Below are 115343 nucleotides of genomic sequence, written 5' to 3' on the forward strand. Positions count from 1 at the left end.
CGGCTTTGAGCTTCACCAGTTCCTGCGAATCCTTCGCATGGCTCGCACGCTCGGAAGCGAGCGAGCGCTCTGCCTGCTCCTGCGCGGCCGACTTGCCCTTCGCCGCATCGAGGTCGACCTGCGCGGCCTTCAGGTCGGCGAGCGCCTTGTCGCGCTGCTGCTCGGCCGAAGCCTTGTCCGCCTGCAATTGCGCCTGCGTGTCCTGCAATTGCCGCAATTGCTCGACCGTCGAACGTAGTTGCGCGCGCAACCGGTCTTCGATGCTGCCGCTTTGCGCATGTGCCGGCAACGACACACACAAACACAATAGCGCGGCACTGACACAGCCGCTTGCCGCGCTCAATAGACGTTTTCGCATGGTCGGCCTCAGAATCTCGCATTAAGCTCGAGCTGCAGCACGTCGATCAGCAGCGGCGGCCCATACACTTCGCGTGCGCTCAGATAACGCGCGGACAGCCACGCATCGCGCGCCACCGCATACTGCGCGCCGATCACATAGCCCTTCGCATTTGTGCCGCCGAGGTGGAAGTCCGAGTCGGTGAACGCATCGAGCACCGCATCGGGCTGCAGGTACTTGTAGGCAACCGAGAAGTTCCACTGCCCCTTCTCGACCGTGTCCGGCTCGCCGAGCGTGAACTTGAACATGAAGCCGTTGCCGCCGCTGCGATAATCGGACGCCGTCACATTCGAACTCGCCGTGTTGAAGTTGTTGACCGGCGGCGAGGCGGCGGTAAGCGCCTTGTTCGCATCGAACGCGAGGTTGCGCACGAACTCGCCGTCGAGCCGCACCTTGTAGCGGTCCATCAGCTTCGTATCCCATTCGAGCTTCGCGTCGAACAGACGATAGTTGTATGCAAGGCCGAACAGCTGCGGCTCAGGCGTGGTTCCCGGCGCGAGGTTCGGGTTCTGCACGATATTGCGCAGCGCGATCAGCGTATTGCCCTTCTGGAGGAAGGCCGGCGCATCGTCGTCGGTGCTGCAACTGGTCGCGCCGAGGAACAGCGCGCAAGGCGACGACAGCTCGCCGCGCGAGTTCTGGAAGTCGTAGTACGCGATTGCGCCCTTCAGGCGGTTCGTCTCGTTGATCTTCCATTCGGCGCCCAGCTGGCCCGCGAACAGCCACTTCGTATCGCTGCCCTCTTTCACCGGGCTGTTCGACGGGAAATTGTCGTCGCTGTACTGCACCGGGAACGCGCCGAGCGTGCCGAATAGCGTGATGTCCGCGGTCGTCGGCAGCGCATGACGGAAATTCGCGGCGAAGCCGTCGAACTCGAGGTCCGGATCGAACAGCAGGTCCGACGAGAAGAACGGATTGTCGAAGCGGCCGCCGACGAGGTTCAACCATGGTGTCGGCGCGTAACTGACGTACGCCTTGTTCAGCCAGATGTTCTTCTTGTCGAAACCGCCGCCGAGCAGCTGCGTGGTCGAGACCGGATCGTTGTCGTTACCCGACGCGAGCTGAATGCCGGCGCTCAGGCCTTGCGCAACCTGTGCAGTGACGCCGAGTCGTGCGCGGACGCTGAACAGGTTCGAACGGTTCGTCGTCGTGTTGATCGACGGCGGAGCGCCCTCGCCCGGGGTGTTGCCCGTAAAGTCGAAGCCGCCCATGCGGTTGATCGCGCCGAAGTCGGTCACGCCTGTCACATTGCGCGGCGAGTAGAAGTCGAACTGATCGCGCAGGCGCAGATCGCCGTCGATCTTGATGCGCGAGACCCAGTCCGGGAACGTGTTCGGCTGCGCCCAGTTCTCCGCCTTCGCCTGCGCGACCACCTCTTGCTTCACCTGGTCGCGAATCTGATCGCGCACGACTTGCGGCACGTACGGCACCGCGACGTCGCCCGGCTCCGTCGGCGCATTCGCGACGACCGGCACCGGCGGACGCGCGGCAGCCGCTTTAGCCTGCGCGGTTTCGGCCTGCGCCTGCGAGATCAGGTCGTTGGCATTCTGCTGCGTGAGCACACCGCGCTTGACGAGCAGGTTGATCAGGTTGATCACCGTGCTTTCGGTCGGCGCAGCTGCGCCGCTTGCCGCCACGCTTGCTGCCCGGCTTGCTGCCTTGTTCGCTGCCTGCGTTTCGAGCGATTGCGCATGCACGCCCGCGGTCAACGACATCCCCAGTGCCGCCAGCACCGCGCAACTGATTCGCGTGCGGCGGATCGTTTCCCCCCCGCCGTACCGCCCGCCACCCCGTAACACCATCTTTTGAATCATTCTGATTCTCCGCATAACTGCTGATTTTTCCGCTGGCCCCGCACGGCTACCGAATCGCCCCCGCGATTCGCGTCAGCCCGGCTGATGCCCCTGTAAGTTGAGCCGCACCGGGTATTGCCATGTCGGCGGCGGCGGTTCGTCGAGCTTGCCGAGCACCTGCAGCGCGCTGACGACGGCGTCGTCGAGCTTCGGGTCGCCGGTCGACTGGCCGATCGTCACCTTGACGATGCGTCCCGACGGCTCGAGCCACAGATTCACGCCGACCGAAAAGCGCATGCCTTCTCCTGTTTCCTGCACGCTCCGGTTGCGCTCGACGGCCTGCTGCAGCGCATACACGAGGTACTGCGAGTACGTCGCGTTGCCGAAACCGCCGGTGCCGGTGCCGCTGCCGGCCATGCCGGAACCGTCGCCCGCCGCTATCGCGAAGTTGTCCGTGCCGGCTTGCGCGGGTGCGTTCATCGTCATCTGCTTCGGCGCGTTGTCCGTCGGCTTCGGTGCTTCCGCAGGCTTGGGCGTCGCGGTCGGCTTCGGCGCCTGCGTCTGCACCTCCGGCTGCCTCTCGGGCGGCGGCTTTACCTTCGGCGGCGGGGGCGGCGGTGGCGGCGGCACGGGAATCACCGTCGTCACACGCGGCGCTTCAGCGCGCTTCACGCCGGCCGTATCGTTCGCAAAGCGCCACACGGCAAACCCGACGCCCGCCAGCACGATCACGTAGATGGCCGGCTTCACGAAGCGCTTGAGGCCTTTCTTCTCGTCGTCGGGATCGCCGCCGTGGCCGCCCTCGTAGGTCATTTCCATGAGCGGAGCCTCCGGCTGCCCGCGTGTTCGCCGCATTGCATTCGACGGCTGCTGATGCTGCGCGCGCGTGTCATGATTTCTGCTTGCCTGTCACGAGACCCACTTGCGTCAGATCGAGCCGGCGCAACAGATCGAGCACATCCATCACCTTCTGGTACGCGACAGCGGAATCGCCCTTCAGCACGATCGGCGCATCGGGCGTCGTCGCCTTGATCGTGCGCAGCCGGTTTTCGAGTTCGTCCATCGTCACCGGGTACGCGTCGAGGAAAATCTGCCCCGAGTCGGAAACGGTGATCGCCTTCGTCTGGGGCTTCGCGAGACTTGCCGACGAACTCGCCTTCGGCAGATCGACCTTGATCCCCTGCACCGACGCGGTGGTCATGATGATGAAGATGATCAGCAGCACGTACGCGAGGTCCAGCATCGGCGTGATGTTGATGTCGTCGTACGGCTTGTCGTCGTCCTGAACTTGCATGGCGTTACGCCCTCCGTTGTTGCGTGCTGCGGCGCGTGTCGTGTTTCGTCATCGGTTCGCCCGCGCTCGTGCCTAGTCCGCGGCGATCGCGTGGTCCGCGCTGCGATGCGCTTCCGCGAGACGCGTGACGAACTCGTCGACGAACACCTGCATGTTCGCGGTCACGTTCTTGTTGCGAATGAGCAGGTAGTTGTAGCCAAACAACGCGGGAATCGCGACGAAAAGACCGGTCACCGTTGCGAGCAGCGCGGCTGCGATACCCGGCGCGATCGCGTTGACGTTGACGTCGCCGGCGGCGGCAATCGCGGCGAACGTGATCATCACGCCGACCACCGTGCCGAGCAGGCCGAGAAACGGGCCACCCGAAATCGCGATGGTCAGCAGAACCATCGACTTCGAGAGGCGCTGGTTCTCGCGTACGAGCGTCGCATCCATCGTTGCGCGAATCGCTTCGATCGACTCGCTCGTGATCACGGTGCGGCCGTTTTCGTCGACGCGGCTATGGATTTCCGACACGCCCGCCCGATAGAGCCGGTATAGCGACGAGTGGCGCAGACGCTTGCCGTCCGCCGAGCGCTCGTCGGTATGCGCGAGGCCAACCAGATGACGCCCCGCCACCTCGCGAAAGCGCTTCACGAAGAATGCGTTCGCCTTGTCGACGGTGCCGACATACTTCGCCTTGTTCCACATCACGACCCACGACGTGAACGCCATCGCAAGCAGGATCGCGATGACCACCCACGCATCGACGGTGACGGACTTCACGATCACGCCGAAGTAGCCGAAGCCGAAGCCCGACTGCTTTTCGTCGGCGCCGTAGCCGACCAGCTTCGATTCCGAGCCCTGGATCATTGCGTCGATGCCGATCAGCGTGGCCGAACGCGCGACCTTCGACAGGCGCAGTTCGTCGATCTCGCCGACATAGCCGCTGCCGGCGCCGCCGGCGACATCGCCGCCGATCGCGGCCGGCACGTTCAGCGCGGGCAGCGCGGCCGCGACCTGCGCGGCCTGATGACCGCCCACGTAGAGCGTGAGGTTCGTGCCGTCGGCGGTCACCGCGATATGCGTCCACTGGCCCGCGGCGATCGGAGCGGTGGCGGGCGTGCGAGCCGGTGTCGCGCCGCCGTCCACTTCGGCGAACGGCACGCCGTTGTCGAGACCGATCAGCACGCCGTTCGCACCGTCACGGCGTGCGAACAGCAGCGTTTGCGGCGCGAGCGCGGCGGGCTTCACCCATGCGCTGAACGTGAACTTGCCGCCGGCCGGAATCGCCAGCGACGGGCTCGCCGCGAGATTCACCGGCGTCTTGCCGTCGAACTGCGCGGCCTTGCCGACGATGCCGTCTTCGACGATGCGGGCCGGCGCGTTCTGCGCGTTGTTCGCGTATGCGGTCAGATCCTTCGTCGGCGTGCCCGATGCACCGTTGAAGTGATAAACGAGCGTGTAATCGGGGTCGAACGTCTCGGCCGGCTTCGCGCCGTCCGGCGCCTTCTTGTTGCCGTAGTACATCCAGATGTTTTCGGTCGCGCCGGCGGGAAACTGCGGCACGTCGACCCACACGAGCGCGACGCCCAGCACCGGGTCGTATTGCTCGATGTGATAGTTGAGCGGCGTCTTGTCGTCGGCGGCGACGAAGCGAATGTCGGCGCCGCTGTCCTGCAAGCCGTCGAACTGGAAGTTGCCCGAATGCAGACGGATCAGAAGCGGCACACGTCCGGCCGATTCCGCGATATTGCCGCCCTTCGGCGTCGTGTCGATCGCGATCGATTTGCGGAACGACCAGTCGTTCTGCCACCACGCATTCGCGACCCCCGGCAGCCACATGAAGACCACCGTCAGTAATACCAGCCAAGCTCGCTTCACAGTCAAATCCCCCGATAAACCGGCCGGACCGCGGCCGGCCCAACACATTTAAAGAAACCGGTCAGGTTAGAAACTCGCGCGCACATAGAAGTCGAAGTGCGGGCTATACGCTTTCGTGAACGTCGCGGACTTCATCGGGAACGCCATTTCGAGGTCGGCGCTCGCGTACTTGAGCAACTGCAGGCGCGTACCGATGCCGACCGACAGCATGTTGAAAGACGATTCCTGCTCCGGAAGCGGGCTCAACAACCACAGATGCGCGGAATCGACGAACGCATGGAAACGCCATTCGTTCACGATCGATCCGTTGAAATACTTCGCAACCGACGGGCTGCGCAGTTCGAGCGAACCGATCACGCCGCTGTCCGCCGTGTCTTCCGCGGACAGGTAGCCGCGCACGGTGTTGATGCCGCCTGCCGCGAACTGCTCGCTCGAGACGAGCGGCGAGTTCGCGATCTGGCCCATGACATGTGCATTCAGCTGCATGTCGCGCGGCAGGTTCTGCGTGTGATTGACATCGAACTTGCCGTAGATGAAATCGGCTGTCGCATCGAAGCGCTTGTTGTCGAAGTCGTTTGCGTCGCTGCTTGCGCCGCGCAGATTGGTGATCACCGCAACCGAGAATGCGGTCTGCGAATTCTTCAGGTTCAGCTGGCCGTTGTAGGCGAGCGTTACCGGCACGTACGTAATCGGCGCTTGTGACGACGTACCCGCGAAGATGTCGTTTTCGTCGAAGTGCTTATGGTCGATTTCGATGGTCGCCGATTGCGAATACCGGTCGGTCGACGGCAAGGCATAGATGGCCTGCAGGCCGAACGACGTTCCCTTGCCGAGCACCGTCGTGTTGCCGAGCGACGCAACGTTGCTGTCCGAGTGATAGGCCGTTGCGAGCAGGCTCCAGTGCGTGCCCTGCAGCGGCGCGAGATAGGAGAACGTGTAGACCTTCGCGTCCTGCGGGTGCTGAGGCGCGAGCAGGAAGCTGCCCGAAATCACGTGGCCGAGCTGCCACAGGTTCGAGTAACTCAGCGCGGCAACCGTGCGCAGTTCCGACGTATCGGGACTGTGGTCGTTATTCAATTCGATACTGCCGTGCAGCGGATTGTGATCGTCAACCTTCAGGTCGACATCGACCGTTTGCGGCAATGTGCCGGCTTTCAGCACCGGAATCACCTGACGGTCTTGCGACTTGTTGAGGTCGGTCAGCTCCTGCTGCGCGGCGTTGAAATCGGGCACCGTGCCTTCCGCGAGCGCCGGTACCGAATCGCGAATCTCCTGCGGCGAGTTGTACTTCGCACCCTCGACGCGCAAGCGTCCGACTTTCGCTTCCACGACCTGCAGCAGAATCACGCCGCCTTTCACCTGCTGCGCAGGCAATTCGACGACCACCGACTGGTATCCGTTGTCCTGATAGACCTTTTGCAGCGCGTCGCGCGCCGCGTTGACGTCGGCGAGCGTCTTGCCCGGCCCTTCGAACGGATAGACCGCCTTCTCGATCTCGATGGACGGCAGTGTCGTATTGCCTCGCACGATGAACTCGTTGACGTCGAAAGTCTGCGGCGGACTCGCCGCTGCTGGGGTTGTGTGCGTCGTTGCCGACGTGTTTGCCGCGGCTGTTGCCTGTTTCGTTGTCGATGCCTGCGTGTCTGTTTGCGTTTGTGCGTGCGCGAGCGGCGCAAGCGTCATTCCGCTTACGAGCAGTGCACCCGCCAGGCACTGCCCGATCCGGTTATGCGATTCCCCGTCTACTACCGGCGTCATGCGCCACCCCTTGATTGCTTGAAATTCTCAGCGTTGTTGGTCCGCTCGCAGCACTTCACTTCGCTCGCGTTATACGTGTTTCAGGTCAATTTCATGACATCGGCTGAGTATTCCTAAGTAGTTAGCTGATCTCTCTCTTGCCACAGATGTTTGCCTGCGCACTACCTGTTCGATCGACGCAGACGACTTTCGTATTCGCGAATACTCGATCGCGTTTAATGCGAGCCACACCAGCAAATCGCATTTGCGATATGCACCGCCCCACCCGCGTCATCCACACTACGCACTACGCATTTCGCATGCGGTCCACTCAAGCCGCATTCGAATCGACGCATCTATTTGCATAGACGGAACGAACCGCAAGAAACCGCATTTTCTGTTTGAACAACCCGACGGGTCGAATACGCGAACCAACTGAGTTGCGCTGCCTGTCGCCGCCGCTGCGCACGCGGCGACCAGCAAGCTTATGGACGGGACGGCAGTAATCGAAGGCTCATTGCGTCTCTGTCTATCCAGACGCACTGGAACTCGCAAACCCGCATTCTTCTCGTCGCAGCGCGCCGACGCGGCAACGTAGCCGCGACCATTCGGCGCGATCCGCGTAGCCATACTGCACCGTCGATGTTGCGAGACCGTTACCGGTCGACTGCTGCCTCCGAACCCTGCGCAGCGTCAGGTGCCTCTTCGTCTTCTTCACGCGGTCTTTGCTGCCAGAAGCCGCCGCGCATCGTGGTGATCGACGGCATCTGCGCCCACTGGCGCGGATTCAGGATCTGCGCGCGCAACACATCGGGCAGCACCTGCACATCGAGAATCTCTTCGACACCGTTGTAAAACTCGAGAATGCCGAGCAGCTCGCCGCTCGCAAGATCGACAGCGGCGACACCGGCGACGAGTTCGTCGCGCTCCGCTTCGATCGGCAAGCCCTGCGGCCCGCGCTTCATGCGCAGCTTCGACAGCCCGATGAAAAGGACGCCGCGATATTCGGCAAGCCCATGCGTGAAGCCGGGCAGCTTCGCGATAACCTCTTTCGCGCCGGTGACGGGATCAATGCGCAACAGTGCGCCACGGCCGCCCTCGAGCACGTACAGTTGACCGTCGATGATGCGTGGAGAGTGCGGCATCGAAAGACCGTTCGCGACGATACGACCGGACGGCACTTCCATCACGATGCCGCCGTCGGCCATGCCCTTACGCCAGCCGAACGGCGCGTTGGTTTCGCCGAGCGCCGTAACGTACCGCACCTTCGATTCGTGAAACGCCATACCGTTGAGGTGACAACGATCGTCGGGGCCGAAATCGGTGACGAACGGCGGCTGCCAGATCGGCGTGAAATTGAAGTAGCCGTCGATCACGCTGATGCACGAATAGCGTGTGTTCACTGCGAGCACGATCTGCTTGTCGAACGCCATGTCGTGCAGGTCGAGGTCGCCCGTATAGTGGGACATCCGCGGCACGTACATCGCATCGTAATGATTGGGCCGCTCCGGATAGAGCGGCGCGAGCGACGACACATTCGCGAAGATCATCAACTCGTGAATCGTTGCGATCGCAAGGCGTTTGCCGCCCGCCGCGAGCCCCATCGAGCGCGGCAACTGGCAGGCAGACAGCGTCGGTACGCCATTCTCGACGCCGAGTATCGCGACGCCCGACGGACGACGGCTGAGCGCGAGCGAACACTTCAGCGATGCGAGCGCATCGAGAAAGCGTCCGGTATCGCGCAAGTTGATCAACGGTGCTTCTACGTGGTCTGTCTGCGTGGGGTTGGCTACGGCGTCGCGCGGGGACTGCTCCACTCCTTTTTCCTTCTGTTTGCGTGTGTTGCATCCGATTTATCGATTGGGTCTTTTTTCAAGGTAGCGCATGTTTTGCGTCAGGCATGTGACAGAAAAACCGGATCTGCGTATAGGCACAAAAGTGTGCGGGTTCGCCGCGTTAGATCCGTCCAAGCAGTAGACACAGACGAAAAAGACCATTCGAACCCATGGCTTCCGACTCAAGGACGCGCGCAATGTCAGGCAGTTGCGCTTGCAACGATGCATGCCGCCACGCAGGCGAACAAAACGTCGCGCAGCACCGCCGGCGACGGCGGCGACGGCTGCTACGCCGCGCCGGTCGGCTCAAGGGAATGACGTGCGGCCAGGCATGAAGCGGCTACGTTCCTTCGGCGCGCGCTTCGCATCGCGCGCGCGCGGCGACACGCTGTTTGCGCTGCGCTGGCGCAATCCGTGGCATATGTGGCAGGGCGCATCGTGGCTCGCCAGCACGCTGCTTGCGCCGCCGTTCACGGTCATCGGCATTCTGCTGCTGATCAACGCGCGCAGCGATTGCCCCTACTTCTGGCCTTCGGCGATGGCGGTCGTCGCGTTGACCAATGCGCTCGCGATCGTCGACGCGAACCAGCGGCATCATCGCCGCCCGTTCGGCAGCCGCGTGCGGGTGGCGCTGCGCTACTTCGGCGTGAGCGCGTTTGTCGGCGGAGCGCTATTCATGATGCTCGTCTGGGGCACGGGCATTCTCGATGACGTCGCGGGGGTGTTGCTGCCGGACGGGCATACGGCGCGCTTCGCCGGTTCGCTGGCGCAACTGCAATGGACACTCGGTGCGACGGCCGTTTTCTGCGTGCTGTCGTTCGCGCATGCATGCGCGCTGCATGCGTGGCTCGCATTCGAAGTGCCGATCTGGTATCGGATTTCGCGCGGCACATTCGCGCCCGATCGCGCAGAGCGCGCCGAGGCTCGCGCCGCCGCCGACACCGGCCCGCCCGCGCGCTGCCCGCCCGACTCCGGCTCAACGACCGACACGCACCGCGGCGGCCATTCATAGCGCGCTCAGAAGGCTGGGCAAACCCGCTTCGAATGACGCCTCAAAAGCTCAAAAGCAGCGCACGACATCACGCTTGCGGGCTATTGACAGCGTCATTGCCGTTGTCGCGAAACTCCTTGACACCCGGAAACCGCCGCATCTGCTCGCACACCGCCTTGTATTCCTGCGGCGACACACGGCTCAGGACGATCACCACTTCATCGAGTTCGGGCGAGTCGTCGCACTGCTGCACGACGAACTGCTTGACGCGCACGGCCGACGGGCCCAGCGCATCGTGCAGCGAATGAAACGTCAGCGTGCCGCGTTCGACGAGCACCGTCATCTGGCGCCGCTGTCTCACGGTGATGAAGCGCCGCTCGATCGGCTTGATGCCGGCCAGAATGACGAGGATGATGATCGTCGCCGCGATCGATGCGGTGTACAGACCGCCGCCGACCGCAAGGCCGATCGCCGCTACCGACCATAGACTCGCGGCCGTGGTCAGCCCGCGGACGATCTCGCCGCGCAACAGAATCGATCCCGCGCCGAGAAAGCCGATTCCCGACACGACCTGCGCGGCGACCCGCGACGGATCGAGCACGACGTGCTCGTTCTGCAGCACATCGAAGAAGCCGAACGCCGACACGATCATGATCAGCGCCGAGCCGACGCAGACGAGCATGTGCGTGCGCAGCCCTGCCGCCCAGGACAGGCGCTCGCGCTCAAACCCGATCACGCTGCCGAGCGCGGCCGCCATCACGAGTCGTGCGATTAGTTCAAGATTGCCTGGCATATTGCCCCCTTGTTTTTGTTGATCAAGCAAGATGCGGTCCGCCCCGACCCGGGCGGCGTACCATAGCGGCTTATTCGGCTGCTGCGGTGCCGGCTCCGCGCCACCCGCGAGCGGCGTGCCTTATTCTCAACCTGAATTCGAAACATGAGCCCATCTGCTTCGACGCCCGCCACCGCACTCTCGCTGCGCGAACACTTTGCGCGTGTCGTTCTGCCGGCCTGGCGCGGCGCCGGTTTCAACGAGGCGCTGAATCTGCCTTACGAAGCGCTGGCCGCCGATGGCCGCCGGCCGCTGCCGGCCGTTCGTTACCGCGCGATGGCCTGTGCGCGCCAACTATTCGTATTTGCGCAGGCCGGCGAAGCCGATCACGCCCAACGGCTTTTCGAAGCATTGCTGCATTACTTTCAGGACCGCAAAAATGGCGGATGGTTCTATAGCGTCGACGCACAGGGCGCGCCGCTCGATACGACGAAGGATCTGTACACGCATGCATTCGTCGTGTTCGCGTGCGCCGAGCATGGTGCACGTTCGGGCAATCGCGATGCGTTCGATATCGTGCATCGCACGTCGTCGATCATTGAGGACCGGTTTGCGGTGCGCGCCGGGGCGCACGCCGCGCAGGACAATCTGCATGGGCTCTATCGCGCAGCCCTCGACGTCGATTTCTCGACCATACCCGGCGCGCCGCTGCAAAACCCGCTCATGCATCTGACCGAAGCCTGGCTCGCGGCGCGGCACGCAACGGGCGACGCCGCCTTCGATACCGCGCTCGAGCGCTTGTGCAGCGCGGTTGCGCGTACGTTCGTGCATACGGCGACCGGCTGCATCGCCGAACTGCCGATCGGCAGCGCGGACAACTGGCTCGAGCCCGGGCATCAGTTCGAATGGTTCTGGCTCATGCGGCAAGCGGGCGCGTTGCTCGAGCAATCGGGCCTCGAAGCGCCGCTTTCACGCGCCTTCTTTTTTGCGCAGCAGCACGGCGTGGACGCTACCACAGGCGGCGTGGCGCTGACGCTCGACGAACACGGGGCCATCAGGGATGCGACACAACGCATCTGGGCGCAATCCGAATACTTGCGTGCACTCGCCGTGCATCCCGATGCGCGCGTGCGCGCCGCGCTACCGCGGCAGATCGAACGCTTCAGCGAACGCTTTGTGAGCCCGCAAGGCTGGTTCGAATGCAAGACGGCCACAGGCGAAGTGACACGCGACGACATGCCGTCGACAACGCCGTATCACCTTGCAACGGCCTACGCGGCGCTATAACCCCCGGCCGGCGTGCACGGCGAGGGCGCGCGCCGCCCCCGCCGCTCAAAGCACGTCGAGCGGCGTCTTCAGATAGCGGATGCCGTTCGCCTCGGGCGGCGGCAGTGCGCCTGCGCGGATATTGAGCTGGATCGACGGAATCAGCAGCGTGGGCGCGCCGAGCGTCGCATCGCGCGTATTGCGCATCTCGACGAATGCGCGCTCTTCCACCGAATCGTGCATATGGATATTGCACTCGCGCTGGTCGGCGACCGTCGTGTGCCAGCAGACGCCGCGTCCGTCCGGCGGATAGTCGTGGCACATGTAGAGCTGCGTGTCGCCGGGCAGACTCAGCAGACGGCGGATCGACGCGTATAACATGCGCGCATCGCCGCCGGGGAAATCGCAGCGCGCCGTGCCGACGTCCGGCATGAAAAGCGTATCGCCGACGAACACCACGCCGTCGAAGCAGTACGCGACATCGGCGGGCGTGTGGCCGGGCACATGCAGCACGGTGGCTTCGAGTTCGCCGACGTGAAAGGTTTCGTCCGCAACGAACAGACGATCGAACTGCGAGCCGTCTGGATGAAACTCGGGCTCGAGGTTGAACATGGGGCCGAAGATCTTCTGCACCGACCGGATGTGCTCGCCGATGCCGGTCGCGCCGCCCAGGTGATGGCGCAGATAAGGCGCCGCCGATAGATGATCCGTATGCGCGTGCGTCTCGAGCAGCCACTGCACTTCGAGCTTCGTATCGCGCACGAACGCGATGATACGGTCCGCCGAATGCGTCGACGTGCGCCCCGCGCGCGGATCGTAGTCGAGCACCGGATCGACGATCGCGCACTGCGAACCGGGGCCGGCATGGACCACGTAACTGATCGTTGCCGTGACGGGGTCGTGGAATGCTTCGATCGCAGGTTTCATCGGTTACCTCGGCTTGATCCGGCAGCAAACTGCACGATAACCGACCTGCTGTGGGCCCGCCAGCACCGAATCGGAAATCTCAAACGCACCGACTGCATCTTTGAGCTGACGAGTCCGCTGTGTCGCCTCGTCCATCCGCACTCAACGCAAGTATGTTCGTCTGGAACGCGATGCCGTCGAATCCGCCGACGATGCCGACGATCCCGACGATCCAGTCAGAGCTTCGCGCGATGCCACGCATCTTCGCGACGAGGCGACGATCTAGTCGACGCCGCTGCTGCCGCGCGAACAGATGACCGATTTCATTCGTGCCGCGCCGCGTTCTCGAGCAGCGGCACGATCCCGCCTCCATGCGTCGACGAAATCGAGCGGGCTCAACGACCAGCCTTGATTACTGTCGTTTTCGCAATAATTACATCGCGATTTTTTCCGGATTATCTTGACTTCGCGCGTTTGCGCTTCCTAGAGTGGGTGGAACGCGACTGCGGGCCTCGCCCCGAAGGAATCCGACGATGACCGATCTTCTGGACCGCGCGCGCGGCGCATTGCACGCGCAGCCGTTCAGCACGCTGCTCGGCACGGAACTGATGTATGTCGGCGCCAACGAGCTGACGCTATGTCTGCCGATCCGCGACGAACTGCGGCAGCAGCACGGGTTTGTGCACGGCGGCGTGATCAGCTATCTCGTGGACAATGCGCTGACGTTTGCCGGCGCGCTCGCGCTGGGGCCGAGGGTGATTACGGGGGAGTACAAGATCAACTATCTGCGGCCCGCCGTGAACGGCATTCTGATGGCGCGCGCGCAGGTCGTGTATGCGGGACGCCATCAGGCGACCTGCCAGTGCAGCGTATTCGTGACCGACGGAGATCGCGAACGGCTCGTCGCGGTCGCGCAGGGGACGATCAACCGGATCGGCGACGGGACGGACAACCACAAGGGAGATGGGCTGGGGGAACCGCAGGCGGAATGACAACGGACGCGCGGAGCGACAGGATTCGCCGCCCCGCGCGACAACGCGGGTGCGGTTATTCCGCCGCGTAGGTCTTCTGCTGCTGCTCGCCGAGCCCTTCGATGCCGAGGCGCATCGTCTGCCCCGCCTTCAGATATACCGGCGACGGCTTCACGCCCATGCCGACACCCGGCGGCGTGCCCGTCGAAATCACGTCGCCCGGCTGCAGACTCATGCATTGCGACAGATACGACACGAGCTTTTTCACGCCGAAGATCATCGTTTTCGTGCTGCCGTTCTGGTAGCGATGGCCGTCCACTTCGAGCCACAGCTTCAGGTTCTGCGGGTCGGGCACTTCGTCGCGCGTGACGACCCACGGGCCGATCGGGCCGAACGTGTCGAAACCCTTACCCTTGTCCCATTGCCCCGCGCGCTCGATCTGCCACTCGCGCTCGGACACGTCGTTGATCACGCAATAGCCGGCCACGTAGTCGAGCGCGCTCGCTTCGTCGACATACTTCGCTTCCTTGCCGATCACGATGCCGAGTTCGACTTCCCAGTCGGTCTTCTTCGAGCCGCGCGGAATTTCGACGTCGTCGTTCGGGCCGCAGATCGCGCTCGTCCACTTGTTGAACACGACGGGCTCCGGCGGCACCGGCAGATTCGATTCGGCTGCGTGGTCCGCGTAGTTCAGACCGATACAGACAAACTTTCCGATCTTGCCCACGCACGGACCGATGCGCGGATTGCCGTCGACGAGCGGCAGCGTCGACGGGTCGAGCGCGCGCAGTTTCGCGAGGCTCGCATCGCCGAGCACGCTGCCGTCGATATCGCCGACCACCTTCGACAGATCGCGAATCTTGCCTTGCGCATCGAGCAGGCCGGGCTTTTCCTGACCTTTCGGTCCGTAACGAAGCAGTTTCATTGTTTGCAGTCTCCTGTGAATGCAAAGTAGAGCGAAAGCGTGGCGCAGACAGCGGTCAGTTGGACCAGCCGCCGTCGATCAGATGCGCGTGGCCGGTCGTGAACGCGGATTCGTCGGAAGCCAGATAGAGCGCGAGCGCCGCGATTTCCTCCGGCTTGCCGATGCGACCCATCGGCTGGCGCGCGACGAAAGCCGCCTGTACGTCGGCGACGCTCTTGCCCTGCGCCTGCGCCTGCTCGGCAATGCGCTGTTCGAGCGACGGCGACGACACGGTGCCTGGGCAAATCGCGTTACAGCGTACACCACGCGTGACGAAGTCTGCCGCGACGGACTTCGTGAGTCCGATCACCGCCGCCTTCGAAGCGCCATAGACGAAGCGGTTCGGCACGCCCTTCACGCTCGATGCCGCCGACGACATATTGATGATCGACCCGCCGCCTTTCTCGAGCATGCCGGGCAGGAACGCGCGAATGGTCCGGTACATCGCCTTCGCGTTCAGATCGAAGGCGAAATCCCAGTCTTCTTCGCTCGCTTCGAGAATCGAGCCTGCGTGCACGTAGCCCGCGCAATTGAACAGCACGTCGATCGGGCCGACCTCCTTGGCCAGCGCATTGATTGCGGCAGTGTCGCGCACGTCGAGCGTGCGTGCGTCGACCGGCTTGCCGGCAAGCGAGTCGAGCTTGATATCGGTGGCGATCACGCGCGCGCCTTCGCGTGCGAACAGTTCAGCGGTCGCAAGGCCGATGCCTTGCCCGGCAGCGGTGATCAAGGCGGTCTTGCCGGCCAGTCGTTGGGTCATCTGCGGCTCCACAATGAGTTTTGACGCGGGTTCGATGCGGGTTTGAAGTCAGTCGGAATCGGTTCGGACCGCGCCATTGCAGGCAACGCGGGCTTTCGCGGCACGCGTTGCGCGATCGGCCGGCCGCGGTCAAAGGCGATAGAACGCCGCGGCGTTGCCGCCGAAAATCGCGTCGCGTTCTGCCTCCGGGAGCGCGGACAGCAGCGTCGTCGCGATCGAATGCCACAGCAGGTAGTCGCCGTTCAGGTTCAGCACTGGCCAGTCGCTGCCCCACATGAGCCGCGCAGGCCCGAATACCGCGAGCAGGTGGTCCACGTAAGGCCGCAGCGTCGCTTCGGTCCAGCCTGAAGCTGCTTCAGTCGCAAGGCCCGATAGCTTGCAGTGCAGATGCGGCAGCCGTGCGAGCCGCGTGATGCCTTCGGCCCATGCGTGCCAGCCCGCGCTGCCGTCGCGAATCGCCGGCTTCGCGCCGTGATCGACGACGATGCGCAGCGCCGGAAAGCGCCGCGCGAACGTCTCCAGTGCGTCGACGTGGCGCGTGAAAATCAGCGCATCGAAGGCGAGGTCGTGCGCGATCAGCGCCTCGATGGCCGGCGCCAGCGCCGGGTTCGCGATCCAGTCGTCGTCGGGCAGATCCTGCAGCATCGGCCGCACGCCCTTGAATTTGGGCTCGCGCGCGAGTTCCGCGATCAACGCGGGCGCGTCGTGTTCGAGCAGCGGCACCCAGCCGACCACACCGGCAATCGATGCTTCGCTGCGCGCGAGATCGAGGAGATAGCGCGTTTCCTCGACGGTCGGCGCGGCCTGCACGGCCACGGTGCGCGCGACGCCCGCGCGCTCGCGCAGCGGCGCGAGGTCCGCCGGCCCGAACACGCGAAAAAGCGGCGCGAGGCTCGGCGTGAGCCATCCGTAGTCGCCACGCGACGGGTCCCAATAATGCTGATGTGCGTCGATCTGCGGCGTCGCCATGTCATACCTCCGGCACCGGCGCACGCCGGTCGATCAGCCCCTGATCCTGGAGCGCCTGCCACAATCCGACGGGAATCGGCCGCTCGAACGATTCGACGTTCTGGCGCACTTCGTCGGCGCTGCGCGCGCCGGTCAGCACGGTCGCGACCGACGGATGCGCATACGGAAACTGCAGCGCCGCGGCGGCGAGCGGCACACCATGCGCAAGGCACACGTCTTCGAGCCGCGCGACGCGCTCGATCACTTCGGGCGGCGCCGCGCCATAGTTGAATTTCAGATCGCCCGACACGCCCTGCGCGAGAATGCCCGAATTGAACGCACCGCCGAGCAGGATGCTCACGTTGCGCTTCTCGCAGTTCGGCAGCAGATCGTTCAGCGTCTGCTGTTCGAGCAGCGTATAGCGGCCCGCGAGCAGCGCGCAGTCGATCTCGAACTCGACCATCGTTTCGAGCACGGCCGCGCCTTCGTTGACGCCAAGGCCCACCGCCTTCACAACCCCGGCCGAGCGCAATTCGTCGAGTGCGCGAAAGCCGCCGCCGTCGGTCAACTGCTTCCAGTAAGTCGGGTTCCTGTCGCCGTGCGTCATGCGGCCGATATCGTGAACCAGCAGGATGTCGATATCGACGATGCCGAGGCGCTGCTGGCTATCTTCGAACGAACGCAGAATGCCGTCGTGCGTGTAGTCGTAGATCGCCTCGAACGGCAGCGGGTTCTGCCAGCCTTCGCTGCCGTCGTACGGATGCGTGCGCGGCACGAAGCGGCGGCCCGCTTTCGTCGACAGCACGTATTCGTCGCGTGCATAGCGGCGCAACGCGTCGCCGAGCCGATGCTCGGCCTTGGTGTGCCCATAATGCGGCGCCGTGTCGAAGAAGCGCACGCCGGCGTTCCATGCGGCGTCGACGGTGGCTTGCGCTTCCTCGTCGGTCAGATCGCGGTACAGGCCGCCCAGCGGCGCGGTGCCAAGGCCGAGGCCGCTCACTTGCAGATTGCGGCGGCCGATTGCGCGGCGGCGGCCGACCTTCGAATCGAGTGCCGATGTCATCCCTGCGTCTCCAGTCCCATGCCGAGTTCCTTTTTATGTCGTGCACGACTTTGCGTCGCGCGCCATGTCGCAGCTTCGATGCGCCGCCTCAGTGCGCCACCTCAGTGCGCCACCTCAGTGCGCCACCTCAGTGCGCCACCTCAATGCGGCGCAACGCCCGCCGCTCGCTGCGGCAACGCCGCATTGGACGGCAGGCAGGCGGGCCCGACCGGCTCGAACGTTTTGTACGTCAGAATAAATTCCTGATGGCCGAGCGTTTCCGATTTCGAAGGATCGCCTTGCGCCACCCCCACCGTCACGTCGAATACCTCGCGGCCGACCTCCTCGAGCGTCGCGCGGCCTTCGAGTATCCGGCCCGCGTCGACGTCCATGTCGCCGGACAGATTGCGATACGTGTCCGGATTCGCGCACACCTTGATAACCGGCGAAATCGCGGAGCCGACCACCGAGCCGCGGCCCGTCGTGAACAGGATCAGATGCGAGCCGCACGCGATCAGTTCGGCGATCTCCGCATTGTCGCTGATGTTCGGGAAGCCGAAACGCGGCTCGCCGTCGGGCACCACGTCGAGCAGGTACAGGCCGCCCGTCGGCGGCACGTCGCCCGGCTTCACGATGCCGACGATCGGCGACGCGCCGCTTTTCGCGTAGGCGCCGAGCGACTTTTCCTCCTGCGTCGTGAGCCCGCCGTCCGCGTTGCCGACCGCGAAGCTGCCGTGCCCGAGGATCGAGTAGTAGCGCGCGGCCTTCGCGACGCACGCAACGATCTCGTCGCCGAGATCGGGGCGCGCCGCGCGGCTTTTCATATGGAATTCGCAGCCGACCAGTTCGCCCGTTTCCTCGAAGATGCACGTCGCGCCTGCGTCGATCAACCGGTCGAACGCGCGGCCGACCGCCGGATTCGCGGTAATACCGCTCGTGCCGTCCGAGCCGCCGCATACCGTGCCGATCACAAGTTCGCTCAGCGCCATCGGCACCTTCTGCTGCTTCGCCAGTTCGGCGCGCGCCTGTGCCACCCAGTCGACGCCGTGCCCGATCGTGCTGCGCGTGCCGCCTTTTTCCTGAATCGTCAGTATCTCGACGGGCCGGCCGCTCGCGCGCACGGCGTCGGCCAGAAAGTGCTTGTTCATGCTCTCGCAGCCGAGCGAGACGAACAGCACGGCGCCGACGTTCGGATGCGTCGCCAACTGCTCCATCATCTTTTCGGCGTAGCTGTTCGGGTAGCAGCCCGGGAAGCCGATCAGATGCACGGGCGGGTCGCGCTCGGCCGAAGGGTCGCCGAAGGCGTCGAGCGGCTCGCGGAAATGCGTGACGATCTCGCGCGCGACGTGATGCGCGCATTCGACGAGATACGCGACCGCGACCACATTGCGAATGCCCTTGCGGCCATCGCTGCGCAAATAGCCTTGCAGCATGGGCTGCTGCGCGGCAGTGGAGGAAATGGGGGTGTCGGTCATGATGTTTTCGCGTCGCTCGTGGCGAGGCCTGGGTTGCCATCGGTTGGCCCTGGGTGGCCGGATGTGCTGTTTCGGCCGCTTCACACGGTTTCTGGCCGTGCGTCCAGTCAATGTCGAACGAATGCGTGCTCCGCATCGTGCGTGTACGTCGGCAGGTAATCGCTTTCGAGGTTGTGCGTGTGCAGATGCTCGCCGCGCGCGACATCCGCGGTGACATGGCCGATCACCGCGCCGTAGCGCAGCACTTTTTCGTCCTTGACGAGCGCGCGGCGCGCGACCTTGTGACCGAGATCGATCGTCGTTGCAAGCGTCACCGCCTCGCCCTCGATATCGAGCGGCGTACCGGCCTCGAGCCGCGCCCCGGCAACGAGGCAGTTGTCCTCGGGGTTCAGCAGGATCAATCGGGGGTCTGTCATGGCCGGCTCTGTTGACTATTTACTAATGAACGTATTATTCATATTCGAACCTTACCCGGTCAAGGCATGAACGTGCCGCGAGCGTCCGTGTTTTCCGTGGCCACTGAGTACCGGCCGATTCCCTGGATAATGGGATGCGAACAAACAGACATCAGACGGTCACCATGGACCCGCACGTGGACGACAAAGACGACGGCGACCGTTACCGCGCACCGGCGCTGGATAAGGGACTCGACATCCTCGAACTGCTCGCTGAGCAGAAAGGCGGCCTCACGCGCGCCGAAATCACGAAGCTGCTCGGCCGCAACGCGAGCGAGATCTACCGCATGCTCGAGCGGCTCGTCGCGCGGCAATATGTGGTGCGCTCGGCTGCCGGCGACCGCTATTCGCTGAGCCTCAAGCTCTATGCGCTCGCGCACCGGCATCCGCCGATGGAACGTCTGATTTCCGAGGCGTTGCCGCTGATGCAGCGCTTTGCTGCGCAGGCGGAACAGTCGGTGCACCTGGCTGTCTACGATCGCGGCAATCTGCTCGTCATCGCGCAAGTGGACGGCCCCGGCACCTGGGGCATCGCGGTGCGCCTCGGCGCGCGCGTCGGCCTCGTCGACACGGGTTCGGGCCGCTCGATGCTCGCGTTCCAGACACCCGAACAGCGTGCGCATATGCTCGCCGAACACACGGCCGTGAAAGGCGAAGTGACGATCGATCACGATGCACTCGAAGCGGCATGCGAACGCATTCGCGAAGCGGGCTTTTCGCAGAAGGACAGCCAGCAGATTTTCGGCGTCACCGATCTGACCTTCCCCTTGCTCGGCTCGTCGGGCCAGGCAATTGCCGCATTGACGTGCCCATTCCTCAAGCGCATCGACGAATACGTCGCACCTTCGCTCGCGCAAACCACCGCGCTGCTGCGCGAAACGGCGCAGGCGCTGTCGATGTTTCGCGAGTTCGGCATCGGCGACGAATCCGCGCCGCAGTCAGCCACCCAGGCATTCGAATAGCGCTGGAAATCGCGCGCGCATGCGTTAGAATGGCGGCCCTTTCCGAACCCGCCGTGCAGCGTCACGCATGCGCGACGCTGCACGCGCTTTCCAATCCGCTTCCAACACGCTTCGATACGCAATGGCCAAACTGCTGTCCGACCACGAATTCCAACGCTTCACCGAACTTCAACAGAAGCAGGCAAGCTTCACGATCACGAGCGAAGAAGCCGACGAGCTGCGCGACATCGTCGCGCGTGCACAGCAAAAGCGCGACGACCGCGCGGCCGCGATGCAGGCCATCGAAACATACATCCGCCAGTTCGAGATCACGCCGGACGAGCTGTTCTCTCCCGAGCAGATCGCCGAAGCAGCGCGTTCGTACGGGCTGATTCCCGCCGCCAAAAAAGAACGCGCGTTGCCGCCGACGCTGACGTTCAACGGCAAGCCGTATCAATGGACGCGCAATCTGCCCGATGAAATACGCGTACCGCTGTTCGACGCGTTCTCGAGCGGCCAATCGGTGAAGTCGTTTATCGCGACACCGAAGGACGCCGCGCGTTGCGCAGCGACGATCGCGCGGCTCGAACGCGAGACCGGCACCGTCTATGCGGATGCGTGGCTCGAAGAGCTCGCGGTCTCGCGCACGCAGATCGAAGAGGCCGCGGCGAAGCTTTCGTGAGGTGCGTAGGCTCGCATGAACTCGCGCAAGAACCGTTAACCGGCCGGGCGCCGGAATTATTCCCCTACGCGCACGCAAATACAAAAATTTCGCGTGCGCGCTGTCGCTGGCGCGCTTACGAACGATTTTTTTTCGCTGTCAGGAATATCTCCGTGACGGGTCATGTTTACCCGTTTGCAAACCGCACAACTCGTCAAGGAGACGGAAATGAAGACATTCGCGATGTTGGCTATGGCGCTTGCAGCATTCAGTTCAGCCAACGTATTTGCACAAGAGAAAACGCGCGCCGAGGTTTATCAGGAACTCGTGCAGGCGAAGCAGAACGGTCTCGATTTCGTGACCGACGCTTCGTACCCTGACGTGAGCCCCGTGTATCAAAACACTGTCGCCTATCTGAAGCAGAAGGCGCTTGCCAAGAACGAGCAGCAAAACGCGCGCTCGACTGCGGATGCCGCAACGTCGGGCGCCCAATGAGGTGACTGACATGCGGCACGAACACTCCGCCCCTGCCACGCAGGAAGGTCGCGCCGAATCGCCTCGCCGCGGCCTGCGCGCCATGCTCGACACAGCGCGCCGCTCGAAAGGATTGCTGCTCGTCGCAGCAGCCGTGTTCGCAGTCAGCGCCTGCGCTTCGCTGCCGCCTTCCGGCGCGAACGCAAACAACGCGAACGCGTGCACCGGCCCGATCAGCTACTGCAACATCTTCTTCGGCTCCTGAGAGCCGCGCATCGACACTCAAGCCTGGCGGCCTCCCATGGCTGCAGACCGCGCGCACGCATGCCGCCTTGCTCGTGTCTTTTAATGAGCGCTGTAACCGAGCCCGTGCTTTGAACGAACTAACTCAAAGGCGGTGTCAGTCAAGACACTGCTGACACCGGTTCATTCACCATCACGGAAGAGGTTATCGAGCATGCAAAACAGTCGGCCATTGACCGAGCTAGTCGGTTCGTTTCTGTCGGACAGAACGAAGTGCGCGTATTGGGCTCCGCTGCCGCTGCGATTTATTGTGGGTTACGGATTCATGGCGCACGGCGTAGCGAAGATCGTCAAGCATCCCGATGTCTTCGCCAATATCCTTCAGGCGCTGCACGTACCCGCGCCGCACTTCATGGCATGGGCGACGATCGTCATCGAGCTGCTGGGCGGGCTCGCGATCCTGCTTGGCGCATTCGTTCCTCTTGTCAGCATCCCGATGGCAGTCGTGCTCGCCGTTGCCACGTTCACCGTGCACGTGCAATTCGGCTTCACGTCGATCAAACTGATGGCCGTGACGGCCGCGGGCCCGCAATTCGGGCCGCCCGGCTATGAAACCGATCTGCTGTATTTCGCCTGCCTCGTCGCGCTGGTGCTAGGCGGCGCCGGTCCGTTTGCGCTGGACAGCTACATCGGAAAGCGGCTGCGCCCCAAACTCGCATGAGCGCACCGGCCCTCTGCGACGAGATGCTCAGCCACGTACCGAAGCTTCGGCGTTACGCTCGCGCGCTACTCGTCAACCGTGAACGCGCGGACGATCTCGTGCAGGATACGCTCGAGCGCGCGTTGCGCAATGCGTCGCGATACCGTCCCGATACGGATCTGCGTGCGTGGCTCATGACGATCATGCACAACATCTTTGTCAACGATGTCGTCCGTGCTGCGAATGCGAAAGTGCATGTCGCGGTGGACGACGCGAGCATCCTCGACGATCAGTTCATGGTCGACGGGCAGCACGCGGCCGGTCTCGAAATGCGCGACCTCGATAGCGCGTTGCAGCAGTTGCCGGCCGAGCAGCGCGAAATCGTGCTGCTCGTGGGCCTCGAAGAAATGAGCTATGCGCAGATTGCCGATGCATTGAACCTGCCGATCGGCACGGTGATGTCGCGTCTATCCAGGGCGCGCAACAAGCTGCGGATGTTGCTGGCGCGCGACTGACGCCATCACTGAAGCCATCACCACCGCAGCACCTTTTGCCCCAGCACAGCGCCGGCAAACGTCGGTATCGCGATACCGAGCAGATACCACGTTGCCCAGAACGGCACGCTCGTCTCCGGGCATCGCAAACAGTATGCTGCCGTGCCGATCGCGCCGGCCAGAAGCCCTGCGAGCGCGCCCGACAGCCGCAGGCGCGTGGGCGCGAGGCTGCGCACGACGGCGAGAATGGCGACGAACCCCGGCACGGAGAGCGCCGCGATATTCAGCGAACAGGTCCGCCACGTGTGCCCCATCAGGAGCGCTGCGCGCGCATCGCGCGGCGCGAACCACAAGACCGTCAACGCAACGACGAGGACGATTGCAGCTGGTGCGACAAGCCCTGCCCACGCGCGTCCGACTGCAACCCCGGGCCGCGACAGCCGCACGGTCGCAATGAGCGCAGCGCTGGCGATGCACGCCGCGAACGCGACTTTGGCCCAGAAGACCGGCGTAGAGACGAGCCACGCCAGATCGGACCTCACGCCGTAACTGAGCAGCAGCAACGTAATCGCGCCGCAGATCGCAATGGAAAGCGCGGAAAGCATACGCCGCTCTACGATACGCCGGTCGACCGGCGCGGCATCCGCCGCCAGAACTGCAATCAGGTTCTCGGTATTCATGTCTTTCCACCCCGTATTTTCAATGCCAACGCCTTCAGGCCGCGGTGCACTCCGACTTTCACTGCGGGTTCGGAAAGGCCGGTCGCACGAGCTGTCTCCTCCACGGACCGGCCTTCGACTTTCACATGCAGGATCGGCAGCTTCTGCCGGTCGGGCAGCAGATCGAGCAGCTTGCCGAGATCGCGTTTGACTTCCGCGGGCTCGATGCCGGAATCGCCGAAGAGATCCGGCACGTCGTCGAGCGGATCGTTTAGCGCTTCACGCCGCGCGTGGGCACGCAGAAAATCGGCGAGCTTGTAGCGCAGGATTGCGTGCACCCATGCGGTCAACGGTTCGTCGCGGCGGTACGTATGACGTCCCCTGTGGATCGCGAGCAGCACTTCCTGCAGAATGTCTTCCACATCGTCGCGCAGATTTGGCAGGCGTTTGCGCAGCAGCGCGCGCACGTGTTTCGCAAGCTCTTGCAGAAACACGTGGTAAGCGGCGGAGTCGCCGTCGAGCGAACGGATAAAAAGCGTTCGCAGCCGTTCTTCCACCGGGTGTGCGTGAGGTGCCTCAGTGCCCTCATTGCCTCGATTGATCGACAATTGCTCGCGCCGCTCCTGTTGTGCCGGGTTGCCATGATTGCCACAGCGCGGCCTTCACGAAGATTCCGCGATCATTCTTTTAGTTCGTCCGGCGCGGCGTTCCGGTTACAGCGCTGCAAAAAAATATGGCGTGAGAAGTGTAGAACGGAAATCGCGTGAATGCGCAAGCTGAAGGGTGTTTGCAAGGCTGGTCACATTTACGGATTCGATGCCACGAGGCTTGTCACGTTTCGGGGTCGCCGAGCGCCATTCTGAAAGCCATAACGGCAGGGTCGTCGGTACGCGTGACCGTAAAGCCGCACGCTTTCGCGAGCCCGAGCATCGCAGTGTTCTCGCGCAGCACTTCGCCGACGAGCCAATGTATGCCGCGCGTTTTCGCATACGCGATGATCCGCTGCGTCAGCAGGCGGCCAAGCCCGCGGCCTTTCTGGTCGGAACGAACGGCGACGGCGAATTCCGCGGTTTCGTTATCGGGGTCCGAGACCGCGCGTACGACGCCGAGCGTGCGCGTCGAGCCGTCGGCCGCCGGCACTGTCGCGATCAGCGCCATTTCGCGGTCGTAGTCGATCTGCGTCATCCGGGCGAGTTGCGAATGATCGAAGCCGCGCACCGCGCCGAAGAATCGCAGACGCAGGTCGTCGGGCGTCATGGCGCCGATCATGTCGCGATGCGCCATTTCGTCTTCGGGGCGGATCGGCCGCACGGTCAGCTTCTCGCCGTGCCAATCGAAGGTTTCTTCGTAGCGGCGCGGATACGGCACAATCGCAAAGCGGCTGCGCGTCGGCGACAGGCGGATGCGCGGATCGACGACGGCGACGCGATCTTTCGTCACGCGCAGCACGAGCGACAGGCCGACGATCTCGCGGATGTCGCAAACCGCCTGCGATACCGACGTCAAAGCGGCAAGGATCGACTCGGGGTCCGTGTATCGCGCGTAAGCGGAGTGCGCGACGATGTCGCGCGACAGGACCGGGTTCAGCGGCGGCAGCCCGTAAAGACGCAGCGGCGGCGCGATGCCGTCTTCCGAGGGCGCGGTGAACCGAAACACCGGGCCGAAGTTGTCGTCGTCGCGCAGTTCGACATCGATATCGACGATTGCCGGTTCGGCGCGCTGTTGCGGCGGCAAGGCGACGAGGCCAAAGTGCGCGAGCAGCCGCGCGGCCGCGTCGCCGTCGAGTTCCGCGATGCCCGCTTTGAGCGCCGCGCACGCTTGCGCCTGCGCGGCATCGACCGCTTCGGACACGCGTGCGGGCTGCCCTTCCGGCGTCTGCATCAGCAATTCGCGGCCGAGGCGATAGTCGACGAGACGCGCGAACGCGCGAGCCAGACGTTGAGGCGTCGAATGCACGGGAATGCCATGCGCGTGCAGCGCATCGCGCGTGGCGAGCGAAATGCCGCCGAAAAAGCACGCGAGCAGGCCGCGGTACGCGTAGCGCTGATGGGCGATCAGCGTTTGGGCGACTTCTTCTGCCGGCGCGCTGTGGGTCGATGCATGCACAACGAACGCGGTTCCGGTGTCGCGTTGGTCGGCGAGCACTTTCAGCGCGGTGCCGAAATGCTCGGGTAGCGCGGTGCCGCCGAGTAGCAGCGGGTTGCCGGGCGTGGCGAGCGGCAACGCTTCGCGGATCGCAGCGATGTTTTGCTGCGAACACGGCGCGAGTGTGTCGCCGGCCGCGCGAAACGCATCGCGCGATAGCGTGGCGAGGCCGCGGTCGCTCGTGATCAGCGTCGCCGATGAGCCGGCCGCGACACGGCCAAGACCGAGTGTTTCGATTTCATCGAGCAGATCGTCGAGCGCATCGACGCGCACCATGCCCGCGCGGCGAAACGCTGCGGTGTAGAGCGCATCGGTCGGATCGTCGCGGCCCGAGCGCAGCGCGAGCACGGGCTTGTTGCGCGCGGCGGCGCGAGCGGCCGACATGAATTTGCGCGCGGCGTGGATGGTATCCACCTCGAGCAGGATCGCGCGTGTGCCGGCGTCGCTTGCGAGATAGTCGAGCACGTCGCCCGCGTCGACGTCGGCTTCGTCGCCGAGCGCGACGGCGTGCGAGAAGCCGAGGCCGCGTGCGTCGGCCCAGCCGAGCACGGCGTTCGTCAGCGCATTCGATTGCGATACCCACGCGACGCCGCCCGCTTTTACCGTGCACGCCGGCGCGCCCAGATGCGCGCGCAGTGCCGGCGTGATGAGGCCGAGACTGCCGGGGCCGAGAATGCGCAGCAGGTGCGGGCGCGCAGCCGACAGCGCGTGCTGCAGATGTGTGCGGTCTTCGTCGCTGCGCGTTTCGCCGACGATGATCACCGCGCGCGTGCCATGGCCGCCCAGGTTGTGCACGATCGCGGGCCAGGTGGCGGGCCGCGTGCACACGATCGCCACGGTGGGCGGTTCGGGGAGGTCGCCCACGTCGCCGACGGTCGCGTGACCGTCGAGGATGTCGTACTTCGGATTGACCGCCCAGATAGGGCCGGCAAAACCGCCTTCGGTCAGGCGCTTCCAGACCATCGCGCCGACGCTGCCTGGACGGTGCGAAGCACCGATGACAGCGACGGATGTCGGGCGGAATAGTGCATCGAGATTGCGGACGGTCACGGACGCTCCTCGAGGACTTGAGTATCGTCAGATGGAGGGCACGCGGGTGGAAGGTCGAGGCCGAGCCGCGCGTGTTTTGTCAGGATAGGCGAAGTTGCGGTGCGGTGGGATTTTTTGCAGGCCGCGCGCGCAGAGGTACGCAAATCGGTACGCAAAATCGGAGCGCAAATCGGCCAGCGAAGTGCCGCGGCCGGATCAGATCGCCTTCGTGAACGGCGCTCCCGAGCGCTCGCGCAATTCGTTGAAGACGATCTTCGGCCAGGCCTTCTGCGCGACTTCGATCTCGGAGATATGCGAGGCCAGATAGGTCGGCGCATTCGATGCGTCGAGCGCGATGCGCGCCGAATACGAATCGAGAAAGCGCCGCAGTTCGCCCGCATCGTCGCACGTGACCCAGCGCGACATCTTGTAGCGTGCCGACATCATGCGCACGTCGACCTTATATTCAGTCGAAAGCCGGTGCGACACGACTTCGAACTGCAGCTGACCGACCGCACCGAGAATCATCAGTCCGCCGACAACGGGCTTGAACACCTGGATCGCGCCTTCTTCGCCGAGCTGCTTCAACGCTTCACCGAGTTGCTTCGCGCGCATCGGGTCGATTACTTCGACGGTCTGGAAGATTTCCGGGGCAAAGAAGGGCAGACCGACGAACTGAAGGTCTTCGCCTTCGGTCAGCGTGTCGCCAAGGCTCAACGTACCGTGATTCGGAATACCGATGATGTCGCCCGCGTACGCCTCGCTGACGGTTTCGCGGCGTTGCGACAGAAACGTGACGACGTTGTTCGCGCGGAACGTCTTGTTCGAGCGCGTGACTTTCAATGCCATGCCGCGTTCGAAGCGTCCGGAACACACGCGAATGAACGCGACGCGGTCGCGGTGCGCGAGGTCCATGTTTGCCTGCACCTTGAACACCACACCGGTAAATTTCGGCTCGTCCGGTTGAACCGGGCGTTGCACGGTCATGCGCGCGGACGGCGGCGGCGCAAGATCGACAAGCGCGTCAAGGATTTCCTTCACGCCGAAGTTGTTGATTGCGGATCCGAACAGCACGGGCGACTGCTGGCCCGCAAGAAATTCGTCGCGGTCGAACGTCGGTGTGGCGCCCGTGATCAGATCGACTTCGTCCTTGGCTTTGGTCCAGGCGTAGCCGAAACGTCGTTCGCCATCTTCATCGCTGATGGCCTGCAACGTTTCGACGTCGCCGCCCAGCGTGTCTTGCCCGGCGCGAAATACGCGGACCTGATCGCGCTGGATGTCGTAGACGCCCTGGAAGTCTTTGCCCATGCCAATGGGCCACGTAAACGGCACGGCTGCGACGCCGAGGTGCTGTTCGATTTCGTCGAGCAGTTCGAGCGGCTCGCGCACTTCGCGGTCGAGCTTGTTGATGAACGTGACGATCGGCGTTTTGCGGCTGCGGCACACCTCGAGCAGCTTGAGCGTCTGCGCTTCGACGCCGTTCGCGCCGTCGATCACCATCACCGCGGCGTCGACCGCGGTCAGCACGCGGTAGGTGTCTTCCGAGAAGTCTTCGTGGCCCGGCGTGTCGAGCAGGTTGATCACCGCGTCGCCGTACTCGAACTGCATGACCGAGCTGGCAACGGAAATGCCGCGCTGCTTTTCGATTTCCATCCAGTCGGATGTCGCGTAGCGATTGCTCTTGCGGCCCTTCACGGTGCCGGCGATCTGGATTGCGCCGGAGAAAAGCAGCAGCTTTTCCGTGAGCGTGGTTTTGCCCGCGTCAGGGTGGGAAATAACCGCAAACGTGCGGCGGCGCTGGAGTTCGGAGAGTGACATGGGTAAAAAAGCCCGCTTGGGCACATCGCCGCGCGACGGCAGGGCTCACCGCGATAGCGGTGGCAATCTCCTGCAAAAAGGGCGGCAGAAAAGACCGAAAGCGCGATGATACACGGGCTTTAGCCACAAGTCGTAAAGGCCCGGCTTCCAGAAGCATGCCGAACCGCGGCCCCGCACGACGTCGAAGGCGCATTCGGCGATTACTGTGCCTTCGCTTGAATCGATGTCATTCCCACGCAATGTGCCTGTACCGACAAATAGGCATCCGGAGCCTTGCCACTCTGCTTCGGCAACGCGTAATTCACCCGGCACTGCTGCCCCGCCTCGTCGCCCCACTTCACCACCAACGCGCCATGATCCTCCAGCCCGCGCGCAAAAATCCGGCTATCCTGCGCCACCACCCCAACGTTGCGTCCATTCTGGTCCACCACCTCCGCACCGAACGGCAACGCTTCGCCACCGAGCCGCGGCGCCTGAATCAATGCGGCGCGGCCTGTCATCGTCTTGTACTTCAGCATCACGACCGATCCCGCGCGCGGGACCGCATGCTCCGACGTCGATTCGAATTCGACATCCGTCGACGTGCCCTTCGTATCGATGTCCACGGTGTTCATGCCATACGGCGTCAGATACGGCACCACCGCATAACCGCTACGGTTCACTTTGACCCCTTGCGCGCTCGTCACGCGCGCGCCTTCCGCGCCCTTCGCTTCCACGATGCCGAACGTATCGCCGACCGTCTGCGAGAATGTCACGCCGCCCGGGTGCGCGACGATCGAGCCGCTCACCCCCGCGGAAACCTGTGCTGAATGCGCGCCTGCGCTCGCCGACGCGGTCACCTGCGCATACGGTGCGCGATACACGCCGCTCACGCCCGCATTGCCGCTTCCCGAGCCCGCGCTCTGTCCATATGTGCCATACGCGTTGTACGACAGTTGATTGTTCTCGCCCGCCGTGCCGCTCACGCTGGCCTGCAGATTCGAGGTATCGCCGTTCTTCGACAGATTGGTGGTCAGCATCGGCGCATGTTGTGTGTGGCCGAGCGGAATCGTCGTGCTCAACATGATCTCGTTCGACATCGAGCCGTCCGAGTTGCGCGTGCGCCCCGCAGTGATGCTGTACGTGCCGTACTTGTAGCTATTCGAATAGCCGGCCTGAAAGAACGTATCGCTGCCGCTACGATTCCAGTAATGCTGCGTCGAGGCCGTGAAAAACACACTGCCGTGATCCTTCAGGTTCTGGTTGATCGTCACCTGCATGCGGCCGCGCTCGCGGTCCACGGTGCTCAGGTCACCGCCGTGCAACGCCGCGTCACGCAGTGTGGCCGCATCGGAAAAGCTCATGTAGCCGGCCGTCGAATAACGATAGGCCGCCACCGTGATGCTCGTGTCGGTCGGATCGATGAATTTGCTGTAACCGATCCGCAGGCTCGTGCCATGCATCGCATTTTGTCCGGGCACCTGCGTTTGCGATGCGGTCACGTCCGCCGAGAATGCGCCGTATTTCGTATTGAACGCTGCACCGGCGTTTGCCGCGAGATATCCGTTCGACACGATCGCGCCGCCGTAGACCGTCAGCATGTTCGTCAGGCCACGCTGCACCGTGAACTGCGCGAAGTTCGGCTTCGTCTGCAATGAGTCGTTGCGCAACTGGCCTGCTGTGAACGCGAAACGCGTCGTGCCCGGCCGCAACGATTGCGCAACCGATGCATACGGCACCGTAAAGCTTTTCGTGCGGCCGTCGGCTTCGGTCACCGTCACATCGAGATTGCCGCCGTAGCCTGTCGCGTAGAGGTCGTCGATCTCGAACGCACCGGGCGAAACCGTCGTTTCATAGATCACCTGACCGTTCTGGCGCACCGTCACGCGTGCATTCGTCTCGGCCGTGCCGCGTACGACCGGCGCGTAACCGCGCAGCGACTCGGGCAGCATGCGGTCGTCGGTGGCGATTTGCGCGCCGCGAAACGACACGCTGTCGAACACGTCGCCGGTCGTATACGCGTCACCCAGCGTGACCTGCGAGCGCAGTTTAGCCACGTCGCGCTGGACGTAAGTCGCCACGTTATCGAATGTCGTGGCCTGCCCCGTCGCGGCTGTCACCGACGACTGGTGGCGAAAATGCCATGCACCGAGATTGAGGCCTGCGTTCAGGCCCAGGTACTCCTGCGTCGAATGCATGCCAGAGCCGTCCGCACGATAGGCATTCGCGTTGTAGCTCACGAAGCCCGCGTTGACACCCTGCTCCCACATCTCGGGCGGCACATAGCCGCGTGCCGAATTGCGCATGTATTTCTGCGGCACGGTCACGACGATCTTCTGCTCGGAGAAGTCGAACTCGACCGTTGCGCCCGGCACCACAGCGCCGAGATCGACGCATTCGCCGGCATCGTTTGACGATGCGTCATCGTTGGCGCTCTGCTTTGCGCCTGTATCGGCCGCAGCTTTCGCAAAGTCGACGCCGAACCCCTGCAACGACTTCCGGCCAAGACACGCACGCGCGCTTTCACCTGTTTGCGCAGGCACGAAGCGAACGTCCTCGTGCGCGACGCGTGCGTCGTTGACCCAGATGTCCACCGAATACACACCCGGCGAAACAGGATTGCCACGCGCAAAACGCGCGACATCGAGCTTTTGTGTGGAATCGGTCTGCAGGAATGTCGTATCGAATGAAACTGCCGCGTTCGAGCTGGCGGCGCTATCGGACGAAGTCGGTGCATCTGCCGCATGCGCGCTGCCTAATACCGCAAAGACGGACAACACGACCGTCGTGATCGGCTTAAGGGTGGATGCGACTGCATCGATCTTGAGATTGAGGTGCGGCTGTCGACGGCTTGAAGGCTTCATCATTCGGAAAACATCGAATAGGTAGTTGCTATCTCGAAAAGCTCAAACCGATGTTATTTTTTCGAGATAACGAAGTACCTAGGACGAATCCTATTTATGAGATGGCCTTTTAAGACGCTCGTCGACTTTCAGTCCGATCAGCGTTCGGAGCAAAAAATCTGACGCCTATAAGAAACGATAGGAATCGAAAGCGGATAAGGGCGACTGCCCTGCCGCGAAGAAGAACCGCGCTCAGTGATGCAATGGCGCGTCACCTGTCAACGCACCGCCGTAATCGTTGATCGCCGTATATCGAACGGTAGCGGCCCCGGACACCGCATCCATCTTCGGCATCGCCATCACCGTCGTACCGCGCGGCGGCACCATGCCGCCCGCTTCATTGCGCCAGCTTTGCGAACCATTCACGACGTCGACCTCGCTAAACGAAACGAAATACGGCGTCGGATTCGACACGGACAGCGCTTGTCCTTTTCCTTGTGGCGCCGGCACGAGTTTCCATTCGAGCTGACGCGGCGCATCGTCCGCGCTGCCCGGCAATTTCGGCGGCCGTACAAACACCTTGATGCGTGTGCGGAACGCAAACTGCAGTGAATTCGTATCAGCCTTCTGTTCGGCTTTCGGCGGAATATCGAGCACGTTGAGCCAATAAACGGACTCGCGGTCCTGCGGCAGCGCGGCATCGCCGCTGAAAATCACGCGCAGCATCTGCGCCTTGCGCGGATCCATCCGGAAAATCGGCGGGGTAATCACAAACGGCACCTTCGCCTCTCCCGGCTTCGAATCCGCGTTGCCATCGTCCATCCATACCTGCACGAGCGAAGGATTCTTGCTGTCGTTTTCGAGCTTGACGGTGACTTCACGCTGATCGAGCGGATAGATGACGCGCGTACCGCCGATTGTCACGCTCGCGTTCGCCCCGCCGATTAGAGCCATGCCGGCGAGGACAGCCGCGATCATTGTCTGAACGAAAAATTTCATCGCATTCACCTTTGCCGGAATCGCATCTCACAAATTGAGGCTTAAAAAGGCGTTTGTGTTTGCAAACGCCTTTTCAAAGCTTTACTGGTATTGCATCGTGTATTCGACCGAAGTCGTGACGGGCCCCGCTTCTGCCTTCCCGGTCGCAATATATTGAGCGAAATAATTAAGGATAGCTGAACCACCGGTGATCGGCTTGCCATTCTCGGAGATTCTGTTGTTGTTGCCGTTGCGAATGTCGATCGGCTGAAGCTGATCGTTCAGCAAACGAATCTCAACGTTCTTCGCACCGTTGCCGAGGAATTCGTTCTTCAGAAATCCGGTCTTCTGATCGACCGTCGGACCGTTCTCAAAACGCGCGATCGCCTTCGTGGCCAGTCCCGTGCAACCGCTGAGCGCCATCTGGATGTCGCCCATGTGCGACGTACCCGCAACCTCGCCGGCGACCGCCAGAGAACCCGCCGGGACCACCGGCAGGTTCACGTCGAGGTTAGTCTGCGAACCGGACGCAACGCCATTGATCGAGCACGTCGTATCCGCGACGGCGCCTCGAATGGCAAGCGTGCCGTCCGCTGCCTGAGCATTGATCGACGCAATGCCGAACACACCGGCTGAAATGAATGCGAGCGTAGAAAGACGAGATTTCATGTCTATTTCCAGAAGAGATCGAAGAAGATTGCAAACGCCACAAGGGCATCGCACTTGCGACGCCCTTTATTCATGGCTTACTGGTATTGCATCGTGTATTGCACCGACGTCGACACGTTGCCCGCCACGGCCTTGCCCGTCGCGAAGTACTGCGCGAAATACTTGAGCACCGCCGAACCGCCGGTAATCGCCGTGCCGTTGCTGGCGACATCGTTGTTCTGGCCGGTCACGATATTGATCGGCTGCATGCTCGCATTGAGCAAACGCACCTGGACGTTCTGGGCGCCGTTCGTGCCCGCCGTGTTCTTCAGGTAGCCGGAGGACTGGTCAACCGTCGAGCCGTTTTCGAAGCGTGCGACAGCCTTCGTCGCCGCGCCGGAACAGCCGCTCAGAACCATCTGAATGTCGCCCATGTTCGACGTGCCGGCGACCGCGCCCGCCGACGCCAGCGAGCCTGCCTGGACCGTCGGCAGCGTGACCGAAATGTCGGCCGGCGTACCGGACGCGGCGCCGTTGATCGAACACGTCGTATCCGATACCGAACCCTGGATCGTGATCGTGCCGTCAGCGGCGCGAGCATTGATCGATGCGATACCGAAGAGACCACCCGCAACCAGAACGAGCGTGGAAAGGCGCAGTTTCATGTTCATGTTTGACACTCCGAAAGCGAAAAATGCAGGTTGAGATCGGTATCGCTTCAGTTCCTGTCGTCTGGCGGCACCGTTCCTGATTGCCGCGTCGCTGACACCTCGTGATCGGAGGCTTCGTTGCAGCGCTGAAGCAGTCATCAGGTTGAACAGAATCTTAAAAATGTCGCGACTAAGAGTCCGTAAGACGACTCTTAAATTTGAGATGCTTGTCTCGACAAAGGATTGAGGCGCTATGGGAGGCAACCGTCGCAAAAGTGAGTATTTCCGGGAGCCGCACAAAGAAAACGCCGCATCGGTTGCCCGGTGCGGCGTCATCCAGCGGGAAAGGTGAGGATATTCGGGAAATGAATGGCGCTGCTGTAGGACAGCGTCGTTACACGAGAACCGGCTCCGCGGCACGAAGCCCGTGCCGCGCGAGGCGATGCTGCGAGCGTTGCCGCCTACTCTTCGATCAGGAACCGGTCGCGATTCTTCCCAGCCAGCCAGCCTGGGGCCCGGCCGCGGCCGCTCCACGTCTCGCCGGTCTTCGGGTTCCGGTACTTGGGCGGAAGAGCCGCTTTGCGCGTCGCCTGGCGTTTGCTCGAAAAACCAAGCTCCTCGGCGGTAATGCCGTATTCGGCAATCTTCTCCTTGATGTCGGCAATGGCTTGCGCGACTTCCTTATCGCGCGCAAGCGACATTTCCTTATGAAGTTTTTCGAGTTGCGCAGTCAGCTGCTTATACGTGGCCATCGAGCATCGTCTCCTTTCAGTGTCGAGTACGGCAGATGTGACCGTACCAGACACAAAAAGTGCCGGGTAGCCTGTATTGCCCCGAGAAAGCGCTTTTGTGAGCGCGATCAGGTCTTTCGCGCCCGTGCCTCGAGCGCCTTCAAGGCCTCGCTAAGCTTCTTGACGCGGTCCACCTGCGCCGGCACCAGTACCGCGCCGGAAACCGAATTGATACGGTTTCGCCAATACGACAATGGAATGCCATCGTTAGGCGAAATGCGCGGAATTATCCGTTCAAGATGCTCAATGTCCTTTTCGATTTGATCGTGATTCATCGCGTTCCCCGTATTGACCGTATGTCGAGTCATTCGTCTTTGTGCAAACGGTATTACTGAAAACCAGTTGCACCGTTTCACGTGTTTATTATTTTTTCGAACGTCTTTCCGGTATTGCATAAAACGGCACGCAAGCTCGATCTGCCATGCATCGTCGCCGCGAACGACTGCGAACGAATATAGAACGTCGATCTGAACATGTCCGTTGCCCGCCGCACGGAAGTCGTCAGTCCGACTGCCTCACATGCCGGCACGCATGCTGTATAGGAGGAAATAAGAACGAGCGTCCAAGTCGCTGAGCGAACATCGACAGGAAATTAATCCGACGCCCAGCAAATTATGCTGATTGACTAGGAAAAAGACCCGCATATTTCTGAATAAGCGAGTCAGCAATCAGACAATGGTTAATGCAATCGGCTTTCACCCATTTGTCGCCGTGCAGACGCGCCAGCCGTGGATGGCGACTCGTGCGCGTTTCACCGGGGATTCGCGCACGTTCCACTTCTATTTGCCCTTGCACGCATACAGCAGATTGCGAACACCGCTTTCCACCGTCTGGCGCACGACCTCATAGCCCGCGCCGCTGCAACTGGCCGCCGCCTGCTGGTCACAGGAATCCGAGCCGTTCGTACACTGGACGAGCGTCGTCGGACGACCGTCGGACGCAAACAACGGCGCGCTGCTGCCGCAGCCGGACAGAGCGGCCACTGCCGCCAGCGCCGCAACGGTACACATGGCTCGAACCGGACCGAACGCGCGAGCCGCCTCGAATAATTGACTGCCGGAGACCTGACTGCATTTCATGGGCAACCCCGCCTGGATCTGTTGGACCTGTTGGACCTGTTGTTTTTCGACGATGAGATTGTGCCATGCGAGCGCTACATTGCGTCATTGCGCATCGCCGGCGCCGGTTGGCCGGTCCGGCGCGGCAAGCGTCTTGTAGGGGGCAGGCGCGCTCGCGCCTGTTCCGACGCGGATAAACACCTGCTCGACGTCCGGAATCGCCTCGAGCTGCCGGCGCAGCGCCTGCCGGTCGAACGACGCCGGCGCGCACCCCTCGGCGTAGACGAAGCGGCGCTGCACGGTGATCCACAGGCTCGTGCCGTCGAACTGGCGGGAATCGGCGAAATGCGCGCGGATCGCCTCGGCGATCGGCTGATCGTACATATAGGAGTTCGGTTTCGTGCATTTGTGCGCGAGCCAGCAGGTCGTGCCGCGTTCGACCCGGTAATGCGCATCGTCCTCCATCTGCGCGCGGGTCATCAACGGGCCTAGCGGAACCGCACAGCCAGGAAGCGCGTGGGATAGTGCGAAGAACGGGTCGTTGAACCAGTTCTTGCGTTCGAGCGGCGGCGCGACGGCGGCCGATGCGGCCGATGCGGCCAGCGCGTCCGCGTACGATGGCAGGCCATGGCACAGGCACAGCGCTGCCGCCGCGGACAAAAACGCACGGGCGGCCCGGCCCGGGACGCCCATGCGCATACGGCTATGTCGGCTACCTGAGTGTGTCATTCCTCCTCCTTACGCCCGTGTCGGCAGAGGCGTACCTCGCCAGCCCACCGCTAGCATCTCCCGTCCCGCCTCCGCAGCTTATTCTCTCGACCGTCAGCACAACGTAAATCGGGTATTCTCATGAGCCTCGCGAAAGCGCAGGCACTGAATCTGCCGAAGCAGGCGCCGGCGGCGGCATGGGCCAGAGCGGCTCCCACCGGTCGCGCGCCAGCCGGCGAGATTCACAACCGAACTCGAAAACCAAGTTTTGGAGACGCCTCTTGTCCTTTGTCATCGTCCTTGCCGCTCTGGCCTTTCTGATGTTCGCCGCCTACCGCGGCTACAGTGTGATTCTCGTTGCGCCGATCGCCGCGCTCGGCGCGGTGCTGCTGACCGACCCCGCGGCCGTCGCGCCGGTCTTTTCCGGCATCTTCATGGAAAAGATGGTCGGCTTCGTCAAGCTGTACTTTCCGGTATTTCTGCTCGGCGCCGTATTCGGCAAGGTTATCGAACTATCGGGCTTTTCCGAGTCGATCGTCGCGGCCGCGATCCGTTACATCGGCCGCTCGCGCGCGAACGCGGTGATCGTCGCGGTCTGCGCGCTGCTGACGTACGGCGGCGTATCGCTGTTCGTCGTCGTGTTCGCCGTGTATCCGTTCGCGGCTGAACTCTATCGGCAAAGCAATATTCCGAAGCGCCTGATGCCGGGCGCAATCGCGCTCGGCGCATTTTCGTTCACGATGGATTCGCTGCCGGGTACCCCGCAGATTCAGAACATCATCCCGACCACGTTCTTCAAAACCACCGCATGGGCTGCGCCCGGACTCGGCATCGCAGGGTCGCTGTTCATCATCGTCGTCGGACTCGCGTTTCTCGAATGGCGGCGCCGTTCGGCCATGGCCAAAGGCGAGGGCTACGGTACGTCGCTCGTCAACGAGCCGGAGCGCGTCGAGACCTCGCAATTGCCGCATCCGCTGCTGGCGGTCGCGCCGCTCGTGCTCGTCGGCGTCGCGAACTTCGCACTCACGCGCTGGCTGCCGCAATGGTACGGCGCGTCGTACACCGTCGCGCCCGACGTATTGCCGGGCGTGCATGCGCCCGTTACCGCGACGATCAAATCGGTGGTTGCGATCTGGGCAGTCGAAGGCGCGCTGCTGCTCGGCATTCTGCTCGTTGTGGCAACCGCGTTCGGCCGCGTGAGCGAACGCTTTGCAACCGGCACCAAAGCGGCGGTAGCGGGCGCACTGCTCGCGTCGTTGAATACCGCATCGGAGTATGGATTCGGCGGTGTGATTGCAGCACTGCCGGGTTTTATCGTGGTTAGCGATGCGCTGAAGAGCATTCCGAATCCGCTCGTCAATGCCGCCGTGTCCGTCAGCTCGCTGGCCGGCATCACCGGTTCCGCGTCGGGCGGCATGAGCATCGCGCTCGCCGCGATGTCGGACCTGTTCATCAAAAGCGCGGAGGCCGCGCATATTCCGATGGAAGTGCTGCATCGCGTGGTGGCCATGGCGAGCGGCGGCATGGATACGCTGCCGCATAACGGCGCGGTCATCACATTGCTGGCGGTGACGGGGCTCACGCACCGCGAGTCGTATCGCGACATTTTCGCAGTGACGGTGATCAAGACGCTTGCGGTGTTTTTCGTGATCGCGCTGTATTACGCGACCGGACTGGTTTAAGGCAGTGCGCGAAAGCGGACCGGACTGTATGCTTCGGTCCGCTGCCCGGCGCGCGCCGCCTTGACGCGATTTGCCGTGCCTTCGATGCAGACGGGCACCACGGCTACGCCCTTCTCTTGCCGCGCGGCATCGATACCGTCAGAAGATCGGTCGACCGGTGGATGACCATGTGCGGCGCCAGTGCCGCCATGGCCTCCTCGAGCGCCATGCCACGCTTACGCAAAGATTCTCCCGACGCCGCAAGCGCGATCGTGTCGCACACGTGGTAAGCCGACCGGACGCGCAGCGTGCAACGACGCCCTTACCTAGCCGTTGCCGCCGTGGAACAACGTCAGTTTGTTCGACACCGATGTCACGCCCGGCACCGAGCGTGCAATCTGTTCGGCCTGGGCAATCTGCGAACCGTCCTTCACGCTGCCGCTTAACGTGACCGCACCGCCGCGCGCCTTGACGAACACGCCCGACGCATCGAAACCCTGCGCCTTGCTAAAGGCGCGCCGCACTGCTTTGGCAAGTGCCCGATCCGCCTGTTTCGACGACTGCGCGGGGGCCGCAGTCGCGGCCGCATTATCTTGCGCGAGCGCGGGTGGAATCGTGACCGCCAGGCCGGCCGTTAGCAACAGCACCTGAATGATCCTTCGTTTCATATTGCCTCCTCTTTGCGCGTTGTTGCCGTTATTGGCGGACGGCGCTGATTTTTAGCACTGTAGGCGATTCGGAAGAAATCTGCAGCGAAGCCCCGCGCGGCTCTGCTACATAAGGAAGCAAGCCGCCAACGGGGCAAAATCGGAGAGTGCCGGGGAGATTCAGCGAACGCTAAACACCGCGACCTGGCGCGCGAGGTCCTGCGACTGCTGATCAAGCGCCTGGGCCGCCGCGCTCGCCTGTTCGACAAGCGCAGCGTTTTGCTGCGTGATCGAATCCATGAGACTGATTGCCGTGTCGACCTGTTCGATGCCCGTGCGCTGTTCGAGCGCGGCCGCCACGATCTCGTTCATCACCAGCGCGAAGCGTTGCACTGTGCCGAGCACCTGCTGCATCGCGTGCCCGGCCTCGGTAACGAGCCCGGTGCCGTCGGCCGCGGCACTGACCGAATCGGCGACCAGCTCGCCGATCTGCTTCGCCGCAGACGACGAATGCTGGGCAAGCGCGCGCACTTCCGCGGCGACCACGGCAAAACCGCGGCCATGTTCGCCGGCGCGTGCCGCTTCAACGGCAGCATTCAGCGCGAGGATATTGGTTTGAAACGCAATGCCGTCGATGATGCCGGTGATATCGGCGATCTTGCGCGAGCTCACGTCGATGCGGCTCATCGTGTCGGTCATGCGGCCGATCACGCCACTGCTGCTTTGCGCGGCCGCTGACGCGTCATCGGCCAGACCGCGCGCCTGCTGCGCATGGTCGGCGTTCTGCTTGACGGTTGCGGTCAGCTCGCTCATGCTCGCCGCGGTTTCTTCGAGCGAAGCCGCCTGCTCTTCGGTGCGCGTCGACAGGTCGAGCGTGCCGGCAGCGATCTCACGCGTCGCGGTGCCGATTGCTTCGCAACTGTCGCGCACGGCCGTTACCGTCTTCGATAGTTGCACCTGCATCGTTTTCAAGCCGGCAAGCAATTGCCCCATTTCGTCCGCACGGCGAGTTTCGATGCTGCGGCTCAGGTCACCGGCCGCGATCGCATTGAAATGGCCGAGTGCATCCTCGAGCGGACGCATGATCGCGCGGCGCAATGTGATCCAGCTGACGATGGCGGCCAACAGCCCGATTGCGATCAACGTCGACGACGCGATCAGAAAAGTTCTGAACGAGTGTTCCGCCTCTTCGTAACGGCGTTGCGCATTCGTGTAAAGCGTGCGCTTCAATGTTTCGTCGGCAACGGTCAAGTCGTTGAAGAGCGGGCTCAATTGCACGGTGCCGATGCGGTCGGCCGCCGCGCGTTCGCCCTTTTTCAGCGAGTCCATAAACGCGAGCATTGCATTGCGCAATGCCTCGCGATGCTGGTTCGCCGCTTCGATCAGCGACGCTTCGCCCGGCTCGTGCGGCTGTCCGACGAAGCGCCGCCAAGCGTCGTCCGATTGCGCAAGGTACTCGGTCGCGCGCGCAATCTGGCGTTGCGTCACGGCATCGTCGACGTTGGCCGTTGCCGCGCCGAGCACGAGACGCATGCGCGCGATCAACAGTTCGGCCGCGCCGATATGCATCGTGGCCGCCAGCTTGTTCTGATACGTGTCGCGATTCGCACGGTTCGCCGTGTAACCGCCTTGCAGGCCGAAGCCACCGATCGCGAGCATCAGGGCCGCAAGCAACGCGACCGTCAGCGCAATGCGGGCTTGCAGTGTGAAGGCGCGGCGGCGTTTTAACGTGAGACGGCCGCTTGAGCCATCCGCGGCGTCGTGGTGTGATGCGTCAACCGCATCGGCGGCCAGAGCGTACGTCATCGAATCAGGTCCCCGTAGTCATCTTCTTATAGTTCGGATCGGCCGATTATGAATCGCCGAGCACTGAATTTCTTTGCATCGGTTCTACCGCGTTGGCGGCAACCGCTTCAGGCTGGGCCCTGTTCTGCTGGATGTGCGGTTGCACATCGCGGGCATGTTGCGAGCCGAAGCGCACGCGATACAGCACCGACAGGACCGCCGAGAACACCGCCGTCACCACGAATAGCAGTGCAGCCGCGTAGAAAAGCTGCGCGATCGGCAAATGCATCGACAGCAGCATGCCGCCGATCACAGGTCCCGATACCGAGCCGATCTTGCCGACCGAAATGGCACTGCCGACACCCGCCGAGCGGAACGAAGTCGGATAAATCATTCCGGCCACCGCGTACAAGCCATATTGCGCGCCGACCACGCAGAAGCCCGTCGCAAACACGGCAAGCATCAGCCATGCTTGAGATGTCGTGAAGCCGAGCGCGGCGGCTACCGGGGCGCCCAGCGCGGGCAGCGAGATAATCGCGAGCACACCGTGGCGGTCGACGAAACGGCACAGCACGAGGCCGCCGATCACTCCGCCAACCGAGAACATCGTCGTGATGAGCCCCGCGCCTTGCGGATTGATGCCGATGCCTTCCATCAGAATCGGCAACCAGTTCTGCAGGAAGTAGAGCGTCATCGAGTTGACGATGAACACGATCCACAGCAGCGGCGTGATGCCGGCCAGGCCGTCGGAGAAAATCAGCTTCAGCACGAAGCGCTTTTTCTCCTGCACTTCACCGGCGACGAATTGCGCATCCGCGGGAATCGGCAACTCCGGGCGCAGTCGCGCGACGAGTTTGCGCACCACATCCGCGCTGCGCTGGCGTACCACCAGCAGCTTCGCCGATTCCGGCAACGTGAAAATCAGCAGCACGGCGACGAGCAGCGATCCGCCGCCGCCGACAACGAACATCACGGGCCAGCCATAACGATGAATGAGCGACGAAGAAACGATCCCACCCGAGCCCGCCCCGATCGAAAAGCCCGAGAACATCAACGTGACCCACGTCGCGCGCAAACGCTTCGGCGCATACTCGGCAACGAGCGCAACCGAATTCGGAATCACGCCGCCCATACCGATGCCGGCGATGAAACGCAACAGCATCAATTCGTTCAACGACGTGACCCACACCGACGCCAGCGTCAGCGCGCCAAAAAACAGGCTGCCCGAAACGATCGCCTTCTTGCGGCCGAAACGGTCGCCGATATATCCGAAGATAAACGAGCCGATCAGCGTGCCCAGCAGACCCGCGCCGAACACCGCACCGAATCCGCCTCGCGCGACATGCCACTCCTTGATGATGGCGGGCGCCGCGAACGACACGGCCGTCTGATCGTAGCCGTCCATCAGCATGATCATGAAACACCAGAACAACAGCCCGACGGCGAAGCGCCCCGTCTTTTGTTCTTCTACCAGTGTCGCGATATTGAATGTCCGGTCTGCTTGCATGTGCGTTCCATATGCGTCGTCAGCGCACCGCGCATTCACGCGTGTGCGTTGCCGTGTTCTCCTCATGATCCTGCCTCTGCCCGTTGCAGCGCCGCCGCCCGGGAGCACAATATAAGGCTCGCCGTGCAGCGGCAGAATCAAAAAATAGCAATGAAGAGATAGAAAAAAGTGAATAAAGCCGCTTATCCCTCACTTCTCGTCACGCCATAGCGCCTCCACGTCAGAACATATGGTTGATGCCGATCCGCCCAACCGTCTGTGCATTCGAGCTCGACGCGAGATAGCCGAACTGTTCGGCGTGCGCATTCGGTCCCGACGCGCGCTGCAGGCCGACGCCTGCGTAAACCTGCGTCACCTTCGACAGGTAGTGCGTCAAAAACAGGTTGTACTGATTGAACGCGAGGTTGTCGAACGTCGAGTGGTCGTACGTCACACGCAGTATGTAAAGGTGTGCGCCGCCGCTCAGATCGATATTCACGCCGGTCTGATAGTTGCGCTCATGCTCTGCGCCTTGCGCGTTTTCGAGCTTGACGTCCGTGTACGTGAAGTGTGGCGTGAATGCGCCGATCACCACCGAGCCGCCCACGGCAATCGTGCTGTAGCGGCTTGCGTTGAACTGCACGCCGGCGCGCAGCGGCTGGCCCAGCAGCGACGTCAGGCTGAAAACGCCGAACACATCCGCCGTACGGTTGTGCGACATCGTGTACGCGGCGCCGAATTTCACGATGCCGTTCCCGTATCGCAAACCGAAGCTGTACTGCCGCCCCTCGCTGAAATCGCCGGCCTGGTTGCCGAAACTATTCATCACGCCGGCCTGAAGGCCGTGGAAATTGATTGTTTCGTACTTCACCGAATTGTTCAACGCATGTGTATTCGCGAGCCCGTCAAGGTTGCCGATCGTATAGAACGACGAAATACCCGGCACCGAGTTGTTCAAAGCACCGATGTACTCGTAGATGTAATCGGGAATATTGCCGAAGCTGAGCGAGCCCCACTTGTCGTTCGCAAGCCCGACGTACGCATCGCGGTTGAAGAAGCTGGTCGGGTTGATCTGCGCCCCGGTATTCGACAGGTATCCGGATTCGAGCCGCGCGAATGCAGAGTTGCCGCCGCCCAGGTCCTCCCGAAGCAGAAAGCCCCAGCGGTCGGGCGTCCGTTTGCCTGCCGATTCCTGCACCAGATGGCCTCCGTGCGCGTTCGTCACGAAGTCGATACCCGTATCGATACTCCCGTATATCGTGGCGGACGACTGCGCGAGCGCAGGACAACTCAATAGCGCGGCACATCCGCCGACGAGCAATGGTGTCTTCAACTTGCCTCCAAATATTGTTTTGCGATGTTGTTATCGTGTCCGGCCGTGGTCTCCTTGACCGGCACGGCTGTCTGTCGTGCATGAAGAGCCGCGCTTCGCGTCATCGTCTCCAGTTGCTTCGCTTCGCGCGTCGACAGTCTGTTGACGCAGCGCAAAGTTTAGCGATGTCATTTACGATTTTGAATCGTGAAATATTTATCAATCGATAGAACAATGCGAATACTCGCCTGGGGTATTTACCAGGGAATCCCGAAAAAGCCGATTTCGCGTCTTTAATCGCCGCTATTCCGCGTGCTACTATCCGCGCGATCAAAGCGAGTTTCGAAACGGTAAAAATCCGCTCTCGCGGAGGAGAACAGAATGCAAGTCAGGGCAGTCCCGCCGCGGCGCATGGTCGTCGGCATCAGCGGAGCATCGGGCGTCGTATACGGCGTGCGGCTCCTGCAGTTGCTCCGCCAGATGGACATCGAAACGCACCTGGTCATGAGCCGCTCCGCGCAGGTCACGCTCGCGCACGAATCGGACTACAGCGTCGCCGACGTGCGCGCGCTCGCCACCGTCTGCTACTCGAACACCGACATCGGCGCGGCCATTTCGAGCGGCTCGTTCCCCGTGATGGGCATGATCGTCGCGCCCTGTTCGATCAAAACGCTATCGGAAGTCGCAACAGGCGTGACCAGCGGGCTGCTCTCGCGCGCCGCGGACGTCGCCTTGAAGGAGCGCCGCCGGCTCGTGCTGATGGTGCGCGAAACGCCGCTGCATCTGGGCCACCTGCGCAGCATGACGAGCGTCACCGAAGCGGGCGCGATCGTCTATCCGCCGGTGCCCGCATTCTACGCGAACCCGGAATCGATCGAGGACATGGTCGACCACACGCTCGGCCGCGTGCTAGACCTGTTCGGCATCGAGACCTCGGTCGTGCATCGCTGGGGCATGTAGCCGGCAGGCCCCCGTCATGCGCCGCAATTAACAAAATTGCTCGATGATTCGTTCGGATTCTTTTGCTTCTTAAGTGTCAGGCGTTGTTTTAAAGTTCATTTCTGTTTCAACGGGTAATTCATTAAAACGGCATTAAAAAGATTTATCGATGGATTGATAAATTAACCCGATAAAACACGCCCAACACGAAAAGAGGTTGATTCGACGAATGAAGATAGTCATTGCGGGAGCCGGAATCGGCGGGCTGACGGCCGGCGTTGCGTTACTGAAGAAGGGCTTCGACGTCACGATTCTCGAGCAGGCGCAGGCGCTCAAGGAGATCGGCGCCGGCGTGCAGCTGAGCCCGAACGCGACGCGCGTGCTTTACCAGATCGGCGTCGGCGACACGCTCGAGGGCCTTGCGTGCGAGCCGCCCGGCAAGCGCGTGCGGCTGTGGAACACCGGCCAGTCGTGGCGCCTCTTCGATCTCGGCGCCGCGTCGCGGGAAATCTATGGCTATCCGTACTTCACGCTGCACCGCGCCGACCTGCATCAAGGGCTCGCCGACGCAGTCCATGCGCTCGCGCCGAACGCGATCCGCCTCGGCGAAAAGGTAGAAGGCGTCAAGCAGAGCGGCGGGAAGGTCGAGGTCACCACGGTTCAGGGCAACGTCTACGAGGCGGAACTGCTGATCGGCGCGGACGGCGTGCACTCGCGCGTGCGGCGCGCGCTGTTCGGCCCCGACGAACCCGTCTATTCGGGCGTGATGGCCTGGCGCGGCGTGATCGAAGCGGAAAAACTGCCCGAACATTTGCGCACCGCTTACGGCACGAACTGGGTCGGACCGGGCGCGCACGTCATTCACTATCCGTTGCGCGGCCACAAGCTCGTCAACTTCGTCGGCGCGGTCGAGCGTGACGGGTGGCAGGTCGAATCGTGGTCCGAACGCGGTACGCTCGACGAATGCCTGAAAGATTTCGAGGGCTGGCACGACGACGTGCGCGCGCTGATATCCGCGATCGATATTCCTTACAAGTGGGCGCTGATGGTGCGTGAACCGATGACGCGCTGGAGTTCCGGTAACGCGACGCTGCTCGGCGATGCGTGCCATCCTACGCTGCCGTTCCTCGCGCAAGGCGCCGGCATGGCGATCGAAGACGGTTATCTGATCGCGCGCTGCCTCGAACGCTACGCGGGCGACCTGGCGCGCGCGCTCGAGCGCTACGAGGCGTTGCGTCTCGACCGCACCGCGCGGGTCGTGCGCGGCTCGGCCGCCAACGCGACGCGCTTTCACAATCCGCAACTTGCGCACGCCGAGGGAGCGGCCGAATACGTCGACCGCGAATGGAGCGAAGAGCGCGTGAAAGAGCGCTATAACTGGCTGTTCGAATACAACGTCGATACAGTCGAAGTCTGATTTCAGCCGCCTGCCCTCGCGGGCGAAAAGCCGGAGTAAGCGCTCGCGCGCCACTCCGGCTACAGCACAAAGGAGACGATAGATGGCCACCATACCCGCCGTCCTCGGACTGCACCATTTTGCGTGGCGTTGCCGCAATGCCGAGGAGACGCGTCACTTCTACGAAGACATCCTCGGCCTGCCGCTCACGCACGTGATCCGACTCGACCGCGTGCCGAGCACCGGCGAGTACTGCCCGTACGTGCATCTGTTCTTCGAGCTCGCGGACGGGTCGAACATCGCGTTCTTCGATCTCGGAGACAACACGGCAGCGCTGCCGTCGCCGAACACGCCCGCGTGGGTCAATCACATCGCGTTTCGCGTTGCGTCGCTCGACGAGCTCGAAACGATGAAGCAGCGTCTCGCCGAGAACGGCATCGAGGTGCTCGGCGTGACCGATCACCACTTCGTGCGCTCGATCTATTTCTTCGATCCGAACGGGTTGCGTGTCGAACTGACGACGGTCGTCGCCGATACCGCCACGCTCGAAGGCTTTAAAATACGCGCTCGCGGCACGCTCGATGCGTGGACCGCGGGACAGAAAAAAGCTGCACTGGAGACACGCGCCGCATGAGCGAGCTGAATTCCACTCACGACCCCGCTCTGCGCAGCTGGGTCGAATCGGCCAATCTGCCCGGCGCGGACTTCCCGATTCAAAACCTGCCGTTCGGCGCATTCGAGCGCGACGGCAACGCTCGCACCGGCGTGGCGATCGGCGATCGCATCGTCGATTTGCAGGCGCTGCACGATGCGGCACTGTTCGACGGCGATGCCGCGATCGCGTGCGCAGCCGCCGCGTGCGGCGACGGCACGCTGAACCGCCTGATGGCGCTCGAACCCCGTTATCTGAGCGCGCTGCGCCGCGCACTCTCCGCGCTGTTGCGCAGCGATTCGCCGATGCTGTCGCAGGCGCAGGCACGGGCGTCCGCCCTGCTGCCACGCATGGCCGAGGTGACGATGCGGCTGCCGTGCGAGATCGGCGACTACACCGATTTCCTGACGTCGCTGCATCACACCGAACGGCACGGCCGCTACAAGGGTCTCGCCGATCCGCTGCCCGCCGCGTTCAAATCGCTGCCGATCGCGTATCACGGCCGTGCATCGTCGCTGCGCGTGAGCGGCGGCGACGTGCGCCGCCCGCACGGTCAGTATCGCGATGCACAGGGCAATGTGCGTTTTGGCCCGGCGCCCGCGCTCGATTTCGAACTCGAGCTCGCCGCGTTTATCGGCCGCGGCAATGCGCTGACGCAACCCGTCGCGATCGACGACGCGCACCAGCACATCTTCGGCTACTGCCTGCTCAACGACTGGTCCGCGAAAAGCATTCAGTGGTTCGAGCAGGTGCTCGGGCCATTCCTTGGCAAGAGCTTTCACTCGAGCCTCTCGCCGTGGATCGTCACCGCGGAGGCGCTCGCGCCGTTCCGCAAATCGGCGCCTTCGCGTGCCGCAGGCGATGCCGTCATCATGCCGCATCTGAACGGCTCTTTCGACCAGCGAACCGGCGGCCTGAATATCGAGCTCGAAGCGTTCCTGTCGACCGCGAAACTGCGTGCCGCGGGCGCTGCGCCGATGCGCATCACGCACACGCATCTCGACAATCTGTACTGGACGTTCGCGCAGATGGTCGCGCATCACACGAGCAACGGCTGCAATCTGCGCACCGGCGATCTGCTCGGCAGCGGTACGATTTCCGGTGCCGACGATCTTTCGCGCGCGTGCCTGACCGAGCTGACGAACGCAGGCAAAGATCCGCTGCAGTTGCCGAACGGCGAAACGCGCACCGCTCTCGAAGACGGCGACGAAGTGATTTTCCATGCACGCGCCGTGCAACCGGGCGCGGTGACGATCGGCTTCGGCGAATGCCGTGGCACGATTGCGCCGGCATTCGATACGTCGCGCCCGAGCGGCGCGACGCCAGCGCGCAGCGAGGCTCACGTATGACCGCTCTGAACGGATATGTGCAGGTCGGCCATGGCCCGCGCAAAGTGATTGCACTGTCTGGCTGGTTCGGCAGCTCGGCCGACTGGCAAACGCTCGCACCGGCGCTCGACATCGACACATTCACCTATGCTTTCTTCGACTATCGCGGCTACGGCGAATCGTTCGAACGCGACGGCGCTTTCACATTCGCGGAAGCGGCAAGCGACGTGCTCGCGCTTGCCGATCGTCTCGACTGGCCGCGCTTCAGCCTGATCGGGCATTCGATGGGCGGCATGGCAATGCAGCGCGTGCTGCTCGCGGCGCCGGAGCGGATCGAGCGGATGGCCGGCATCTCGGCGGTGCCCGCATGCGGTTCGCGGATGGATGCGGCGCGCCTCGCAGGCTTCAGTGCGACCATCGACGATGTGTCAAAACGGGCAGGCATCATTGCCTTTTCGACCGGCAATCGACTGACGCCGCGCTGGAGTTCGCATCTTGCGAACGAATCGATGCGGCTATCGCGCCGCGAGGCGTTCGCCGGCTATCTTCCCGAATGGGCGATGCGCGATTTCTCGGCCGAGCTTGCAGGAAGCGCGGCCGCGCAGGTACCAGTCAAGCTTTTTATCGGCGAGCACGATCCGACGCTGACCGCCGATCTGATGGATCGCACATGGCTCGCGTGGTACGAGCACGCAACGCTCGAAACGCTCGCGAATGCGGGCCATTATGCGATGTACGAAGTACCCGTTGCGCTTGCAACGAAGCTCGAAGACTGGCTGAAACAAACGACGTAGCAACACCGGCCGCGCGCCGTGGTCCGGCGTGCGACCGCAGGAGACTTCATGTACGAGACCACCTATCTGCGCGCATCGACGCTCGAGGAAGCCGTCGCGTGGCTGCGCGAACATGACGAAGCACGGCCGTTATCGGGCGGCATGACGCTGATTCCAACGCTCAAGCAGCGGCTCGCGGCGCCGTCCCATCTGATCGATCTCACGCGTATCGACGCGATGCGCGGCATCGCGGTCGAAAACGGCGTGCTGCGCGTCGGCGCGTTGACGCGCCACGCGGAAGTCGCCGCTTCGCCGCTCGTCGCCGATGCTATTCCCGCGCTTGCGCAGCTCGCGAACGTGATCGCTGACCCGCAAGTGCGCAATCGCGGCACGATGGGCGGCTCGGTCGCGAACAACGACCCCGCCGCCGACTATCCGGCCGCCGTCATGGCGCTGGACGCGCACGTCGTCACATCCGGGCGGCGCATTGCCGCCGACGACTACTTCGTCGATACGTTCGAAACCGCGCTCGCGCCCGACGAACTCGTCACCGCGATCGAATACGCAATTCCGCTGCGCGGCGCCTATGCGAAGTTCCGGCAGCCGGCCTCGGGTTATGCGGTGGTCGGCGTATTCATCGCGCAGTACGACGACGCGGTGCGTGTCGGCGTAACCGGTGCCGGCGCATCGGTATTCCGCTGGCACGACGCCGAGGAGGCGCTGACTCGTGCGCTTTCCGAAGCATCGCTGGCGCCCGTGAAAATGGACACGTCGACACTGCCCGACGATCCAAACGCGTCGGCTGCCTATCGCGCACACCTGATCGAAACCTACGCGCGCCGCGCATTGCAAACGCTGCTCGCGCAGCCGCTGCGCCCGCGCGCCTAACGCAACCTTTTGTATGGGACGGGAGTACGCGCTGAAGCGCGCACGCTCATCGCCTTGCCGCCAGGAGACAAACACATGGAATTCACCGGATCGCAAACCATCGCCGCATCGCGCGAACACGTATGGCGTGGCCTGAACGACGCCGCCGTGCTGCAGGCCTGCGTGCCGGGCTGCGAAGCATTTACCGCCGAAAGCGACGACGAGTTCAAGGCTGTCGTGGTCGCCTCGGTCGGCCCCGTCAAGGCGCGCTTCAAGGGCACGCTGCTGCTGTCCGACCGCGATGCGCCGAACGGCTACAAGATCGCGGGCCAGGGCGAAGGCGGCATTGCAGGCTTCGGCAAGATGACCGCGACCGTCACGCTCGCGGACGCCGAAGAAGGCGGCACGTTGCTCACGTATGTCGCTGAAGCCCAAGTGGGCGGCAAGCTCGCGCAGATCGGTTCGCGGCTCGTTACGTCGGTGGCGAACAAGCTCGCGGCGGAGTTTTTCAAGCGGTTCAACACGACGATGAGCGCATCGATGAGCGCGGACGCTGAAGAACCCAGCGCTGCAGCGAAGTGAATGTCCCCGCGTGCGACCGTTATAGCAAGGAACAGGTGAATCATGGTTGAAGTTCAGTTGCAGGTGAACGGCGTCGATGTCCGGCATGAAGTACCGGACCAGACGCTGCTCGTCGAATTTCTGCGCGAGACGCTGCGCCTGACCGGCACGCACGTCGGCTGCGACACGAGCCAGTGCGGCGCATGCACGGTCAATCTCGACGGCGTTTCCGTGAAGTCGTGCACGGTGCTCGCCGCGCAGGCAAGCGGCGGCCGCGTCGTCACCGTCGAAGGGTTGAAGCCGGACGAAACAACCGGCCTGCACCCGGTGCAAAACGCATTCGTGCAATGCCACGGCCTGCAATGCGGGTTCTGCACGCCGGGGATGATCATGTCGTGCGACTTCTATCTGCGCGAAGCGCCGGCTCTCGACGAAGCGAGCATCTGCCACGGCCTCGAAGGCAACATTTGCCGTTGTACCGGTTACGTGAACATCATCGAAGCCGTGCGGCACGCGGCGCGCGAAATGTACCCGGAGCATGCGGCAGGCGCCGCGCATCGGGAGGAACAGCACTCATGATCGGCAAACCGATACCGCGTGTCGAAGACCAGCGCTTCGTCACCGGCAAAGGACAGTACACCGACGATTTTCGCGTCGAAGGCCAGCTATACGCGGCCTTTTTGCGTTCGCCGCACGCCCATGCGGCACTGAACTCGATCGACACGAGCGCGGCGCGCGAGGCATCCGGCGTCGTCGCGGTGCTCGTCGGCCAGGACTACGTCGACGACGGTTTGATCGGCTGCGACCATGTACCGAATCCGATCGACGCCGTCGATGCGACGAAAAAGGCATTTGTCACGTCGCTGACCGGTTCGATCTTCAATCAGCTGCATATTCCGCTGCCGGTCGATCGCGTTCGCTACGTCGGCGAGGCGGTCGCGATGGTCGTCGCCGAAACGCCGCTGCAGGCGCGCAATGCGGCCGAGATGATCGAGGTCGGCTACGACGTGCTCGACGCCGTCGTCAATGGCGCCGATGCGATGCATGAAGATGCGCCGCAGTTGTGGGACGGCGCGCCCGGCAACCTGTGTTTCCAGACGCAAATCGGCGATCGCGACGAAGCGCGCCGCATTCTCGCGACGGCCGACCATGTCGTGCAACGCGAGTTTCACCACAGCCGGCTCGTCAATTGCCAGATGGAGCCGCGCAGCGCGATCGGCGACTACGATGCGCAAACGGACACATACACGCTGATCTCGGGCAGCCAGGGCGCCGTGCGTCAGAAACTCGTGCTCGCCGGCGCGTTGAAGGTGCCGCCCTCGCAGGTGCGCGTGGTATGCCCGGACACCGGCGGCGGCTTCGGGCCGCGCTCGTTCGTCTACGTCGAGCAGCTCGCGGTCGTGTGGGCCGCGCGCCGCATCGGACGTCCGGTCAAATGGACCAGCGATCGTAGCGAAGCGTTTCTGTCCGACTATCAGGGCCGCGACCAGATCATTCGTTCGACGATCGGTTTTTCGAAAGACGGCCGCATTCTCGCGATCGACAACGAATGGATCGGCAATGTCGGCGCGCATACGGTGTCGTATGTGCCGATGTCGAATGGAACGCGCATCATGACGACCGTCTACGATGTGCCGGTCGCGGCCGTGCATGTGAGCGCGGTGCTGACCAACACGGTGCCGACCGCGCCATACCGCGGCGCGGGCCGGCCTGAGGCGCATCATGTGATCGAGCGCATGCTCGATATCGCCGCCGCGCAACTCGGCATCGACCGCACGGAGATTCGCCGGCGCAATCTGATCGCACACGAAAAGCTGCCTTATCGCAGCCCGATGGGCCTCACTTACGACAGCGGCGAGTTTTCGCGCAATATGGAACGCGCGCTTACGCTGGCCGAATGGAGCACGTTCGAAGCACGCCGCGCGCAATCGCGCGCACGCGGCAAGCTGCGCGGCATCGGCCTCGCGAACTACATCGAGTCGCCGGTCGGTGCGCCGCGCGAGCGGATCGAGCTGACGGTGCTGCCCGGAGAACAGGAAAGCGGCTACATCGAAATCGTGTCGGGTACGCAATCGACAGGGCAAGGCCACGAAACCACGTTCGCGCAGGTCATCGCGCATCATCTGGGCGTGCCGATGTCGGCGGTCAAGCTGCGCACCGGCGACACCGCATTCGTCAGCGTCGGCGGCGGCAGCCACTCGGACCGCACGATGCGCCTCGGCGGCATGCTGCTCGTCGATACCGCCGCGCAGATCATTGCGACCGGCAAGCGCGTTGCCGCGGCGCTCTTCGATATCGCGGAAAACAAGGTCGAATTCGCCGACGGCCATTTTGTCGATTCGACGACGAGCCGCCGCGCAAGCCTCTTCGAAATCGCGCGTCGCGTGGCGAGCGACGGCATGCCGGGCGAGCCCGGCAAGAAAAAGCTCTATGCGGAAGCGGAAGTCAACAGACGCGTACCCGCACATCCGACCGGCTCCGCGATCTGCGAACTCGAGGTCGATCCCGATACCGGCGTCGTCACGCTCGTCAACTACACGTCGGTCGACGATGTCGGCCAGCCGATCAATCCGCTGATCGTCGAAGGTCAGGTGCATGGCGGTCTCGCGCAAGGAATCGGCCAGGCGCTCTCCGAAACCTGCTACGTGGACCGCGAAACGGGCCAGGTACTGACCGGCTCGTATATGGACTACGGCATGCCGCGTGCCGGTGTCGTGCCGCCGCTGCGCGTCGAGCTGACCGAAGACCCGACGCATGGCAACCCGCTGCGCGTGAAAGGCGGCGGCGAAAGCGGCATTACGCCGGCCACGGCGACGATCTTCAATGCGCTCGCCGACGCGCTGAAAGAGATCGGCGACGAAGAGCTCGACATGCCGGCCACGCCGAAGGTCGTCTGGGAGTACATCCATCGCGACGCCGCGTAAAAGTCGCACCGCGTAGAAGCGTGGCTCTGAACCGAACACAAGGAACTGCAGCATGTCCACTGAATTCGTTGCAATCAGGCGCGATGGTCCGCTCGTCGACATCGTGCTCGACCGGCCGGCAAACGGCAATCTGATCAACGCCGATATGAGCGAGGCGATTATCGCCGCGGTGTCGAATATTGACGATGATGTCAAGCTCGTGCGCATCGGCAGCAGCAGCGCCGATTTTTGCAAGGGTCGTCAGTCGCCGATGCCGCCCGCCGACGCCAAGCCGTCTGCGGAGACCCTGCGGCGCGTGGTCGCCGCGCCGCCGCTCGCGTTGTACGACGCGTTGAAAGCGGTGCGCGTGCCGGTGGTGTCGGTCGTGCGCGGCGAGGCGATCGGCGTCGGTTGTGCGCTCGCCGGTGTCTGCGACATCGCGCTCGCCGCCGACAGCGCCGTGTTCCAGATCCCCGAAATGGAACGCGACATTCCGCCGACGCTCGTGATGTCCGCCTTGATCGGCCGCGTGCCGGTCAAGACCGTCGCACATATGGTGCTGAGCCGCGAACGGCTGAGCGCCACCGAAGCGCTGCATGTCGGGCTCGTGAGCCGCGTGGTTGCCGCGAGCGAACTCGATGCGGCCGCGCAAACGCTCACGCAGACGCTGCTCGGCTGCAGCGCCGTCACGTTGCGCGCAGTCAAGCAGTTCTTGCATCTCGCACCGGAAATGCCGGCGTCGGGCGCGAGCGGTTTCGCAGCGCATCTCGCCGCGACCGCGCTGTCGGCGCGCTTCTGATTTTCCGGTCGCAGCGGCACGCTGCAGGCGCAAGGCGGCATGCCCGAACGACACGAGCAGGACACAAGCAGGATACAGGCAGGATACAAGCGGCCTCCAGGCAACCCGCAAGCAGCCCATAAGCAATACGCACGACTTACCCATACGCATCGCACGAGGACCCTCCCTTGAGACCGAAGACAGTCATCCCTTCCACCGTGCAAGGCGCGGCGGCCCCGGACCTCGAACAGTTCCGCCTGCGACGCTTTCTCGAAGCGCTCGGCGAAGGCGAACTCGAACCGCGCGAAGAGCCGGTCGATCTCGCCGACGTTGCCGGGATCATGGAAGGCAACCCGCGCGCGGTGTGGTTCAAGCAGCCGGGCGGCAGCGATTTTTCGCTCGCGGGCAGCGTTGCCGCGAGCCGCACGCGCCTCGCGCAAGCATTCGATACGACGCCGCAGAACCTGCTCGCCACCGTGCGCGAGCGGCTCGCGGTCAAAGGCAAGCTCGTCGAGGTGACGCGCGAGGAAGCGCCCGTCCAGCAGGTCGTGCTGACCGGCGACGCATGCGACTTCACCGCGCTGCCCGTGCATTTGCAGCACGATCTCGACGGTGCGCCATATATTTCGGCGTCCATCGATTTCGCCGTCGATCCTGAAACGGGCTGGACCAACGTCGGCATTCGCCGGCTCATGCTGCGCGGCCGCCGCACCGCGGGCGTCGACCTCGTCGCGCCGTCCGATCTGCGCGCGATCAGTATTGCGCACTCGAAGCGCGGCGAGCGTCTGCCGATCGCGTTCGCCGTCGGCACGCATCCGGTCGATCACGTCGGCGCGACGATGCGCATTCCCGCCGACGAACTCGAACTCGTGGCGGCATTGCGCGGCACGCCGATGGGCGTCGTCAAATGCGTGACGAACGATCTGCTCGTCCCCGCCGACGCGGAATTCATTCTCGAAGGCTATCTCGACGAGCGCGGCCACGCGGAGCCCGAAGGCCCGTACGGCGAATTCCTCGGCTACTACGGCGGCGTCAAGACGAACCCCGTCTTCCATCTGACCGCGATCACGCACCGCCGCGAGGCGGTGTTTCAGACCTGCACGATCGGCGGCCGTGCAATGGCGCGAACCGATACCGCCCAGCTCGCGGCGCTGCGTACCGAAGTGACCGTGTGGCGCGCGCTCGAAACCGCCGTGCGCGAAGTGAAGGCCGTCTACTGCAGCGCAGCGACAGGCGGCATGTTCAACGTGCGCGTCGCATTGCAGCAGCGCGTGCCCGGCGAAGCGCGCAACGCGATCGCCGCGGTGTTTGCGTCGCTCGCAAACGTCAAGCACGTGTTCGTCGTGGACCCTGACATCGATATCTTTTCCGAAGAGCAGATGGACTGGGCGCTCGCGACGCGTTTCCAGGCGGACCGCGATCTCGTCGTGCAGAACGGCTTGCGCGCGATGCCGCTCGATCCGTCGCTGCACGGCCTCGCGCACGGCACGGCGAGCACCGCGAAGGCGGGCTTCGATCTCACGCTGCCGTTGCTCGCCCCCGGCGCGGTGCGGCCGCTCGAACATCGCGTGCCGACGCCGCCGCAATACGCGGGCGCGCGCTTCGAGTCGCTCGAAGCCGCGCTCGAGGACGGCCCGAAGCGCTTTGCAGAACTGATGGCGGCGACAGGTACTCGCGACGGACGCGAAGTCGTGCGCTGGCTCGAAGACGTCGAGGCGACGCGCACGATCACGCGCGATGGCGAAGGACGGTACGCGTTTTCGTAGCATCGGTCTCGCAGGCGCCAAACCCGCGCGAAATGCGGCGGTAACGAAGGCGTCCGCGAATCGATGCTTCTGTGCACGAAGCGAACGGGATAAAATCTGCGGCAACCGTTGGTCGGAAACGAAGGGTCGCCGCAGATATGAATTTGTCCATCAAGCAGCTCAAAGTGTTCCTCGGCGTGGCGAACGCCTCGAGTTTCACGAAAACCGCGCAAAGCATGCATCTGAGCCAGGCTGCGCTCAGCGCGATCATCCGGGAACTCGAAACCCAGCTGCAATGCCGTCTGCTGGAACGCACCACGCGCACCGTCGCGCTGACGGAAGCGGGCCGCGCGTTCTATCCGACCGCGATGAAAATCGTGGAAACGCTCGAAAAGTCGGTCATCGAACTGAACGAGCTCGGCCGCCAGAAGCAGGAATCGCTACTGCTCGGCTGCACGCCGATGATTGCCGCGAGCCTGATGCCGCAGGTGCTCGGGCGTTTCGCGGCTGCCTATCCTGCGTCGACCGTCGAACTCGTCGACCGGCCGCCCGGCGAGTTGCTGCGGATGGTCGAAGACGGCGACCTCGATGCGGCATTCGGTATATTTTTCTCGCAGCTTTCCGGCATCGACCGCGTGCCGATGTTTCCGTCAAGGCTCGTCGCCGTATCCGCGGAAAACGATATGTCGCTGGGCGGCCCGGCGGCGCGCGAGCGGCATGGCGTGCGCTGGAGCGCGCTCGAAGGGCTGCCGCTGATCACTCTGCCGAAGGACAATCCGCTGCAACGGCTGATCGAGGCGACGCTCTCGAAAGAAGAAGTGACCGTGAGCCGGCGCATGGTGGTCGGGCATCTGCAAACGGCAATCGCAATGGCGCACGAAGGTCTCGGCATCGCCGTGATGCCTTCTTTCTGCGAACACATCTGCAAGCACTATCGCGTGCAGATCGACGTGATACGGCCGGAAGTGGAGTTCTCGTTTTACCGGATCACGCGCAGCGGTCGCGATACGCTGTCGGTGCTCGATACGTTCACGGAGATGTTTGCGCAGGCTGCTCAACAACGGCCTTCGGCGCTCGCCGCGGAAGCCGCTGCGACCACGCAAGCAGCGCGGAAAACAGCGCGATAAACACGAACACCGCCGACACGTTCACGAAGAGCCGGCCGAGCGGCAAATGCATCGCAAGCAGCACGCCGCCGAGCATCGATCCGGCCACCGAGCCCAACTTGCCCACGCCAATCGCGCTGCCGACGCCGGCCGAACGCAGCGTCGTCGGATAGACGATCCCGGCCACCGCATACAGTCCAAACTGCGTGCCGATCACGCAGACGCCACTCGCAAACACCGCGGCAAACAGCAGCGCGACGGGCATCGGCATACCGAGCGATGCCGCAATCGGACAACCGAGCACCGCGAGCGTCAGCACGACAGCCATGCCATAGCGGTCTACGCAGCGGCTCAAGGCAAGCGCGCCGACCGTGCCGCCGACCGGAAACATCATTGCGACCTGCGCGGCGCGCACGGGTTCGAGATGACTCATGCCGAGCAGAATCGGTAACCAGTTCTGCAGAAAATGCAGCGCCAGCGAATTGAGCACGAACACGATCCACAGCAGCGGCGTGATACGGCGAAGTTCATTGCCGAACAACGCAGCGACACTCGCGCGCCGCGTTTGCGATTCGTCGTCGAGCACATAGTGCGCATCGGCATTTGCGCTCTGATCGGCGCCGAGACGGCGCGCGAGCTGCGCGATACGCCGAGAGTCGCGCCCGTTCATGATCAGAAAGCGGATCGATTCGGGCAGCAGGGCGAACGATGCAAACGCAACCGCCAACGCGGCGATGCCGCCGACGACAAACACGACCTGCCAGCCGAAATGCGGCAACAGCCACGAAGCAACCGCACCGCCGCCTCCCGCGCCGATCGAAAAGCCGGAGAACATCAGCGTAATCCATGTCGCGCGCCGCGCCTTCGGCGCGTATTCGGACACGAGCGCAACGGTGTTCGGCACCACGCCGCCCATGCCGATGCCGGCGAGAAAACGCAACAACGTCAGTTCGCCGAGCGAAGATGCGCGCGCGCTTGCCAGCGTCAGGATACCGAATAGCATCGTGCCGTAGATAATCGTGCGTCGGCGGCCGAAGCGATCGCCGCTGAAGCCGAGCAGCAGCGATCCCACCAGCACACCGAACAATCCGAAGCCGAAGACATGTCCGAAACCGGCGGCGTTCGTATGCCACTCGGCGATCAACGCGGGAGCGGAATAGGCAACGGCGACCTGATCGTAGCCGTCGATCAGCACGATCAGAAAGCACCATGCAATGAGGCCGATTGCGAAACCGCCGAGCTTCTGTCGCTCGACGAGCGCGGATACATCGACGGTGGAGCGGCGGCTGGCAGCCGTGCCGGCGCCGACGTGGGTATCTGAAACCACGGTCATGTTCGTCTCCTCCCTGCGCAGGTCGCCTTGATCGGCGAGCGTTGCGCCTGCGCTTTAGCGCAGGATTTTGTCTCGTTGGGCAGCATTCTGTTTGCGATGGCCTGACGAACCAGGCCGCAGCCGTCAACGAGTGTAGTGAAACGCACCAGCGAAGGGAATCAACGAATCATGATTGGTTGATCGAACGATTCGATGAATCGTCAAACTTCAAAAAAACTCAATTTCGCGGCTCAACGGCGAGCCGCGCTCAGCCGCGACGCTCGACCGCGGACGCGGCCCGATTGCCGCGCGCCATGCTCGAAAACACGCCGTCGCGGCGAATCAGACCATGGAACATCGCCGCGGCCAGATGCCCGAGAAAGCTTAGAAACAGCAGCATCGCGAGCCACGTATGCGCGCCGCGCAGGAACGCGTAAAGCCGCGGACTTTGCGGGACGATGGGCGGCAGATCCAAACCCGGAAACATATGCACCGGAAAGCCGCCCGCCGACAGCATCGACCAGCCGACCAGCGGCATCGCAAACAGCAACAGATAGAGCAGCCAGTGCGAACCTTGCGCAATACAGCGCTGCCAGCCCGGCATATCGCCCGGCAACGGCGGCGGACGGTGCGCGATACGCACGATCAGACGCAGCACGACAAGCACGAGAATCGCAATGCCGAGCGGCCGGTGGATCGCGATCAACGTCAGATGCAGCCGCGAAACGGTCGCGACCATACCGACGCCGATAAATAGCATCGCGACGACGAGCGGCGCCATCAGCCAATGGAAGAAGCGCGCCGGCAAACTGAAATGTGCGTGACCTGATTTCATTGATGCCCTTCTGCTATCGATGATTTCTGAGCCGCCAGCCCGTGCGCTTCTTCGCGAATCCGGCGATTGAACGATACTGCGTATGCGGCCGACCGGGCCGCGAGCAGTGGATCGTCGGACGGCTTGAGCCCATCGGGCAACACGGTCGGATCGTAGTTGATATCGCGACAGTCGCCATCGGCCTGCACGGTTTCGTGCTCGATCGTAAGCGTTCCCGCATCGATCTGCCGGCGATCGTCGGGCCATGCCTGCGTGGCGTCGTTCGTCACGTCGCCGGGCGCGGCCACCGTCAGAATCAGGTGCCAGCGCAACGGTCCTTGCGCCAGCCGGTCCGAAAGCTCCCCGGACAGATAGTTCGGCGCATTGCCGCTCGGCTTCGCGGGCGCATAGGCCGCTTCGGGAACCATCGCCCAGCGGATAAACGACGTATCGCCATCCGCATCGATCGCGCGGAACGCGTTGATGCTGTAATACGCGGCATTCGCGAAGCTGCTCGAAGGCGGATGCGCCTTGACCCACTGCTGGAACGGTTGCGTTTCAGGGTGAGCCGCGTAAAACGCCTTCAGTTTAGCCGGATCGGGCTTGCCCGTTGCCGGGTCGGGCTTGCCCGCCGCGAGCTGCTCGTAGAATGCTTCCGGCGTGTTGACCGCAAAAACCGGCGTATTGTTCATTCCGGTGCGCCACTGCGCATGATTCGGCAACTGGAATTCGAGCGCGAAGCTGCGTACCGGTGTGCCCCCGTCCGGTGCAACCGGGTTTGGACCGGGAATCGCAAAGCGCCCGATGACCGGAGTACGCACCGGGTCGAATACCTCCGCGCGCGAAATGCCGGATGCCTTGCCGTTGCCTTCGAAGTAACCGGCAACACATACGCCCTTCGCGTGATTGCGTCTGAACCCAGGATGCACGCCGCCATACGTTTCGAATTTATCGACGATGCGTTGCGGGCTCAACCTGTCCGGCGCGGCAAAACCCGCAATGTAGACAAAGGCGCCGCCCACCGCGAGCACCACGACACCGATTGCGCATAGCTTGCCGATTTCGCCGAGATGCTGACCTGGATGGCGCGCGAGTTCGGCCAACGAAAACGGTCGTTCGTTCATGAAACCTACCCTTAGCGTGAGATTTGCAAATGGGCGAACACAGGCTTCATGCGTTTATTCCATCAGCCCTCAAAGTCGTGCAAATGAAAGGTTAAACGTTTACATCGGCGCTTAACGAAGCAATGCAAACAATTGATGTCGCGTTTATCCTAGGCACGCTCGAACTTGTCCCGGGAAAACCTCACCATGTCTGAATGCAGCCAATTTGAACTATTCGGTTTCTGGCGATCGTCAGCGACCTATCGCGTGCGCGTCGCATTGAACCTGAAGAATATGAACGCGGAAGAGATGACCATCGATCTCGACGCCGGTCAGCAGCGCACCCCTGAATTTCTCAAGGTCAATCCGCTCGGCGCGCTGCCGACACTGATCGAAGCAGGGCAGCAGCCGCTGACGCAATCGATCGCCATTCTCGAATATCTCGAGGAACTGCAACCGGATCCTCCTCTGTTGCCGTCGGATCTCCAAGGGCGGGCGCGCGTGCGTTCCATCGCGTCGATGCTCACCGCGGACACGCATCCGCTCGTCGTACCTCGTGTGAAGAACTACCTGATGGAGCGCGGCGGCTTCGATCTCGCCGCATGGCGCGACTGGCAAATCCAGTGGTTCGGCACGGGAATTCGCGCCGTGGAAAAACGCCTTGCCACCGAAGCCGGCACCGGCATCTGGTGTCACGGCGATTCGCCGACGTTCGCCGATATCGCGCTTGCAAGCATCATCGCGGTGATGCGCGTGTTCCAGATCTCGATTCCGAATACGCCCACCGTCGACCGCATCATCGCGCAGTGCGATTTGCACGAGGCATTTCTGAAGGCGGCTCCGTACCGGCAGATCGGCGCACCGCCCGTGCCGATGCACGGCTGATGCCAAACCGTCAGTGCAACGACGGTTCGTCGAGGCCGAAGTGGCTGCGCAACGTGTCGTGCAGCGACAGCGCGTCATGCGCGATTGCGGGCGTCCATGTGCCCACCGCATCGCACATGCGCTGCAGTTCGCGGCAACGGTCGGCGAATTGCGGCTCGTGCACGATCAGGAATGCACCGCCCGCACTGTGCGCCCAGTCGCGTAATGCCGAGCGGTCGCGGGCGTCGATAATGCCCGCGAGCCGCGGTAGATCGGTGCCCAGGTGATCCTTTAGCATCGCGAGGTAACGCGACTTGTCGACGGCATCGAGTGTGTGCGGTTCTTCGGATGCTGCTAACGGATGCGGTGCGTCTGCTGCATCACGTCGTGTCTGCGCTGCCGGCGCGGCCTCCCACAGTGCGAGCAAGCCGGTTCGCAATTGCTGCAGCGACGCGGGCTTCGGAATATAGCCGGCGAAGCCGCGCTGTCGCCATTCCTGCGCCTGCTCCGCTCCGGTGACCGCGCTGAATGCGGTCACCGGCAGCGCGGGATGCGCGTCGCGCAGGGCCGCCATTAGCGCATATCCGTCCATCTCCGGCATATGGATGTCGGTTAGCACCAGATCGACTTCGGTCTGCGAAAGAACTGCGAGCGCCTGCTTGCCGTCGCCGACGACGATCGGCTCGCAGCCGAGCGCCGTCAACTGGTCCGTGATGAGCGCCTGATTCAGAGGGTTGTCTTCCGCCACGAGCACGCGCAAGCCGGTTAGTGCCGAGGGATGCGGGGCTTGCGCGTCACTGGCTGTTCGGGAAGAACGCTGGTCGCGCGAAGCGTTCAATGCGGGCGACACGGGCGTTTGCGATTCACCGCGCGCCGCAAATGAATTTCGCGCGTCCGGCACGGCATCGGCTTGCATATCGCCTTGTATATCGCTTTGTATATCGCCTTGCACATCGCCGCACGCATCGTCGTGCAATGCTTCGTCGTGCTGCTCGTCGTTCACTGCGCGCTCGACCGCCGCGCCTAGCGCGCGTTGGCTAAATGCCGTTACTTCCCACACACCGTCACTACGTGCGGCCGCGCCAAGCGGACCCGCGGGCGTCATCCATACCACATTGGCCGGGCGGCACGCGCGCAGTTGCGCGATGGCGTCTTCGCCGTACTCGCCCGTCACGATCATGAACGCCGGCCGGTTGATGCGCAGCCAGGTCGGCGCCGCATCGAGCGACGTTACACAGGTTACCTGCCATCCTTGCAGCGCCAACACTTCCTCGAACCACTTCGCCCCCGCCAGTTCCTGGCAAAGAACGAAAGCGCTGCCGCGCATCGCAGACGCAGGCCCCGATGCCGCGGCGGTCTGCGCCGCCATGCTTTCGTCGTGACCGGCAGGCATCGCGAGCGGCAAGCTCACCGTGAACGCGCTGCCGACGCCTTGCACGCTTTCCACGGCGATCTTTCCGCCCATCAGTTCGGAGAGCCGCACGCAGATCGACAGGCCCAGCCCGGTGCCGCCGAAGCGGCTCGCCGTACCGGGCTCCGCCTGCACGAAGGGCTTGAAAATACGCGCGACCTGTTGCGCATCCATGCCGATTCCGGAATCGCTGACGCGACAGACAAGCATGTCGCGCCCCGCGTCGTCCGTGTGTATCTGAGCGCCTAGCACGATCTTGCCGCTCGACGTGAACTTGAACGCATTGCTCAGCAGGTTATTGACGATCTGCACGACGCGCGTGCTGTCGCCTTGCCACACACGGTTCAACGCCGGCGACAGATAGGCGTAAAAATTCAGCGGCCGCTTGCCGGCCAGCGGCGCATACGACAGCGCGAGATTCTCGAGATCGTCGAGCGGATTGAACGGCTCGCTGACGAGCTTCATCATGCCGGCATCGATCTTCGAGAAGTCCAGAATATCGTTGACGATGCGGCGCAATCCGTCCGCCGCCATGCCGAGCGCGCGCACGCGCGGCTCATGCTGCTCGAGACCGGGGCTCGACGACAGCAACTCCAGATTGCCGAGCAGCGCATTCATCGGCGTTCGTATTTCGTGGCTCATGGCGGCGAAGAAGTTGCTTTGCGCGCGCATCATCGCTTCCGTTTCGCGTTGCGCCGCACGCAGTTGCTGACCAAGCGCATAGCGGGCCGAGATATCGAGAATCGCGCAGAACAGCACGTCTTCGTTGTCGTGGCGCGCCGATTCGTAGTTGATTTGCAGCATTGTGGCGTCCGGCACGGGCGACGCGTGCTGTGCCCCCGATGCGTCGGCCTGCCTCGGCAATGCGGCCACGATGAATTCGGATGCCGATGCACCGGTGGCGGCGGATGCAGACGCGATCGCATGCAGACTATGTTCCGTATAGGCCGCCGCGATATGCGGCGGCAAATGCGCCGCGTCGCCGAGGCGCATCAGATCGCGCGCAAGCTGGTTCGATGCCGCCACTGAAAAGTCCTGTTGCCGGACGATGCACAGCCCGACCGGCGTCGCACTGACGACGATGTGATTGATCGTCTCGTTCTCGAGTGCGCGCCGCGCTTCGTCGTGCCAATCGCGTAGCAGCCGCATGCCCCAGAACTTCGCGGTCAGCGCCATTGCGGCCACGATCACCAGTCCAAGCCCAACGATGGCGAACAGTTGGAGTGCCGCGCCGGCAATCACGGCGCGCCATGGCACATAGCTGACCAGCAGGCCGTGGCCCGGTGTCACCGCATCGACGAGTACGACGCCGCGCCACGCGTAATGGATGACGCCAACGCGCGTGTTGCTTGCGACGTCGCGCAGCCACTGCAGCGTCGATGGCGCGAGCGCCGGCTTCGCTGTGATCGAACGCTTGCCGCCCTCGCCTAATAACAGCGTTGCCGAACCCTGCGGTTGATCGAGCCCGGCGAGCATCGCACTGGCGTCGACCGTCATCGCGATCAGCATGACGGGTTTGCCGTCCACGCCCGGCATGCTGAGCGCGGTCACGACGGGTACGCCGAGCAGCGGGTCCGTGTAGGGTCCGATAAGCACACGCTCGCCGGCCGCGAGCGTGCGCTTGCCCGTTTGCGCCGCGAGTGCGTCCAGCGTCGCCTCGCGCAACGCGGCGGCAGTCGGCGAAGTCAACGAAGGCGCATGGGCACTCGTGTGCATGCCGGGCGCCGGCAGGATCGCTGCGAAGTCGCCATCGAGCCCGATCAACAGCGTTTGATAGGGCAGGCCGAATGCTTCGCGCGTCATGAACGTCGATTCGGCGGTTTCGGTGATGCGCCGCAGGTGCGCGCTCAGATCCGCACCCCATGCGTTGCGCGTCGCCTCGGAAACGACCACGTCGAAGGGCACACCGAGCGTTGCGGACCGGCCCGTCGCCACGCCGGACCGGCTGATCTGCCGAAGCAGGTCGTCCGGTGCATCGTGCGCGTCCAGCGTCTGCCGATAGAACTTCACCGTCAGTTCGCTGCGGATCAGGAACGACACACAACGATGCAGAAACAACGAAATGTCGGATGCATTCTGTGCGCCGATTCTGCGCTGCATATCGAGTTGCCTGTCGATCGCAAGCGTGGCGAGCAACGTGACCGATATCGCGATGATCGCGATCAGCGCTGCAATCGTCGCGGTGTACAAGCGTTGCTGACGCCGTGCATTCGCGGCGAGCGAGGCGAATGCGTCTGCGAGCGACTGCTGCGTGCGGTCGAGGATGTTGGGCATCGCATCGGGCAAGTATGAGCGCCGCCGTTCGTGGGCGACACCGTGAGTCCACTATAGGTCGTTTCGATGCCGCGGGGCGCGATATGTCTGATGGATCGGCGTAAGCCCCACCTCGACAAAAATTTATTGCGCCGTCAGCATGGCAATCGTCAGCGCCCCGAAGTGTGTGCGGGCCGGCTGACCCGAGTAACAACGGCGTTTTAGCGGCCCGTCCCTTGTGGACGGGCTATTTTTTCGCGCCGGCGCAAAACGCTGCGCATTCGCGTCGCGCAAAGCAATAAATACCGGCTCGCGATGTCGGCCGGCATAAATTTCCGTATCGCCCCGCTAGTTGGCGCGGGTATCGACGCCGGTCCACGGCGGATAAACCGGTGCGACCTTTCGCCCAGGAATAGTCATCGGGCGATGATAGGCTGATCACTTCGCGCGAGCGCCGCGTCGAACCCGCACCTCTCGCGGTCGTCCCGTGCGCATCGCGTTGAACCATCGCTAACCGGCAGCGGGAGAATCGCCATGCATGCACCTGTCGCCACGCTATCTGCGCACTTCGCCGCGATGGCCCGCAACAACGCGTGGTCGAATGCGCGGCTTTATCGGGCATGCCTGCCCTTGTCCGACGAGGCGTTCACCGAGCGCCGCGTAAGCTTCTTTCCTTCGCTGCAACTGACGTTGCACCATATCCTGCTGGTCGACCGCTACTACCTCGACGCGCTCGTCGACGGCGGCGCAGGCCTCGCGATTTTTGCCGACGAGACGGACCGTCCGCGCTGCACGGAGCTGTGGGCGGCGCAGCGCGAACTCGACCGTCAGTTGATCGCATTCTGCGACGCGCTCGACGATGGCGCGCTGCGGCGCGACGTCGTCATCGACCGCGGCCCGGACATCGGTCAGCAGCATGAGACGGTCGGCACGGTGTTGCCGCACCTGTTCGTTCACCAGATTCATCACCGGGGCCAGGCGCACGCGATGCTTGCCGGCACCGATGTGCCGCCGCCACAGCTCGACGAGTTCTTCCTGCTGGCCGATACACCCGCGCGCGAGCGCGAGCTGGCGGCGCTCGACGACAAGCGGTAGGAGGCGACGCAACGCGACGGAAGCGGCGACCGCACCGCAACAGGGCACAAAAAATGCGTCCGGCGACGCGGCAACTCGCGTTAAACTGGCTCCAGCATTCGCTCGCGGCTTCGGTGCACGGTGTGCCGGGCCGCGCGACAGAACGGTGAAGCTCCCCGTACAATGCTTGTTCTATAACGGATGAGGAAATTTTCGATGCGCACCACCGGGTCTTCCGGGGCAATGGCCCTGCTCACCGAGTACGACGACGCGACCGGGCGTGAACTGCGCACGCTGCGGCTCGAAGCGACAGAAGACGGCAAAGGCATTCTTCTCGTCGAAGTCGACGAACGCAAACCGGGCATTCATCGCGAAGTGCGTTACGAAATCACACCCGCCGAACTGATCGCGGCTATCCGCGCGCATGGCGCGGAACTGCCGGGCGAGCAGCACAACCATCACCGGCACGCAACCTGATCCGCGCGGCGGCGCGCTCGCAATGCCGCGCTGCCGCGTCTGCCAGCGTCTGCCTGCGTCTCCCTGTTTTCTCGCGCTCCTGCCGTTTTTTCTGCCGGTCCTCTGCTGCCGTTCCAGTTCCAGTTCCCGCTGCAATTTTCTTCGCCACACGCGGCTGTCATTTTCACCGGCGTTTTTCTGGTAGTCTGCCGACCGTTCGACATCGTCCAAATGCCGCCCGTGAGCCTTGCGGACGGCATCCAGCCATCCGCCCGGCGCAAACGGAATGGCTGTATGCAGCAGCCGCTCCAGCGCTGACGGGGTGTTGCTCCCGTCGCTTGCACGCGGCGCAAATGCGTCCATAATTCTTAACTTACCTGACGCAATTGCGGCTTCCCGAGCCGCGAAAAAGTAAACCGATGCTACATGACCTCGTCGAGCAATACGGGCCCGCGATCGTCTTCGCCAATGTGCTCGCCGCGTCGATCGGGCTGCCCGTGCCCGCGATGCCGTCCCTCGTGCTGTTCGGCGCGATGGCCGCCATGAATCCCGCCACGGTCGGCACGCAGCTCGTTTCGGTGCTCGTGCTCGCCATCTTCGCCACGCTGATCGGAGACAGCGCGTGGTATCTCGCCGGCCGCATCTACGGCGGCAATACGCTCAAAACGCTTTGCAAGCTGTCGCTCTCGCGTGACAGCTGTGTCAAGAAGACCGAGCGCTTTTTCGGCCGGTGGGGCGTGCGCGTGCTCGCCGTCGCGAAGTTCATTCCGGGCCTGTCGATCGTTTCGATTCCGCTGGCCGGTGCAATGGGCACGCCGTACCGCACGTTTCTCACGTTCGACAGCATCGGCGCCGCATTGTGGTCGGGCCTTGGCCTTACGCTCGGCGCGCTCTTCGCGCAGCAGATCGACATGCTGTTTGCCGAAGCGAGCCGGCTCGGCAAGCTGACCGCGGTCGTCGTCGTCGCGTTGCTGCTGCTTTACGCCGCCTACCGCTGGATGCGCCGTCGCCAACTGCTCAACAAACTCGCGAAGGCACGCATCAACGTCGACGAGCTGTACGATCTGATGTCGAACAAAAAAACGCCGGTGCTGTTCGACATCCGCTCCGAAGAAAAGCGCAAGCTCGATCCTTTCGTGATTCCGGGCTCGAAGTTCGCGGATGAACGCAACCTCGACGAGATCGTCGCGAACTACAAGCCTGACCAGAAGCTCGTCATCTATTGCTCGTGCCCGAACGAAGTGTCGGCCGCATGGATGGCCAAGGCGCTGACCCAGGCCGGCTTCAAGGACGTGGTGCCGCTGCGCGGCGGCCTCGACGCATGGCGCGACGCAGGTCGCCAGCTCGAGCCGCTGCCCGACGAACCCGCGCCGCACGTCGACGACGTCGGCATTTCGCCGAAGGCCGTGTAGCGATCCGCGCGGGCTACACCGTTTTATCTGAATTGATGCAACCGACTGATGCAACCGACGCAAGGAGCGGTCCGATGCTTGTAGCAACCCGCGATGGAGAAGGACAAGCCAGCGAAGTCGTCGCGGAAGCGCCGTACTCGACGCTGTCTACGCGGCGCCACCAGATGTTCCCGACGCTGACGCCCGCCGAAATCGATCGCGTGCGGAATTTCGGCGATCTCAATCACTGGCATGCGGGAGAATTTCTGTTCCGCACCGGGCACAATGGCCCCGGCATGATCGTAATGCTGTCCGGTACGGTGCGCATCACGCAGCGCGACGGGCTTGGCCGCGAGCACCTCGTCGTCGAACACGAAGGAGCGGGGCAATTCCTCGCCGAAGTCGGCCAGCTGTCGGGCAAGCGCGCGCTCGTCGACGGCATTGCGATGAAGCCGGTCAGCGCGGTGCTGATCCCGCCCGAGCGCCTGCGCGCGCTGATCATCGCCGAAGCCGAACTGGGCGAACGCATCATGCGCGCGCTGATTCTGCGGCGCGTGGCGCTGATCGAAAAAGGCGCGGGCGGCCCGATCCTCCTCGGCAAGAGTTACGATGCGCGGCTCGTCGCGCTGCAAAGCTTTCTGTCGCGCAATGGCCATCCACATTCGGTCATCAACGAGCGCGACGAAGAAGCGCTCGGCCTCATCGAACAGTTCGGCGCGCAGCCCGAAGACCTGCCGCTCGTGATCTGCCCCGACGGTCGCGTGCTGCGCCGTCCGAGCGATCCGGAACTCGCATCGTGCCTCGGTCTGCTGCCCGACCTCGACGAGAAACACGTGTACGACGTCGCGATCGTCGGCGCGGGCCCCGCGGGCCTCGCGACAGCCGTCTATGCGGCGTCCGAAGGACTGTCCGTCATCGTGCTCGACAGCCGCGCGCCAGGCGGCCAGGCGGGCGCGAGCTCGCGCATCGAAAACTATCTCGGCTTTCCGACCGGCATCTCCGGTCAGGCGCTCGCGGGTCGCGCCTTCGTGCAGGCGCAGAAGTTCGGCGCGCACGTCGCGATTCCGCTGAAGGTGAAAGCGCTGCATTGCGAAGAGCGGCCGCATCGGCTCGAACTGACCTGCAACGCCGGCATCCGGCACGGCAACGTGCGCGCGCATGCCGTGGTGATCGCAAGCGGCGCCGTGTACCGCCGTCCGTCGATCGAAGGGCTCGACCGTTTCGACGGCCGCGGCATCTACTACTGGGCGTCGCCGGTCGAAGCCAAGCTCTGCAAGCACCAGGAGGTTGTCGTGGTGGGCGGCGGCAACTCGGCGGGGCAAGGCATCGTCTATCTTGCGTCGCACGCGGCGCACGTTCACGTGCTGATCCGCCGCAGCGGCTTCGAAGCGACGATGTCGCGCTACCTGATCGACCGGATCCGTTCGCTGCCGAATGTGACCGTCCATCCGCAGTCGGAAATCGGCTGGCTCGATGCGGACGACAGCGGCCTGTCGACGATCGGCTTGAAGTCGCCGCTGCCGAACGGTCAGGACCGCTTTGAATCTCGGCATCTGTTCCTGTTCACGGGCGCCGATCCGAATACCGCATGGTTGCGCACGTGCGGCGTGCAGCTCGATGCGAAGGGCTTCGTGCTGACCGGCGCAGATTCGGCTTGCGATCTCGTCACTTCGGTCGAAGGCGTGTACGCGATCGGCGATGCGCGCGCCGGATCGACAAAGCGCGTTGCGGCCGCGGTCGGCGAAGGCGCGGCGGTGGTCGCGCAGATCCATCAGATGCTGGCTGTCGCGAACGGCGAAGCGATCGCACTCGGCGCGTAAGCACGCGAAGCGTAAGTACGCAAAAAGCGCCTGATAAGCGCGGCATCATCAGCGTCGAATGCCGCGGTCGAAGGCCGCGGCCGTATGCCTGACCTGGGGCGCGGTCGGATCGGCAGTCGAGCGCGCCCCTGCGCTCGACCTTCTTCAACCCAAGCTCAGTGCTCGACCTTTGCGCGCAATTCGCGCGCCGTTTCGAGCAGACCTTCATAGCCGGCGCGAGCGTGCTCGGGGAGGTCGGGGTCGCCGACCAGCGTGCCGAGCGTCTCGATCAGGCTATACAGAATGCCGCGTGCCGCGCTGATCGCGATATGGCCGGACTGCACCATTTCGCCCACATGGGTGACTGCTGCGTCGAGATGTTCGAGGTCGGGGTGTTCGGCGTCAGGCGCGCCGCTGTCGGGCCGCTTTTCAGGTGCATCGCCAGTCATGGTGGTGTGCCGTTTCGGTTAGTCCATCGTGGATCGGAAGCATTGTTTTCGTTATATACCGATCGCGCGCAGCCGTCACGCGCGCGATCGCACGCTTTCGATCGATGGGGCGCGACAGCGGGTCGCATCCCGCGCGTGAACCCGCGATAGCGGAAAGCGCAAGCCCCGATCTGGTCCCGCACCCGCAATCTGGCCGCGACTAGCGCAGGCGGCGCGTAGCGGTCCTCACGGCTTCCATTGATACACGACGATCTTCGCGCGTGCGTCGTCTTCGACCAGTACGTCGTACTCGCCGTTCGAGCGCAATGTCGCGCTGATGCCGAGTTCGACGTCGACCTGCCCGCTCGTGTTGCCGACCGCCGCACCGGGCGCCATATATCCGACCTCCTGCCCCGTGCTCGCGTCGTAGACGTCGATCCGCTGCGTATAGAGTTGCGCAACGAACACGTAGTTGCCCGCGGTCGCCACGCCGACGGTCGTGACCGGTGGATTCGACTGCAGGTTCCACTGCAGCGGCACCACGTATCGCTGCGTCGGATGGCCCGTTGTCCAGTTGTCGTAGCGCGCGAGGACCGGCCCAGCCTCTTTCCACAGCGACGAATTCCACGGTTGCGCCGCCGTATAGCCGGTGACGTACATCGTGTCCGTTTCGGGCACGTAAAGCACGCGGCCGGTGCCGGTGAATATCGCCGGCGTCGGAAAGGTTTTCGCGGCTGCATAGTCGTAGACCGGATTGCCAGGCGAGTCGAAGCCTTGCAACGGCAGTTCGCGGATGCCCTTTGTTGGTGTGCCGAACCACACGTTGCCGAGCGAATCGACCCAGATAAAACTGTTGCCGATCGTGCTCAATACCGACGGATTACTCGTCAATTCATTCGCATCGATGCCGCCGTTCCCGTTCGTATCGCGCCACATCCATTCCCCGACTGCCGGCTGACCCGCCGGATACCCGCCGGCGATCGGCAACTCCGCGAACATGCCCGACGGAATCGCGATGTTGCCGTGCGCCGGATCGAAGCGATAGATATAGAGTTCGTGCGAATACGGGTCCAGCGCATAGAGATACGGCTTGCCGCCGTTCAGGCGCCGCAGCATCGGTTCGCCGCGCACGAGGCGCCCGAGGTGCAATTCCGGATCGTCTGGATAGTCGAAGCGATCCACGGTGAAGGCCGAGTAGGTCCATTGCTTTCCGGCCGGGTTGTTCCAGTTCATCGCGAAGACTTTCGAACCGGTGTAGATCGTGTTCTCCGACGCCGGATCGAAGGTCGCGCCATCAACGAACAGCAGCCCGTCGAGTTCCCACCGCAACGCGCGCGACACGCCCGTAAACGCCTGCAGCACCGCGCCGGCGCCGACCGACGGCGAGTTCAGCTGGCGCGGCCCCTCGCTGTTCTGTCCGACATAGAGATTGCCTGCCTGATCGAATCCGAAACCGGTAATGCCGTTGTAGCTGCCCAGTTGCACAGCGCCCGCGTTGTGGAAGATGCCGCGCGCAGTGCCCATCGAACCAGCCGGCGTCGTCAGACCGCTCGCGCTCCTGTTGTAGATGAGCAGTTGCTGGCTCCGTCCGTTGTCGGAGATAAACAGCTGACCCGATGGCGCAATCGAGATATCGGTCGGCACTACACCGGCAGGCAACACCGGTGCTCCCGCGATCGGCGCACCGCTCGACGAGTAGTGCGCAATCGCATATTGCCCCGTCATCGCACCGGTAATGACCCATAGCGTCGAATCGGTATCGATCGCGATGCGGCCCGGCGACATCACGTTGAACGAGCGCAGGCGCTGCATCGTGTTCGCATCGTAGGCAATGACCTGATTCGCGTACTGGTCCGACACGTAGAGCGTCGTGTCATTGGCCGCGAGACCGCGAATACCTGCGTCGGTGCCCGTGCTCACCGTATCGACAACGAGAAAGCTGTTCCTGGTGGCATTCGCGCTGTTGGCGATACCGGAGGCAAACGGCGCGCCCTGCGCGATGTTGCTGACGAGCCGCCGCGTGATGCCGTACCACTGCTGGTTACCCGGCGGATAGTCGGCACCGGTGAGCCCGTTGTTCTGATTGCCGATCGACATCGCCGCATACACGTATGTGCGGTTCGACGCGATCGCCTCGCCGCCGCTCGCGCCCCAGCCGTGCGTCGCGCCGCCGACCGCAAGCCTGTCGCCATTTTTGTACGCGGCAATTTCGCTGCCGCTTTCGTCCCAGCCGCAATCGACATAAACGGTGCCATCCGGCGCGACGTTAATGGCCTGAATGTCCTGTTGCATCCATTTACCATCGCCATAACCAAATGTATTGCCAAGCCATGAAGTGGCGTAATTCAATTTCGATTGTGCGTTACAACTAATAGGGACAAGGCTGCTCAATGCGAGCAGCGCCGCACCCAGACAAGAGAGGGTCTTCAAGTTCTGCGTCCTTGCGGGGGATAACGAAGCGAATTGCGGGCGGGACGTGGGGACCGGGCGCATCACGCGCCGGATTCCCGTTACACTGGATTCGTCCGCAGAATACCGCGACGCTCGAATCGCAGAACTGGATTGAAATGGTGGAAATACCGCTCTATTAGGCGATTTGGAATGCGTGCCTACGGTTTACTCGGTGCACATCGAAATAATTCGGCCCTTTTATAGGCTCATTATCCGACGATATTTATAAAGGACTCGATGAATTTTTACGGCGTATTTCGAAGCATTTTTATCGAAACGGTTTGAGGCAGTCAAAGCACGCCGTTTCTGCGATACAGAAGCCGCGGCACCACGCCGAACGCGACCAGATTGCCTAGCGCAACGAGCACAAGGCCGGTCACTGCCAGCACCGACCATCGGTAACCTTCGAACACTGTCGATACCGCGAGCGCGACGAACGGAAACAGCACCGTGCAGTAGGCGGCGCGTTCCGGGCCGATCCGGCCGACGAGCGTCAGGTACGCGGTAAAGCCGATCACCGAGCCCGGCACAGCGAGATAGACAAGCGCGCCGAGATATCGCGCGTCGGTCTGAGGCGCGAACGACAGGCCAGCGAGCGCGCTGCCGGCGGTCAGCACCGCCGCGCCAATCAACATGCCCCAACTGTTGGTGACGAGCGGATGCAAACCCATCGCCTGCATTTTGGTCGATAGCAGGTTACCAATCGAAAAGCACATCGTGCCTGCGAGTGCAATCGCGAGCCCGAACCATACGGCCTGTTCGCCGAGATGCCCGCCGATCTGCTGCAGCGAGAGGCAGACGATTCCGGCAAAGCCGAGCAACGCGCCAGCGATTGCCGCCGGCTGCAGCGGCCGGCCCAGAAAGATGCGCCCGTTGATTGAATTCAGCAGCGGTGCGGTCGAAAAGACAACGGCGACGAGGCCGCTCGGCACCGTACGTTCGGCGTAATAAAAACAGAGGAAGTTCACGCAAAATAGTGCGAGCCCTTGCGCCACCAGATATCGCCACGCGCCGCGCGGCGGCCGCAGCGGACGCCGCATCGCCGCGACCAGCGCGAACAGCACGGCCGACGCGAGCCAGAAGCGATAGGCAATCGACACCGGCGGCGGCACATCGCCGAGTTGCCATTTGATCGCGATCCACGTGGTGCCCCAGATCAACACGGTCACCACATAAAGCAGCAAATTCATCTAACGCACCTGCAAGGAAGGAAGAGCCCGACTATGCGGTTTTGCACGCCGCAGCGCATGTCTGGAATTGCGCACTTTCTGCATGAACGGACGAGCGTGCCGGCCGCCGGTCTTATACTACGTACGAACATGCGCCGACGAAAATGACCCCCGTCCCTTCTCCCGACGCGGCTGCTGCCGCAGACCCGGTCGATCCGCCGTTCGGCGTCCATTCGATCTGCCATACGCTGGCCGTGTCCGATGCAACGCTCGACCGCTTTGCATGGCTTGGCGACAAGCTCGCGGTCGCCGTCTGGACTCGCGAAACGAGGGAGGCGGAAACAGCCTACGAGCAGCCCGGCCATCACACGCTCTCGTGCTATCTCGACGGCGGCCATCGCACCGAACGGCAAAAGCTGCCGGGCCGCTACGGCGCACCGAGCCGGCTGTGCGCGCTGCCCGGCGACCACGAATCGCGCTGGTGGGTGCGCGGCCATATGCATTTCGTGCATCTGTACTTCCTGCCCGAGCATTTCACGCGGCGCGCGATTCGCGAACTCGATCGCGAGCCGCGCGAACTGACGCTTGCCGACCGTACGTACTTCGAAGATGCGCGCATCGCAAGCTTGTGCCAATCGCTCGTGAACGACCGCTGGGACGATACCGACGGACGTTTGCACGCCAACGAAACGGCGCACGAAATGCTGTCTCTGCTGCTGCGCTCGCAAGGCGTGAGCCGCACGAATGCGCCGCTCAAGGGCGGCCTCGCCGTGGCGACACGCCGGCGCCTGCGCGATTACATCGACTCACACCTCACGCAAGCGCTGACACTGGGCGAACTGGCGAATGTCGCTAACCTGTCCGAATACCATCTTTCGCGAATGTTCCGCATTTCGTTCGGGTTGCCGCCGCACGCGTGGATCGCGCAACAGCGCATCGAACGTGCACGCGGGTTATTGCGTACCACGTCGCTGCCGCTCGCCGACATCGCAATGCGATGCGGGTATGCAAATGCAAGTCACTTCAGCCATCGCTTCCGCGAGGCGCTTGGCGCAGCGCCGACCGTTTATCGATGCGCGTTGCGCAACGAGGAGACACGATGAAAATCCGCGAATTCGGCGTCGAACGCTGGATGGATCTATATGAGAACCGCTGCGAACTGAACCTCGCGGAAACCTGCGTCGAATCGTTGACCGTCGGCGAACTGCTGCGCATCGCGGGCAAGGAAGACGCGCTGCTCGGCGAGATCCTGCCGATGAAGCTGACCTACGGCGCGATCGACGGCAGCGACCGGCTGCGCGCGAACGTCGCATCGCTCTACGACACGCAGCGCGTGCCGAATGTCCTGATCACGCACGGTGCGATCAGTGCGAATGCGCTGGTCTACGAAACGCTCGTCGAGCCCGGAGACCACGTCATCTCGGTGCTGCCCACCTATCAGCAGCACTATTCGATTCCGGAAAGCTACGGTGCGAACGTCGATATCCTGCGGCTACGCGAAGAAAACGGCTTCCTGCCCGACCTCGACGAACTGAAGCGCCTGGTAGCCGCTAAAACGCGCGTGATCGCGATCAACAATCCGAACAACCCGACCGGCTCGCTGATGGACCGCGCGTTTCTCGAACGGCTCGCCGATATCGCGCGCTCATGTGGCGCGTATGTGCTCAACGACGAGGTGTATCGCGGCACCGATCAGCACGGCAACGGCTTTACGGCGTCGATTGCGGACCTCTACGAGCTTGGCATCAGCACCGGCAGCATGTCGAAGACATGGTCGCTCGCGGGGCTGCGCGTCGGCTGGATCGCTGCAGAAACCGACGTGATCGCCGGCGTGCGCACGCATCGCGACTACAACACGATCAGCGTCGGCATGCTTAACGATCTGCTCGCGTCGATCGCGCTCGAGCACCGCCGCGACTTGCTCGAGCGCAATCACGGCATTCTGCGCACGAACCTCGCGCTACTCGACCGGTGGGTAGACGCGGAACCGGCGCTGTCGTATGTGAAACCGAAGTCCGGCACGACCGCGCTCGTGTGCGTCGACGTCGATATGAGTTCCCGCGACTTCTGCGTCGCGCTCGTCGAGAAGACCGGCGTGATGTTCACGCCGGGCAGCGCGCTCGATATCGAAGGTTATGTGCGGATCGGTTATGCGAACAGCACCGATGTGCTGGAGAGGGGACTTGCGAGGGTGTCCGGCTTCATGAAGGACCTTGCGCGCCGTTAGCCGTTAGTGTTGCTCACCCGATCCGGCACGGCGCGCTACGGTCGCGCTTACGTCGTGTGATCTCTGCGGCGCAGCGCTTCGGGCAAGCCGAACATCAGAATCGCCGCGCATGCGAGGCTCATACAGCCGATCACATACAGCGCCGGCGTCGTACTCCCGGTCACGTCGCGAATCCGGCCGACCATCACCGGGCTCACGATACCGCCCAGCTGACCGAGCGTGTTGATCAGCGCCAGACCGCCCGCGGCGCCGGCGCCGGTCACGAGCTTCGGCGGCAAGGCCCAGAACGCCGGAATCGAAGCGACCACACCGCCGCCCATCACCGCAAGCGCAATCACGAGGAACACGGTCTGCTTGTCGAAGATGCCCGCGGCAAAGAAGCCGACCGTCGCCATCAGCAACAGACCCGCAACGAACTTGCGGCGCTCGCCGGTCGCGTCCGATATGCGCCCGACGATCACCATGCACAGCGCACCGCAAATATATGGAATCGCGGTCAACAGCCCGATGATGGTCGGGTTATGCGTACCCGCGCTGCGAATCAGTTGCGGCGCCCAGAAGTTGAGCCCGTACGACGCGACCTGGATCAGGAAATAGATAAGGCCGAGCGTCAGAAAGCCCGGCGTGCGGATCGCTTCGCCGAACGACTGGCTGTGATGCTTCTGCTGCGTTTGACCTTCGATCTGACTCGACAGGTAGAGCTTTTCCTGCGGCGTCAGCCAGTTCGCATCTTCGACACGGTCCTTCAGCACTTTCAGCACGAGCAGGCCCAGCACGATGCAAGGCAGGCCGCCGAGCAGAAACAGCCAGTGCCAGCCGCGAATGCCGAACACGCCGTCCATATAGCCGAGCACGAGGCCCGACAGCGGTGCGCCGAACAGGCCCGAAAACGCGGAGGCGAGAAACAGCAGCGACGTGATACGGCCGCGGAAGCTCGCCGGGAACCATAGCGTCAGATAATAGAGCACGCCGGGCGCAAAGCCCGCTTCCATCGCGCCGATCAGAAAGCGCAGACCGTAGAACTGCCATTCGGTTTGCACGAACACCATGGCCGCCGTCGCGAGACCCCATGAGATCATGATGCGCGCGATCCAGCGCCGCGCGCCGACCTTGAAGAGCAGCATATTGCTGGGCACTTCGAAAATCACGTAACCCACGACGAACAGGCTCGCGCCGAGACCATACGCGGTATTCGAAAAGCCGAGGTCGCTTTGCAGCTGAAATTTCGCGAAACTGATGTTGATCCGGTCGAAGAATGCGAACAGATAGCAGATCATGATGAGCGGCATGAGCCGCCATGCGACCTTGCGGATCAGCTCAGCCGCGTCTTCGATGCTCGTGGCCGGTTTGTCTGTTGCGACTGCGCCTAGATCACTCATTCTGCGTCTCCATGCCGGATTCGGCTGCCTGCCTTCCGGTCGTCGGTGTTGTTCGTGGACTGTGTCCCGTTCAATTCGTCAGGGGTTCGAGCAGTATTGCCGTTCGTGTTTAGCTAAAATTCGCTACTCACATGCAGACGATGCCTTCCGGCACCGGATGCAGGTCCTTGTTGCGGCCGGCCTTGGCCACCTGTCCCGAGGTCTCGTGACCGAGCAGCGCGGGCAACGCGCGCGACAGCGTGATCAGCCTGTCGAGATCGATACCGTGCGGGATGCCGACTTCCTCGCACATGTTCACGAGGTCCTCGGTGCAGATGTTGCCCGACGCGCCCGGCGCGAACGGGCAGCCGCCGAGGCCCCCGAGCGACGCGTCGAAGCGGCGCGCGCCGGCTTCGTATGCGGCCATCACGTTCACGAGGCCGAGGCCGCGCGTGTTATGGAAGTGCAGCGTCAACGCGCTTGCCGGCATGCGCTCGAGCGCGCGTTTGACGATGCGCGCAACCTGGCGCGGATTCGCCATGCCGGTCGTGTCCGCGAGCGTAATGCCCTGAAAACCGAGCGCGAGATACTTGTCGACGATCGACATCACGAGGTCTTCGTCGATCTTGCCTTCGAACGGACAGCCGAACGTCGTGGCGACCGTGCCGTTCAGCGAGACCGGCGCGCCGCGCGTGAATTCGACGATATCCGCGAATCCGGCAAGCGACTGATCGCGCGTCATCCGCATGTTCGCAAGATTGTGTGTCTGGCTCGCCGACATCACGAGATTCAGCTCGTCCGCGCGCGATTCGAGCGCGCGCTCCGCGCCGCGCCGGTTCGGGATCAGCGCGACATAAATCACGTCGGGATTGCGGCGGATCTGATGAAACACGGCCTCGCCGTCGCGCAATGCCGGGATCGCTTTCGGCGACACGAACGAACCTGCTTCGATGCGCGAAAAACCGGCCGTCGACAGCGCGTCGATCAGCGCAACCTTGTCGGGCGTATCGACCCACGTCTTTTCGATTTGCAGGCCGTCGCGCGGAGCGACTTCCTGCACGATCAACCTGTCGCATGCGATATCGAAGTTCATTGCACCGCTCCTTCGTTACGAAGCCGCTCGATGTCGGCGGGCGCATAGCCGAGTGACGCAAGCACGCCGTCCGTGTGTTCGCCGAGCGTCGGACCGCTCCAGCGCACTTCGCCCGGCGTATCGGACAGTTTCGGCACGATACCCGGCATCTTCACCGATGCGCCGCCCGGCAGTTGTGCCTGCAGCAACATCTCGCGAGCCTGATAGTGCGGATCGCTAACAATATCCGCAACCGAGTAGATGCGGCCAGCCGGCACTTCGGCGCGCTCGAGCGCGGCCATCACGTCTTCGGTCGAATGGTGCGACGTCCATGCGGTGATCGCCGCATCGAGCATCGCGCTTTGCGCGGCGCGGCCGTCGTTGCGCGCCAGCGCCGGATCGTCGGCGAGGTCGGGACGGCCGATTACCTGCATGAGCCGCTTGAAGATCGGATCGCTGTTGCCAGCGATCACGACATAAGCATTGTCTTCGGTGCGGTACGTGTTCGACGGCGCGATGCCCGGCAGCGCACCGCCGCTGCGCTCGCGCACATGGCCGAGCAGGTCGTACTCGGGTACGAGGCTTTCCATCAGATTGAACACGCTCTCGACGAGCGATACGTCGACCACCTGACCTTCGCCCTGCCCGGTCTTCACGCGCAGCACCGACATCAGCGCGCCGATCACGCCATGCAGCGACGCGAGCGAATCGCCGAGGCTGATGCCGACGCGCGCCGGCGCGCCGTCGGGCTCGCCGGTCGTATAACGGATACCACCCATCGATTCGCCGATCGCACCGAAACCCGGCCGGTCGCGATACGGGCCGGTTTGTCCGTAACCGGAAATACGGACCATCGTCAGTTTCGGATTGATGGCGTGCAAGGTGTCCCAGCCGAGGCCGAGCTTTTCGAGCGCACCGGGACGGAGGTTTTCAACGAGGATGTCGGCGTCGGCGACGAGCCGCTTGACGATATCGGCACCATCGGCCGATTTCAGATTGACGCAGATGGATTTCTTGTTGCGAGACTGGAGGTACCACCAGAGCGACGTTCCCTCATGGAGCTTGCGCCATTTGCGAAGAGGGTCTCCGCCGTCGGGTGCTTCGATTTTGATCACTTCGGCGCCGAATTCCGCAAGAAGCCGTGCGGCAAACGGCGCGGCGATCAGCGTTCCGATCTCGACGACCCGGATACCTGTAAGAGGGCCACTCATGATGCTGTCTCCTGATGCTTCAAGGCGTTAGGAGACAGCTTAGAAGCCCCACGGACACAGCGTCCAACCTCCATTCACCAATGACCTTTCGCGATACGCGAAAGGTCGTTTTCCCGCCGATGCCGGCGGAAATTCGTTTCGCAGTGCATCAAACCGCGGTTTCCACCGCCCGCAGGTGGTCGAACAGCAGCCGCCCGACCGGCGAAAGCGAGCCGGCATCGCGCACGACGATCACCAGACTGCGTTCGGCCCACTCGTCTTCGAGCTTGACGGCCACGAGGCCGAGCGGCCGCCCCATGATCTGAAATACGTTCGATGGCAGCACGCCCACGCCCATATCGGCCTGCACCATCCGGCAGACCGCGTCGAAGCCCGGCACATGAATGCGCAGCCGCAGCGGTTTGCCGGCCTGGCGCGCGGCCATATGCGTGCGCGCATTGATCGAGCTGGCCGAATGCAGGCCGACGTGGTCGCTATCGAGCGTTTCCGCGAATGCAATCCGCTCTCGACCCGCCAGCGGATGGTCTTCGCGCATCACGACGACGAGAGAATCGTGCCGGTAGTGCGTGGTCTGCAGGCCGCGCGTGTCGGCCTCGCCCGAACAGATGCCGAGGTCGGCCAGACTGTCCGCGACGGCCTCGACGACACCGCCGCTCGGCCGCTCTTCGAGATCGATCTTGATCTGTTCGTTAACCGAAAGGAAGCCGCGCAAGTCTTCCGGAAGGAATTCGACGATCGCCGACAGATTGGCCATCATGCGCACATACCCGCGCACACCGGTTGCGTGACCTGCGAGTTCGATACCGATATTCTCGACGTCGCGCATCACGCGCCGCGCGTGATGCAGCAGCGTTTCACCCGCCGGCGTCAATGTCATGCCGCGCGCGGTTCGCTGAAACAGCGTCGCGCCGACGGCCTGTTCGAGTTCGAGCAGCCGTTTGCTGGCAGCCGAGATCGCGATCGCTTCGCGTTCGGCGGCACGCGTGAGCGTGCCCTCTTCGTAAACGGCGATGAATAGCTGAAGCGTCGTGAGATCGAGTCGTCTCAGCAGGCTTTTTAAAACCATAGGTGGGGTGCGCAAGGGCGGGAAGTGGGAGCCGGTCCGTATTTTGCCGCGATGCCGCGCACAGCGCTGGCGAACGGGCAAAACGCGCGATGAATGGCGTTTTTCCGCACTTCACACCGTATTTGCCGCAGGTTCGCTTCGCATAATCGCGCTACGCTTCGGCTGACACCGAAGCCCGGTCCGGTCGACATTGGCCGCTTCAAATCGCTGCCGGCTGCAATACACGAACCGCCTCGTTCCTTTCCCGCGATGCCTGCATCGTTTCGCCGAAGCTTCAGTCGAACGCGGACAGCGAAACCGGATCGCTAGCCGGAAATGTATCCATCAACGCCTGATCGACGAGCCACTCGTAATGTTCGCTCGCGCTGCGCTCCCTCTGTGCGAGTGTTTCTTCGTCAAATTCGAAAACGGGTTTGATATGCTGTTTCATGATGCGCTCCTCGAAAGCATGAAAGGGGTAACGTCACGTTCAGTATTGGCGCGCGGCACGTCGGCCACAATCGTTATGCACCGTTCAACGCTGCCAGACATACGGCGTCCTCTGCCAATGTGCACAGAGGGCAATCATCCGAGGAGAGCAATGCATGCCGAGCGTCGCGATTGCGATCTTTCCGGGCGTACAGGCCCTCGACGTCGCCGGGCCGGTCGACGTCTTTGCGGAAGCGAACAGGTTTATCGACAGTGCAGAGCACTACCGTGTGACGCTGGTCGCCGCCGATGCGGGCACGATGCGCGCGTCGAACGGTATGTCGCTGACCGCCGACGCGACCTTCGATGCAGAGCGGCGCAGCTTCGATCTTGCGCTCGTCGCCGGTGGCCCGGCGTTGCCCGAAGCCACACCCGATGAACGACTGCTCCAGTGGTTGCGTTTTGCGTCGGCACACTGCGGCCGTTATGGGTCGATCTGCACTGGCGCGTTCGCGCTTGGCCACGCGGGGCTGCTTGACGAACGCAACGTCACGACGCACTGGCAGCATGCGGCGCAGCTCGCCGCGCAGTTTCCGCGCGCGAACGTCGATTTCGACCGTATCTATCTGCGCGACGAACGTCTCGTCACATCGGCAGGCGTCACGGCCGGTATCGATCTCTCGCTCGCCCTCGTTGCCGAAGATCACAGTCCGCAAGTCGCGCTTGCGGTCGCGAAACGGCTGGTCGTGTTCTCGCAGCGCCAGGGCGGACAATCGCAGTTCAGCCCGTATCTGACTGCGCCAGCCGACGAGGCTTCGCCGGTTGCGAAAGTGCAGGCGCATGTCATGGCGCATATCAGCGAAAGCTTCACGGTGAAGCAGCTCGCAGATGTAGCGGGGATGAGCGCCCGTAATTTCGCGCGCGTATTCGTGCAGGAGACCCACGTCACGCCACATGAATTCATTGAACGCGCGCGCATGGACGCCGCGCGCAAACTGCTCGAAAGCACCGGCCTCGCCCTGAAGACAATCGCCTACGATTGCGGGTTCGGCACCGCGGACCGCATGCGCATCGTGTTTACCAAGCGTATTGGCGCAACACCGATGCAGTATCGCGAGCGGTTCAAGCATATGTAGCGCAGCACCCGAAGTGCCTCGCGCATGGCCCGGGCCAAGGCAAATCCTCAATTTCCCGTGAGAAAATAGAACAGCAATTCATAACTGTCTTTCACGGGATCAATACCATGTCCGACGCATTCTCTGCTTCGTCTTCCATTTGTGCGGTCGTCACGGGACACACTCGCGGTTTCGGCGAAGCGCTCGCCGACACCCTGCTCGCGCGCGGCGTTTCGGTGCTCGGGCTATCGCGCAACCGGCATGCAACGCTCGCCTCGCGCGGCGACGCCGCATTCGAGCAAGTCGAACTGGATCTGTCGAGCATCGAGCAGATCGCGCAATGGCTTGGCGGCGGTCAGCTGCAGCGCTTTATCGGCGATGCACGACGCGTATTGCTGTTCAATAACGCCGGGACCGTGCAGCCGATCGGTCCGCTCGAGGTGCAGGATCCTTCCGCCGTTGCGCAATCGGTCGTGCTGAACGTCGCTGCGCCGTTGATGCTGTCTACTGCTTTCGCCACCGCCGGCGCAGGCGCGGCAGACCGGCGCATCGCGCATATCTCGAGCGGGGCGGCGCGGAACGCGTACGCGGGCTGGAGTGTGTATTGCGCAACGAAGGCCGCACTCGATCACCACGCGCGTTCGGTCGCGCTCGATTCGAATCGCGCATTGCGCATCTGCAGCATCGCGCCGGGCACACTCGATACAGACATGCAGGCGGAGCTTCGCGACTCGACTGACGAGCGCTTCCCGATGCGAGGCCGCTTCGTCGAATACAAGCGCACCGGTAAGCTCGCCACGCCGCACGATGCCGCCGTCAAAATGATCGACTTCGTGTTGAGCGATGCATTCGGCACAACCCCTACCGCCGATCTGAGGGAATTGCCGTAGCGCGGCGCCTCATCGGCGTTTCAGTTAGTGCAAAAGGTTCGAATATTTTAATCGGCTACGCAGTAGCCGATTTTTTTATCGCTGACCCTGGACATTTTTTTTATCTTCCATCCGTTGTAGCTTGATCAGACAAACCCATGATTAAACGAGGTTTCTGGCAACTATGTCAGTGCTACTGATTGCACGTTACATAAGTGCAGTCGAAGCGGCACGATCTCGGCACAACTGACCGATCTATGGAACAAGTGCGAGAAAAGCGGTATGAAGTACTGGACGGACTGCGAGGCGTCGCTGCGATCAGCGTCATGCTGATGCACTACTCGGAAAACACCGCGCATCCGTTATTCAAGACTGCGGACATCGCGGTCGATCTGTTTTTCATTCTGAGCGGCTTCGTATTGATGCACTCCTACAGGAAAAAACTCCTGTTTGGCCTGAGCGCCCGTGAGTACATCAAAAAGCGCATCATCCGGCTCTATCCAATGTTCGCCATTTCAATGGCAATCGGCATTCCTGCGCTATTGATAGCCGCGGCAGCCGGACTAGCGGATTATCCGCTGCGCGCGATGATTGTCGCGTCGCTGAACAACCTGCTATTCATGCCCTACCTCGGCGATCACGGAGTCGGAAATTTCGTCGGCGCCACTGCACATTTCCCCGTTGAAAAATTCACCGTCGGAGAGATCTTTCCGGCCAATCCGTCCGCGTGGTCCCTGTTCTTCGAAATGGTCGCGAGCGTCGCGCTGCTCGTACTGGTCCGGCTGCAAAAACGCGACCTGATCAGAATCATCGTCGGGAGCGCATTTCTGTTGCTCGCGACCGGCGCGTTGCTAGGCTGGGAGCACAAGGGCGCGGTGCCCGTGTTCTTCGGCGCAGGCTGGGGAACGCACAACTTTTTCGTCGGCTTCATTCGCGTGGCGTATGGATTCACAATGGGCGTGCTCGTCTACCTGCTGCATGAGAAGCCGTTGCCGCAGCGCTTCGGTGGCGTGCTGTCGGGCATCATCCGTCACGACATCGCGCTGTACGCGCTATTGGCGGTGATCGTTGCCTGTCCGTTCGGCGTCAAGGGCCTCTTCCCGATGGCAGTGATTTTCGCTGTCGCACCGCTGATGGTCTATCGCGGCGCGAGTATCGCGCCGAGCGGGCGCATCGGTGCGCAGCTTGCGCACTTCCTCGGCTGGTTGTCGTATCCGGTCTACTGCCTGCATTTCCCGATCGGGCGGCTCGTCTTTATCTACTTCCCTCACAGCGAGCAGCATCCGGTAGAGACGATCGCCGTATCGGTCGCGCTGACCATCGCGGTCTCGGTGGTCGCAACCAGGCTGATCGAAGAGCCCGTGCGCGCGTATCTGACGAGGAAGTTCGCGTCGAGAAAGCGCGAGAGCCTGAAAAAGGCAGGCTCTGTTGTTTGACGGCAATGCCCAGCGATCACTGACGGTGATCCGCAGCGATCCGCAGCGACTACACCGCACTTCCCGAAAACCCTCACCTTTTCAGGCGCTCGCGGCCGTCGCTTCGCATCGACCGAGGAAAATCTCCCTTAAAACGCGGCACTTTCTTTGCGCCCAAACAAAAAGCGAGCGCCCAAGGCACTCGCTCCCGAAAAACCTCACCTTGATCCGCCGCACACCCAACATCGGTGCGGCAGCTGCAAGGCCAATGTGCGACGCGAGTCAAACCTTCCGGCGGCTGCGGCGGAACTGGTCGAACAGCACGGCGAGCAGCAGAATGCCGCCGCGAATCAGATACTGATAGAACGTCGGCACGTTCAGGAGACTCATCGCGTCCTGCACCGAGCCCATGATCAGCACGCCGACGAGCACGCCCGAGATCGTCGCGACACCACCCGTCAGCGAAACGCCGCCGAGCACGCACGCCGAAATCACGCCGAGTTCGAGGCCCACCGACGTCTTCGGGTCGCCAAGGCTCATCCGCGATGCGAGCATCACGCCGGCAAAACCGGTGACGAGCCCCTGCAGCACGAACACGGTGATCTTGATGCGCGTCACCGGCAAACCGGCGAGCAGCGCCGCTTCGCCATTGCCGCCGACCGCGAGCACGTTCTTGCCGAACACGGTCTTGCGCAGCAGGAAGCCGAACAGCACGAAACCGACGATATTGCTCCAGATCGGATACGAAATGCCGAGGAACGAACCGCCGCCGAAATCGAAGAAGCGCTCTTCGGAGATCATGACCGCATCGCCGTTCGACGTGATGTACGCGAGACCGCGCACGACTTCCATCATCGCGAGTGTGACGATCAGCGAGTTGATCTTGTAGCGCGCAACCAGCACACCGTTCACGAGCCCGACCGCGCCGCCCGCAAGCACGCCGCCGGCGACACCGAGCAGCACGCTATGCGTAGCCGTAATCAACGTCGACGCGACCACACCCGAAAACGCGACGATCGACGCGACCGATAGATCCACCTCGCCGAGCGCGAGGACGAACATCATCGTTACCGAGATCGAGCCGATCAGCGTGACCGACAGCAACAGGCCCTGCATGTTGCGGCTCGTCAGGAAGTCGGGCACGGTCAGCGAGAGCACGGCGAACAGGATGATGAACACCATCACGATGCCGGACTTGTTGATCAGATCCCACGTGCGCGCGGCGTGCGACGGCGCGCCGGGCTGCGCGGCACGGGTAGCTTGGGTGGTCGGAGTTTGCATGGTCATCTTCATCCAGTGGCGCGCTAGCCCGCACGCCGTTGCTTTCGGCGGCTCAATGCGGCAGAGCCAGTTTGATCAATTGGTCAGGGGTGGCCTGCGCCTTCGGCAGATCGCCGACAACGCGCCCTTCTTTCATTACCAGCACGCGATCGGCAATGCCGATCACTTCGGCGAGATCGCTCGACACGACGACGACCGTGCGTCCCGCTTCGGCGAGCTCGTACAGCAGTTCGTAGATTTCGGAGCGCGCGCCGACGTCGATGCCGCGTGTCGGCTCGTCGAGCAGGAAGATGTCGATGCGCTCGGCAAGCCAGCGCGACAGAATCACCTTCTGCTGATTGCCGCCCGACAACGTACCGATCGCCGTCTCGGTGTTGCGTGTCTTGATCGACAGCTTGTCGATATATTCGCGCGCGAGGTCGCGTTCGCGCTTTCCGTTCAACAGAAAGCGCGCCGCGCTGAAATGTCGCCGCGCGCTGATGTTCAGATTGTCGGCCACCGACGCGATCGCGACGATGCCTTCCTGCTTGCGGTCTTCGGGGCACAGCGCAATGCCGGCGCGCACCGCGTCGCGCGGCGTCGAGAACGCCACGCGCTGGCCGTTCAGTTCGATATGGCCCCCGGTCGGCGTAACGGCGCCGTAGATCAGCTTCATGAGCTCGGAGCGACCCGCGCCCACGAGTCCGAAGAAGCCGACGATCTCGCCCTTCCTCGCGGCAAACGACACCGGTTCCGACAGCCCCGGCCCTAGCAGCCCCTTCACTTCGAGCTGTACCGCGCCGGTCTCGCGGGCACGGTACCCGTAGACGTCCCGAATCGACCGGCCGACCATGCAACTGATCAGCCGGTCGCGGTCGAGGTCTGCAACCGAGTCGAACGTTTCGATGCGACGCCCGTCACGGAACACCGTGACGCGGTCGCACAGTTCGTAGACTTCATCCATCCGGTGCGTGACGTAGATCACCGCGCGACCTTGCGCACGCAACGCATTGATGATCCGAAAAAGATTCTCCGTTTCTCTGGCGGACAGCGAACTCGTCGGCTCGTCGAACGCAATGACGCGCGCGTCGCGCATCAGCGCCTTGCCGATCTCGATCATCTGCCGCTGCCCGATCGACAGGCGCTTGACCTGCGTGTTCGGATCGATCGATTCGCCGAGACGCTCGAGCTCGTCGACGGCGCGCTTGACCAGCGCCTTTTCGTCGAGCACGCCGAACCGGTTCGGCAATTGCCCGAGCATCAGGTTTTCGGCAACCGTCAGCTCAGGAACGAGATGCAACTCCTGGTAGATGATTGCGATGCCGGCCTCGATCGCCGCTTTCGTCGTCGTGAACTTGTGCTCGATGCCCGCGAGGCGCAGCGCACCCGACGCGGGCTGATTCACGCCCGACAGCACCTTCAGCAGCGTCGATTTGCCCGCGCCGTTCTCGCCCATCAGGCCGTGCACCTCGCCGCTGCGCACCTGGAACGACACGTTGTCGAGCGCAAGCACGCCCGGGAAACTCACGGAGATTCCGTCGAGCTCCAGATACGTGCCGCCTTCGGCGCGCGGCCGCTCTTGCTGCGCAGCGGCGCTTGTTTCCGCATTGACCGTCATCGTTGATGTTTCCGTTATGCATCCCGCAAACCTGCAACTGCGCGCTACATCAGGCCGAGCCGTGCGCAAAGGCCTCCCGGTGGTCCGGGTGGCCCGGCCTGCCGAAACCCGCCCTGCCTTAAATCCCGAGTTCCGTGCGCACGTCCTTCCAGTTCTCGCGCGTCATCAGCTTGCCGGTGGTCTGCGTATCAGCCGGCGGTTGCTTGCCCGTCTTGATCCAGTCGACGAGGTTCTGCGCGCTCTGCTTGCCGTGATTTGTCGAGCTCACTGCGATCGTGCCGTAGAAGCCCGTCGGTTCCTTCTTCTGGAACTCGGCGAACGCTTCGCCCGCACCGTTGATGCCGACGCCGATCACGTCCGAGCCCGGGATATGCACCTGCTCGGTCGCGCGCACGCCGCCGAGCACCGTCTCTTCGTTCAGCGCGAAGATCACCCACTTCTTGATGTTCGGGTGCTTCGACAGAACCGGCGATGCCGCGTTGAAGCCGCCTTCGTCGTCGGTCGTCTTCTGCGGCGCGTCGAAGATGTTGTCCTTCTTGAAGCCGTTGGCGAGCAGCGTTTCGGTCGCGCCGTCGGTGCGCAGCTTTGCGGTCGGCAGTTCGTAGTCGGTGATGCGGATCGCGCCGACTTCTTCCGGCTTCCAGCCGCGCTTCTTCATTTCGTCGCTGATCGCCTGGCCAACCTGATTGCCGATCTTGAACGCCGACATGCCGAGGTGCGGCACGCCCGCGAGCGGCTTGCCGGTCGAATCGACGAGCTGGTCGTCGACGGTCACGAACTTCATGTTGTAGCGCTTTGCGCGCGCCTGAATCGCCGGTCCGAGACGCACGTCCGGCGGGCAGATCACGAAGCCCTGCGCGCCTTGCGCGCCGAGATTGTCGATCGCGGCGAGCACTTTCTCGCCGTCAGGCGTGCCGATGTTCACCACCGAGAAACCTTCCTTCTGGCCAAGCGCGGTCGCTGCCTTTTCCTCGTTGATGAACCACGCCTGCTCCGGCATCTTCACGAGCACGCCGATTTTCAGCGGTGCGTCGGCGTGCGCGGACAGAGGCAGTGCGAACGGCGCCGCGCACAGGGCGGCCACGAGCGCGGACAGCGTCAGGCGGCGAATCGGGTTGGTCATGCGTGTCTCCTTTTGAGTCGTTGAACCGTAGGTGCGGTTGAATACGTTGATTGCCTTGGTTGCTCTGGTTGCTCTGGTTGCATTTGTTACTTCAAGTGCGCTTCCTGTTGCTTCGGATACGCTGGTTACTTCAATTGCGGCTTGTTTTGCGCACGTCGATGCCCTCGGTGCACGCGGCGCCGCTTTTCTCTCGTTACCCGGATTTTTCCCGTTCAGTCCTCGAAAGGCTCGACTGCATGGTGGCTGCCGAGCAGGAACGCATCAGCCACCAGGCGCAGCGGACGCACGTCGACGTCCTGCTCGCCGTGATCGATCAACCACTGAAAACGCTCGTACAGTGCCGGATATTCGCGTTCCGCCCCGAGATCGACGGGCTTGCCCGCGACCGACAGACGCTTGCCGCCTTCCGTGAGGAACAGCGTGCCGTCGGTCGTTGCGACTTCGATTTCCCATTGCTCGACCGGGCCATAGCGCCAGTCGAACGACGCATGCACAGGCACGCCCGCTTCGTCGACGAAATCGAGTTCGGCAGCGATCGGCGCCTGACGGTTTGACGGCACATGAAGCTCCGCAGACTTCAGGATCACTTCGCGCGGCAGCATGCGCGTGACGATCGACAGCGCGTTGATGCCCGGATCGAACACGCCGAGACCGCCCGGCGTCCAGATCCACTCCTGGCCCGGATGCCAGCGTCGCACGTCTTCTTTCCAGCGCACATGAACCGATTGAATCGCGCGCTGCGCAAGCCAATCACGCGCCACTTCGACGGCCGGCGAATAGCGCGAATGCCAGGTCGCGAACAGCGTGCGGCCCGCCGCGCGCGCCATCTCGCGCAGCACTTCGACTTCGTGCACGCTCGCGCCGGGCGGCTTTTCGAGCATCACATGCTTGCCGGCCGCGAGCGCGGCGCGCGCCTGATCGAAGCGCACGTGCGGCGTCGCGCACAGCGAAATCGCATCGAGGTCGGGCTCGCCCTGCAGCAGCGCGTCGATGGTCGGATAGTTGCGCACGCCTTCGACTGTCGCATTGCGGCTCGCGCACGCGACGAGTTCGAAGCGCTCGAGCCCCGCAATGGCGGGCAGATGCTGGTCACGCGCGATCTTGCCGACGCCGACGATACCGATCGAAAGTTTTCTGTTCATACTGCCGCTTTATTGCTGCTGTTTTAACGGTTACGTGCTGATTGACCGCACTCGCATCCGCGCCGAGTGTCCCGCTTGCCGCGCGTTTCAATGACCCCAGCGCAGCGCGAGCGGATTCGCTTCGCGCGCGAGTTCGAGCAGTTCAGCGCGCGTCGCACCCGACAGCGCTTCGAGCGGATGACGCACCGCATCGCTCCTGATCACGCCGCCTTCCATCATGACGGTTTTGGTCGCACGCAACCCGCACTGGCGATTTTCGTAGTTGATGAGCGGCAGGATCCGTGCGTAGCCGGCGCGCGCCTCGTCGCGGCGCCCGGCGCGGAACGCGTCGAACACAGGACGGATCAGGTCCGGCAGCAGCGCGCTCGACATCGTGCCGGTCGCGCCGGCGTCGAGGTCGGGCATCAGCGTGATCGCTTCCTCGCCGTCGAACGGCCCTTCGATCGCGTCGCCGCCGGCGGCGATCAGCGCGCGCAGCTTCGCGGCCGCGCCCGGCACTTCGATCTTGAAGTAGCGCACGAGCGGCAATTCTTTAGCGACGCGGACCAGGAACGGCACCGACAGCGCAACGCCGGAAAGCGGCGCATCCTGAATCATGACGGGCACGCCCGCCGCATCGGCGATGCGCGCGAAGTGCTCGAACATGGCGTTTTCATCGACGCGCAGCGAAGCGCCGTGATACGGCGGCATCACCATGATGATGCTCGCGCCCGCCGCGACAGCGCGCCGCGCGCGCTCGCTGGCGATCTGCGTGCTGAAGTGACTGCAGGTCGCCATCACGGGAACGCGGCCCGCCGTATGCGACAGACACAGATCGACGAGCGTGTCGCGCTCCGCATCGGTCAGCACGAATTGCTCAGAGTAATTCGCGAGAATGCAGATGCCGTCGACCTTCTGATCGACCATGCAATCGATCACGCGCCGCTGGCCGTCGAGGTCGAGTTCTCCCGACGCGGTAAACGGTGTCGGCGCGACGGGGAAAAGACCGGAGAAGCGAGGCGAGTTAACCACTATTTGAGACTCCTGTTGTTCTGCCGTGCACAGCGGGTAAAACCCGGGCGCAATCTTGAATTAGCCAAACTATATGCGCGAGCGATCCGTCTAGTGATTAGTGTTTTCCCCCATTCTCGCAGCATAAAAAGTCATTCTATTTGTCTGCCAGTGAGAGTAAATTCCCGGTATGCGGCACGTAATACTGGTGTCATTGACCAACGCGCTCCAGAATTCGACGGGCGCCGCCGCAACCAAAAGTCTAGCTACAGCAAGGCTTGGCACAGACACCCGGCATCGCATATAGTCTTACTATATTGAACAAAATCGATCGAGACAACATGACTGATCAACCCCGCAAGCTCCGCTCGGCCCAGTGGTTCGGCACCGCCGACAAGAACGGCTTCATGTACCGCAGCTGGATGAAGAACCAGGGCATTCCGGATCACGAATTCAACGGTAAGCCGATCATCGGCATTTGCAATACGTTTTCGGAGCTTACCCCTTGCAATGCGCATTTCCGTAAGCTCGCCGAACACGTAAAGCGCGGCGTGTTCGAAGCGGGCGGCTTCCCCGTCGAGTTCCCGGTGTTTTCGAATGGCGAGTCGAATCTGCGGCCCACCGCGATGTTCACGCGCAACCTCGCGAGCATGGACGTCGAGGAATCGATCCGGGGCAATCCGATCGATGCGGTCGTGCTGCTCGCCGGCTGCGACAAGACCACGCCCGCGCTGCTGATGGGCGCCGCAAGCTGCGATGTGCCGGCCATTCTCGTGACCGGCGGCCCGATGCTGAACGGCAAGCATCATGGCCGCGATATCGGATCGGGCACCGTCGTCTGGCAGTTGTCCGAACAGGTCAAGGCCGGCAAGATTTCGATTCACGAGTTCATGTCGGCCGAAGCGGGCATGTCGCGTTCGGCCGGCACCTGCAACACCATGGGCACCGCATCGACGATGGCGTGCATGGCCGAAGCGCTCGGCGTGACGCTGCCGCACAATGCGGCGATTCCCGCGGTCGATGCGCGCCGCTATGTGCTCGCCCATCTGTCCGGCATGCGTATCGTCGAGATGGCGCTGCAAGATTTGCGGCTGTCGAAACTGCTCACGCGCGAAGCATTCGAAAACGCGATCCGCGCGAACGCGGCGATCGGTGGCTCGACGAATGCGGCGATTCACCTGAAGGCGATCGCCGGCCGCATCGGCGTGGATCTTTCGCTCGACGACTGGACGCGCATTGGCCGCGGCACGCCGACCGTGGTCGACCTGCAGCCGTCGGGCCGCTTCCTGATGGAAGAGTTCTATTACGCGGGCGGCCTGCCCGCGGTGCTGCGCCGCCTCGGCGAAGCGGGCCTGCTGCCGCACCCGGATGCCTTGACAGCGAACGGCCACTCGCTGTGGGACAACGTGAAGGACGCGCCGAACTATAACGACGAAGTGATTCGCCCGCTCGACAAGCCGCTCGTCGCCGACGGCGGTCTGTGCGTGCTGCGCGGCAACCTCGCGCCGAACGGCGCGGTGCTGAAGCCGTCGGCGGCCACGCCCGCGCTGCTCAAGCACCGCGGCCGCGCAGTCGTGTTCGAGAACTTCGACGACTACAAGAGACGCATCGTCGACCCGGAGCTCGACGTCACCGCCGATTCGGTGCTGGTCATGAAGAATTGCGGTCCGAAGGGCTATCCGGGCATGGCCGAAGTCGGCAACATGGGCCTGCCGCCGAAGCTGCTCGCGCAAGGCGTGACCGACATGGTGCGCGTGTCCGATGCGCGCATGAGCGGCACCGCGTACGGCACCGTCGTGCTGCACGTCGCGCCCGAGGCGCGCGCGGGCGGACCGCTTGCGGTCGTGCGCGACGGCGACTGGATCGAACTCGACTGCGAGGCCGGCAAGCTGCGCGTCGATATCGACGAAAAGGAGATGGTCGCGCGCCTTGCCGAATGGAAGGAAATGCAAAAGCCGAACCCGAAGGATGCGACCGGCTACCGGAACCTGTATGTCGAGCACGTGCTGCAGGCCGACGAAGGCTGCGACTTCGACTTCCTCGTCGGTTGCCGCGGTGCGGAAGTGCCGTCGCACTCGCACTGACGATCGGCCTGTCAGGCGCAAACAAGGGCCGTCGAGGAGGCCCTTGCGCGCCCGATTCTCTTCCGCTTCCTCCCTCGCGAGAAGCCGGCGTGATAGTTGCGCCGGCAACCACATTTGCCAGGACGCGCCAGCCGCGATGCGCGGCGAGTCTGCGCGCGCCCCGCGTCCTCCCTCGGCCCGGCTAGCCTAGCCCGCGCGCCGCGAGCCCGAGAATCGAATCGGCATCGACGCGCGCGTTTTCGAGCTGCACGAGGCTCGCTTGCCGCGCGCCGAGCGCATCGCGATTCAGGATCGCCGTCAGAATCGCCTTATGCCGCGGCAGCGACAACGCGTGCGTATCCGGGTGGCGGCTCGTCAGCTTGATCGACTCCGATAGCGCAAGCGACATCATGTTGCCGATATACGCGAGCATGTCGTTGTGCGTTGCAGCCATGATGGCGCGGTGAAATTCGAGGTCCGGCTCGAGCAGCGCGCCGGCGTTTTGCGCGTGTTCCATCTGGTCGTACGCGGAGTTGATCCGTTTGAGGTCTTCGTCGGTGGCCGCTGTCGCCGCAAGCGCCGCGGCCGCCGGTTCGATGATGCGCCGCACCGTCATCAGCGCGCGGAAGAACTCGCCTTCGGGGATGCTGTTGAGCGTCCAGTACAGCACGTCGGGATCGAGCATGTGCCACTCGTCGCGACCGCGCACGATGCTGCCCACACGCGGCTTCGAAACGACGAGCCCTTTCGCCACGAGGACGCGCGTCGCTTCGCGCAGAACGGGTCGGCTCACTCCATACTGTTCACAGAGGGTGGATTCCGCCGGCAGCCGTTCGCCCGGCTGCAACCGCCCGCTGACGATTTCGATGCCCAGTTCCTGCACGATGCGGGCATGCATGCTTTTTCGTTTCTGGAGGTGCCGATAGTCCATTGCCGTTTGTTTTCGAAGCCGCTCGAATGCGGACTTTGTGCGCGGAACCGATGGCGGTCAGGCCGCTGTGGACCGGCACACTGGGCGGGGCCCGCCGGGGTGAGCCAAGCATAGCATGCGAGTCACGAGTTGTTGCCTGGTGCAGAGACCAGGTGCGGCGAGCAGGTTCGCTTCTTGCTATGGGCAGGTTAGCGGAAGTCGTACCGCTTTTTGCGAGGGACATGACAATGAAACGCAAATTCTTCGCTGGACTGCTTGCATTGGTTTCCCTGGGCTGCCAGGTCGCATTCGCCGCGTCATCGGAGCAGGACGGCAACAAGGCGTGCCGCCGCGACGCTTTCCGGCTTTGCTCAGCGGAAATTCCGAACAAGGACAAGATCGAGGCCTGCATGAAGCAGCACTACGATCAGCTATCGCCTCCATGCCAGAAGATGTTCCAGTCCTCGTCGTCCAACAATGATGGGAAGTAAAACTCAAGGAGAATTATGCAGATGAAGACTTCGGCTCATAACGGATACGCGATGAAGCACAAGACGAAGCTCGCCGCGTGGCTCGCCGGCGCAGCGCTCGCCGCCGGCGCGGCAACCTGCGCCGTCGCGCAGGACAACCCACAGACGGGCAGCACGCAAGGCAGCGCGGCAGCCCAGACGGCAAACCCCTCAACGAGCGCGGCACCCGGCGCCGCAAGCATGACCAGGGCGCAGCGCAAGGCCGCGCAAAAACAGGCGCGCAAGGAGGCACGCGCGAAGCGCACTGCCGAACTCAAACAGCTCGAACAGCACGGTTACCAGCCGGGGCGCGACGATCCGAACTATCCGGACGACCTGCAGAACGCACAAAGAAAGGCCGGCATCGGCCAGGGCGCGAGCCAGTAGCAGGCACGCTCGACAGTTCCGTCCAACATTTCACGCCGTAAGCGCCGCCGGAACCGGCCGCGGCGCCCTGCGCTGCTGAAACACGCAGGCAAAGCGTCTATGTGATACTTCCGACGCTCGACGGCCGGTCATTTCGCTCCGCATTGCGACAGCCGGCCTTGGTATAAGACAATCCGCCAAGACCAAGCCATTCCAGCCAAACATGCCCACATCACTAGAACAAGCGGACGCGAAGCCCGACAGGAATGCGGCTGTCGCAACCGTCGACGAGGCGAATTTCAGGCGCATCATCCGGCGCAATATCGCATTGCCGCTCGCGGTCGGGCTCGTTACGGTCGCAGTGTTCGCGGTGCTGATCGCGTACCTCGTCTCGACGGTGAACTGGGTCGAACACTCGGAGCGCGTGATCGGCGATGCCAACGAGGCGCTGCGCCTCGCGGTCGACCGCGAGTCGTCGCTGCGCGGTTTCCTGCTGACCGGCGACGACGCGTTTCTCGCGCCGTATCAGGCCGGCCAGCCGCGCTTCCAGTCGCAGATCGCCGAGCTGACCGGGCTGGTTTCGGACAACCCGCCGCAAATCGAAAAGCTGAAGACCATTCAGGCGATCCAGGCGCGCTGGAACACCTACGCGCAGCAAATGATCGACGCAAAGCGCAAGCACCAGGACGTCAGCGATGTCGTTGCCGCCGGTCGCGGCAAGGCCGAATTCGACGAGACGCGCCGCATATTCGGCGAGTTTCTGGAAATCGAGCAAGACCTGCGGCGCCAGCGGTCCGATGCGGCGCGCAGCCTGACCGGCACGACGGTCGTCGTGTTCCTCGTGTTCAGCGTGTTGATCAGCGCACTGCTCGCGTTTCGCGGCCGCCGCGATCTGCTCAATCTTTCCGCCAACTACGACGCCGTGTTGCGGCAGCAGGTCGCGCACACCGAGCAGTTGCAGCAGCAGGTGTGGCTGCGTTCGGGCCAGCGGCTGCTTGCGGAAAAAGTGGTCGGACAGGCGACGGCGCCGCTCGTGGGCCGTGCGATTCTCGAGTTTCTTGCGCAGTACCTCGACGTCGTCGTGGCCGCGCTGTATGTGCGCGACCGGGTCAACGGCGAATTGCGGCGCGTCACGACTTACGGCTTCAGCGCGGAAAGCGAGCAGAACACGCGCAACTTCCATGACGGCGAAAGCCTCGTCGGCCAGGCGGCCTTCTCGCGCCGGACGATCGTCCTCGAACAGGTGCCCGACAACTACATCAAGGTCGTCTCGGGTACGGGCGCGGGCACGCCGACCAGCGTAATCGTGCAGCCGATCGAAAACGACGGCATGGTGAATGGCATCGTCGAAATGGGCTTCATGCGGCCCGTCAGCGTCCGCGATCAGGAATTCCTGCAGCTCGTGTCCACGAGCATCGGCGACTTTATCGAAGCGGCACTTTATCGCGAGCGGCTGCAGGATGCGCTCGCCGAAACGCAGCAGCTCAACGAGGAACTGCAGGTGCAGCAGGAAGAGCTGCGCGTGTCGAACGAAGGACTCGAGGAACGCGGGCACGCGCTCGTCGAATCACAGGCGCGGCTCGAAGCGCAGCAGGCGGAGCTCGAACAGACGAATGTGCAGCTCGAGGAATACGCGCAGCGGCTCGAACGGCAGAAGGCCGAACTGATCGCCGCGCAGGGCGAACTCTCCGCGAACGCCGCGCGGCTCGAGCAATCGAGCCGCTACAAGTCGGAGTTCCTCGCCAACATGTCGCACGAACTGCGTACACCGCTCAACAGCTCGCTGATTCTCGCGAGACTGCTGCAGGAAAACCGCAACGGCAATCTGACCAGCGAACAGGTGCGCTACGCGGAAACGATTCACGCATCGAACAGCGACCTGCTCGTGCTGATCAACGATATTCTCGATCTGTCGAAGGTCGAGGCCGGGCAGATTACGATCGAGCCCGTCAGCGTGTCGATCGATGCGCTGCTGCGGTCGCTGCGCGAAATGTTCGAGCCGATGGCAGCCGCGAGGCATCTGCGATTCTCCGCGCAGCGCGCGCCCGGCGTGCCGAATACGATCGTCACCGACGGCCAGCGTCTGACGCAGATTCTGCGCAACCTGCTCTCGAACGCGCTGAAGTTTACCGAGCGCGGCGAAGTCGCACTCAACGTCGCCGCCGACGAAGCAGGCTTGCTGCGTTTCGACGTGCGCGACACCGGCATCGGTATTGCCGAGGACAAGCTCGAGATGATTTTCGACGCGTTCCAGCAGGCGGACGGGTCCACGAGCCGTCAGTACGGCGGCAGCGGCCTCGGGCTGTCGATTTCGCGCGAGTTCGCGCGGCTGCTCGGCGGACGCATCGGCGTAGTCAGCGATCTCGGCCGCGGCAGCGTGTTCACGCTGTGGCTGCCGACCGAGTCCCCGGCTGAAGCCGCGGCGCCCGCGGCGCGGACCGTGCCGACACCGGCGGGCGAACTGCACGGCGCATCGTCGGGTGTATCGGGCGCACCGGGTGCGGCGGGCACGCCGGCCACGGCGCGCGACGCCGAGCGCGGCGCTGCCGCGCCGGCCGGCAGAGGCAGCGCCGCGCCGCGCGCATCGGACGCATCGGCAGCGGGCACGCTTAACGGCACGCGCGCGTCGGGTGGCTTGCGCTCCGACGCGGCGCGGCAGCCGATCGACGACGACCGCGACAACCGCAAGCACGACCAGCGTCTGATTCTTGCCGTCGAAGACGACCTTGCATTCGCCGAGATCCTGCGCGATCTCGCGCATGAACTCGAATTCGACTTCATCCACGCGACCGACGCCGCGAGCGGCGTCGCGATGGTGCGCGACCTGCAGCCGACCGCGGTGCTGCTCGACGTCGGCTTGCCGGACCGCTCGGGTTTGACGGTCCTCGAATGGTTGAAGAACGATCCGGACACGCGCCACATTCCGATTCATATCGTGTCCGCCACCGACCATGCGGAAAAGGCGCTGCATCTGGGCGCGGTCGGCTACACGCTGAAGCCCACCGCGCGCACGACGCTCGAGGCCGCGATTCGCCGCCTCGAAACGCGCCTGCAGCAGCATATGAAGCGCGTGCTCGTGATCGAAGACGACCGCGCGATGCGCGAAAGCATCCGCGCGCTGCTGCAAGGCGAAAGCACCGAGATCGTCGCCGTGGCGACGCTCGGAGAAGCGCTCGAAGAACTCGAGCGCACGCAGTTCGATTGCGTCGTCACCGACCTGGCGCTGCCCGACGGCACCGGCTACGACCTGCTCGAACGGATGGCTGCCGATCCGGCTCTGCAGACGCTGCCCGTGATCGTCTACACGGGTCGCATGCTGTCGGGCGACGAGGAACATCGACTGCGGCGCTACTCGAAATCGATCATCATCAAAGGGGCGAAATCGCCCGAGCGGCTGCTCGACGAAGTGACGCTGTTTCTGCACAGCGTCGAATCGTCGCTTGCGCCCGAACAGCAACGGATGCTGCGCACCGTGCGGCAACGCGACAACGCGTTCGAAGGCCGCACGATCCTGCTCGCGGAAGACGACGTGCGCAATATTTTCGCGCTATCGCATGTGATCGAACCGCTCGGCGCGAGGCTCGAAATCGCGCGCAACGGCCGCGAAGCGCTCGATCTGCTCGAACAGGGCGTCGATGTCGACCTCGTGCTGATGGACATCATGATGCCGGAGATGGACGGCTTGACCGCGACGGCGCAGATTCGCGCGAATCCGCGCTTCTCGCAGTTGCCGATCATCGCGCTGACCGCGAAGGCGATGGCGCACGACCGGCAACGCTGTCTCGAAGCGGGCGCCGACGACTATATTTCGAAGCCGATCGACGTAGACAAGCTGATCTCGCTATGCCGCGTGTGGCTGCGGCAGCGATAGCCGCCCGATCGAGCGTATGCCGGACCGAACGGAGAGCCGCATCAGCATGGAGATGAACCCGATGACCCGCTCGTCCTACGAGCTGTCGCCGCAGCGGATGCACGATTTCGACATCGAGCTGAAGCTGTTGCTTGAAGCGATCTACCTCAAGTACCAGCACGACTTCCGTCACTACGCGATGTCGTCGTTGCGGCGCCGGCTTGCCCAGGCGCTCGACGAATTCGGCGTGACCACGCTATCGCAATTGCAGGACCGCATCATGCGCAGCGAGGACGAATTCGGCCGGCTGTTTCACTACCTGACGGTGCAGGTCAGCGACATGTTCCGCGACCCGCAGTACTTCCTCGCGCTGCGCGAACACGTGTTGCCGCTGCTGCAAACGTATCCGTCGATCAAGGTATGGGTAGCCGGCTGCAGCACCGGCGAGGAATTGTGGTCGCTGAAGATTCTGTTCGACGAAGAAGGTTTGACCGAACGAACGCTGTTCTACGCGACCGACATCAACCCGGGCGCGCTTGCGCGCGCCGAAGCGGGCATCTACGCGCTCGACCGCGTGGCCGGCTTTACGCGCAATTATCTTGCGGCGGGAGGCAAGCATTCGCTGTCCGACTATTATCATGCGGCGTACGGCGGCGCGCGCTTCGCCGGTTCGCTGAGCGACCGCGTGGTGTTCGCCGACCATAGCCTCTCGACCGACGAGGTGTTTCTCGAAGCGCATCTCGTGTCGTGCCGCAACGTGCTGATCTATTTCGATCGCGGTCTGCAGGACCGCGCGCTCGGCCTTTTCAGCCGCTCGCTCGTGCGGCGCGGCTTTCTAGGGCTGGGCAGCAAGGAAAGCCTGCGCTTTTCGAACCACTACGACGGATTCGAAGAGTTTCGGGAACCCGAGCGCATCTATCAGAAACGGTAAATGCTGCAACGAACGCAGCGTTGAACGCCGCGCGCGGATCGGCGCTAAATTCGACGCTTGACCGGCCGCTTAGTCGGCCGTTAAACCGGGGGCATTCGATCCGGCATCGAATCGGCGCCACCACGATCGAACGACTGAACAGGAACCGTATGCGAGACGACAGAGCCAGTGCCGCCGCCCCGCCAAAGGCGCGCCGCTCCGCGCGCGCGTTGGACGCATTCGACGCGGTCGTGCTCGGCGGGTCTGCGGGCGGCATCGAAGTGATCGCGATGCTGCTGGCTGCGCTGCCGCCCGCCTTTGCGTCGGCCGTGCTCGTCGTTTCGCATCTGCAGGCCGACCGGCCCAGCTACCTCGTCGAATCGCTGCGACACCGCTCCCGGTTGCCGGTCGTCGAACCGGATTCGGGCGAAAGCGTCGTCGCGGGCCGTGTGCACGTCGCGCCGCCCGGGTATCACATGCTCGTCGACGACGATCGCACGATTGCGCTGTCGGTCGATTCGTCGGTGCGTTTCTCGAGACCGTCGATCGACGTGCTGTTCGAATCCGCAGCGCATGTGTACGCGTCGCGGCTGCTCGGCGTTCTGCTGTCGGGCGCGAACGACGACGGCGCGCATGGCCTCGAAGTGATCCGCGCAATGGGCGGCATCGCGTGGGTGCAGGACCCGCAAACGGCAAGCTCGGCTACCATGCCGCGCGCGGCGATCGCTCGGGGAGCGGTCGACGAAATTCTTTCTCCAACTCTCATGGCCCAGCGGCTCGCCGCGTTGCAGGCCTCATCGTGATCCGACGCCATGGCGCATCCATCAGTCAATATCCTGATCGTCGACGACACCGCACATAACATCACGGCGCTCGAAGCGTTGCTGTCGCGTCCCGGTGTCGAACTGCTCGTCGCCAACTCGGGGACCGCGGCGCTCGATCTGCTGCTCAAGCACGATGCCGCGCTTGCGATTCTCGACGTCAACATGCCGGGCATGAACGGCTTCGAACTCGCATCGCTGATGCGCGGCAGCCCGCGCACGTCGCACGTACCGATCATTTTCCTGACCGCAACCACCGAAGACGCGTCCCGGACGTTCCGCGGCTACGAAGCGGGCGCCGTCGACTTCCTGCACAAGCCGTTCGATCCGCGCATTCTGCAATCGAAGGTCGATGTGTTCGTGCAGCTCGAGCAGCACAAGCGGCAGCTCGCCGAGCAGCTGCTCGCTACGCGTCAGCTGCTCGAAGCGAACGAGATGCTGATGGCCGTGCTCGGACACGATCTGCGCACGCCGCTGGGGACCGTGCTCGCGTCGGCCGAGTACCTTGCGCGCATCGCGCCGGACGAACAGGCGGCGACGGTCGCGAACCGCATCAGGAACAGCTCGATGCGGATGTCGCGGATGGTGCATCAACTGCTGAACCTCGCGCGGCTGCAAGGCGGCCGGATGCCGCTTGCGCCGCGCAACGCGGACCTCGCGGCGCTCTGCCGTTCGGTGATCGAAGAGTTTGCGACGCAGGAGGGCGTCGAACGCATCGCACTCGATGCGCGCGGCAACTGCACCGGCAGCTGGGACACCGATCTGCTGTGGCAAGCGATTTCCAATCTGATCAGCAATGCATTGCATCACGGCGCGCAGGACAGCGGCATTGCCGTCGAAATCGACGGCGGCGAAGCAGGGCGAGAGTCCGCTCACATTACGCTGACCATTACGAACGGGGGCGCGATTCCGCCAAACATGATGCCGCATCTGTTCGAAGCGTTCGGCAGCACCACGCCGGGCCGGCGTGCGATCGACAACCGCTCCGCGGCCGCACAACCCAAGGACGGCCGCCCTCGCGGAGGTCTCGGGCTCGGCCTGCATATCGTCCGTACGATCGTGCAAATGCACGGCGGCAAAGTGTGCGGCGCGTCGGACGCGGAACGCGGCACCGTTTTTACGATCGAATTGCCGCGCGCAGCGCCCGGCATGTCTCGCTGACCGCACAGGCAGCGTTGCAAAAACGGCGCGGTTTTACCTCGCGCGGGCGAACCGCTCTACAATGCTTCCCGGCTGTTTCGAGGCGTCGCGCGCCGACGCTTCGTTGCGCCGCTGTTTCGCTGACTCGCTCGTGTTCAATATGCTCATCCGTCCATCCCGCTTCGCGCTCGTGCTGCTGCCCGGGTTCGCCCTCGCGCTTGCCGCGTGTACATCCACGCCCAAACCGAAGCTGCAGGACGAATTCCTCAGCAGCGACATGAGTCCGTTCATGCACACGTTCACCGTGTCGAGCGCGGAAGCATGCGATTCGGCGCGGCGCGCGCTGCTGAGCCAGGGCTATATGACGACGGCCGCGCGGCCCGACTCGATCGATGCGTCGAAAAATTTCCAGCCCGCAAGCGACTCGCACTACACCGTCGAATTTCACGTGGTGTGTACAGCAGGCGACGATGCGGCGAATTCGAGCGTCGTCTACGCGAACGCCGTGCAAAACGGCTATGCGCTGAAGAAGAGCGACACGTCGGCCAGCGTCGGGCTCAGCATTCTCGGCTCGCTGTCGCTGCCGATTCGCTCGAACAGCGACGCGATGGTCAAGATCTCGAGCGAGACGATTCAGTCCGGCAGATTCTACGACCGGTTCTTCGATCTGGTCGGGCGCTATCTGCAAGCCTCCGTACGTACGGCGCCGGTGCCGGGCGCGTCGGTCGATGCGACGTCGTTGCCTGGCGATCCGTTGCCGCTGCCTGCGCCGGCGCTCGTTGCGGCGCCCGTGACCGTCACGCCGCCGCCTACGCCGATCGCCGCGCTTCCGGTGACGGCGACGCCTGCGCAGGCGCTGCCGGCGGCGGCTGCGTCGAGCGCGGTTGCGACGTCCGCACCGGCCGCCGCCGTCACGGCGCCGGCCCTCGAGCCCATCGCGGAGCATGCGGCCGCTGCCTCGCCTGCGTCGAGCCCAACGATCGCGCCGCAAGCGCAGTAGGCCTCGAGCAAGCCTTATGCGTTTGCCTCTGCGCGTTCGCGAATCAGGTCGATCAATGCCCGCAGCCCCGCGGGCACGTGACGCCGCCCCGGATAGTAAAGACATAGGCCATCGAACGGCGGCGTCCAGTCGGCCAGCACGCGCTGCAGCGTGCCGGCTTTCAGATCCGCCCCGACTGTCCATTCGCTCAGGTATGTAAGCCCGAGGCCGGCGCGCGCGGCCGATAGCATCAGTTCGGCATCGTCGAGCGTAATCGCTCCTTTCACGTCGACCGTCAGCGCCTCGCCATGGCGCTCGAACTCCCAGTGGTAAATCGCGCCGCTCGGCATGCGCGTGCGGATACAGCGGTGCGCGTCGAGATCGGCGGGCGTGCGCGGCGGCGGATGCTGCGCGAAGTACGCGGGGCTGCCCGCCACCGCGAATCGCAGCATCGGGCCCAACGACACTGCGATCATGTCCTGCGGCACCGTTTCCGCGAGGCGGATGCCCGCATCGAAGCCTTCGACGACGATGTCGATCATGCGGCCCTCGGTCACGATGTCGAGTTTCATCTCCGGGTAGCGGCGCAGGAATTCGATAAAGATCGGCATCGCCTGGCGAGCCGCCCCCACGGATGTATTGATCCGCAAAGTGCCCGATGGGGTGTCGCGGTGGCTCCCCGCCTGCTCGAGCGCACTGCGGATTGCCGAGAGCGCCGGTGCGACGCTGTCGGCGAACTGGGCGCCGGCCTCGGTCAACGAAACGCTGCGCGTGGTCCGGTTGAAAAGCCGCACGCCGATACGCGCTTCCAGCGCTGCAATGGCATGGCTCAGCGCCGACTTCGACACGCCCAGTTCGGTTGCCGCTGCGCGGAAGCTGCGATGACGTGCGACGGCGAGCACGGCCTCCAGTTCGGTCAGCCCGGAAGTTTCCATTGTCCTGAATTGCTCAACAAGTCGTCCTTGATTATATGGCTAGTCAGGCCAACGGACTGGACCTATCTTTGAAAGCCACTCAGACGTTCATGCACGTAGAGGAGCTTTCGACTTATGCAAGACATCGACAAAATCTATATAGACGGCGAATTCGCAACGCCGCATGGCGAGGAAAGGTTCGATCTGTTCAACCCGGCGACCGAGCAGGTGATCGGCCGCGTGCGGCTTGCCGACGAACACGACGCGAACCGCGCGGTTGCGGCCGCAAAACGCGCGTTTGCGTCGTTCTCGCTGACCGGCAAAAGCGAGCGGCTCGACATGCTGCAGAGCATGGCGGGCGCCGTGGCCGCGCGGGAAGACGAGCTCTACGAAGCGATCATCGACGAATACGGCTCGCCGGTGGAGCGCGCGCGCTGGATGGCCAGGTACGCGCAGACGGCAATGGTCGAAGCCGCGAGGACGCTGCGGCAATACGATTTTACGAAACGCATCAACACGAGCGAGGTGGTGATGCAGCCGGTCGGGGTGGCCGGCCTGATCACGCCGTGGAACGCGAATGCGCATTTCATCTGCAACAAGCTCGCGACCGCGGTGGCAGCTGGCTGCACCGCCGTGATCAAGCCAAGCGAGATGAGCGCGATCCAGACGCGCATCGTCACTGAAGCGCTGCACGAAGCGGGCTTGCCGGCCGGCGTATTCAATATCGTCACAGGCCGCGGCGAAGTGGTCGGCGCGACGCTCAGCGCACATCCGGATGTCGCGAAGATTTCCTTCACGGGCTCGACGGCGGTCGGCAAGTCGATCCTGCGCGCCGGCGCCGATACGCTCAAACGCATCACGCTCGAGTTGGGCGGCAAATCGCCGTTCATCGTGCTCGACGACGCCGATTTCGACGAAGCGGTGCCCCTTGCACTACAGGCCGGCTTTATGAACAACGGGCAGGCTTGCATTGCCGGCACGCGCATCCTCGTGGCGCAACAGCGCGTCGCGGAATTCGAGGCGCGGATTCGCGCCGCGGTCGAAAAAATCCAATCGGGCGATCCGCGCGATCCCGCTACGGTGATCGGCCCGATGGTCAGCGAGAAGCAGTGGAACCGCGTGCAGCGCTATATCCGCATCGGCCTCGACGAAGGCGCGCGTCTCCTCACGGGCGGCGCAGGGCGGCCCGATGGGCTCGAGTCCGGCTGGTTCGTGCGGCCTACGGTGTTCACCGACGTGCGCAACGATATGACGATCGCGCGCGAGGAAATTTTCGGCCCGGTGCTGTCGATCATCGCGTATCGCGATCTCGAAGACGCGATCGCCATTGCGAACGACACGACCTATGGGTTACAGGCGTATGTCGTCTCAGCCGACGCGGCGAAGGCGCGTGAAGTGGTCGCGCGCATCGATGCGGGCCGCGTGATGATCAACGCGATCACCCACGACCCGGCCGTGCCGTTCGGCGGATTCAAGCAGTCGGGCATCGGCCGGGAAATGGGGACGCTGGGGCTCGAAGCCTATCTGGAACCGAAGGCGGTGATGGGGACGTTTTGAGGCGAGTCCGAGTGTGATGATCTTGCCGCTGCAGCTTGCGCAGCGAGCGCTGTTTGATCTACAGCGCCGCGCTACAGCCACGTTTGCGCCTCACACCAGACCCCGCATCGTCCTGGCGATCGCCTGCGGCGGCTGCCCGAATGCGCGCAAAAACGCGCGCCGCATTCTTTCGCGGTCGCCGAATCCGGTCTCGCGTGCGACGACGTCGACGCCATGCCGCCCGCTTTCGAGCATCAGCCGCGCCGCTTCGACGCGCAGCCGCTCGACGGCCTTCGCCGGCGTCTGCCCCGTTTCCGCGCGAAACGTGCGCGTGAACTGGCGCGGGCTCAGATGCGCCGCGCTCGCGAGCTCCTCGACCGAGAGTTCCGCCTGCAAATTCTGCTTCGCGTAGTTGAGCGCGTCCTGAATGCGATCCGATTTCGGCTCGAGGTCCAGCAGCGCCGAAAACTGCGATTGTCCGCCCGCGCGCCGGTGATACAGCACGAGCTGTCGCGCGACCGTGCGCGCCGTGTCGATACCCGCATCCTTCTCGACAAGCGCGAGCGCCAGATCGACGCACGCACTCATGCCCGCCGAAGTCCATACCGGCCCATCGATGATGAAAATGCGGTCTTCCTCCATCTGCACGTCCGGGTAGTCGCGCCGCAGTTTGTCCGCGAAGAACCAGTGCGTGGTCGCACGACGGCCCGCGAGCAATCCGGCCTCGGCCAGATTGAACGCGCCCGTGCACGTCGAGCCGATGCGCCGGACGCGCGGCGCCGAGCGCTTGAGGAATTCGACGACAGCCGGAGGCGACACCTGCGCGTCGTTGGCGCCGACCACGAGCAGCGTATCGAACGGGCTGTCGTCGAACTTCTGCGTCGTGACCGAAAAACCCGACGAACCCTGGACCGGGCCGCCCTCTTCCGAAAGCAGCACGAGGTCGTACACCGGGGTGTCCGCCACCCGGTTCGCGAATTCGAAAACGCTCAGCACCGACAGATTCATCATCTGAAAGCCCGGAAACAGCACCACGCCCAAGCGCAACATAGCGATTCCTTACTGATGTCCTAAAAGGTGGCATATACGACATTGCCGCCATGTGAGTATGCACGTATTCTTCGAGACATGCAGCAACGCATCGTAATTCGAACCGAATCTACTCACTTACTGGAGGCTGAACATGTCGAACACATCTTTCAAGGGTACCGCCGTCGTCACGGGCGCATCGACCGGCATCGGCGCTGTCTACGCGCAACGGCTCGCGCACCGCGGCTATGACCTCATCGTCGTGGCCCGCAACCGCTCGCGTCTCGAACAACTGGCCAAGCGCATCACGAGCGAGACGGGCCGCTCGGTGGAAATCGTCACCGCCGATCTTTCGAAAGACGAAGACATCCGCCGCGTCGAAAACGTGCTGCGCACGGACGCAAGCATCACGCTGCTCGTCAACAATGCCGGCATCGGCGCCGCGCTGCCGTTGTTGAACTCGGATGTCGACGCGATGGAAGCGATGATCAAGCTCAACGTCGTGTCGCTCACGCGCCTCACATATGCGATCGCGCCGGCGTTCGTCGCGCGCGGCAGCGGCAGCATCATCAATGTCGCATCGATCGCCAGCGTCGCGCCGGAAATGCTGAACGGCGTCTATGGCGGCACGAAGTCGTTCGTCGTCGCGCTCACGCAATCGCTGCGTCATGAACTCGGCGACAAGGGCGTGCGCGCGCAGGCCGTGCTGCCGGGCGCAACACGCACCGAGTTCTGGGGCATCGCGGGCCAGCCCGTCGAGAACCTGCCTGCGCACATCGTCATGGACGCCGGCGATATGGTTGACGCCGCGCTTGCCGGCTTCGATCAGGGCGAAACGGTGACGATTCCGTCGTTGCCCAATGTAGCCGACTGGAACGCATTCGAAGCGGCACGCCAGGCGTTGATGCCGAATCTGTCGCGCAGCAAGCCGGCCGAGCGCTTTGGCGTGCACGCGGAAAAAGCAGTAGGGGAAGCCGTGTAAACAGGCGCGGCGCCGGTTCGGGCCGGCAAAACCCGTCGGCAAAAACGCGCCGGCCGTCGCAACGTCCGCTTCCGCGGGCAAGGCGATGGCCGGCGCGCTGCCGGACAAAGGCCGCAAACAGCCTGCTAGTTCGCCAGCGCCTGAAGTTGCGCGTGCAATGAATCCGGGACCTCGATGCCCTCGCGGCCAGCCGCGTCGGCCAGACCGTGACGGCGCTGCCCCGGCAAACGCACGTCCGGATCCTGCAACAGGCTTTCGATGAGCGCTTCGACACGCGACAGGTACATCTCGTTGCCGGCGAGCGCACCCGGGTCGACCGCCCAGAACAGATGACCGATGCGCGAGCGCTCGCCCTCCTCGGTCAGGAACGAGCCGGCCTCATAGCCGAAGTTCGCGCCCGCGAGCGCGGCCGCGAGCAATTCGACCATCAAGGCAAGCATGGCGCCCTTGGCGCCGCCGAACGGCAGCACCATGCCGTCGAGCGCCTCCTTCGCATCGGTGGTCGGCGTGCCGTCGCGCGCGGTCGCCCAGCCTTCCGGAATCGGCTTGCCCTCGCGTGCGGCAATCATGATCTTGCCGCGCGCGGCCTGCGACAGCGACAGGTCGATCATCAGCGGGTCGCCGTTGCGGCGCGGAAACACCGCGGCGATCGGATTGGTGCCGAACAGCGGATGACGGCCGCCCCACGCCGGCATCGCGCCCGGTGAATTGCTGAATGCGAGACCGACGAGACCGGCTTTGCCGAGTGCTTCGAGATGGTACGCGCCGACGCCGAAGTGATGGCTGCGCGTGACGCTTGCGACTGCGCTGCCGTGTTCGCGCGCACGCGCGATCAGCATTTCGATGGCAAGCGCGCAGGCGGGAAACGCCATGCCGTCGGCCGCATCGACGAGCACCGCCGCATTGCGCGACGCGATCACCGTGGGCCGCGCATGCGGGTCGACGCGGCCATTGCGCAGCTGCGCGATATACATCGGCAGCCGCGCGACGCCGTGCGACGACAGGCCGCGCTCGTCCGCATAGACGAGTGCACGCGCCGTGGTCACTGCCGTCTCCTGCGGCGCGCCCGTGCGTTCGACGGCGCTCGTTGCAAGCGCAAGCAGGGCATCGGGTGAAACACGCGTCATGGCAGAATTCCTTTTTCATGTTGCGGCCGGGACGCGCCGAAACCCGGCTGCAACGTCCCGCCACGTCAGTTCGAATGTTCGCGCGCGAAAGCCGGCGGCGCGCCGCCTTCGGTTTCGCCCGTTTGCGTTTGCGCCTCGTCGCGCAACACGTCTTGCGGCGGCGCCGCGAGAAATTCGCGGGCTGCGCGCGCATCGAACGCGCCTTCCCAGCGCGCCACGACGATCGTCGCCACCGCATTGCCGATCATGTTCACGATCGCGCGTACCTCGTTGAGCACGCGATCGATGCCGAGAATCAGCGTGATGCCGGCCACCGGAATGATGTTGTGCGTCGACAGTGTAGCGGTAAGAGCGACGAGCGCGGCTCCTGCGACGCCCGCACCGCCTTTCGACGTCAGCATCAGCACCGCGAGCAGGCCGAGTTGCTGCCATAGCGTCAGATGCGTGTTCGTCGCCTGCGCGATGAAAAGCGACGTCATGGTCAGATAGATCGCCGCGCCGTCGAGGTTGAACGAGTAGCCGGTCGGCAGCACGAGGCCGACCACCGTCTTCGGACAGCCGAGGCGCTCGAGCTTTTCCATGAGCCGCGGCAGCACCGATTCGGTCGTCGACGTGCCGAGCACGATCAGCAGCTCCTCGCGCAGATACTTGAGCAGCGGCCACAATCCGACGCCGGCCCAGCGGCATATCGTGCCGAGCACGAGCACGATGAACAGAATGCTCGTCACGTAGAAGCACACGATCAGCAAACCGAGCTGCTGCAGCGTCGTGATGCCGTACTTGCCGACCGTGAACGCCATCGCGCCGAATGCGCCGAGCGGCGCGAGCCGCATGATCATCTCGACGATGCTCATCAGCGTATCGCTGGTCTGCTCGATCACGCGCATCAGAAAACGGCTGCGGCGCGCGCCCAGCGAAAGCGCGATGCCGAACAGCACCGAGAACAGCAGCACCTGCAGCAGATCGCCGCGCGCAAAGGCGCCGACCACCGAGTTCGGCACGATCTGCTCGAGGAAATTCGTCGACGCCTGGTTATGCACCTCGGTGACGTAACGTCCGACCGCCTGAGGATCGAGCGTCTTGGGATCGATGTTGAGTCCCGCGCCCGGATGCAGCACATTCGCAACGACGAGCCCTATCACGAGCGCGATCGTCGTGACGATTTCGAAGTACACGATCGTCTTCAGGCCGACGCGGCCTACCGATTTCAGCGACTCCATCCGCGCGATGCCGACCGATACGGTGCAAAAGATCACGAGCGTGATCAGCATCTTGATGAGGCGGATGAAAGTGTCGCCGAGCGGCTTCATTTGCACGCCGAAGTCCGGCGCGAAGTGACCGACGATAATGCCCGCGGCAAGTCCGATCAGGACCTGTACGTAGAGATGTCGTAGCACGCGCAAGATGGTGTCTCCTCCACTCGCTGCTGCCTTCTGGAATGGGACAATGCTGCGCGACGCGCGCCGGGCTTTATGTGCGTCTGCTTGCCCTTGTGCGTGGTGAGGGACTGCGCGTTGCGCGAACAATGCATGTGCGGCGCCACACGCGGGGGCGAAATGCACCCGCGCGTCAGCCGTAACGCCGTGCGTCCAGGCTAAGCCTTGCGGCTTTACATCCGGCCGATCAGGCGCTTTCGAACAGACGCGTCAGCACGAACTCGCGATGGCCGAGCGCTTCGGCGGCCGTGAAGCGGCCGTTGATCGTCGCCATCATCGATTCGAGCAGCTTGTCGCCGGCCTGATCGAGGTTCTGCTCGCGCTGCAGCAGGCCCGACACGTCGACGTCGATATGCTCGCTCATCGTGCGCACGGTGCGCGGGTTCGCGCAGATCTTGATGACGGGCACGATCGGGTTGCCGATCACGTTGCCCTGACCTGTCGGGAAAAAATGCACGGCAAAGCCCGACGCCGCGCACAGCGTGACCATTTCCGCCGCCGCGGACGACGAATCCATGAACCACAGGCCCGAATGCGTCGGTTCCTCGGCCTTGTCGAGCACGCCGTCGATCACACACTTCTTGCCGATCTTCTGGATGTTGCCGAGCGCCTTTTCCTCGATCGTCGTGAGACCGCCCGCGATGTTGCCTTTAGTCGGCTGCGATTCGGAAAGGTCGTCCGTCTTCCAGCGGTTGATCATGTCCTGGTAGCGGTCGAACATGAACTGGAAGCGCTCGCGCACCTTGTCGTTTGCACAGCGCGCGGCGACGATCTGTTCGCCGCCCGTGAGCTCCGACGTTTCGCCGAACACGAGCGTCGTGCCGAGGCCGTACAGCTTGTCGAAAGCATTGCCGACCGTCGGGTTCGCGCCGCAGCCCGACGTCGTATCCGATTCGCCGCACTTCGTCGACACCCACAGGTCGGAGATCGGGCACTCGACGCGATCGAGCGACGTGGCGTACTGCACCATTTCCTTCGCGGCCTTCGATGCACGCATGATCGTGTCGTGATCGCCATGCAATTCGATACCGAAGCCCATCACCGGCTTGCCCGACTTCGCGATGCCGTCGACCACGCGCTTGGTCCAGCCCTCTTCGATGCCGATCACGACGACAGCCGCAACGTTCGGGTTGCAGCCCGCGCCGATCAGCGTGCGGAAATGCAGGTCGAGGTCGGCGCCGAATTGCAGGCGTCCGTACGGGTGCGGCAGCGCCATCGTGCCTTTGATGTTGTTTTCGACGGCCAGCGCCGCTGCGTTCGACAGATCGTCGACGGGCAGGATGATCACATGGTTGCGCACGCCGACGCGGCCGTTGTCGCGACGATAGCCGCGGAAAGTGGTGTTCTTGTCAATCACGCTCATGATGTGTCTCGATGTCTTGGATGTAGGGACGATGCAAAGCGGGTAACGCGAGTGGCCCCGGCCGGGTAGCCCAGGCGGCCCCGTGGCTTACCAGCGCTTCGTCTTGATGTTGTGCACGTGAGCGTGCTCGCCCGCCTTGATCGGCGCGACGACCTTGCCGATGTCGACGCCGTACTTGAACACCGTATCGCCGACGGCCATGTCCTTCAACGCGACCTTGTGGCCGATCGGAATGTCCTGCTTCGCCGACACCGTGACGATTTCATCGTCGTCCATGATCCATGCGTTCAGCTGCGTGCCGGCCTTGATGCCTTCAACCACCGCAACGCCGACGGTGTCCTTCGATTCATGCAGCACGATGTGAATCGTTCTTTGCGATGCTTTTGCCGCACCTGCTTCGGTGTTGCTCATTGAAATGTCTCCAGGGTGGTTGGTCGGCCGGCGGGTTTTGTGACGTCCGTGGAAATCATCTTAGGCGGCGACATTGCCTATGTCAACCATATCATCTATATGTGTTCAATGAGCCGGATGAAGTAGAATTCCGGTGAAATCTGACAAAGCGATTGCATCGCCGGCATGCTGCGAGACAAGGACCAAGGGGCACCCGCCATGAACACGCCGACCATCATCGGTACGACGCCCGCCATCGGCGGCACGCGTTACAAGGAAGTGAAGAATGCGATGCTCGCGGCGCTGGCGGCGCACGAATGGAAAGGCGGCGAGACGATTCCTTCCGAAAAGCGCCTCGCCGAGCGTTTCGGCGTGTCGATCGGCACATTGCGCAAGGCAATCGACGAACTCGTTGCGGACAACATCCTCGTGCGCCATCAGGGGCTCGGCACCTTCGTCTCCCAGCACCAGCGCGACCGGCATTTCTTCCGCCTGTTCCGCATCGTGCGCGCCGACGGCGAGAAGACCTATCCGACCGTGAGCCTCGTATCGTTCAGGAAGGCGAAAGCCACGCGCGAAGTCGCGGCACTGCTCAACATCGAAACCGGCGCCCGCGTCTTCACGTTCCTGAACCAGCTCGCGCTGCACGGCGAGCACGTGATGACCGAGAACATCACGGTGCCTGAGTCCCGTTTTCCCGGGCTCAGCGAAACCACGCTGCGCGAGCGGCCCAGCACGCTCTACAACCTCTATCAGGACGTATTCCACATCAACGTGGTGGGCACCGACGAACGCGTGCGCATCGCGCTCGCGGACGAGGTCGAAAGCGCATTGCTCGGCGTCGAACCGGGCGCACCGATCCTCGAGATCCGGCGCGTCGCGTACTCGTATCATCATGTTCCCGTCGAGGTTCGCATCTCGCACGTCAATACCGCCCACTACGAGTATGTGGGCGCTTCGGCATCGCACGACGAAGCTTCGTGAGCAGTCGTACGCGCAACCGTATTCTGTTAATTTGCAATCGGCGAAACGATCACCTACACTCGCTACTCATACAGATGATGTAAATCATAAAGCTGCGGTGCGCGCCAACCGCCAACTATCAGGAGACCCTCACGATGCATACCTGCCTGCTTTCACGAAGCTCCAGAGCCATCTACCCCTCCCGTCGCCCGGCGTCCTGTCGCGCCGCAACGAATCCTTAATATTGGCGACTCATACTGCGCCGCTCGTCCCCGGAAACTTTCTCTAACGATTTGCCGTGCCGTTCCTCTCGCAAGGAGTGTCGAGCAATGAGCTTTCGCAAAGTCGCCGTCGCACTATCCGCGCTGGCCGCGCTGTTCGTCTGCACGGTCGCCCGTGCCGACATGACAGAGATCAAGATCGCGCGCCAGTACGGCGTCAGCTATCTGCCGCTGATGCTGATGCAGGATCAGAAGCTGCTGGAAAAGCATGCCGCGCAGTTGGGCATTCCGAATCTGAAGGTATCGTGGGTCGAATTCGCGGGCGGCAACGTCATGAACGACGCGCTGCTGTCCGATTCGCTGCAGATCGCCTCGGGCGGCGTCGCCCCGCTCGTGCTGCTGTGGTCGCGTACACACGGCACGCCGCTCGAAGTCAAGGCGCTCGCCGCGATCAATTCGATGCCGCTGCTCCTGAACACGACGAACGCCGCGGTGAAAACCGTTAAGGACTTCTCCGGTAAGGACAAGATCGCGCTGCCGGCCGCCAAGGTGTCGATCCAGGCGATCACGCTGCAAATGGCCGCGGAAAAGGCCTTCGGCGCGGGCAATCAGGGGCAGCTCGACAAATACACGGTATCGCTGTCGCATCCGGACGCGCAGCAGGCGCTGCTCTCGGGCAGCAGCGAGGTGACCGCGCATTTCGGCTCTCCGCCGTTCCAGGAGCAGGAGCTCACGCATCAGAACGTGCATACGGTGCTGAATTCGTACGACGTCCTCGGCGGCAAGTCGACGTTCAACCTTGTCTGGTGCACATCGAAGTTCTATCAGCAGAACCCGAAGCTCGTCCAGGCGTTCATGGCGGCGCTCGACGAGGCCGAAGCGTCGATCAACAAGGACAAGCACGCGGCCGCGCTCGCCTATCTGCGCATCAGCAAGGACAAGAGCAGCGTCGACGATATCGAGAAGATGATCTCGGCGCCAGACGTGCAGTTCACGACGGTCCCGCAAAACACGATCAAATACGCGGACTTCATGGCGCGCACCGGCCTCATCAAGACGAAGCCGGCCTCGTGGAAAGACATGTTCTTTCCGACTGCGCAATCGCAGCAAGGGAGCTGACCATGTATTCGATGCGTAACACCAATGGCGCGTCTTCGTCGGGACATGCGCCCGACCATGCACCGCTGCTCGACGTGAAAGGCGTCACGCTGCAATACAAAACGCGCAAGCATCTCGTGATGGCCACCTATCGCGTCGACTTCCAGGTCTTCCAGGGCGACCGCTTCGTGCTGCTCGGCCCGTCCGGTTGCGGCAAGTCGACCTTGCTCAAGAGCGTGGGCGGCTATCTGCCGCCCACCGAAGGCTCGATGACGCTGAAGGGCAAGACGATCACGAAGCCGGGTCCGGACCGCATGATGGTGTTTCAGGAATTCGATCAGCTGCTGCCATGGAAAACCGTCAAGCAGAACGTGATGTTTCCGCTGCTGTCGTCGCGTCGCCTCAATGCGCGCGAAGCGGAGCAGCGTGCGATGCACTACATCGACAAGGTCAACCTGACGAAATTCGCGGACAGTTACCCGCATACGCTGTCGGGCGGCATGAAGCAGCGCGTCGCGATTGCGCGCGGCATGGCGATGGAACCGGACATTCTGCTGATGGACGAGCCATTCGCGGCCCTCGATGCGCTGACGCGCCGCAAGATGCAGGATGAGCTGCTCGCGCTGTGGCAGGAAACGCGCTTCACCGTGCTGTTCGTCACGCACTCCATTCCGGAAGCGATCAAGGTCGGCAGCCGCATTCTGCTGCTGTCGCCGCATCCGGGCCAGGTGAAGGCCGAACTCAACACGGCCGTATCGGGCGAGGCCGCGGTCGCGCTCGAAAAGCGCATCCAGCACATGCTGTTCGAAGACGAAATCGAAGAGGCCGAGAATGTCTAACGGTACTGCCCACGGCGCCGCATCCGCCACTGCATTGCCCCCTTCAACCGGCCGCGGGGCAGGCCGCGATGCAGGCCCCAACGCGGCAGCCGGCCTCGCGTCGGCGCCGCGTGAAGAGATCGTTCGCGAAACGAGCGACACGCATCAGTTCAGTGTCGTCGAAAAGCCGCTATCGACGTTCGAGCGGCTTTACAACCAGGGATGGATTCGCAAGTTCGTGATTCTCGCGTTTCTCGCGATCGTCTGGGAAGTGTACGGTCGCATCCTGAACAACGCCCTGCTGTTCCCGACGTTCAGCGCGACGGTCCAGGCATTCGTCACGAGCATCGCGAGCGGCGAATTACCCGGCAAGGCCTGGGCATCGATCCACGTGCTGCTGATGGGCTACGCGTGCGGCATCGTGCTTGCCGCGGTGCTGACGGCAGCGGCAATCACCTCGCGCATCGGCACGGACTTTCTCGAAACGATGACGTCGATGCTGAACCCGTTGCCCGCCATCGCACTGCTGCCGCTTGCGCTGATCTGGTTCGGCCTCGGCAACGGCAGCCTGATCTTCGTGCTCGTGCATTCGGTCACGTGGTCTGTCGCGTTGAATACGCATTCGGGCTTTCTGTCGGTCAGCAACACGTTGAAGATGGTCGGACGCAACTATGGACTGCGCGGCGGCCGCTACGTCACGAAGATCCTCGTGCCCGCCGCGTTCCCGAGCATTCTCACAGGCCTGAAAATCGGCTGGGCGTTTGCATGGCGCACGTTGATCGCCGCGGAACTCGTGTTCGGCGTGAGCTCGGGTTCGGGCGGTCTCGGCTGGTTTATCTACGAGAACAAGAACCTGCTCGATATCGCGAATGTGTTCGCCGGGCTATTCACGGTGATTCTGATCGGCCTTGCAGTCGAGAACCTGATCTTCCGCACGCTCGAACGGCATACGGTGCAGCGCTGGGGCATGCAGTCGTGAGCATAGCGGGGCCGGCTGCGTGGACAACGAGATCGAGGCGGCATTGCTTAAGTTGCGCATGAGGTCGCGCGCTGCTGCGGAGCGAAAACGTTGAGCACGCAGCTCGCGTTGCTCGTCGTCGGCGGCAGCGCGATCGCGGGCTTCGTATCGGGTCTGGCCGGCTTTGCCTTCGGCCTCGTCGCGATGGTGTTCTGGGCATGGACGCTGCCGCCGCAAGCGATCGGGCCGATGCTCGTGGTCGGCTCGCTGGTCGGCCAGGTGCTGACCGTCGGCACCGTGCGCGGCCAGATACGCCCCAAAGTGATCGGGCCGTTCATTGCAGGCGGAATGATCGGTGTGCCGATCGGCGCCGCCCTGCTGCCGATGATCAACCCGACTGGCTTTCGCATCGGTGTCGGGCTGTTGCTGATTGTCTATTGCGGCGTAATGCTCGGGGCGAGAAACCTTCCGAAGGTGACCGCGGGAGGAGCATGGGCCGACGGCGGCATCGGCGTGATCGGCGGTATTCTCGGCGGCATCGCGGGTCTCGTGGGCCCCGCGCCGACTGTCTGGTGCATGCTGCGCGGCCATCACAAGGACTTGCAGCGCGCGATCTGCCAAAGTTTTTTTATCGCCATGCAGTCGCTGACGCTCGTCATGTACGCGCTGACCGGCCTCATCGACCGCCAAACACTGACGCTGTTCGCGTGGATGCTGCCGTCCACATTGATTTTCGCGTGGCTCGGATCGCGTCTGTACGTGCGCATCTCCGATACGGCATTCAGGCGCGTGCTGCTCGCGCTGCTGTTTGCATCGGGTGTCGCGCTGCTCGGCACATCGCTCGTTCACGCTTTGCGCTAGCTGCGCGCATCGGCCCAAGCCGCATATCGGCGGCCAGTTCGCGGAGAACCCGTCATGAGTGCGATTCGCTATTTCGTCACGTTTCTCTCGGTTGCGCGGCACGGCTCGTTTGCCGCGGCCGCCGACGAGGTATGTCTCACGCAAGCCGCCGTGAGCCAGCAGATGCGTTCGCTCGAACGCGATCTCGATATGGTGCTGTTCGAGCGCACGCCGCGCTCCGTCTCGTTGAGCGAACAGGGCCGCACGATCCTGCCGCTCGCGGAAACGCTCGTCGCGAACTATCGCAAGATTCTCGCGGCCGGCGAGCGCGACGAAGTGGCCGGTGTCGTACGCGTCGGCGCGCTCGTGTCGTCGCTGATGGGTGCGTTCGCCGATGCGATGCCGAACCTGAAACGCCGCTATCCGCGGCTCGAGCTCAAGCTTTTCACGGGGCTATCGAGCGATTTCGCGACACGAGTGGAAAGCGGTGAACT

At 63.3% G+C, this 115343-nt stretch carries 103 protein-coding genes (2 of these 103 cut by a window edge); 48 read left to right on the forward strand and 55 right to left on the reverse strand.

Annotated features, from left to right (window positions below; genetic code table 11):
• From QYH69_RS14720 to QYH69_RS14750, 7 genes are all read right to left on the reverse strand, one after another.
• Window positions 1-358: the 5' portion of a hypothetical protein gene (locus QYH69_RS14720; protein ID WP_308832603.1), read on the reverse strand. The gene continues 344 nt to the left of window position 1, outside the view; the window shows 358 of its 702 coding nt (coding positions 1-358); the start codon lies at window positions 356-358; its stop codon lies beyond the left edge, outside the window.
• 8 nt (window positions 359-366) lie between these two features.
• Window positions 367-2211, reverse strand: coding sequence for a putative porin (locus QYH69_RS14725; protein ID WP_308832604.1), 1845 nt, complete (start codon window positions 2209-2211; stop codon window positions 367-369).
• Window positions 2212-2283: 72 nt separating this feature from the next.
• Window positions 2284-3009: a TonB family protein gene (locus tag QYH69_RS14730; RefSeq protein WP_308832605.1), complete on the reverse strand. Its 726-nt coding sequence runs from the start codon at window positions 3007-3009 to the stop codon at window positions 2284-2286.
• A gap of 70 nt (window positions 3010-3079) precedes the next feature.
• Window positions 3080-3484 carry a biopolymer transporter ExbD gene (locus QYH69_RS14735; RefSeq protein ID WP_175112243.1) on the reverse strand — a complete coding sequence of 135 codons (405 nt, stop codon included), beginning with the start codon at window positions 3482-3484 and terminating at the stop codon, window positions 3080-3082.
• Window positions 3485-3556: 72 nt separating this feature from the next.
• Entirely contained in the window at window positions 3557-5308 is a 1752-nt protein-coding gene (locus tag QYH69_RS14740) for a DUF2341 domain-containing protein (protein ID WP_308832606.1), read from the reverse strand.
• A 105-nt stretch (window positions 5309-5413) separates the two neighbouring features.
• Window positions 5414-7105 carry a ShlB/FhaC/HecB family hemolysin secretion/activation protein gene (locus QYH69_RS14745; protein WP_308832607.1) on the reverse strand — a complete coding sequence of 564 codons (1692 nt, stop codon included), beginning with the start codon at window positions 7103-7105 and terminating at the stop codon, window positions 5414-5416.
• Between the two features lie 635 nt (window positions 7106-7740).
• On the reverse strand, window positions 7741-8901 hold the full coding sequence (locus tag QYH69_RS14750; protein ID WP_308832608.1) for a TIGR03032 family protein: 1161 nt from the start codon (window positions 8899-8901) through the stop codon (window positions 7741-7743).
• Between the two features lie 349 nt (window positions 8902-9250).
• On the opposite strand from QYH69_RS14750, the gene QYH69_RS14755 reads away from it, so the two are divergent.
• Window positions 9251-9931 carry a hypothetical protein gene (locus QYH69_RS14755; RefSeq protein ID WP_308832609.1) on the forward strand — a complete coding sequence of 227 codons (681 nt, stop codon included), beginning with the start codon at window positions 9251-9253 and terminating at the stop codon, window positions 9929-9931.
• Between the two features lie 67 nt (window positions 9932-9998).
• On the opposite strand, the gene QYH69_RS14760 is transcribed toward QYH69_RS14755, so the two are convergent.
• The gene (locus tag QYH69_RS14760) at window positions 9999-10703 is read right to left on the reverse strand and encodes an MgtC/SapB family protein (protein WP_308832610.1); all 705 of its coding nucleotides are present in this window, start codon (window positions 10701-10703) and stop codon (window positions 9999-10001) included.
• 144 nt (window positions 10704-10847) lie between these two features.
• Between QYH69_RS14760 and QYH69_RS14765 the strand changes: the two genes are divergently transcribed.
• On the forward strand, window positions 10848-11969 hold the full coding sequence (locus QYH69_RS14765) for an AGE family epimerase/isomerase (protein ID WP_308832611.1): 1122 nt from the start codon (window positions 10848-10850) through the stop codon (window positions 11967-11969).
• Window positions 11970-12014: 45 nt separating this feature from the next.
• On the opposite strand, the gene QYH69_RS14770 is transcribed toward QYH69_RS14765, so the two are convergent.
• A complete protein-coding gene (locus QYH69_RS14770) occupies window positions 12015-12875 on the reverse strand; it encodes an MBL fold metallo-hydrolase (protein WP_308832612.1) in 861 nt (286 codons plus the stop codon).
• Window positions 12876-13387: 512 nt separating this feature from the next.
• Here QYH69_RS14770 and QYH69_RS14775 point away from each other — a divergent pair.
• Complete coding sequence (locus tag QYH69_RS14775) at window positions 13388-13846, forward strand: PaaI family thioesterase (RefSeq protein ID WP_075159175.1); 459 nt, start codon at window positions 13388-13390, stop codon at window positions 13844-13846.
• Window positions 13847-13901: 55 nt separating this feature from the next.
• On the opposite strand, the gene QYH69_RS14780 is transcribed toward QYH69_RS14775, so the two are convergent.
• From QYH69_RS14780 to QYH69_RS14805, 6 genes are all read right to left on the reverse strand, one after another.
• Window positions 13902-14750, reverse strand: a complete 849-nt coding sequence (locus QYH69_RS14780) for an ureidoglycolate lyase (RefSeq protein ID WP_308832613.1) — start codon at window positions 14748-14750, stop codon at window positions 13902-13904.
• A gap of 55 nt (window positions 14751-14805) precedes the next feature.
• Window positions 14806-15549: an SDR family oxidoreductase gene (locus QYH69_RS14785; RefSeq protein WP_308832614.1), complete on the reverse strand. Its 744-nt coding sequence runs from the start codon at window positions 15547-15549 to the stop codon at window positions 14806-14808.
• 129 nt (window positions 15550-15678) lie between these two features.
• Window positions 15679-16518: an amidohydrolase family protein gene (locus QYH69_RS14790; RefSeq protein ID WP_308832615.1), complete on the reverse strand. Its 840-nt coding sequence runs from the start codon at window positions 16516-16518 to the stop codon at window positions 15679-15681.
• A 1-nt stretch (window position 16519) separates the two neighbouring features.
• Window positions 16520-17560, reverse strand: coding sequence for an aldo/keto reductase (locus QYH69_RS14795; protein WP_308832616.1), 1041 nt, complete (start codon window positions 17558-17560; stop codon window positions 16520-16522).
• A gap of 140 nt (window positions 17561-17700) precedes the next feature.
• Window positions 17701-19014, reverse strand: coding sequence for a UxaA family hydrolase (locus tag QYH69_RS14800; RefSeq protein WP_308832617.1), 1314 nt, complete (start codon window positions 19012-19014; stop codon window positions 17701-17703).
• A gap of 107 nt (window positions 19015-19121) precedes the next feature.
• On the reverse strand, window positions 19122-19430 hold the full coding sequence (locus tag QYH69_RS14805; RefSeq protein ID WP_308832618.1) for a UxaA family hydrolase: 309 nt from the start codon (window positions 19428-19430) through the stop codon (window positions 19122-19124).
• 134 nt (window positions 19431-19564) lie between these two features.
• On the opposite strand from QYH69_RS14805, the gene QYH69_RS14810 reads away from it, so the two are divergent.
• The 6 genes from QYH69_RS14810 to QYH69_RS14835 all read left to right on the forward strand — a co-directional run bounded on the left by QYH69_RS14810 (window position 19565) and on the right by QYH69_RS14835 (window position 23003).
• Window positions 19565-20431, forward strand: a complete 867-nt coding sequence (locus QYH69_RS14810; RefSeq protein WP_308832619.1) for an IclR family transcriptional regulator — start codon at window positions 19565-19567, stop codon at window positions 20429-20431.
• Between the two features lie 121 nt (window positions 20432-20552).
• On the forward strand, window positions 20553-21092 hold the full coding sequence (locus QYH69_RS14815) for a hypothetical protein (RefSeq protein WP_308832620.1): 540 nt from the start codon (window positions 20553-20555) through the stop codon (window positions 21090-21092).
• Between the two features lie 207 nt (window positions 21093-21299).
• Window positions 21300-21566 (forward strand): DUF4148 domain-containing protein, encoded by a 267-nt coding sequence (locus tag QYH69_RS14820; RefSeq protein WP_308832621.1) that lies wholly within the window; start codon window positions 21300-21302, stop codon window positions 21564-21566.
• 10 nt (window positions 21567-21576) lie between these two features.
• Window positions 21577-21810 carry a hypothetical protein gene (locus tag QYH69_RS14825; protein WP_308832622.1) on the forward strand — a complete coding sequence of 78 codons (234 nt, stop codon included), beginning with the start codon at window positions 21577-21579 and terminating at the stop codon, window positions 21808-21810.
• Window positions 21811-22002: 192 nt separating this feature from the next.
• Window positions 22003-22509 (forward strand): DoxX family protein, encoded by a 507-nt coding sequence (locus tag QYH69_RS14830; RefSeq protein ID WP_308832623.1) that lies wholly within the window; start codon window positions 22003-22005, stop codon window positions 22507-22509.
• Entirely contained in the window at window positions 22506-23003 is a 498-nt protein-coding gene (locus QYH69_RS14835) for an RNA polymerase sigma factor (protein WP_308832624.1), read from the forward strand. Before QYH69_RS14830 ends, QYH69_RS14835 begins: the two co-directional genes overlap by 4 nt.
• Before the next feature lie 17 nt (window positions 23004-23020).
• Here the strand turns inward: QYH69_RS14835 and QYH69_RS14840 are convergent, their stop codons facing one another.
• The 12 genes from QYH69_RS14840 to QYH69_RS14895 all read right to left on the reverse strand — a co-directional run bounded on the left by QYH69_RS14840 (window position 23021) and on the right by QYH69_RS14895 (window position 36309).
• Window positions 23021-23662 carry a DUF1109 domain-containing protein gene (locus QYH69_RS14840; protein WP_308832625.1) on the reverse strand — a complete coding sequence of 214 codons (642 nt, stop codon included), beginning with the start codon at window positions 23660-23662 and terminating at the stop codon, window positions 23021-23023.
• Window positions 23659-24249, reverse strand: coding sequence for a sigma-70 family RNA polymerase sigma factor (locus QYH69_RS14845; RefSeq protein ID WP_308832626.1), 591 nt, complete (start codon window positions 24247-24249; stop codon window positions 23659-23661). Before QYH69_RS14845 ends, QYH69_RS14840 begins: the two co-directional genes overlap by 4 nt.
• Before the next feature lie 223 nt (window positions 24250-24472).
• Window positions 24473-26836 carry a GNAT family N-acetyltransferase gene (locus tag QYH69_RS14850; RefSeq protein ID WP_308832627.1) on the reverse strand — a complete coding sequence of 788 codons (2364 nt, stop codon included), beginning with the start codon at window positions 26834-26836 and terminating at the stop codon, window positions 24473-24475.
• A 195-nt stretch (window positions 26837-27031) separates the two neighbouring features.
• Window positions 27032-28633 carry a peptide chain release factor 3 gene (locus QYH69_RS14855; protein ID WP_308832628.1) on the reverse strand — a complete coding sequence of 534 codons (1602 nt, stop codon included), beginning with the start codon at window positions 28631-28633 and terminating at the stop codon, window positions 27032-27034.
• A gap of 200 nt (window positions 28634-28833) precedes the next feature.
• A complete protein-coding gene (locus QYH69_RS14860; protein ID WP_374992422.1) occupies window positions 28834-31476 on the reverse strand; it encodes a fimbria/pilus outer membrane usher protein in 2643 nt (880 codons plus the stop codon).
• Window positions 31477-31707: 231 nt separating this feature from the next.
• Window positions 31708-32454, reverse strand: a complete 747-nt coding sequence (locus QYH69_RS14865; protein ID WP_308832630.1) for a fimbria/pilus periplasmic chaperone — start codon at window positions 32452-32454, stop codon at window positions 31708-31710.
• Between the two features lie 81 nt (window positions 32455-32535).
• Window positions 32536-33102, reverse strand: coding sequence for a fimbrial protein (locus QYH69_RS14870; protein WP_308832631.1), 567 nt, complete (start codon window positions 33100-33102; stop codon window positions 32536-32538).
• A 77-nt stretch (window positions 33103-33179) separates the two neighbouring features.
• Window positions 33180-33752 carry a fimbrial protein gene (locus QYH69_RS14875; RefSeq protein WP_374992418.1) on the reverse strand — a complete coding sequence of 191 codons (573 nt, stop codon included), beginning with the start codon at window positions 33750-33752 and terminating at the stop codon, window positions 33180-33182.
• Between the two features lie 440 nt (window positions 33753-34192).
• The gene (locus QYH69_RS14880) at window positions 34193-34483 is read right to left on the reverse strand and encodes an H-NS family nucleoid-associated regulatory protein (protein ID WP_075159191.1); all 291 of its coding nucleotides are present in this window, start codon (window positions 34481-34483) and stop codon (window positions 34193-34195) included.
• A 107-nt stretch (window positions 34484-34590) separates the two neighbouring features.
• Complete coding sequence (locus QYH69_RS14885) at window positions 34591-34797, reverse strand: hypothetical protein (protein ID WP_075161241.1); 207 nt, start codon at window positions 34795-34797, stop codon at window positions 34591-34593.
• A gap of 504 nt (window positions 34798-35301) precedes the next feature.
• The gene (locus tag QYH69_RS14890; RefSeq protein ID WP_308832632.1) at window positions 35302-35532 is read right to left on the reverse strand and encodes a hypothetical protein; all 231 of its coding nucleotides are present in this window, start codon (window positions 35530-35532) and stop codon (window positions 35302-35304) included.
• A 153-nt stretch (window positions 35533-35685) separates the two neighbouring features.
• Entirely contained in the window at window positions 35686-36309 is a 624-nt protein-coding gene (locus tag QYH69_RS14895) for a BON domain-containing protein (protein WP_308832633.1), read from the reverse strand.
• A gap of 260 nt (window positions 36310-36569) precedes the next feature.
• Between QYH69_RS14895 and QYH69_RS14900 the strand changes: the two genes are divergently transcribed.
• Window positions 36570-37970, forward strand: a complete 1401-nt coding sequence (locus QYH69_RS14900; protein WP_075159193.1) for a GntP family permease — start codon at window positions 36570-36572, stop codon at window positions 37968-37970.
• A 305-nt stretch (window positions 37971-38275) separates the two neighbouring features.
• Here QYH69_RS14900 and QYH69_RS14905 read toward each other — a convergent pair whose 3' ends face one another.
• The 4 genes from QYH69_RS14905 to QYH69_RS14920 all read right to left on the reverse strand — a co-directional run bounded on the left by QYH69_RS14905 (window position 38276) and on the right by QYH69_RS14920 (window position 43200).
• Entirely contained in the window at window positions 38276-38617 is a 342-nt protein-coding gene (locus tag QYH69_RS14905) for a BON domain-containing protein (protein ID WP_308832634.1), read from the reverse strand.
• Window positions 38618-38776: 159 nt separating this feature from the next.
• Window positions 38777-40402 (reverse strand): methyl-accepting chemotaxis protein, encoded by a 1626-nt coding sequence (locus QYH69_RS14910; RefSeq protein WP_308832635.1) that lies wholly within the window; start codon window positions 40400-40402, stop codon window positions 38777-38779.
• A gap of 46 nt (window positions 40403-40448) precedes the next feature.
• Window positions 40449-41888: an MFS transporter gene (locus QYH69_RS14915; RefSeq protein WP_308832636.1), complete on the reverse strand. Its 1440-nt coding sequence runs from the start codon at window positions 41886-41888 to the stop codon at window positions 40449-40451.
• A 220-nt stretch (window positions 41889-42108) separates the two neighbouring features.
• A complete protein-coding gene (locus tag QYH69_RS14920) occupies window positions 42109-43200 on the reverse strand; it encodes a porin (RefSeq protein WP_308832637.1) in 1092 nt (363 codons plus the stop codon).
• Between the two features lie 360 nt (window positions 43201-43560).
• Here QYH69_RS14920 and QYH69_RS14925 point away from each other — a divergent pair, with 360 nt between their 5' ends.
• From QYH69_RS14925 to QYH69_RS14980, 12 genes are all read left to right on the forward strand, one after another.
• Window positions 43561-44139 carry a UbiX family flavin prenyltransferase gene (locus QYH69_RS14925; RefSeq protein ID WP_308832638.1) on the forward strand — a complete coding sequence of 193 codons (579 nt, stop codon included), beginning with the start codon at window positions 43561-43563 and terminating at the stop codon, window positions 44137-44139.
• A gap of 208 nt (window positions 44140-44347) precedes the next feature.
• Window positions 44348-45535 carry an FAD-dependent monooxygenase gene (locus tag QYH69_RS14930; RefSeq protein ID WP_308832639.1) on the forward strand — a complete coding sequence of 396 codons (1188 nt, stop codon included), beginning with the start codon at window positions 44348-44350 and terminating at the stop codon, window positions 45533-45535.
• Between the two features lie 82 nt (window positions 45536-45617).
• Entirely contained in the window at window positions 45618-46148 is a 531-nt protein-coding gene (locus QYH69_RS14935) for a VOC family protein (protein WP_308832640.1), read from the forward strand.
• Window positions 46145-47515, forward strand: a complete 1371-nt coding sequence (gene fahA / locus QYH69_RS14940) for a fumarylacetoacetase (RefSeq protein WP_308832641.1) — start codon at window positions 46145-46147, stop codon at window positions 47513-47515. Before QYH69_RS14935 ends, fahA begins: the two co-directional genes overlap by 4 nt.
• Window positions 47512-48288 (forward strand): alpha/beta hydrolase, encoded by a 777-nt coding sequence (locus QYH69_RS14945; RefSeq protein WP_308832642.1) that lies wholly within the window; start codon window positions 47512-47514, stop codon window positions 48286-48288. Before fahA ends, QYH69_RS14945 begins: the two co-directional genes overlap by 4 nt.
• Window positions 48289-48336: 48 nt before the next feature.
• Window positions 48337-49155, forward strand: coding sequence for a xanthine dehydrogenase family protein subunit M (locus QYH69_RS14950; RefSeq protein ID WP_308832643.1), 819 nt, complete (start codon window positions 48337-48339; stop codon window positions 49153-49155).
• Window positions 49156-49230: 75 nt separating this feature from the next.
• Entirely contained in the window at window positions 49231-49716 is a 486-nt protein-coding gene (locus tag QYH69_RS14955; protein ID WP_308832644.1) for a carbon monoxide dehydrogenase subunit G, read from the forward strand.
• Between the two features lie 42 nt (window positions 49717-49758).
• Window positions 49759-50274, forward strand: coding sequence for a 2Fe-2S iron-sulfur cluster-binding protein (locus QYH69_RS14960; protein WP_308832645.1), 516 nt, complete (start codon window positions 49759-49761; stop codon window positions 50272-50274).
• Window positions 50271-52619 (forward strand): xanthine dehydrogenase family protein molybdopterin-binding subunit, encoded by a 2349-nt coding sequence (locus QYH69_RS14965; RefSeq protein WP_308832646.1) that lies wholly within the window; start codon window positions 50271-50273, stop codon window positions 52617-52619. Before QYH69_RS14960 ends, QYH69_RS14965 begins: the two co-directional genes overlap by 4 nt.
• Before the next feature lie 52 nt (window positions 52620-52671).
• On the forward strand, window positions 52672-53397 hold the full coding sequence (locus QYH69_RS14970; RefSeq protein WP_308832647.1) for an enoyl-CoA hydratase/isomerase family protein: 726 nt from the start codon (window positions 52672-52674) through the stop codon (window positions 53395-53397).
• Between the two features lie 167 nt (window positions 53398-53564).
• Window positions 53565-55142 carry a UbiD family decarboxylase gene (locus tag QYH69_RS14975; RefSeq protein WP_308832648.1) on the forward strand — a complete coding sequence of 526 codons (1578 nt, stop codon included), beginning with the start codon at window positions 53565-53567 and terminating at the stop codon, window positions 55140-55142.
• A 137-nt stretch (window positions 55143-55279) separates the two neighbouring features.
• Entirely contained in the window at window positions 55280-56248 is a 969-nt protein-coding gene (locus QYH69_RS14980; protein ID WP_308832649.1) for a LysR family transcriptional regulator, read from the forward strand.
• Here QYH69_RS14980 and QYH69_RS14985 read toward each other — a convergent pair.
• The 3 genes from QYH69_RS14985 to QYH69_RS14995 all read right to left on the reverse strand — a co-directional run bounded on the left by QYH69_RS14985 (window position 56151) and on the right by QYH69_RS14995 (window position 59477).
• A complete protein-coding gene (locus QYH69_RS14985; RefSeq protein ID WP_308832650.1) occupies window positions 56151-57560 on the reverse strand; it encodes an MFS transporter in 1410 nt (469 codons plus the stop codon). The genes QYH69_RS14980 and QYH69_RS14985 overlap by 98 nt on opposite strands.
• Window positions 57561-57807: 247 nt before the next feature.
• The gene (locus QYH69_RS14990) at window positions 57808-58374 is read right to left on the reverse strand and encodes a cytochrome b/b6 domain-containing protein (protein ID WP_308832651.1); all 567 of its coding nucleotides are present in this window, start codon (window positions 58372-58374) and stop codon (window positions 57808-57810) included.
• Complete coding sequence (locus QYH69_RS14995; RefSeq protein WP_308832652.1) at window positions 58371-59477, reverse strand: catalase family peroxidase; 1107 nt, start codon at window positions 59475-59477, stop codon at window positions 58371-58373. The genes QYH69_RS14990 and QYH69_RS14995 overlap by 4 nt, the downstream gene beginning before the upstream one ends.
• A 186-nt stretch (window positions 59478-59663) precedes the next feature.
• Between QYH69_RS14995 and maiA the strand changes: the two genes are divergently transcribed.
• Window positions 59664-60341, forward strand: coding sequence for a maleylacetoacetate isomerase (gene maiA, locus QYH69_RS15000; RefSeq protein WP_308832653.1), 678 nt, complete (start codon window positions 59664-59666; stop codon window positions 60339-60341).
• 10 nt (window positions 60342-60351) lie between these two features.
• Here maiA and QYH69_RS15005 read toward each other — a convergent pair whose 3' ends face one another.
• A complete protein-coding gene (locus QYH69_RS15005; RefSeq protein WP_308832654.1) occupies window positions 60352-64005 on the reverse strand; it encodes an ATP-binding protein in 3654 nt (1217 codons plus the stop codon).
• 513 nt (window positions 64006-64518) lie between these two features.
• Here QYH69_RS15005 and QYH69_RS15010 point away from each other — a divergent pair.
• The 4 genes from QYH69_RS15010 (at window position 64519) to QYH69_RS15025 (ending at window position 68725) form a co-directional block, all read left to right on the forward strand.
• Window positions 64519-65079, forward strand: a complete 561-nt coding sequence (locus QYH69_RS15010; protein WP_308832655.1) for a DinB family protein — start codon at window positions 64519-64521, stop codon at window positions 65077-65079.
• A gap of 195 nt (window positions 65080-65274) precedes the next feature.
• Window positions 65275-65535 carry a hypothetical protein gene (locus QYH69_RS15015; RefSeq protein WP_075159213.1) on the forward strand — a complete coding sequence of 87 codons (261 nt, stop codon included), beginning with the start codon at window positions 65275-65277 and terminating at the stop codon, window positions 65533-65535.
• 398 nt (window positions 65536-65933) lie between these two features.
• On the forward strand, window positions 65934-66926 hold the full coding sequence (locus tag QYH69_RS15020; protein ID WP_308832656.1) for a DedA family protein/thiosulfate sulfurtransferase GlpE: 993 nt from the start codon (window positions 65934-65936) through the stop codon (window positions 66924-66926).
• A gap of 74 nt (window positions 66927-67000) precedes the next feature.
• Window positions 67001-68725 carry an FAD-dependent oxidoreductase gene (locus tag QYH69_RS15025; RefSeq protein ID WP_075161245.1) on the forward strand — a complete coding sequence of 575 codons (1725 nt, stop codon included), beginning with the start codon at window positions 67001-67003 and terminating at the stop codon, window positions 68723-68725.
• Between the two features lie 155 nt (window positions 68726-68880).
• Here the strand turns inward: QYH69_RS15025 and QYH69_RS15030 are convergent, their stop codons facing one another.
• The 3 genes from QYH69_RS15030 to QYH69_RS15040 all read right to left on the reverse strand — a co-directional run bounded on the left by QYH69_RS15030 (window position 68881) and on the right by QYH69_RS15040 (window position 72773).
• Entirely contained in the window at window positions 68881-69153 is a 273-nt protein-coding gene (locus QYH69_RS15030; RefSeq protein ID WP_308832657.1) for a hypothetical protein, read from the reverse strand.
• Window positions 69154-69378: 225 nt separating this feature from the next.
• Window positions 69379-71424, reverse strand: a complete 2046-nt coding sequence (locus QYH69_RS15035) for a hypothetical protein (protein WP_308832659.1) — start codon at window positions 71422-71424, stop codon at window positions 69379-69381.
• 449 nt (window positions 71425-71873) lie between these two features.
• Window positions 71874-72773, reverse strand: coding sequence for an EamA family transporter (locus QYH69_RS15040; RefSeq protein ID WP_308832660.1), 900 nt, complete (start codon window positions 72771-72773; stop codon window positions 71874-71876).
• A gap of 143 nt (window positions 72774-72916) precedes the next feature.
• Here QYH69_RS15040 and QYH69_RS15045 point away from each other — a divergent pair, with 143 nt between their 5' ends.
• Both QYH69_RS15045 and QYH69_RS15050 read left to right on the forward strand, forming a co-directional pair.
• Window positions 72917-73855, forward strand: a complete 939-nt coding sequence (locus QYH69_RS15045; protein WP_308832661.1) for an AraC family transcriptional regulator — start codon at window positions 72917-72919, stop codon at window positions 73853-73855.
• Window positions 73852-74979 carry an aminotransferase gene (locus tag QYH69_RS15050; RefSeq protein WP_308832662.1) on the forward strand — a complete coding sequence of 376 codons (1128 nt, stop codon included), beginning with the start codon at window positions 73852-73854 and terminating at the stop codon, window positions 74977-74979. Before QYH69_RS15045 ends, QYH69_RS15050 begins: the two co-directional genes overlap by 4 nt.
• Window positions 74980-75026: 47 nt before the next feature.
• Here QYH69_RS15050 and QYH69_RS15055 read toward each other — a convergent pair whose 3' ends face one another.
• The 5 genes from QYH69_RS15055 to QYH69_RS15075 form a co-directional block, all read right to left on the reverse strand.
• Entirely contained in the window at window positions 75027-76358 is a 1332-nt protein-coding gene (locus tag QYH69_RS15055; protein ID WP_308832663.1) for an MFS transporter, read from the reverse strand.
• Window positions 76359-76485: 127 nt separating this feature from the next.
• On the reverse strand, window positions 76486-77430 hold the full coding sequence (locus QYH69_RS15060) for a hydroxymethylglutaryl-CoA lyase (protein WP_308832664.1): 945 nt from the start codon (window positions 77428-77430) through the stop codon (window positions 76486-76488).
• Complete coding sequence (locus QYH69_RS15065) at window positions 77427-78620, reverse strand: CaiB/BaiF CoA-transferase family protein (protein WP_308832665.1); 1194 nt, start codon at window positions 78618-78620, stop codon at window positions 77427-77429. Before QYH69_RS15065 ends, QYH69_RS15060 begins: the two co-directional genes overlap by 4 nt.
• Window positions 78621-78768: 148 nt before the next feature.
• Window positions 78769-79686, reverse strand: coding sequence for a LysR family transcriptional regulator (locus QYH69_RS15070; RefSeq protein WP_308832666.1), 918 nt, complete (start codon window positions 79684-79686; stop codon window positions 78769-78771).
• 274 nt (window positions 79687-79960) lie between these two features.
• Window positions 79961-80116, reverse strand: coding sequence for a hypothetical protein (locus tag QYH69_RS15075; RefSeq protein WP_308832667.1), 156 nt, complete (start codon window positions 80114-80116; stop codon window positions 79961-79963).
• Between the two features lie 154 nt (window positions 80117-80270).
• Between QYH69_RS15075 and QYH69_RS15080 the strand changes: the two genes are divergently transcribed.
• From QYH69_RS15080 to QYH69_RS15090, 3 genes are all read left to right on the forward strand, one after another.
• Window positions 80271-81230: a GlxA family transcriptional regulator gene (locus QYH69_RS15080; RefSeq protein WP_308832668.1), complete on the forward strand. Its 960-nt coding sequence runs from the start codon at window positions 80271-80273 to the stop codon at window positions 81228-81230.
• A gap of 107 nt (window positions 81231-81337) precedes the next feature.
• Window positions 81338-82099, forward strand: a complete 762-nt coding sequence (locus tag QYH69_RS15085; protein WP_308832669.1) for an SDR family oxidoreductase — start codon at window positions 81338-81340, stop codon at window positions 82097-82099.
• Between the two features lie 236 nt (window positions 82100-82335).
• Window positions 82336-83514, forward strand: coding sequence for an acyltransferase (locus QYH69_RS15090; protein WP_308832670.1), 1179 nt, complete (start codon window positions 82336-82338; stop codon window positions 83512-83514).
• 261 nt (window positions 83515-83775) lie between these two features.
• On the opposite strand, the gene araH is transcribed toward QYH69_RS15090, so the two are convergent.
• From araH to QYH69_RS15115, 5 genes are all read right to left on the reverse strand, one after another.
• The gene (gene araH / locus QYH69_RS15095) at window positions 83776-84774 is read right to left on the reverse strand and encodes an L-arabinose ABC transporter permease AraH (protein WP_308832671.1); all 999 of its coding nucleotides are present in this window, start codon (window positions 84772-84774) and stop codon (window positions 83776-83778) included.
• Between the two features lie 52 nt (window positions 84775-84826).
• Window positions 84827-86371: an L-arabinose ABC transporter ATP-binding protein AraG gene (gene araG / locus QYH69_RS15100; protein ID WP_308832672.1), complete on the reverse strand. Its 1545-nt coding sequence runs from the start codon at window positions 86369-86371 to the stop codon at window positions 84827-84829.
• Window positions 86372-86489: 118 nt separating this feature from the next.
• Complete coding sequence (locus QYH69_RS15105; RefSeq protein ID WP_308832673.1) at window positions 86490-87494, reverse strand: arabinose ABC transporter substrate-binding protein; 1005 nt, start codon at window positions 87492-87494, stop codon at window positions 86490-86492.
• A gap of 212 nt (window positions 87495-87706) precedes the next feature.
• Window positions 87707-88636, reverse strand: a complete 930-nt coding sequence (locus QYH69_RS15110; RefSeq protein ID WP_308832674.1) for a Gfo/Idh/MocA family oxidoreductase — start codon at window positions 88634-88636, stop codon at window positions 87707-87709.
• 87 nt (window positions 88637-88723) lie between these two features.
• Window positions 88724-89647 carry a dihydrodipicolinate synthase family protein gene (locus tag QYH69_RS15115; RefSeq protein WP_075159229.1) on the reverse strand — a complete coding sequence of 308 codons (924 nt, stop codon included), beginning with the start codon at window positions 89645-89647 and terminating at the stop codon, window positions 88724-88726.
• A 320-nt stretch (window positions 89648-89967) separates the two neighbouring features.
• On the opposite strand from QYH69_RS15115, the gene QYH69_RS15120 reads away from it, so the two are divergent.
• Window positions 89968-91710, forward strand: a complete 1743-nt coding sequence (locus QYH69_RS15120; protein ID WP_308832675.1) for an IlvD/Edd family dehydratase — start codon at window positions 89968-89970, stop codon at window positions 91708-91710.
• A gap of 181 nt (window positions 91711-91891) precedes the next feature.
• On the opposite strand, the gene QYH69_RS15125 is transcribed toward QYH69_RS15120, so the two are convergent.
• Entirely contained in the window at window positions 91892-92620 is a 729-nt protein-coding gene (locus tag QYH69_RS15125) for a FadR/GntR family transcriptional regulator (protein ID WP_308832676.1), read from the reverse strand.
• Window positions 92621-92847: 227 nt separating this feature from the next.
• On the opposite strand from QYH69_RS15125, the gene QYH69_RS15130 reads away from it, so the two are divergent.
• From QYH69_RS15130 to QYH69_RS15160, 7 genes are all read left to right on the forward strand, one after another.
• Window positions 92848-93090, forward strand: coding sequence for a hypothetical protein (locus QYH69_RS15130; protein WP_308832677.1), 243 nt, complete (start codon window positions 92848-92850; stop codon window positions 93088-93090).
• A 51-nt stretch (window positions 93091-93141) separates the two neighbouring features.
• A complete protein-coding gene (locus tag QYH69_RS15135; RefSeq protein WP_374992423.1) occupies window positions 93142-93495 on the forward strand; it encodes a hypothetical protein in 354 nt (117 codons plus the stop codon).
• Between the two features lie 202 nt (window positions 93496-93697).
• Window positions 93698-97345, forward strand: coding sequence for a response regulator (locus QYH69_RS15140; protein WP_308832679.1), 3648 nt, complete (start codon window positions 93698-93700; stop codon window positions 97343-97345).
• Window positions 97346-97406: 61 nt separating this feature from the next.
• The gene (locus QYH69_RS15145) at window positions 97407-98255 is read left to right on the forward strand and encodes a CheR family methyltransferase (RefSeq protein ID WP_308832680.1); all 849 of its coding nucleotides are present in this window, start codon (window positions 97407-97409) and stop codon (window positions 98253-98255) included.
• A 149-nt stretch (window positions 98256-98404) separates the two neighbouring features.
• Window positions 98405-99037, forward strand: coding sequence for a chemotaxis protein CheB (locus QYH69_RS15150; protein ID WP_308832681.1), 633 nt, complete (start codon window positions 98405-98407; stop codon window positions 99035-99037).
• A 9-nt stretch (window positions 99038-99046) separates the two neighbouring features.
• Window positions 99047-100216, forward strand: coding sequence for a hybrid sensor histidine kinase/response regulator (locus tag QYH69_RS15155; protein ID WP_308832682.1), 1170 nt, complete (start codon window positions 99047-99049; stop codon window positions 100214-100216).
• Between the two features lie 139 nt (window positions 100217-100355).
• Window positions 100356-101195, forward strand: coding sequence for a DUF2242 domain-containing protein (locus QYH69_RS15160; protein ID WP_308832683.1), 840 nt, complete (start codon window positions 100356-100358; stop codon window positions 101193-101195).
• A 14-nt stretch (window positions 101196-101209) separates the two neighbouring features.
• On the opposite strand, the gene QYH69_RS15165 is transcribed toward QYH69_RS15160, so the two are convergent.
• Window positions 101210-102109, reverse strand: a complete 900-nt coding sequence (locus QYH69_RS15165) for a LysR family transcriptional regulator (RefSeq protein ID WP_308832684.1) — start codon at window positions 102107-102109, stop codon at window positions 101210-101212.
• 114 nt (window positions 102110-102223) lie between these two features.
• Here QYH69_RS15165 and QYH69_RS15170 point away from each other — a divergent pair, with 114 nt between their 5' ends.
• Window positions 102224-103645, forward strand: coding sequence for an aldehyde dehydrogenase family protein (locus tag QYH69_RS15170; RefSeq protein ID WP_308832685.1), 1422 nt, complete (start codon window positions 102224-102226; stop codon window positions 103643-103645).
• Between the two features lie 90 nt (window positions 103646-103735).
• Here the strand turns inward: QYH69_RS15170 and QYH69_RS15175 are convergent, their stop codons facing one another.
• Window positions 103736-104674 carry a GlxA family transcriptional regulator gene (locus tag QYH69_RS15175; protein WP_308832686.1) on the reverse strand — a complete coding sequence of 313 codons (939 nt, stop codon included), beginning with the start codon at window positions 104672-104674 and terminating at the stop codon, window positions 103736-103738.
• A 133-nt stretch (window positions 104675-104807) separates the two neighbouring features.
• Between QYH69_RS15175 and QYH69_RS15180 the strand changes: the two genes are divergently transcribed.
• The gene (locus QYH69_RS15180) at window positions 104808-105635 is read left to right on the forward strand and encodes an SDR family oxidoreductase (protein WP_308832687.1); all 828 of its coding nucleotides are present in this window, start codon (window positions 104808-104810) and stop codon (window positions 105633-105635) included.
• 125 nt (window positions 105636-105760) lie between these two features.
• Here the strand turns inward: QYH69_RS15180 and QYH69_RS15185 are convergent, their stop codons facing one another.
• From QYH69_RS15185 to QYH69_RS15200, 4 genes are all read right to left on the reverse strand, one after another.
• The gene (locus QYH69_RS15185; protein ID WP_308832688.1) at window positions 105761-106762 is read right to left on the reverse strand and encodes an Ldh family oxidoreductase; all 1002 of its coding nucleotides are present in this window, start codon (window positions 106760-106762) and stop codon (window positions 105761-105763) included.
• A 65-nt stretch (window positions 106763-106827) separates the two neighbouring features.
• On the reverse strand, window positions 106828-108165 hold the full coding sequence (dctA, locus tag QYH69_RS15190; protein ID WP_374992419.1) for a C4-dicarboxylate transporter DctA: 1338 nt from the start codon (window positions 108163-108165) through the stop codon (window positions 106828-106830).
• 220 nt (window positions 108166-108385) lie between these two features.
• Window positions 108386-109561, reverse strand: coding sequence for a UxaA family hydrolase (locus tag QYH69_RS15195; protein ID WP_308832689.1), 1176 nt, complete (start codon window positions 109559-109561; stop codon window positions 108386-108388).
• 87 nt (window positions 109562-109648) lie between these two features.
• Window positions 109649-109972 carry a UxaA family hydrolase gene (locus QYH69_RS15200; RefSeq protein WP_219801948.1) on the reverse strand — a complete coding sequence of 108 codons (324 nt, stop codon included), beginning with the start codon at window positions 109970-109972 and terminating at the stop codon, window positions 109649-109651.
• A 198-nt stretch (window positions 109973-110170) separates the two neighbouring features.
• On the opposite strand from QYH69_RS15200, the gene QYH69_RS15205 reads away from it, so the two are divergent.
• The 6 genes from QYH69_RS15205 to QYH69_RS15230 all read left to right on the forward strand — a co-directional run.
• The gene (locus tag QYH69_RS15205; RefSeq protein ID WP_308832690.1) at window positions 110171-110935 is read left to right on the forward strand and encodes a GntR family transcriptional regulator; all 765 of its coding nucleotides are present in this window, start codon (window positions 110171-110173) and stop codon (window positions 110933-110935) included.
• 308 nt (window positions 110936-111243) lie between these two features.
• On the forward strand, window positions 111244-112254 hold the full coding sequence (locus QYH69_RS15210) for an ABC transporter substrate-binding protein (protein ID WP_308832691.1): 1011 nt from the start codon (window positions 111244-111246) through the stop codon (window positions 112252-112254).
• 11 nt (window positions 112255-112265) lie between these two features.
• Entirely contained in the window at window positions 112266-113072 is an 807-nt protein-coding gene (locus tag QYH69_RS15215; RefSeq protein WP_308832724.1) for an ABC transporter ATP-binding protein, read from the forward strand.
• Window positions 113065-114030 carry an ABC transporter permease gene (locus QYH69_RS15220; RefSeq protein ID WP_308832692.1) on the forward strand — a complete coding sequence of 322 codons (966 nt, stop codon included), beginning with the start codon at window positions 113065-113067 and terminating at the stop codon, window positions 114028-114030. Before QYH69_RS15215 ends, QYH69_RS15220 begins: the two co-directional genes overlap by 8 nt.
• A gap of 90 nt (window positions 114031-114120) precedes the next feature.
• The gene (locus QYH69_RS15225; RefSeq protein ID WP_308832693.1) at window positions 114121-114870 is read left to right on the forward strand and encodes a sulfite exporter TauE/SafE family protein; all 750 of its coding nucleotides are present in this window, start codon (window positions 114121-114123) and stop codon (window positions 114868-114870) included.
• 54 nt (window positions 114871-114924) lie between these two features.
• A protein-coding gene (locus QYH69_RS15230; RefSeq protein WP_308832694.1) for a LysR substrate-binding domain-containing protein crosses the window boundary here: on the forward strand, window positions 114925-115343 show its start. The gene runs 541 nt beyond the window's last position; the window shows 419 of its 960 coding nt (coding positions 1-419); its start codon is at window positions 114925-114927; its stop codon lies off the right edge, out of view.

Source organism: Paraburkholderia sp. SARCC-3016, from assembly GCF_031119615.1.
Classification (GTDB): domain Bacteria; phylum Pseudomonadota; class Gammaproteobacteria; order Burkholderiales; family Burkholderiaceae; genus Paraburkholderia.

Excerpts from the sequence above, each read along its gene's own strand:
- QYH69_RS15040 (WP_308832660.1), bottom strand. The coding sequence starts at position 72,773 with ATGAATTTGCTGCTTTATGTGGTGACCGTGTTGATCTGGGGCACCACG.
- QYH69_RS14875 (WP_374992418.1), bottom strand. The coding sequence starts at position 33,752 with ATGAACATGAAACTGCGCCTTTCCACGCTCGTTCTGGTTGCGGGTGGT.
- QYH69_RS14805 (WP_308832618.1), bottom strand. The coding sequence starts at position 19,430 with ATGACAGACCCCCGATTGATCCTGCTGAACCCCGAGGACAACTGCCTC.
- QYH69_RS14730 (WP_308832605.1), bottom strand. The coding sequence starts at position 3,009 with ATGGAAATGACCTACGAGGGCGGCCACGGCGGCGATCCCGACGACGAG.
- QYH69_RS15105 (WP_308832673.1), bottom strand. The coding sequence starts at position 87,494 with ATGACCAACCCGATTCGCCGCCTGACGCTGTCCGCGCTCGTGGCCGCC.
- QYH69_RS14995 (WP_308832652.1), bottom strand. The coding sequence starts at position 59,477 with ATGAACGAACGACCGTTTTCGTTGGCCGAACTCGCGCGCCATCCAGGT.
- QYH69_RS14725 (WP_308832604.1), bottom strand. The coding sequence starts at position 2,211 with ATGATTCAAAAGATGGTGTTACGGGGTGGCGGGCGGTACGGCGGGGGG.
- QYH69_RS14855 (WP_308832628.1), bottom strand. The coding sequence starts at position 28,633 with ATGTCACTCTCCGAACTCCAGCGCCGCCGCACGTTTGCGGTTATTTCC.
- QYH69_RS14905 (WP_308832634.1), bottom strand. The coding sequence starts at position 38,617 with ATGAAACGAAGGATCATTCAGGTGCTGTTGCTAACGGCCGGCCTGGCG.
- QYH69_RS15025 (WP_075161245.1), top strand. The coding sequence starts at position 67,001 with ATGCTTGTAGCAACCCGCGATGGAGAAGGACAAGCCAGCGAAGTCGTC.
- fahA (WP_308832641.1), top strand. The coding sequence starts at position 46,145 with ATGAGCGAGCTGAATTCCACTCACGACCCCGCTCTGCGCAGCTGGGTC.
- QYH69_RS15045 (WP_308832661.1), top strand. The coding sequence starts at position 72,917 with ATGACCCCCGTCCCTTCTCCCGACGCGGCTGCTGCCGCAGACCCGGTC.
- QYH69_RS15130 (WP_308832677.1), top strand. The coding sequence starts at position 92,848 with ATGAAACGCAAATTCTTCGCTGGACTGCTTGCATTGGTTTCCCTGGGC.
- QYH69_RS14880 (WP_075159191.1), bottom strand. The coding sequence starts at position 34,483 with ATGGCCACGTATAAGCAGCTGACTGCGCAACTCGAAAAACTTCATAAG.
- QYH69_RS14825 (WP_308832622.1), top strand. The coding sequence starts at position 21,577 with ATGCGGCACGAACACTCCGCCCCTGCCACGCAGGAAGGTCGCGCCGAA.
- QYH69_RS14990 (WP_308832651.1), bottom strand. The coding sequence starts at position 58,374 with ATGAAATCAGGTCACGCACATTTCAGTTTGCCGGCGCGCTTCTTCCAT.
- QYH69_RS14945 (WP_308832642.1), top strand. The coding sequence starts at position 47,512 with ATGACCGCTCTGAACGGATATGTGCAGGTCGGCCATGGCCCGCGCAAA.
- QYH69_RS14930 (WP_308832639.1), top strand. The coding sequence starts at position 44,348 with ATGAAGATAGTCATTGCGGGAGCCGGAATCGGCGGGCTGACGGCCGGC.
- QYH69_RS15185 (WP_308832688.1), bottom strand. The coding sequence starts at position 106,762 with ATGACGCGTGTTTCACCCGATGCCCTGCTTGCGCTTGCAACGAGCGCC.
- QYH69_RS14890 (WP_308832632.1), bottom strand. The coding sequence starts at position 35,532 with ATGTGTACCGTTGCGGCGCTGGCGGCAGTGGCCGCTCTGTCCGGCTGC.
- QYH69_RS15070 (WP_308832666.1), bottom strand. The coding sequence starts at position 79,686 with ATGGTTTTAAAAAGCCTGCTGAGACGACTCGATCTCACGACGCTTCAG.
- QYH69_RS15030 (WP_308832657.1), bottom strand. The coding sequence starts at position 69,153 with ATGACTGGCGATGCACCTGAAAAGCGGCCCGACAGCGGCGCGCCTGAC.
- QYH69_RS14950 (WP_308832643.1), top strand. The coding sequence starts at position 48,337 with ATGTACGAGACCACCTATCTGCGCGCATCGACGCTCGAGGAAGCCGTC.
- QYH69_RS14820 (WP_308832621.1), top strand. The coding sequence starts at position 21,300 with ATGAAGACATTCGCGATGTTGGCTATGGCGCTTGCAGCATTCAGTTCA.
- QYH69_RS14735 (WP_175112243.1), bottom strand. The coding sequence starts at position 3,484 with ATGCAAGTTCAGGACGACGACAAGCCGTACGACGACATCAACATCACG.
- QYH69_RS14760 (WP_308832610.1), bottom strand. The coding sequence starts at position 10,703 with ATGCCAGGCAATCTTGAACTAATCGCACGACTCGTGATGGCGGCCGCG.
- QYH69_RS15195 (WP_308832689.1), bottom strand. The coding sequence starts at position 109,561 with ATGAGCGTGATTGACAAGAACACCACTTTCCGCGGCTATCGTCGCGAC.
- araG (WP_308832672.1), bottom strand. The coding sequence starts at position 86,371 with ATGACGGTCAATGCGGAAACAAGCGCCGCTGCGCAGCAAGAGCGGCCG.
- QYH69_RS15120 (WP_308832675.1), top strand. The coding sequence starts at position 89,968 with ATGACTGATCAACCCCGCAAGCTCCGCTCGGCCCAGTGGTTCGGCACC.
- QYH69_RS15060 (WP_308832664.1), bottom strand. The coding sequence starts at position 77,430 with ATGAACTTCGATATCGCATGCGACAGGTTGATCGTGCAGGAAGTCGCT.
- QYH69_RS15155 (WP_308832682.1), top strand. The coding sequence starts at position 99,047 with ATGGCGCATCCATCAGTCAATATCCTGATCGTCGACGACACCGCACAT.
- QYH69_RS15075 (WP_308832667.1), bottom strand. The coding sequence starts at position 80,116 with ATGAAACAGCATATCAAACCCGTTTTCGAATTTGACGAAGAAACACTC.
- QYH69_RS15180 (WP_308832687.1), top strand. The coding sequence starts at position 104,808 with ATGTCGAACACATCTTTCAAGGGTACCGCCGTCGTCACGGGCGCATCG.
- QYH69_RS14755 (WP_308832609.1), top strand. The coding sequence starts at position 9,251 with ATGAAGCGGCTACGTTCCTTCGGCGCGCGCTTCGCATCGCGCGCGCGC.
- QYH69_RS14740 (WP_308832606.1), bottom strand. The coding sequence starts at position 5,308 with ATGTGGCTGCCGGGGGTCGCGAATGCGTGGTGGCAGAACGACTGGTCG.
- QYH69_RS15200 (WP_219801948.1), bottom strand. The coding sequence starts at position 109,972 with ATGAGCAACACCGAAGCAGGTGCGGCAAAAGCATCGCAAAGAACGATT.
- QYH69_RS14795 (WP_308832616.1), bottom strand. The coding sequence starts at position 17,560 with ATGACATCGGCACTCGATTCGAAGGTCGGCCGCCGCCGCGCAATCGGC.
- QYH69_RS14895 (WP_308832633.1), bottom strand. The coding sequence starts at position 36,309 with ATGACACACTCAGGTAGCCGACATAGCCGTATGCGCATGGGCGTCCCG.
- QYH69_RS15160 (WP_308832683.1), top strand. The coding sequence starts at position 100,356 with ATGCTCATCCGTCCATCCCGCTTCGCGCTCGTGCTGCTGCCCGGGTTC.
- QYH69_RS14910 (WP_308832635.1), bottom strand. The coding sequence starts at position 40,402 with ATGACGTACGCTCTGGCCGCCGATGCGGTTGACGCATCACACCACGAC.
- QYH69_RS15220 (WP_308832692.1), top strand. The coding sequence starts at position 113,065 with ATGTCTAACGGTACTGCCCACGGCGCCGCATCCGCCACTGCATTGCCC.
- QYH69_RS15140 (WP_308832679.1), top strand. The coding sequence starts at position 93,698 with ATGCCCACATCACTAGAACAAGCGGACGCGAAGCCCGACAGGAATGCG.
- QYH69_RS14785 (WP_308832614.1), bottom strand. The coding sequence starts at position 15,549 with ATGACCCAACGACTGGCCGGCAAGACCGCCTTGATCACCGCTGCCGGG.
- QYH69_RS15035 (WP_308832659.1), bottom strand. The coding sequence starts at position 71,424 with ATGCAACAGGACATTCAGGCCATTAACGTCGCGCCGGATGGCACCGTT.
- QYH69_RS15065 (WP_308832665.1), bottom strand. The coding sequence starts at position 78,620 with ATGAGTGGCCCTCTTACAGGTATCCGGGTCGTCGAGATCGGAACGCTG.
- QYH69_RS14965 (WP_308832646.1), top strand. The coding sequence starts at position 50,271 with ATGATCGGCAAACCGATACCGCGTGTCGAAGACCAGCGCTTCGTCACC.
- QYH69_RS15050 (WP_308832662.1), top strand. The coding sequence starts at position 73,852 with ATGAAAATCCGCGAATTCGGCGTCGAACGCTGGATGGATCTATATGAG.
- QYH69_RS15055 (WP_308832663.1), bottom strand. The coding sequence starts at position 76,358 with ATGAGTGATCTAGGCGCAGTCGCAACAGACAAACCGGCCACGAGCATC.
- QYH69_RS15020 (WP_308832656.1), top strand. The coding sequence starts at position 65,934 with ATGCTACATGACCTCGTCGAGCAATACGGGCCCGCGATCGTCTTCGCC.
- QYH69_RS14770 (WP_308832612.1), bottom strand. The coding sequence starts at position 12,875 with ATGAAACCTGCGATCGAAGCATTCCACGACCCCGTCACGGCAACGATC.
- QYH69_RS14810 (WP_308832619.1), top strand. The coding sequence starts at position 19,565 with ATGCGAACAAACAGACATCAGACGGTCACCATGGACCCGCACGTGGAC.
- QYH69_RS15080 (WP_308832668.1), top strand. The coding sequence starts at position 80,271 with ATGCCGAGCGTCGCGATTGCGATCTTTCCGGGCGTACAGGCCCTCGAC.
- QYH69_RS14860 (WP_374992422.1), bottom strand. The coding sequence starts at position 31,476 with ATGAAGCCTTCAAGCCGTCGACAGCCGCACCTCAATCTCAAGATCGAT.
- araH (WP_308832671.1), bottom strand. The coding sequence starts at position 84,774 with ATGCAAACTCCGACCACCCAAGCTACCCGTGCCGCGCAGCCCGGCGCG.
- QYH69_RS15005 (WP_308832654.1), bottom strand. The coding sequence starts at position 64,005 with ATGCCCAACATCCTCGACCGCACGCAGCAGTCGCTCGCAGACGCATTC.
- QYH69_RS14985 (WP_308832650.1), bottom strand. The coding sequence starts at position 57,560 with ATGACCGTGGTTTCAGATACCCACGTCGGCGCCGGCACGGCTGCCAGC.
- QYH69_RS15125 (WP_308832676.1), bottom strand. The coding sequence starts at position 92,620 with ATGGACTATCGGCACCTCCAGAAACGAAAAAGCATGCATGCCCGCATC.
- QYH69_RS14980 (WP_308832649.1), top strand. The coding sequence starts at position 55,280 with ATGAATTTGTCCATCAAGCAGCTCAAAGTGTTCCTCGGCGTGGCGAAC.
- QYH69_RS14960 (WP_308832645.1), top strand. The coding sequence starts at position 49,759 with ATGGTTGAAGTTCAGTTGCAGGTGAACGGCGTCGATGTCCGGCATGAA.
- QYH69_RS14745 (WP_308832607.1), bottom strand. The coding sequence starts at position 7,105 with ATGACGCCGGTAGTAGACGGGGAATCGCATAACCGGATCGGGCAGTGC.
- QYH69_RS15015 (WP_075159213.1), top strand. The coding sequence starts at position 65,275 with ATGCGCACCACCGGGTCTTCCGGGGCAATGGCCCTGCTCACCGAGTAC.
- QYH69_RS14885 (WP_075161241.1), bottom strand. The coding sequence starts at position 34,797 with ATGAATCACGATCAAATCGAAAAGGACATTGAGCATCTTGAACGGATA.
- QYH69_RS14925 (WP_308832638.1), top strand. The coding sequence starts at position 43,561 with ATGCAAGTCAGGGCAGTCCCGCCGCGGCGCATGGTCGTCGGCATCAGC.
- QYH69_RS14780 (WP_308832613.1), bottom strand. The coding sequence starts at position 14,750 with ATGAAACTGCTTCGTTACGGACCGAAAGGTCAGGAAAAGCCCGGCCTG.
- QYH69_RS14915 (WP_308832636.1), bottom strand. The coding sequence starts at position 41,888 with ATGCAAGCAGACCGGACATTCAATATCGCGACACTGGTAGAAGAACAA.
- QYH69_RS14835 (WP_308832624.1), top strand. The coding sequence starts at position 22,506 with ATGAGCGCACCGGCCCTCTGCGACGAGATGCTCAGCCACGTACCGAAG.
- QYH69_RS14840 (WP_308832625.1), bottom strand. The coding sequence starts at position 23,662 with ATGAATACCGAGAACCTGATTGCAGTTCTGGCGGCGGATGCCGCGCCG.
- QYH69_RS15205 (WP_308832690.1), top strand. The coding sequence starts at position 110,171 with ATGAACACGCCGACCATCATCGGTACGACGCCCGCCATCGGCGGCACG.
- QYH69_RS15170 (WP_308832685.1), top strand. The coding sequence starts at position 102,224 with ATGCAAGACATCGACAAAATCTATATAGACGGCGAATTCGCAACGCCG.
- maiA (WP_308832653.1), top strand. The coding sequence starts at position 59,664 with ATGTCTGAATGCAGCCAATTTGAACTATTCGGTTTCTGGCGATCGTCA.
- QYH69_RS15215 (WP_308832724.1), top strand. The coding sequence starts at position 112,266 with ATGCGTAACACCAATGGCGCGTCTTCGTCGGGACATGCGCCCGACCAT.
- QYH69_RS15135 (WP_374992423.1), top strand. The coding sequence starts at position 93,142 with ATGAAGCACAAGACGAAGCTCGCCGCGTGGCTCGCCGGCGCAGCGCTC.
- QYH69_RS14870 (WP_308832631.1), bottom strand. The coding sequence starts at position 33,102 with ATGAAATCTCGTCTTTCTACGCTCGCATTCATTTCAGCCGGTGTGTTC.
- QYH69_RS14830 (WP_308832623.1), top strand. The coding sequence starts at position 22,003 with ATGCAAAACAGTCGGCCATTGACCGAGCTAGTCGGTTCGTTTCTGTCG.
- QYH69_RS15145 (WP_308832680.1), top strand. The coding sequence starts at position 97,407 with ATGACCCGCTCGTCCTACGAGCTGTCGCCGCAGCGGATGCACGATTTC.
- QYH69_RS14935 (WP_308832640.1), top strand. The coding sequence starts at position 45,618 with ATGGCCACCATACCCGCCGTCCTCGGACTGCACCATTTTGCGTGGCGT.
- QYH69_RS14955 (WP_308832644.1), top strand. The coding sequence starts at position 49,231 with ATGGAATTCACCGGATCGCAAACCATCGCCGCATCGCGCGAACACGTA.
- QYH69_RS15150 (WP_308832681.1), top strand. The coding sequence starts at position 98,405 with ATGCGAGACGACAGAGCCAGTGCCGCCGCCCCGCCAAAGGCGCGCCGC.
- QYH69_RS15010 (WP_308832655.1), top strand. The coding sequence starts at position 64,519 with ATGCATGCACCTGTCGCCACGCTATCTGCGCACTTCGCCGCGATGGCC.
- QYH69_RS14815 (WP_308832620.1), top strand. The coding sequence starts at position 20,553 with ATGGCCAAACTGCTGTCCGACCACGAATTCCAACGCTTCACCGAACTT.
- QYH69_RS14765 (WP_308832611.1), top strand. The coding sequence starts at position 10,848 with ATGAGCCCATCTGCTTCGACGCCCGCCACCGCACTCTCGCTGCGCGAA.
- QYH69_RS15090 (WP_308832670.1), top strand. The coding sequence starts at position 82,336 with ATGGAACAAGTGCGAGAAAAGCGGTATGAAGTACTGGACGGACTGCGA.
- QYH69_RS15165 (WP_308832684.1), bottom strand. The coding sequence starts at position 102,109 with ATGGAAACTTCCGGGCTGACCGAACTGGAGGCCGTGCTCGCCGTCGCA.
- QYH69_RS14800 (WP_308832617.1), bottom strand. The coding sequence starts at position 19,014 with ATGACCGACACCCCCATTTCCTCCACTGCCGCGCAGCAGCCCATGCTG.
- QYH69_RS15175 (WP_308832686.1), bottom strand. The coding sequence starts at position 104,674 with ATGTTGCGCTTGGGCGTGGTGCTGTTTCCGGGCTTTCAGATGATGAAT.
- QYH69_RS15085 (WP_308832669.1), top strand. The coding sequence starts at position 81,338 with ATGTCCGACGCATTCTCTGCTTCGTCTTCCATTTGTGCGGTCGTCACG.
- QYH69_RS14865 (WP_308832630.1), bottom strand. The coding sequence starts at position 32,454 with ATGAAATTTTTCGTTCAGACAATGATCGCGGCTGTCCTCGCCGGCATG.
- QYH69_RS14790 (WP_308832615.1), bottom strand. The coding sequence starts at position 16,518 with ATGGCGACGCCGCAGATCGACGCACATCAGCATTATTGGGACCCGTCG.
- QYH69_RS15110 (WP_308832674.1), bottom strand. The coding sequence starts at position 88,636 with ATGAACAGAAAACTTTCGATCGGTATCGTCGGCGTCGGCAAGATCGCG.
- QYH69_RS15210 (WP_308832691.1), top strand. The coding sequence starts at position 111,244 with ATGAGCTTTCGCAAAGTCGCCGTCGCACTATCCGCGCTGGCCGCGCTG.
- QYH69_RS14970 (WP_308832647.1), top strand. The coding sequence starts at position 52,672 with ATGTCCACTGAATTCGTTGCAATCAGGCGCGATGGTCCGCTCGTCGAC.
- QYH69_RS14775 (WP_075159175.1), top strand. The coding sequence starts at position 13,388 with ATGACCGATCTTCTGGACCGCGCGCGCGGCGCATTGCACGCGCAGCCG.